General features: G+C 67.5%; 93 protein-coding genes, 1 tRNA gene and 2 pseudogenes (2 of these 96 running past the window's edge). 66 read left to right on the top strand and 30 right to left on the bottom strand.

Annotation, left to right across the window (positions count from 1 at the left end; translation table 11 throughout):
* Window positions 1-928, top strand: the 3' portion of a protein-coding gene (locus DFR24_RS22385; RefSeq protein ID WP_133883690.1) for a serine hydrolase domain-containing protein. It extends 359 nt beyond the left edge of the window; only the last 928 of its 1,287 coding nucleotides appear in the window; its start codon lies off the left edge, out of view; its stop codon occupies window positions 926-928.
* A gap of 90 nt (window positions 929-1,018) precedes the next feature.
* Here the strand turns inward: DFR24_RS22385 and DFR24_RS22390 are convergent, their stop codons facing one another.
* Both DFR24_RS22390 and DFR24_RS22395 read right to left on the bottom strand, forming a co-directional pair.
* A complete protein-coding gene (locus DFR24_RS22390; protein WP_133883691.1) occupies window positions 1,019-1,912 on the bottom strand; it encodes a hypothetical protein in 894 nt (297 codons plus the stop codon).
* Between the two features lie 7 nt (window positions 1,913-1,919).
* Complete coding sequence (locus DFR24_RS22395) at window positions 1,920-2,528, bottom strand: DUF2845 domain-containing protein (RefSeq protein WP_133883692.1); 609 nt, start codon at window positions 2,526-2,528, stop codon at window positions 1,920-1,922.
* Between the two features lie 62 nt (window positions 2,529-2,590).
* On the opposite strand from DFR24_RS22395, the gene DFR24_RS22400 reads away from it, so the two are divergent.
* From DFR24_RS22400 to DFR24_RS22420, 5 genes are all read left to right on the top strand, one after another.
* Window positions 2,591-4,687, top strand: a complete 2,097-nt coding sequence (locus tag DFR24_RS22400) for a protein-disulfide reductase DsbD family protein (protein ID WP_133883693.1) — start codon at window positions 2,591-2,593, stop codon at window positions 4,685-4,687.
* 35 nt (window positions 4,688-4,722) lie between these two features.
* A complete protein-coding gene (locus DFR24_RS22405) occupies window positions 4,723-5,340 on the top strand; it encodes a thioredoxin family protein (RefSeq protein ID WP_133883694.1) in 618 nt (205 codons plus the stop codon).
* Between the two features lie 75 nt (window positions 5,341-5,415).
* Window positions 5,416-6,285 carry a crotonase/enoyl-CoA hydratase family protein gene (locus DFR24_RS22410; RefSeq protein ID WP_133883695.1) on the top strand — a complete coding sequence of 290 codons (870 nt, stop codon included), beginning with the start codon at window positions 5,416-5,418 and terminating at the stop codon, window positions 6,283-6,285.
* Between the two features lie 38 nt (window positions 6,286-6,323).
* On the top strand, window positions 6,324-7,298 hold the full coding sequence (locus DFR24_RS22415) for an NADPH:quinone oxidoreductase family protein (protein WP_133883696.1): 975 nt from the start codon (window positions 6,324-6,326) through the stop codon (window positions 7,296-7,298).
* A 47-nt stretch (window positions 7,299-7,345) separates the two neighbouring features.
* Window positions 7,346-7,651, top strand: coding sequence for a hypothetical protein (locus tag DFR24_RS22420; protein ID WP_133883697.1), 306 nt, complete (start codon window positions 7,346-7,348; stop codon window positions 7,649-7,651).
* Between the two features lie 81 nt (window positions 7,652-7,732).
* On the opposite strand, the gene DFR24_RS22425 is transcribed toward DFR24_RS22420, so the two are convergent.
* Entirely contained in the window at window positions 7,733-8,323 is a 591-nt protein-coding gene (locus DFR24_RS22425; RefSeq protein WP_133883698.1) for a lysophospholipid acyltransferase family protein, read from the bottom strand.
* Window positions 8,324-8,595: 272 nt separating this feature from the next.
* Between DFR24_RS22425 and miaB the strand changes: the two genes are divergently transcribed.
* The 6 genes from miaB to DFR24_RS22455 all read left to right on the top strand — a co-directional run bounded on the left by miaB (window position 8,596) and on the right by DFR24_RS22455 (window position 14,593).
* Window positions 8,596-9,930 carry a tRNA (N6-isopentenyl adenosine(37)-C2)-methylthiotransferase MiaB gene (miaB, locus tag DFR24_RS22430; RefSeq protein ID WP_133883699.1) on the top strand — a complete coding sequence of 445 codons (1,335 nt, stop codon included), beginning with the start codon at window positions 8,596-8,598 and terminating at the stop codon, window positions 9,928-9,930.
* A 19-nt stretch (window positions 9,931-9,949) separates the two neighbouring features.
* A complete protein-coding gene (locus tag DFR24_RS22435; protein WP_133883700.1) occupies window positions 9,950-10,945 on the top strand; it encodes a PhoH family protein in 996 nt (331 codons plus the stop codon).
* Window positions 10,942-11,421, top strand: a complete 480-nt coding sequence (gene ybeY, locus DFR24_RS22440) for an rRNA maturation RNase YbeY (RefSeq protein WP_133883701.1) — start codon at window positions 10,942-10,944, stop codon at window positions 11,419-11,421. The genes DFR24_RS22435 and ybeY overlap by 4 nt, the downstream gene beginning before the upstream one ends.
* A complete protein-coding gene (locus tag DFR24_RS22445) occupies window positions 11,418-12,269 on the top strand; it encodes an HlyC/CorC family transporter (RefSeq protein ID WP_133883702.1) in 852 nt (283 codons plus the stop codon). Before ybeY ends, DFR24_RS22445 begins: the two co-directional genes overlap by 4 nt.
* A gap of 128 nt (window positions 12,270-12,397) precedes the next feature.
* A complete protein-coding gene (gene lnt / locus DFR24_RS22450) occupies window positions 12,398-13,906 on the top strand; it encodes an apolipoprotein N-acyltransferase (protein WP_133883703.1) in 1,509 nt (502 codons plus the stop codon).
* Between the two features lie 102 nt (window positions 13,907-14,008).
* On the top strand, window positions 14,009-14,593 hold the full coding sequence (locus DFR24_RS22455; RefSeq protein WP_133883704.1) for an outer membrane beta-barrel protein: 585 nt from the start codon (window positions 14,009-14,011) through the stop codon (window positions 14,591-14,593).
* 155 nt (window positions 14,594-14,748) lie between these two features.
* On the opposite strand, the pseudogene DFR24_RS25445 reads toward DFR24_RS22455, so the two are convergent.
* Window positions 14,749-14,913: pseudogene (locus tag DFR24_RS25445) on the bottom strand (glutathione S-transferase family protein); the annotation flags it as partial.
* Between the two features lie 292 nt (window positions 14,914-15,205).
* On the opposite strand from DFR24_RS25445, the gene DFR24_RS22465 reads away from it, so the two are divergent.
* Complete coding sequence (locus DFR24_RS22465) at window positions 15,206-15,856, top strand: hypothetical protein (protein ID WP_133883706.1); 651 nt, start codon at window positions 15,206-15,208, stop codon at window positions 15,854-15,856.
* A gap of 65 nt (window positions 15,857-15,921) precedes the next feature.
* On the opposite strand, the gene DFR24_RS22470 is transcribed toward DFR24_RS22465, so the two are convergent.
* The 4 genes from DFR24_RS22470 to rlmKL all read right to left on the bottom strand — a co-directional run bounded on the left by DFR24_RS22470 (window position 15,922) and on the right by rlmKL (window position 21,826).
* Window positions 15,922-16,398, bottom strand: a complete 477-nt coding sequence (locus DFR24_RS22470) for a glutathione peroxidase (RefSeq protein WP_133883707.1) — start codon at window positions 16,396-16,398, stop codon at window positions 15,922-15,924.
* 32 nt (window positions 16,399-16,430) lie between these two features.
* Window positions 16,431-17,411, bottom strand: a complete 981-nt coding sequence (locus tag DFR24_RS22475; protein WP_133883708.1) for a hypothetical protein — start codon at window positions 17,409-17,411, stop codon at window positions 16,431-16,433.
* Window positions 17,412-17,680: 269 nt separating this feature from the next.
* The gene (locus DFR24_RS22480) at window positions 17,681-19,429 is read right to left on the bottom strand and encodes an acyl-CoA dehydrogenase C-terminal domain-containing protein (RefSeq protein ID WP_133883709.1); all 1,749 of its coding nucleotides are present in this window, start codon (window positions 19,427-19,429) and stop codon (window positions 17,681-17,683) included.
* A gap of 177 nt (window positions 19,430-19,606) precedes the next feature.
* Window positions 19,607-21,826, bottom strand: a complete 2,220-nt coding sequence (gene rlmKL, locus DFR24_RS22485; protein WP_133883710.1) for a bifunctional 23S rRNA (guanine(2069)-N(7))-methyltransferase RlmK/23S rRNA (guanine(2445)-N(2))-methyltransferase RlmL — start codon at window positions 21,824-21,826, stop codon at window positions 19,607-19,609.
* Window positions 21,827-21,913: 87 nt separating this feature from the next.
* Between rlmKL and yajC the strand changes: the two genes are divergently transcribed.
* The 3 genes from yajC to secF all read left to right on the top strand — a co-directional run bounded on the left by yajC (window position 21,914) and on the right by secF (window position 25,154).
* Entirely contained in the window at window positions 21,914-22,249 is a 336-nt protein-coding gene (gene yajC / locus DFR24_RS22490) for a preprotein translocase subunit YajC (RefSeq protein ID WP_133883711.1), read from the top strand.
* 70 nt (window positions 22,250-22,319) lie between these two features.
* Window positions 22,320-24,176 (top strand): protein translocase subunit SecD, encoded by a 1,857-nt coding sequence (gene secD / locus DFR24_RS22495; RefSeq protein ID WP_133883712.1) that lies wholly within the window; start codon window positions 22,320-22,322, stop codon window positions 24,174-24,176.
* Window positions 24,177-24,224: 48 nt separating this feature from the next.
* A complete protein-coding gene (secF, locus tag DFR24_RS22500) occupies window positions 24,225-25,154 on the top strand; it encodes a protein translocase subunit SecF (RefSeq protein WP_133883713.1) in 930 nt (309 codons plus the stop codon).
* A gap of 110 nt (window positions 25,155-25,264) precedes the next feature.
* Here the strand turns inward: secF and DFR24_RS22505 are convergent, their stop codons facing one another.
* Together DFR24_RS22505 and DFR24_RS22510 are read right to left on the bottom strand one after the other, a co-directional pair.
* A complete protein-coding gene (locus DFR24_RS22505; RefSeq protein ID WP_133883714.1) occupies window positions 25,265-26,218 on the bottom strand; it encodes a phospholipase A in 954 nt (317 codons plus the stop codon).
* A gap of 3 nt (window positions 26,219-26,221) precedes the next feature.
* On the bottom strand, window positions 26,222-26,839 hold the full coding sequence (locus DFR24_RS22510) for a type IV toxin-antitoxin system AbiEi family antitoxin domain-containing protein (protein WP_133883715.1): 618 nt from the start codon (window positions 26,837-26,839) through the stop codon (window positions 26,222-26,224).
* 332 nt (window positions 26,840-27,171) lie between these two features.
* On the opposite strand from DFR24_RS22510, the gene DFR24_RS22515 reads away from it, so the two are divergent.
* The 15 genes from DFR24_RS22515 (at window position 27,172) to der (ending at window position 43,075) form a co-directional block, all read left to right on the top strand.
* Window positions 27,172-28,956: a monovalent cation:proton antiporter-2 (CPA2) family protein gene (locus tag DFR24_RS22515; RefSeq protein ID WP_133883716.1), complete on the top strand. Its 1,785-nt coding sequence runs from the start codon at window positions 27,172-27,174 to the stop codon at window positions 28,954-28,956.
* A 30-nt stretch (window positions 28,957-28,986) separates the two neighbouring features.
* Window positions 28,987-30,279 (top strand): adenylate/guanylate cyclase domain-containing protein, encoded by a 1,293-nt coding sequence (locus DFR24_RS22520; RefSeq protein WP_133883717.1) that lies wholly within the window; start codon window positions 28,987-28,989, stop codon window positions 30,277-30,279.
* Between the two features lie 43 nt (window positions 30,280-30,322).
* Entirely contained in the window at window positions 30,323-31,630 is a 1,308-nt protein-coding gene (locus tag DFR24_RS22525; RefSeq protein WP_246051762.1) for an adenylate/guanylate cyclase domain-containing protein, read from the top strand.
* 62 nt (window positions 31,631-31,692) lie between these two features.
* Entirely contained in the window at window positions 31,693-32,877 is a 1,185-nt protein-coding gene (locus DFR24_RS22530) for a class I SAM-dependent rRNA methyltransferase (RefSeq protein WP_133883718.1), read from the top strand.
* Between the two features lie 49 nt (window positions 32,878-32,926).
* A complete protein-coding gene (gene lgt, locus DFR24_RS22535) occupies window positions 32,927-33,718 on the top strand; it encodes a prolipoprotein diacylglyceryl transferase (RefSeq protein WP_133883719.1) in 792 nt (263 codons plus the stop codon).
* Window positions 33,719-33,821: 103 nt separating this feature from the next.
* Window positions 33,822-34,253 (top strand): nucleoside-diphosphate kinase, encoded by a 432-nt coding sequence (ndk, locus tag DFR24_RS22540; protein WP_133883720.1) that lies wholly within the window; start codon window positions 33,822-33,824, stop codon window positions 34,251-34,253.
* A 153-nt stretch (window positions 34,254-34,406) separates the two neighbouring features.
* Window positions 34,407-35,474 carry a 23S rRNA (adenine(2503)-C(2))-methyltransferase RlmN gene (rlmN, locus tag DFR24_RS22545; protein ID WP_133883861.1) on the top strand — a complete coding sequence of 356 codons (1,068 nt, stop codon included), beginning with the start codon at window positions 34,407-34,409 and terminating at the stop codon, window positions 35,472-35,474.
* Entirely contained in the window at window positions 35,474-35,632 is a 159-nt protein-coding gene (locus DFR24_RS24585) for a hypothetical protein (RefSeq protein WP_162851384.1), read from the top strand. Before rlmN ends, DFR24_RS24585 begins: the two co-directional genes overlap by 1 nt.
* Entirely contained in the window at window positions 35,632-36,414 is a 783-nt protein-coding gene (gene pilW / locus DFR24_RS22550; RefSeq protein ID WP_133883721.1) for a type IV pilus biogenesis/stability protein PilW, read from the top strand. Before DFR24_RS24585 ends, pilW begins: the two co-directional genes overlap by 1 nt.
* Window positions 36,411-37,346 carry a RodZ domain-containing protein gene (locus DFR24_RS22555; RefSeq protein ID WP_133883722.1) on the top strand — a complete coding sequence of 312 codons (936 nt, stop codon included), beginning with the start codon at window positions 36,411-36,413 and terminating at the stop codon, window positions 37,344-37,346. Before pilW ends, DFR24_RS22555 begins: the two co-directional genes overlap by 4 nt.
* A 20-nt stretch (window positions 37,347-37,366) precedes the next feature.
* Window positions 37,367-38,461 carry a flavodoxin-dependent (E)-4-hydroxy-3-methylbut-2-enyl-diphosphate synthase gene (ispG, locus tag DFR24_RS22560; protein ID WP_133883723.1) on the top strand — a complete coding sequence of 365 codons (1,095 nt, stop codon included), beginning with the start codon at window positions 37,367-37,369 and terminating at the stop codon, window positions 38,459-38,461.
* A complete protein-coding gene (gene hisS, locus DFR24_RS22565) occupies window positions 38,458-39,738 on the top strand; it encodes a histidine--tRNA ligase (RefSeq protein WP_133883724.1) in 1,281 nt (426 codons plus the stop codon). Before ispG ends, hisS begins: the two co-directional genes overlap by 4 nt.
* Window positions 39,739-39,757: 19 nt before the next feature.
* Window positions 39,758-40,396: a YfgM family protein gene (locus tag DFR24_RS22570; protein ID WP_133883725.1), complete on the top strand. Its 639-nt coding sequence runs from the start codon at window positions 39,758-39,760 to the stop codon at window positions 40,394-40,396.
* Window positions 40,393-41,556 (top strand): outer membrane protein assembly factor BamB, encoded by a 1,164-nt coding sequence (bamB, locus tag DFR24_RS22575; RefSeq protein WP_133883726.1) that lies wholly within the window; start codon window positions 40,393-40,395, stop codon window positions 41,554-41,556. Before DFR24_RS22570 ends, bamB begins: the two co-directional genes overlap by 4 nt.
* Before the next feature lie 127 nt (window positions 41,557-41,683).
* Window positions 41,684-43,075, top strand: coding sequence for a ribosome biogenesis GTPase Der (gene der / locus DFR24_RS22580; protein WP_133883727.1), 1,392 nt, complete (start codon window positions 41,684-41,686; stop codon window positions 43,073-43,075).
* Between the two features lie 86 nt (window positions 43,076-43,161).
* Here the strand turns inward: der and DFR24_RS22585 are convergent, their stop codons facing one another.
* The 5 genes from DFR24_RS22585 to DFR24_RS22605 all read right to left on the bottom strand — a co-directional run bounded on the left by DFR24_RS22585 (window position 43,162) and on the right by DFR24_RS22605 (window position 47,560).
* On the bottom strand, window positions 43,162-44,115 hold the full coding sequence (locus tag DFR24_RS22585; RefSeq protein WP_133883728.1) for a ribose-phosphate diphosphokinase: 954 nt from the start codon (window positions 44,113-44,115) through the stop codon (window positions 43,162-43,164).
* Between the two features lie 52 nt (window positions 44,116-44,167).
* Window positions 44,168-44,242: transfer RNA gene (locus DFR24_RS22590), tRNA-Gln, on the bottom strand.
* Between the two features lie 41 nt (window positions 44,243-44,283).
* Window positions 44,284-45,156 (bottom strand): 4-(cytidine 5'-diphospho)-2-C-methyl-D-erythritol kinase, encoded by an 873-nt coding sequence (gene ispE, locus DFR24_RS22595; RefSeq protein WP_133883729.1) that lies wholly within the window; start codon window positions 45,154-45,156, stop codon window positions 44,284-44,286.
* A gap of 45 nt (window positions 45,157-45,201) precedes the next feature.
* Window positions 45,202-45,831: a lipoprotein insertase outer membrane protein LolB gene (lolB, locus tag DFR24_RS22600; RefSeq protein ID WP_133883730.1), complete on the bottom strand. Its 630-nt coding sequence runs from the start codon at window positions 45,829-45,831 to the stop codon at window positions 45,202-45,204.
* A 1-nt stretch (window position 45,832) separates the two neighbouring features.
* Complete coding sequence (locus DFR24_RS22605; protein ID WP_133883731.1) at window positions 45,833-47,560, bottom strand: tetratricopeptide repeat protein; 1,728 nt, start codon at window positions 47,558-47,560, stop codon at window positions 45,833-45,835.
* A 169-nt stretch (window positions 47,561-47,729) separates the two neighbouring features.
* On the opposite strand from DFR24_RS22605, the gene hemA reads away from it, so the two are divergent.
* The 5 genes from hemA (at window position 47,730) to DFR24_RS22630 (ending at window position 52,206) form a co-directional block, all read left to right on the top strand.
* The gene (gene hemA, locus DFR24_RS22610; protein WP_133883732.1) at window positions 47,730-48,992 is read left to right on the top strand and encodes a glutamyl-tRNA reductase; all 1,263 of its coding nucleotides are present in this window, start codon (window positions 47,730-47,732) and stop codon (window positions 48,990-48,992) included.
* Between the two features lie 106 nt (window positions 48,993-49,098).
* Entirely contained in the window at window positions 49,099-50,187 is a 1,089-nt protein-coding gene (gene prfA, locus DFR24_RS22615) for a peptide chain release factor 1 (protein WP_133883733.1), read from the top strand.
* A 6-nt stretch (window positions 50,188-50,193) separates the two neighbouring features.
* Complete coding sequence (gene prmC, locus DFR24_RS22620) at window positions 50,194-51,129, top strand: peptide chain release factor N(5)-glutamine methyltransferase (protein WP_133883734.1); 936 nt, start codon at window positions 50,194-50,196, stop codon at window positions 51,127-51,129.
* Window positions 51,126-51,869, top strand: coding sequence for a HesA/MoeB/ThiF family protein (locus DFR24_RS22625; RefSeq protein WP_133883735.1), 744 nt, complete (start codon window positions 51,126-51,128; stop codon window positions 51,867-51,869). Before prmC ends, DFR24_RS22625 begins: the two co-directional genes overlap by 4 nt.
* Window positions 51,859-52,206 carry a hypothetical protein gene (locus tag DFR24_RS22630; RefSeq protein WP_133883736.1) on the top strand — a complete coding sequence of 116 codons (348 nt, stop codon included), beginning with the start codon at window positions 51,859-51,861 and terminating at the stop codon, window positions 52,204-52,206. The genes DFR24_RS22625 and DFR24_RS22630 overlap by 11 nt, the downstream gene beginning before the upstream one ends.
* Before the next feature lie 129 nt (window positions 52,207-52,335).
* Here the strand turns inward: DFR24_RS22630 and purH are convergent, their stop codons facing one another.
* The 3 genes from purH to prmA all read right to left on the bottom strand — a co-directional run bounded on the left by purH (window position 52,336) and on the right by prmA (window position 55,159).
* Window positions 52,336-53,886 carry a bifunctional phosphoribosylaminoimidazolecarboxamide formyltransferase/IMP cyclohydrolase gene (gene purH / locus DFR24_RS22635; RefSeq protein WP_133883737.1) on the bottom strand — a complete coding sequence of 517 codons (1,551 nt, stop codon included), beginning with the start codon at window positions 53,884-53,886 and terminating at the stop codon, window positions 52,336-52,338.
* On the bottom strand, window positions 53,883-54,158 hold the full coding sequence (locus DFR24_RS22640) for a helix-turn-helix domain-containing protein (RefSeq protein WP_133883738.1): 276 nt from the start codon (window positions 54,156-54,158) through the stop codon (window positions 53,883-53,885). The genes purH and DFR24_RS22640 overlap by 4 nt, the downstream gene beginning before the upstream one ends.
* Before the next feature lie 125 nt (window positions 54,159-54,283).
* Complete coding sequence (prmA, locus tag DFR24_RS22645) at window positions 54,284-55,159, bottom strand: 50S ribosomal protein L11 methyltransferase (RefSeq protein WP_133883739.1); 876 nt, start codon at window positions 55,157-55,159, stop codon at window positions 54,284-54,286.
* Window positions 55,160-55,279: 120 nt separating this feature from the next.
* On the opposite strand from prmA, the gene DFR24_RS22650 reads away from it, so the two are divergent.
* The 4 genes from DFR24_RS22650 to DFR24_RS22665 all read left to right on the top strand — a co-directional run bounded on the left by DFR24_RS22650 (window position 55,280) and on the right by DFR24_RS22665 (window position 60,377).
* Window positions 55,280-56,635 (top strand): MATE family efflux transporter, encoded by a 1,356-nt coding sequence (locus DFR24_RS22650; protein ID WP_246051764.1) that lies wholly within the window; start codon window positions 55,280-55,282, stop codon window positions 56,633-56,635.
* Window positions 56,636-56,667: 32 nt separating this feature from the next.
* Window positions 56,668-57,936 (top strand): EAL domain-containing response regulator, encoded by a 1,269-nt coding sequence (locus DFR24_RS22655; protein ID WP_162851385.1) that lies wholly within the window; start codon window positions 56,668-56,670, stop codon window positions 57,934-57,936.
* A gap of 89 nt (window positions 57,937-58,025) precedes the next feature.
* Complete coding sequence (locus tag DFR24_RS22660) at window positions 58,026-58,658, top strand: peroxiredoxin (RefSeq protein ID WP_133883742.1); 633 nt, start codon at window positions 58,026-58,028, stop codon at window positions 58,656-58,658.
* An 81-nt stretch (window positions 58,659-58,739) separates the two neighbouring features.
* Window positions 58,740-60,377 carry a hypothetical protein gene (locus DFR24_RS22665; RefSeq protein WP_133883743.1) on the top strand — a complete coding sequence of 546 codons (1,638 nt, stop codon included), beginning with the start codon at window positions 58,740-58,742 and terminating at the stop codon, window positions 60,375-60,377.
* Between the two features lie 67 nt (window positions 60,378-60,444).
* Here the strand turns inward: DFR24_RS22665 and DFR24_RS22670 are convergent, their stop codons facing one another.
* A complete protein-coding gene (locus tag DFR24_RS22670; protein WP_133883744.1) occupies window positions 60,445-61,815 on the bottom strand; it encodes an adenylate/guanylate cyclase domain-containing protein in 1,371 nt (456 codons plus the stop codon).
* 78 nt (window positions 61,816-61,893) lie between these two features.
* Between DFR24_RS22670 and ilvD the strand changes: the two genes are divergently transcribed.
* From ilvD to DFR24_RS22685, 3 genes are all read left to right on the top strand, one after another.
* Entirely contained in the window at window positions 61,894-63,573 is a 1,680-nt protein-coding gene (gene ilvD / locus DFR24_RS22675; RefSeq protein WP_133883745.1) for a dihydroxy-acid dehydratase, read from the top strand.
* 23 nt (window positions 63,574-63,596) lie between these two features.
* Window positions 63,597-64,238, top strand: a complete 642-nt coding sequence (locus DFR24_RS22680; RefSeq protein ID WP_133883746.1) for a 4'-phosphopantetheinyl transferase family protein — start codon at window positions 63,597-63,599, stop codon at window positions 64,236-64,238.
* A gap of 138 nt (window positions 64,239-64,376) precedes the next feature.
* A complete protein-coding gene (locus DFR24_RS22685; protein ID WP_133883747.1) occupies window positions 64,377-65,489 on the top strand; it encodes a glycosyltransferase in 1,113 nt (370 codons plus the stop codon).
* Window positions 65,490-65,559: 70 nt separating this feature from the next.
* Here DFR24_RS22685 and DFR24_RS22690 read toward each other — a convergent pair whose 3' ends face one another.
* A complete protein-coding gene (locus DFR24_RS22690; RefSeq protein WP_133883748.1) occupies window positions 65,560-66,228 on the bottom strand; it encodes a class I SAM-dependent methyltransferase in 669 nt (222 codons plus the stop codon).
* A gap of 125 nt (window positions 66,229-66,353) precedes the next feature.
* Here DFR24_RS22690 and DFR24_RS22695 point away from each other — a divergent pair, with 125 nt between their 5' ends.
* Genes DFR24_RS22695 through DFR24_RS22720 form a run of 6 tightly spaced genes read left to right on the top strand, consistent with a single transcriptional unit; the run spans window position 66,354 to window position 73,147 of the window.
* On the top strand, window positions 66,354-67,313 hold the full coding sequence (locus DFR24_RS22695) for a glycosyltransferase family 2 protein (RefSeq protein WP_133883749.1): 960 nt from the start codon (window positions 66,354-66,356) through the stop codon (window positions 67,311-67,313).
* Window positions 67,310-67,972 carry a sulfotransferase family 2 domain-containing protein gene (locus DFR24_RS22700; protein WP_133883750.1) on the top strand — a complete coding sequence of 221 codons (663 nt, stop codon included), beginning with the start codon at window positions 67,310-67,312 and terminating at the stop codon, window positions 67,970-67,972. The genes DFR24_RS22695 and DFR24_RS22700 overlap by 4 nt, the downstream gene beginning before the upstream one ends.
* A gap of 6 nt (window positions 67,973-67,978) precedes the next feature.
* Window positions 67,979-69,799, top strand: coding sequence for an asparagine synthase (glutamine-hydrolyzing) (gene asnB / locus DFR24_RS22705; protein ID WP_133883751.1), 1,821 nt, complete (start codon window positions 67,979-67,981; stop codon window positions 69,797-69,799).
* Window positions 69,790-70,932 (top strand): glycosyltransferase, encoded by a 1,143-nt coding sequence (locus DFR24_RS22710; RefSeq protein ID WP_246051765.1) that lies wholly within the window; start codon window positions 69,790-69,792, stop codon window positions 70,930-70,932. Before asnB ends, DFR24_RS22710 begins: the two co-directional genes overlap by 10 nt.
* A complete protein-coding gene (locus DFR24_RS22715) occupies window positions 70,929-72,059 on the top strand; it encodes a glycosyltransferase (protein WP_133883752.1) in 1,131 nt (376 codons plus the stop codon). The genes DFR24_RS22710 and DFR24_RS22715 overlap by 4 nt, the downstream gene beginning before the upstream one ends.
* Before the next feature lie 8 nt (window positions 72,060-72,067).
* The gene (locus tag DFR24_RS22720; RefSeq protein WP_133883753.1) at window positions 72,068-73,147 is read left to right on the top strand and encodes a glycosyltransferase family 4 protein; all 1,080 of its coding nucleotides are present in this window, start codon (window positions 72,068-72,070) and stop codon (window positions 73,145-73,147) included.
* A gap of 59 nt (window positions 73,148-73,206) precedes the next feature.
* On the opposite strand, the gene DFR24_RS22725 is transcribed toward DFR24_RS22720, so the two are convergent.
* Complete coding sequence (locus tag DFR24_RS22725) at window positions 73,207-74,286, bottom strand: glycosyltransferase (protein ID WP_133883754.1); 1,080 nt, start codon at window positions 74,284-74,286, stop codon at window positions 73,207-73,209.
* Window positions 74,283-75,317: a glycosyltransferase family 9 protein gene (locus DFR24_RS22730; protein ID WP_133883755.1), complete on the bottom strand. Its 1,035-nt coding sequence runs from the start codon at window positions 75,315-75,317 to the stop codon at window positions 74,283-74,285. Before DFR24_RS22730 ends, DFR24_RS22725 begins: the two co-directional genes overlap by 4 nt.
* A gap of 74 nt (window positions 75,318-75,391) precedes the next feature.
* Between DFR24_RS22730 and DFR24_RS22735 the strand changes: the two genes are divergently transcribed.
* The 4 genes from DFR24_RS22735 to DFR24_RS22750 all read left to right on the top strand — a co-directional run bounded on the left by DFR24_RS22735 (window position 75,392) and on the right by DFR24_RS22750 (window position 80,962).
* Window positions 75,392-76,315, top strand: coding sequence for a branched-chain amino acid transaminase (locus DFR24_RS22735; RefSeq protein ID WP_133883756.1), 924 nt, complete (start codon window positions 75,392-75,394; stop codon window positions 76,313-76,315).
* Window positions 76,316-76,418: 103 nt separating this feature from the next.
* A complete protein-coding gene (gene hldE, locus DFR24_RS22740; protein ID WP_133883757.1) occupies window positions 76,419-77,852 on the top strand; it encodes a bifunctional D-glycero-beta-D-manno-heptose-7-phosphate kinase/D-glycero-beta-D-manno-heptose 1-phosphate adenylyltransferase HldE in 1,434 nt (477 codons plus the stop codon).
* Between the two features lie 262 nt (window positions 77,853-78,114).
* Window positions 78,115-80,022 carry an N-acyl-D-amino-acid deacylase family protein gene (locus DFR24_RS22745; protein ID WP_133883863.1) on the top strand — a complete coding sequence of 636 codons (1,908 nt, stop codon included), beginning with the start codon at window positions 78,115-78,117 and terminating at the stop codon, window positions 80,020-80,022.
* A gap of 100 nt (window positions 80,023-80,122) precedes the next feature.
* Window positions 80,123-80,962 (top strand): HDOD domain-containing protein, encoded by an 840-nt coding sequence (locus DFR24_RS22750; protein ID WP_133883758.1) that lies wholly within the window; start codon window positions 80,123-80,125, stop codon window positions 80,960-80,962.
* 67 nt (window positions 80,963-81,029) lie between these two features.
* On the opposite strand, the gene DFR24_RS22755 is transcribed toward DFR24_RS22750, so the two are convergent.
* Window positions 81,030-83,078: an alpha/beta hydrolase family protein gene (locus DFR24_RS22755; protein WP_210772342.1), complete on the bottom strand. Its 2,049-nt coding sequence runs from the start codon at window positions 83,076-83,078 to the stop codon at window positions 81,030-81,032.
* Between the two features lie 456 nt (window positions 83,079-83,534).
* Between DFR24_RS22755 and DFR24_RS22760 the strand changes: the two genes are divergently transcribed.
* The 3 genes from DFR24_RS22760 (at window position 83,535) to DFR24_RS22770 (ending at window position 87,100) form a co-directional block, all read left to right on the top strand.
* On the top strand, window positions 83,535-84,908 hold the full coding sequence (locus tag DFR24_RS22760; protein WP_133883759.1) for a DEAD/DEAH box helicase: 1,374 nt from the start codon (window positions 83,535-83,537) through the stop codon (window positions 84,906-84,908).
* Window positions 84,909-84,997: 89 nt separating this feature from the next.
* Window positions 84,998-85,282 carry an RNA recognition motif domain-containing protein gene (locus tag DFR24_RS22765; RefSeq protein WP_133883760.1) on the top strand — a complete coding sequence of 95 codons (285 nt, stop codon included), beginning with the start codon at window positions 84,998-85,000 and terminating at the stop codon, window positions 85,280-85,282.
* Between the two features lie 267 nt (window positions 85,283-85,549).
* Window positions 85,550-87,100, top strand: coding sequence for a peptide MFS transporter (locus DFR24_RS22770; protein WP_133883761.1), 1,551 nt, complete (start codon window positions 85,550-85,552; stop codon window positions 87,098-87,100).
* On the opposite strand, the gene DFR24_RS22775 is transcribed toward DFR24_RS22770, so the two are convergent.
* Together DFR24_RS22775 and DFR24_RS22780 are read right to left on the bottom strand one after the other, a co-directional pair.
* Window positions 87,093-89,087, bottom strand: a complete 1,995-nt coding sequence (locus DFR24_RS22775; RefSeq protein WP_133883762.1) for a cadherin-like domain-containing protein — start codon at window positions 89,085-89,087, stop codon at window positions 87,093-87,095. The two genes, DFR24_RS22770 and DFR24_RS22775, sit on opposite strands and share 8 nt — an antisense overlap.
* Window positions 89,088-89,309: 222 nt before the next feature.
* Window positions 89,310-90,797 (bottom strand): TolC family outer membrane protein, encoded by a 1,488-nt coding sequence (locus tag DFR24_RS22780; protein WP_133883763.1) that lies wholly within the window; start codon window positions 90,795-90,797, stop codon window positions 89,310-89,312.
* A 144-nt stretch (window positions 90,798-90,941) separates the two neighbouring features.
* On the opposite strand from DFR24_RS22780, the gene DFR24_RS22785 reads away from it, so the two are divergent.
* From DFR24_RS22785 to DFR24_RS22800, 4 genes are all read left to right on the top strand, one after another.
* Window positions 90,942-91,532: a Maf family protein gene (locus DFR24_RS22785; RefSeq protein WP_133883764.1), complete on the top strand. Its 591-nt coding sequence runs from the start codon at window positions 90,942-90,944 to the stop codon at window positions 91,530-91,532.
* Window positions 91,529-93,019, top strand: coding sequence for a ribonuclease G (rng, locus tag DFR24_RS22790; protein ID WP_133883765.1), 1,491 nt, complete (start codon window positions 91,529-91,531; stop codon window positions 93,017-93,019). The genes DFR24_RS22785 and rng overlap by 4 nt, the downstream gene beginning before the upstream one ends.
* A 174-nt stretch (window positions 93,020-93,193) precedes the next feature.
* Window positions 93,194-97,138 carry a YhdP family protein gene (locus DFR24_RS22795; protein ID WP_133883766.1) on the top strand — a complete coding sequence of 1,315 codons (3,945 nt, stop codon included), beginning with the start codon at window positions 93,194-93,196 and terminating at the stop codon, window positions 97,136-97,138.
* Window positions 97,135-97,956, top strand: a complete 822-nt coding sequence (locus tag DFR24_RS22800) for a carbon-nitrogen hydrolase family protein (RefSeq protein WP_133883767.1) — start codon at window positions 97,135-97,137, stop codon at window positions 97,954-97,956. The genes DFR24_RS22795 and DFR24_RS22800 overlap by 4 nt, the downstream gene beginning before the upstream one ends.
* A gap of 66 nt (window positions 97,957-98,022) precedes the next feature.
* Here DFR24_RS22800 and oxdA read toward each other — a convergent pair whose 3' ends face one another.
* Window positions 98,023-99,072 carry an aliphatic aldoxime dehydratase gene (gene oxdA / locus DFR24_RS22805; RefSeq protein WP_133883768.1) on the bottom strand — a complete coding sequence of 350 codons (1,050 nt, stop codon included), beginning with the start codon at window positions 99,070-99,072 and terminating at the stop codon, window positions 98,023-98,025.
* Between the two features lie 98 nt (window positions 99,073-99,170).
* Window positions 99,171-99,788: a pyridoxamine 5'-phosphate oxidase gene (gene pdxH, locus DFR24_RS22810; RefSeq protein ID WP_133883769.1), complete on the bottom strand. Its 618-nt coding sequence runs from the start codon at window positions 99,786-99,788 to the stop codon at window positions 99,171-99,173.
* A gap of 76 nt (window positions 99,789-99,864) precedes the next feature.
* Here pdxH and DFR24_RS22815 point away from each other — a divergent pair, with 76 nt between their 5' ends.
* From DFR24_RS22815 to DFR24_RS22825, 3 genes are all read left to right on the top strand, one after another.
* On the top strand, window positions 99,865-103,977 hold the full coding sequence (locus DFR24_RS22815; protein ID WP_162851386.1) for a response regulator: 4,113 nt from the start codon (window positions 99,865-99,867) through the stop codon (window positions 103,975-103,977).
* Between the two features lie 229 nt (window positions 103,978-104,206).
* A complete protein-coding gene (locus tag DFR24_RS22820; RefSeq protein WP_133883771.1) occupies window positions 104,207-105,259 on the top strand; it encodes a response regulator in 1,053 nt (350 codons plus the stop codon).
* 114 nt (window positions 105,260-105,373) lie between these two features.
* Window positions 105,374-106,366 (top strand): YhdH/YhfP family quinone oxidoreductase, encoded by a 993-nt coding sequence (locus tag DFR24_RS22825; RefSeq protein WP_133883772.1) that lies wholly within the window; start codon window positions 105,374-105,376, stop codon window positions 106,364-106,366.
* Window positions 106,367-106,522: 156 nt separating this feature from the next.
* On the opposite strand, the gene DFR24_RS22830 is transcribed toward DFR24_RS22825, so the two are convergent.
* A complete protein-coding gene (locus tag DFR24_RS22830) occupies window positions 106,523-108,589 on the bottom strand; it encodes a PAS domain-containing sensor histidine kinase (protein ID WP_133883773.1) in 2,067 nt (688 codons plus the stop codon).
* Window positions 108,590-108,762: 173 nt separating this feature from the next.
* On the opposite strand from DFR24_RS22830, the gene DFR24_RS22835 reads away from it, so the two are divergent.
* From DFR24_RS22835 to DFR24_RS22845, 3 genes and pseudogenes are all read left to right on the top strand, one after another.
* Window positions 108,763-111,681 carry a parallel beta-helix domain-containing protein gene (locus DFR24_RS22835; RefSeq protein ID WP_162851387.1) on the top strand — a complete coding sequence of 973 codons (2,919 nt, stop codon included), beginning with the start codon at window positions 108,763-108,765 and terminating at the stop codon, window positions 111,679-111,681.
* 147 nt (window positions 111,682-111,828) lie between these two features.
* Window positions 111,829-113,397 carry a helicase HerA-like domain-containing protein gene (locus DFR24_RS22840; protein ID WP_133883775.1) on the top strand — a complete coding sequence of 523 codons (1,569 nt, stop codon included), beginning with the start codon at window positions 111,829-111,831 and terminating at the stop codon, window positions 113,395-113,397.
* Window positions 113,398-113,407: 10 nt separating this feature from the next.
* A pseudogene (locus DFR24_RS22845) lies at window positions 113,408-113,797 on the top strand (DUF805 domain-containing protein); the annotation flags it as partial.
* Between the two features lie 176 nt (window positions 113,798-113,973).
* On the opposite strand, the gene DFR24_RS22850 reads toward DFR24_RS22845, so the two are convergent.
* The gene (locus DFR24_RS22850) at window positions 113,974-114,456 is read right to left on the bottom strand and encodes a GNAT family N-acetyltransferase (RefSeq protein WP_133883777.1); all 483 of its coding nucleotides are present in this window, start codon (window positions 114,454-114,456) and stop codon (window positions 113,974-113,976) included.
* A 2-nt stretch (window positions 114,457-114,458) separates the two neighbouring features.
* On the bottom strand, window positions 114,459-114,938 hold the 3' portion of the coding sequence (locus tag DFR24_RS22855) for a RimK family protein (RefSeq protein ID WP_133883778.1). The gene runs 984 nt beyond the window's last position; only the last 480 of its 1,464 coding nucleotides appear in the window; its start codon lies off the right edge, out of view — the gene reads right to left on this strand; it ends in the stop codon at window positions 114,459-114,461.

Genomic DNA, 114,938 nt, shown 5'->3' on the forward strand with positions numbered 1-114,938 from the left:
CCTGCTGGTGCACAAGCTGGTGGAGATGGGGCGGCTGTCGCTGGACGATCGGGTCGCGCAGCACATCCCCGAATACGCGCAGCGTGGCAAGGACCGCACGACGGTGCGCCAGCTTCTGTCGCATCGCGCCGGCATCCCGACGGTGCCGATCAAGGATCTCGACTACCGCGTCATCTACGACTGGGATGCCGTGATCGCGATGCTCTGCGCCGCCAAGCCGTTCGAGGCCACCGGCGAGAAGCAGGCCTACCACGCGATCACCGGCGGCTTCATCCTCGGCGAGCTGGTGCGACGGGTCGGCCGGATCGGGCTGCAGGATGCATTGCGGCAGTGGATCGCCGAGCCGCTCGGCTGCCGTTACATGACCTATGGCCTTGCGCCCCAGCATCGCGCCGTCGCGGCGCCGAACGTCTTCACCGGTCCGCGTCCGCCGTGGATGATCGATCTCGTCGCCCGACGCGTGCTCGGTGCCGGTTTTCGCGACGTCGTGCGCATCTCCAACGAAGAGGCCTTCCTGACGCAGCCGGTCCCGGCGGGCAACATCTTCGCGACCGCCGACGAGGCAGGGCGCGTGTTCCAGATGCTGCTCGACGGCGGTGTGTTTCGAGGCAACCGCATCTTCCAGCTGGATACCGTCGAAGAGATCGTGCGGCCGGTCGGCAAGCGCCAGTTCGACGGCATGCTGGTGATCCCCGTGCGCTTCTCTGCCGGCATGATGCTCGGCGACAGCCCGGTGGGCCTGTTCGGCCCGCGCAGCCGCGAGTCCTACGGGCACATCGGCTTCCTCAACGTCGTGTGCTGGGCGGACCCGGCGCGCGAGCTGTCGGTGGCGATCCTCAACAATGGCAAGTCGCTGGCGCCGTCGAGCCTGACGCGGCTGGCGCGCGTCATCAATACGATCTGCAAGGTATGTCCGCCGACGCGCTGATGGCGCCCGGATGTTCGCGGGTTCCCGTAGCCCGGACGAAGTCCGGGATCGCCGCCCGTTTTGCGAGGAAAGCCCCGGACTTCGTCCGGGCTACGGGGCGGGCCTGCCCGCGGCTTCGATCAGCGCCGGCGGATTGCGCAGCAGCCACCGCAGCCCTTCGTCCGTGTCCGGAAAGCCCGGTGCGGCCACCGTCGCGGCGACGCTCTCGGAGAACACGCGGCTGCCACTCAGGCGATCGAACTCGCGGATCAGGCCGGCGGCATCGATTCCCCACGGCTGGTAGCAGCAGTCCGAGTAGCGGCGGATCACGTCGGCCAGCCGGATGCCGCGCTGCTGCTGCAACTGCTGATCGACATGCAGGAAGTACGCGGCTCCGCCCCAGTAGATCGGGATATAGCCGCCAGCGGCGCCCTCACGACTGCGCTCGACCACGCTCGCCGTGCCCCTGGCCGCCGCCCGCGCTGCGCGGAATCGCTCCTCGTAGCGCGAAACCACCTGCGGCCAGGTGAGCACGCCGTCCGCGTACAGGATCGGGTACTGCAGGTAGCTCGCGATGCCCTCGGCGAACCAGCGGCTGTCCTCGCCCAGGTACGGGAAGAGCAGGTGCGAGAGTTCGTGCGGCGCCGTCCAGTCGCGGCGGAAGTCCGACCAGGGATAGTCGGTGTCCACATAGAAGTGGGCATGGCGGCCGCCGCCCTTGCGGGTTTCGCCCCAGGGCACGGCCTCGCTGCGATCCTCGCTGCGGTGGAAGTGAACGTCGAAGGTGCCGGGCGTTTGGCCGAACAGGGCGGCCATGCCATCCATGCTGTGCCGGATCCAGTCCGCGAGCCCGCTCTTCTCGGCCTCCGAGAACTCCGCGTCCCAGTGCCAGCGTGCGCCGGCCTGCGACGCGGTCGTGAAAAGGATCAGGCTGCTCAGCAGCAGGATGCGCAGGAGGCACTGACCGGCCGGCGCGCCGGACGTTCCGGCGCAAGCAGGGGCCATCGGGGGACTAGCGCGGATTGAACCCGCGCTCGCCGTTCTCGACGCTGGAGACCACGCCATCCTCGATTGTCACGACGCGCAGGAAGCGGTTGCTGCCGAAGTTGTAGACCCATTCCTCGCGGAACACTTCCACCGGGTAGTGCCCGCGCGACGTCGTGAAGCCGCCGTGGCGGCGCTGGTAGCGCGGTTTCAGGGCGTTGACGTAGCCGATGGTGCGACGCGTCAGCGGCTCGCCGCAGCTTGCGATCAGGCGGTACTTCGACAGGCCGTCGACGATGTCGTTGGAGGCGCAGCTGCGCGAACTGTCCGGTGGAAAGCCGTAGCCATCGGTCTGGATGTCGACGAGGCGTCCGTTGCGCAGCTTGAGCACCTGCAACAGCTGGTTGCGACCGAAGTTGTAGGTCCACTGCTCGGAGTCCGCGATCTCGCTCGCCGATGCGGGGCCGGGGTAGGAGTAGACGTCGCGGAAGTCCGGCGCGCCGCAGGCGGCGAGGATGTCCGCCGCGCGCGCCTCGACCGAAACGATGCGCGAGCCGCAGCGGATCGAGTCGCCCGCTTGGGCCACGGATCCCACGGCGAGCATCGCAATGGCGGCAAGCAGCGGACGCGCGAACATGGACGGCTTGGAACCGGAAGGACGAAACTGGGTCACATTGCGGCTCCCATCCTGAATCCTTCATGAGCTTTCGGCATCTCTGCATCCTGTTCCTGCTGCTGGTGCCGGCATCGGGCGCGTTCGCGCTTCCGGTGCAGGCCGACAACGTCGAGGCGGAGCTGATCGCCGAGAACCAGAGCTTCAAGGCCGGCGGCTACGACAACTGGGTGGCGCTGCGCCTGCGGCCCGATCCGGGCTGGCACGTGTACTGGCAGAACCCGGGCGATTCGGGAATCCCGACCTCGCTGAAATGGACGCTGCCGCCCGAGATTACGGCCGGCCCGATCGACTGGCCGTATCCGCATCGCGAGTCCCTGGGCGAGCTGACCAACTACGGCTACTCGGAAGAGACGCTGCACCTGGTGCCGATCCGCGTGAAGCGCGGTGATCGTGCCGAGCTCGCGGTCAAGGCGACGTGGCTGGTGTGCAAGGACATCTGCATCCCGGGTGAAGCCGAACTCAAGCTGTCGATGCCGGTGTCCGCGGCGCAGCCGCAGCCCGATGCGGCCTGGGCGAGCGCCTTCGCAAAGGCGCGCGCGCTGGTCCCGCGCGCGGCGCCGGACTGGGACGTGCGCTACTCGATCGTGCAGGGCGACTTCTCGATCTCGATCGAGGGCGCACAGTTCCCGCAGCGTGCGGAGGTTGAGTTCTTCCCGATTCCGAACGACCTGGTCGCGCACGCCGCCGAGCAGCGCGTGATCATCGATCCGAACAACGGCCTGCGGCTGAGCCAGCGGCTGTCCACCTACTTCGTCGAGGCGCCGGCCGATCTGCGGGGCGTGCTGGTGATCCACGAGGGGGATACGGCCAAGGCCTTCCAGGTGGATGCCAAACCCGGAGACGTGGCGATCGTGCCCGCGTCGATGCACGCCGAACTGCATGCGACGCCGGGCAAGGCGCGTGCGGCGGCGGCCGGCGCCGTCGCGGCCTCGATTCCGCTGATGCTGCTGTTCGCGCTGCTGGGCGGGCTGATCCTGAACCTGATGCCCTGCGTCTTCCCGGTGCTCGCGATGAAGGCGCTGTCGGTGCTCAAGACGCGCGACGCCACGGCGCAGGCCAATCGTGCGCATTCGCTGGCGTACACGGCCGGCGTGATCGCAAGCTTCGTCGCGCTCGCGGCGCTGCTGATGTCCCTGCGCGCCGGCGGGGCGGCCCTGGGCTGGGGTTTCCAGCTCCAGTCCCCGGGCTTCGTGTTCGCGCTGGCGGGCCTGATCTTCGCGATGGGCCTGTCGCTGTCGGGCGTCGCGCACTTCGGCGCGTCGTGGATGGGTGCGGGGCAGAACCTCGCCGCCAAGCCGGGGCTTGCGGGTTCGTTCTTCACTGGCGTGCTCGCGGTCGTCGTCGCCAGCCCCTGCACGGCGCCGTTCATGGCGCCGGCACTCGGCTTTGCGCTCGCACAACCCGCGTACGTGTCGCTGCTCGTGTTCGCCGTGCTGGGCCTGGGCCTGGCGCTGCCGTTCCTGCTGATCGGGTTCGCGCCGCGCCTGGCGACGCTGTTGCCGCGACCGGGCGCCTGGATGGAGACGTTCAAGCAGCTCATGGCTTTCCCGATGTACCTGACGGCGGTGTGGCTGCTGTGGGTGCTCGGCGGGCTGACGGATCGCGACGGCATGGCCGTGGCGCTGCTCGGGCTGGTGCTGGTGGCGCTCGCGCTGTGGGTTTGGGGGCGTTCGCGCAGCGGCGTCGGCCAGAGTGTCGCGCTGCTGTTGCTGTTCTGCGCCGGCCTGCTCGTGCTGCACCCGGCGTTGAAGGTTCCGACTCGGAACACCGACGTCTCCGAGGCGCGTGACGGCTGGGAGTCCTACAGCGACGCGCGCTTCGATGCGCTGCGCGCGGCCGGCCGCTCGGTGTTCGTCGATTTCACCGCGGACTGGTGCCTGACCTGCAAGGTCAACGAGCGCGGCGCGCTGCGCTCCGAGCGCGTGCGCGAGACCTTCCGCAAGCACGACGTGGCGCTGCTGGTGGGCGACTGGACGCGCGCCGATCCGGCAATCACGGCGGTGCTCGATCGCTATGGCCGCAGCGGCGTGCCGTTGTACCTGGCCTCGCAGGACGGCGCGGAACCGCAGGTTCTGCCGCAGGTCCTTACCCCCGACATCATCGCGACTGCGTTCGAGTAGGCGCAGCCGTCCTTATCCACTTCGAGGATCGATCCATGAGTCTTCTGCACAGCTTCAAGAGCGCCGGCCTCGCCGGCGTGGTGGCCCTGGCGATGAGCGGCGCGGCGCACGCCGTGCCCAAGGTCGGCGAGCCGGCGCCCGATTTCACGGCGCCCGGCGCCAATGGCAAGCCGGTGAAGCTGTCCGACCTGAAGGGCAAGTACGTGGTGCTGGAATGGACCAACGAGGGTTGCCCGTTCGTGCAGAAGCACTACAAGAGCGGAAACATGCAGGGGCTGCAGAAGGAATTCACCGGCAAGGACGTGGCCTGGATCACGGTGTTCTCATCCAGGGTCGGCGCGCAGGGTCACGTCGATGCCGAGGGCGCCAAGAAATTCCAGGCCGACTTCAAGACCGCGTCCACCGCGATGGTGCTGGATGACGCGGGCACGATCGGCAAGCTCTACGACGCCAAGACCACGCCGAACATGTTCGTCGTCGACCCGGCCGGCAAGCTGATCTACTCGGGCGCCATCGACGATACGCCCAGCGCCGATGCCGCCGACATCCCGAAGTCGAAGAACCTCGTGCAGCTCGCGCTCAACGAGTCGATGGCGGGCAAGCCGGTGACCACGCCGGTCACCAAGCCCTACGGCTGCAGCGTCAAGTACTGAGCCTTACCGGGACGGCGCGTCGCGACGGCGCGCCGCTTCCCGCAAAATGAGGGTCCTCGCCTTCGGGAACCTTCGATGACCTACAACACCCTGCTGTGGCAGGTGGAGCAGGGCGTGCTGACGCTCACGCTCAACCGCCCGGCCAACATGAACGCGTTCACCGTCGAGATGGCCGACGAGCTGGTCGACGCGTTCCAGCGCGCCAGCCGCGACGACGCGGTGCGCTGCATCGTGGTCACCGGTTCGGGCAAGGCCTTCTGCGCCGGCATGGACCTGTCGATTCCCGGCAACGTGTTCGGGCTCGACGAGTCGCTGCAGCCGACGATGGACGACATGCAGCGCCGGCTCGAAGATCCGGACATCCACCGTGGCGTTCGCGACACCGGCGGGCGCGTGACGCTCGCCATCTTCGCCTGCACCAAGCCGGTGATCGGCGCGATCAACGGCGCGGCGGTGGGCATCGGCGCCACGATGACCTTGGCGATGGACTTCCGGCTCGCGTCCGAGAAGGCGCGCATCGGTTTCGTGTTCGGCAAGCTCGGCATCGTGCCGGAGGCCTGTTCGAGCTGGTTCCTGCCGCGCATCGTCGGCATCCAGACGGCGCTGGAGTGGACGTACAGCGCCGACATCCTCGACGCGCAGACCGCCAAGGACGGCGGGCTGGTGAAGGCGGTCTACGCGCCGGACCAGCTCTTGCCCGAGGCCTACAAGCTCGCGCATCGCTTCGTCGACGGAAAATCGCCGGTGGCGATCGCGCTGACGCGCCAGATGATGTATCGCAATTCGGCGCAGCCGCACCCGCTGGAGGCGCATCGCGTGGACTCGCTGGCGATGTTCTACACCAGCATCCAGGATGGGAAGGAAGGCGTGAAATCCTTCCTCGAGAAGCGTCCGGCCGAGTTCAAGGGTTCGACCAACTCGATGCCGCCGTTCTTCCCCTGGTAAGCGGTTCGCCCACCTTTTTCATTCGCTACGGAGTCGACGTGAAAGCCATCGTCTGCAAGGAATTCGGTCCGCCCGAAAAGCTGGTCTACGAAGACCTGCCGCTGCGTGCGCCAGGTGCCACCGAGGTGCGCATCAAGGTACAGGCCGCCGGCGTGAATTTTCCCGACGTGCTGATCATCCAGAACAAGTACCAGTTCAAGGGCACGCCGCCGTTCGCGCCGGGTGGTGAAGTCTGCGGGACGATCGCGGAAGTCGGCGCCAAGGTGACGAAGTGGAAGGTGGGCGACCGCGTGGCCGCGATGACCTTGCAGGGCGGGTTCGCCGAGGAATGCATCGCGCCGGCCGCCGTGTGCGAGTCTGTGCCCGACAGCATGAGTTCGTCGATCGCAGCGGCGTTCCATCTGGTTTACGGCACCGTCATCCACGCGCTGAAGGATCGCGGCCAGCTGCAGCCCGGCGAGACGCTGCTGGTCCTGGGCGCGTCCGGTGGCGTGGGCATGGGCGCGATCCAGCTCGGCAAGATCATGGGCGCGCGCGTGATCGCCGCGGCCAGCTCGCCGGAGAAGCTCGCGTTCTGCAAGCAGCTCGGCGCCGACGAGGTCATCGACTATTCGAAGGAGTCGCTGAAGGACGCGGTGAAGAAGCTCACCGGTGGCAACGGCGCCGACGTCATCTTCGATCCGGTCGGTGGCCAGTACGCGCAGGACTCCTTTTCGTGCATCAACTGGAAAGGCCGTCATCTGGTGATCGGCTTCGCTTCTGGTCCGATCCCCGAGATCGCGCTCAATCGCCTGCTGCTGAAGGGTTGCGCCTCGCTCGGCGTGTTCTGGGGTTCATTCATCCAGCGCGAGCCGGAAGCGCAGGCCGCCAACGTGCGCCAGCTCTACGACTGGTTCGAGCAAGGCAAGCTCAAGCCGCTGGTGTCGCGCGAATACCCGTTGTCGCAGGGCGCGCAGGCGCTGCGCGACATGGCGGACCGCAAGGTGGCGGGCAAGGTCGTGCTCGTCGTCTGACGACGCGCGACCGTGCCGCTGGAATCGATACGATCGAGGAGCAAGCCGTGCAAGTAACGCGTCTGAGCGTGGTCGGTGGTCTGGTGGTGCTGCTCGCGGCATGCGCGGCGCGAGGTCCGCGCATGCAGGAGGTCGGCGAGAACTCCTACATGGTGACGATCGACGCCGCGGAGGTCCCCGACGGCAAGAAGGTCGCGCGCCGCGAGGCGATGCAGGTGGCCGAGGCGCATTGCGTGGCGCTGGGCCAGCACGCGCTGCCGACCCATCTCACCAGCGGGATCTCGGACTTCATGCAGGGCGGCGAGGTGGAGCTCAACTTCCGCTGCCAGAAAGAGGAATACACCGGGCCCTGAAGCCGGTTCGCGAAGGCCGGGCGAAGTCGAGGATTGCGCTGTCCGGCGGAGGGGCTTCCCCGGACTTCGTCCGGGCTACGGTTAGGCTTCGGCGGCGAAATCCTGAGGATGCCGGGGCTTGATGGTCCGGTAGAACGCCTGGATCTGCGCGAGATCCGCTTCGTAGTTTCCGCTCGGGCGAATCAGCGGGCCGGTGCCGACCCGCCTGCGCTCGTAGTCGATGTAGGCCAGCAGGATCGGCGCGCCCGACGCCATTGCGATCCGGTAGAACCCGCTCTTCCAGATCGGCGCGCGCGAGCGCGTGCCCTCCGGCGCCACGCCGACGAACAGGCGCGGCTTGGACGCAAAGAGGTCGGCGGTCTGCTCGACGATGCCGCGCGCGGCGTCGCGACGGATCGGCACGCCGCCCAGCGCCGTCAGCAAACCGCGGAAAGGCCAGCGGAACAGGCTGTCCTTGGCAAAGAAATTGACGCGGATGCCGAGCGCCAGGATCGCGGCCACGGCGAGGATGCCATCCCAGTTCGAGGTATGCGGCGCGGCGGTGATGACCAGGTGAGGCTCGTCGTGCGGCAGTTGCACGTCCATCTTCCAGCCCAGAAGCCTCAGCACGCCGGCGCCGAGGACCCGCGTGAACGCCGAGCCCCAGCGCGGCGCCATGCCCAGATCGTTCATGCGCGATTCCCTGTGTCGTTGTTGTTCTGTCTCGCCCCGCGGCGATTCTAGGGAAGGCCGCAGGGGCCGTGACGTTGGGCAGACGCCCATCGGGCTTCGCTGCGGCCGGGTTGGCCGCCGCCCCGGTGCCTGTCCGGACCGCTGCCGGCAGGTGTGACAAAGGGTCGTACATGAGGGCGACGACGGCTGCCCTCGCACATCGAGGCGGCTGCGGTCGCGACCCAGTCCGTATAATCCCGGCCCGCTCGTGAAGGCCCCGCAGTCGATCCCGGATGTCGTCCCCCCCGAAGCTCTACGTGCTCACGCACGGTTGCCAGATGAACGAGTACGACTCGGTCAAGATGGCCGACGTGCTCGCCAAGTCGCACGGCTACGAGCGCACTCAGAACGCGGACGAGGCGGACCTGCTGCTGCTCAACACCTGCTCGGTGCGTGAAAAAGCGCAGGAGAAAGTCTTCTCCGAGCTGGGGCGCTGGAAGCAGTGGAAGGACGCCGATCCCCGGCGCCTGATCGGCGTCGGCGGCTGCGTCGCCAGCCAGGAAGGCGAGGCCATCGCGCGCCGTGCGCCGATCGTCGACCTCGTGTTCGGTCCGCAGACGCTGCACCGGCTCCCGGCGTTGCTCGAGACACGGCGCGAGACATCGCGCCCGAGCATCGACGTCAGCTTTCCGGAGATCGAGAAGTTCGACGCCTTGCCGGCGCCGCGTGCCGAAGGTCCGACCGCCTTCGTGTCGATCATGGAAGGCTGCTCCAAGTACTGCTCGTTCTGCGTGGTGCCGTACACGCGCGGCACCGAGATCAGCCGGCCGCTGGATTCGGTGCTGGTCGAGATCGCACAGCTTGCCGAGCAGGGCGTGCGTGAAGTGACCTTGCTGGGCCAGAACGTGAACGCCTACCGCGGCACGATGGGCGACTCGGCCGAGACCTGCGATCTGGCGCTGCTGATCCATTACGTCGCGCGCATCCCGGGCATCGAGCGCATCCGTTTCACGACTTCGCATCCGGCGGAATTCACCGATGCGCTGGCCGACGCGTTCATCGAAGAGCCGAAGCTTGCGTCCTACCTGCACCTGCCGGTGCAGTCGGGCAGCGATCGCATCCTGGGCATGATGAAGCGCGGCTACACGCGCGCCGCCTACCTGCAGAAGATCGCCCGCGTGCGCGCCGCGCGCCCGGGACTGTCGCTGTCCTCGGATTTCATCGTGGGTTTCCCGGGCGAAACCGACGACGATTTCGCGCAGACCATCGCGCTGATCGACGAGATCGGCTTTGATTGCGCGTTCTCGTTCGTGTACTCGCCGCGTCCCGGAACACCCGCCGCCAACCTGCGTGACGGGGTGCCGGCCGAGATCAAGCAGGCGCGCCTGCACCGGCTGCAGGAACGTATCCGCCACTTCGATGATCGCTTCCGCGAAAGCTTCGTCGGCACCACGCAGTCTGTGCTGGTCGAGCGGCCTTCGCGGCGCGGCGGCGGCCAGATGGCGGGCCGCGTGTCGGCCAACCGGGTCGTCAATTTCGACGGCCCCGATTCTCTCGTCGGCCACTTCGCCGACGTCCTCATCACGGAGTCCGCGGCCAACTCGCTGCGCGGCCGCCTGCTCGCTTGAGCCCTGTCCGGACTCCGCCATGAAAGACCGCGCCGAAATCACCGACCTTGCACTGGAGCCCGACGATCACGCGCGCATCGCGAACGTGGCCGGTGCGTTCGACGAGCACCTGCGACAGATCGAGCTGCGCCTGGGCATCGAGGTGCGCAATCGCGGCAACCGTTTCCGCCTCGTGGGCAATGCGGTGGATCGTGCGCGCGGAGAAGCGGTGCTGCGCGGCCTGTTCGATCAGAGCGCGAACGCGGTGATCACGTCGGAAGATGTGCACCTGGCGCTGCTCGAGCACACCGGCGAGCGCCGACGTCCGGACGACGACGCGCAGCCGGCCGAGCACGGTGAGATCGTCGTTCGCACCAAGCGCGGCGTCGTGCGCGGACGTGGCGTGCTGCAGAAGCAGTACCTGAAGAACATCGCGTCGCACGATCTTTCCTTCGGCATCGGTCCGGCCGGTACTGGCAAGACCTATCTGGCCGTCGCCAGCGCCGTGCAGGCGCTCGAAAAGGACCGCGTGCGCCGCATCGTGCTGACGCGCCCGGCGGTCGAGGCGGGCGAGAAGCTGGGTTTCCTGCCGGGTGACATGACGCAGAAGGTCGATCCTTACCTGCGCCCGCTGTACGACGCGCTGTACGAGATGCTCGGCTTCGAACGCGTGGCGCGGCTGATCGAGCGCGCGGTCATCGAAGTGGCGCCGCTGGCTTTCATGCGCGGCCGCACCCTTAACGAGTCCTTCATCATCCTCGACGAAGCTCAGAACACCACGCAGGAACAGATGAAGATGTTTCTGACCCGTATCGGTTTCGGCAGCGTCGCGGTGGTGACCGGCGACGTCACCCAGATCGACCTTCCGCGGCACGAGATGAGCGGCCTCAAGCACGCGATGAAGGTGCTCGACGGCGTCAAGGCCATCAGCTTCGCGCACTTCCGCAAGGAAGACGTGGTGCGCCACCCGCTGGTGCAGGCGATCGTCCACGCCTACGAGCTGCACGAAGCGCAGCAGCCGGCCCGTCCCGCTTGAGCGAGATCCTGATCCAGCGCCGGATCGATCCGACGGGCGTGCCGGCTGCCTCGAGCCTGCGGCTATGGGCCAATACGGCCCTCGGGCGCATCGCCGGGGACATCACGATCCGCATCGTCGACGAGGCGGAGAGCCAGGAACTCAACCGGCGCTACCGCGGCAAGGACAAGTCGACCAACGTCCTGTCCTTTCCCTACGACGGCGACATGCTCGACGTGCCGATCCTGGGGGATATCGTCATCTGTGGGCCGGTGGTGGCGCTGGAAGCCGAACAGCAGGGCAAGGAGCCCCGCGCCCACTGGGCGCACCTGGTGGTGCATGGTTGCCTGCATCTTCTGGGTTACGATCATGTCCAGGAGAGCGAGGCCGAGGTCATGGAGGCCTGCGAACGGAAGATACTGGCGGGGATGGGATTCGCGGATCCCTACGCCATCACCGCGAGTACCAGGGCGCGCAAGCGCAAACGGCCGGCATGAGCGAAGACGCGACAGCGGAAGGCAGAAGTGGTCCCAACGTGAATCGCTGGGTCCAGCGCATGGTGCGCAGGTTCGGGGGTGGTCCGCGCACGCGCGAAGACCTGCTGTCGCTGCTGCGCGAGGCGCGCAACCTCCAGCTGATGGATGCCGACGCCCTGACGATGTTCCAGGGAATTCTGGGGACCTCCGAAACCCAGGTGCGCGACATCATGGTGCCGCGTGCACAGATCAGTTTCGTCGAGCGCGCCTGGCCACTGAACAAGCTGATCGAGACCGTGGTGGAGTCCGGCCACTCGCGCTTCCCGGTGACCGGCGACACGCGTGACGAGATCGTCGGCATCCTGCTCGCCAAGGACCTGCTTCGCTTCACGTCGACGTCCACGGAGACGTTCGACCTCGCGCGCTGGCTGCGGCCGGTGCAGTTCGTGCCGGAATCCAAGCGCGTCAACGTGCTGCTCAAGGACTTCAAGCGCGGCCGCAACCACATGGCGATCGTCGTCGACGAATACGGCGGCGTCGCCGGGCTGGTCACCATCGAGGACGTGCTCGAGCAGATCGTCGGCGACATCGACGACGAGCATGACGAGGCCGAAGGCGCGCACATCCTCAAGCAGGACGAGCGCCGCTTCCTGGTCGCGGCGCTGACGCCGCTCGAGGAATTCAATGAATACTTCGGCGCGGAGTTTCCGACCAGCGAGTTCGACACCATCGGTGGATTCGTCACGCAGCGTTTCGGCCACATGCCCAAGCGCGGCGAGAGCCTGCGCGTGGAGAAATTCAACTTCAACGTGCAGCGCGCCGACAGCCGCCGCGTGCAGATGCTGCAGGTGACGCTGGCACCGGGCTGAAGCCCGGCGCGGTACGTCGTTTCCGTCGCGATGACGAGGCGGCCCGCCACAGCCATGCAACCGCCCGTCCTGTTTCCATCCGAAGCCCGCCCGTGCTCTCCAGGAAGCGCTCATCCGCAGCGCCCCGCATGAAGACCCTCTCCTCCACGTTGCTCCGTTTCGATCGCCTGCTCGCACCGCTGCTCGGAGCGATGGCGACGCTGGGTTTCGCGCCGATCTCGTTCTGGCCGGCCCCGGTCGTCGCGCTGGCGGCGCTGTTCGCGCTGTGTTCGCAGCGGAGCTGGAAGCGCACGGCGCTGCTGGGCTGGCTCTTCGGCGTGGCCCACTTCGCGACCGGCGTGTACTGGGTGTTCATCAGCACGCACGTCTACGGCGGGGCTCCGCTGTGGCTGGGCCTGGCGCTCGCCACGGTGCTGTTCTCATTTCTCGCGCTGTATCCGGCGTTGGTGTGCGGATGCGCCACCGTCCTGCAGAGCTGGCGCCGCGCATCGGGATGGATCGTCGTCCCCGCGCTGTGGATGCTGTCCGAACTGTTGCGCGGCTGGGTCTACAGCGGCTTTCCGTGGCTTTCGCTCGGTTACGTTGCGCTGGACATGCCCGCGCAGCGCTTCGCGCCGGTGATCGGCGTCCATGGCCTGTCGTTCCTGTTCGCGCTGAGTGCGTATGCGCTGTACCGCAGCCTGGGAGCGCAAGGCGCGATGCGGCCGCTGGCGCTGGGTGCGGCGCTGCTTCCGCTGACCGGCACCCTGATGCCGTCGCCACTGACGTGGACCGCGGACGCCGCTGCGCCGCTGCGCGTGGCGATCGTGCAGGGCAACGTGCCGCAGGATCAGAAATGGGATCAGGGCCGCGGCAAGGAGATCCTCGAGCGCTATCGGGCGATGACGCTGGCCGCGGATGCGGATCTGGTCGCCTGGCCGGAAGTCGTGCCCAACCGGCCGCTGGATCTGCTCGGCGATTACTTCGACAAGCTCGACGAGGAAACGCGGGCGCAGGGCGCCGCGCTGCTGGCGGGTGTCCTGATCCGCGGCGAGGACGACGACACCATCTTCAACAGCATCCTGGCGCTGGGTGCCGCACAGGGACGCTACGACAAGCGCCATCTCGTGCCGTTCGGCGAATACTTTCCGATCCCGGCGTGGCTGCGGCCGATCATGGATGTGCTGGGCACGCCGTATTCGGACTTCAGTGCCGATGGACCACGACGCGAACCCGTCGTCGTTCACGGTCAGCGTCTGGGCATCTCGATCTGTTTCGAGGACGTCTTCGGTGCCGAGTTCGCGCGCGAGTCGCGCGATGCCCGCGTGCTGGTCAACGCCACCAACGACGCCTGGTTCGCGCATTCGTCGGCACCGCACCAGCACCTCGACATCGCGCGTTTTCGCGCACTCGAAAACGGACGCTGGCTCGTGCGTGCAACCAACACCGGCATCTCCGCGCTGATCGGTCCGGATGGACACGTCTTCGCGCGCTCGCGCCAATACCAGACCGAGCTCATGCGCGGCGAAGTCGTGCCGCGCTCGGGCCTGACGCCGTACGCGCGCTGGCGCGACACGCCGCTGTGGTTCCTCGGCGTGGCGGTCGTGCTCGCGGGTCTCGTCCTTCGCGTGAGAAAGCGCGCGAACAAAACCGCGTAAGCACGACGTAAGAAAGAAAGTCTTCAGCCCGCAGTCAGATTGCAAACGAATACTCCTGCTCGCCGACGCAAGTTCGGTCACACCTCAACGGAGAGCAAGAACATGAAGCGCGAGTTGATCGCGGCCATCGCCGCATGCGGTTTCGCGGCGCCTGCCCTGGCAGCAACCGGCAACAATTACGTCGACGGCTATTTCTATCTGTCTGACATCGATGTCGGGCCGGCGGATGACGATGGTGTCGGCGTCGGCGTGAAGGGCGGATTCCAGGTTGCCGATCAGGTCTATCTGACCGGCGAGTACCAGACCGTCGAATACGACGATTTCAACGTCGACCTCGATCAGCTGCGTCTGGGTGCGGGCTTCGGTCCCGGCATGGGCACCAAGGGCCAGGGCCTCTACGGCCGCGCCGAGTACGTGAAGTTCGACATCGACAGCGAAGACGACAGCGGCATCGGTGGCCACGTCGGCTACGCGCTGCCGTTGTCGGACCAGTTCCGTCTGCACGGTGAAGTCGGCTACCTGCTGCTCGACGACAGCGATGGCCCCGAACTGGCGATCGGCGGTACGTATCGCGTGGCGCAGAACTTCGGCATCTTCGCGGACTACCGTGCGAGCTTCCTCGACGGCGACCACGGCGGTGATCTCGACATCAGCGATCTGCGCATCGGTGCGCGGTTCTACTTCTGATGCATCGGTCGTAACGCTTCAAGAAAAAGGCCCCGCTCGCGGGGCCTTTTTTTCGCGCGACATTGCGTGCGCCCGATGACGGCTCTCCCGCTCGGGGCGCGCTCACCCGATCCAACCACGCGGCGAGCCGCGATCTTCACGCCAGCTCCGGGCGCATGCGCGCGCTGCTGCGGATCGACCGGGTAGAGCGGCAGTGCAGGATGGCGCTCGTCGAGATAGCGCGCGATGCGCGTGCTGTCCTGGATATGGCGGCCATCGATATCCAGCACCGGCACCGTGCCGACGTTGCTCAGGCGTCCGACCCTGGCAGCGAGCAAACCGTGGCCGGGACGCGTGTGCGCCGGTCGAGTTCCTGCACCCCAAATGCGGCCACAAGCTCCGCCCGCTGACGGTGTGCTCCGATTGCCGTGAGCCCATGGAAGCACGAGCGATCACGCCGAGCGTGGGGCCGGGCCTGCGAGCACGACAAGCGCCATCTGCCGAGGCGGCCCGCCATTCGGAACAGGGCGCGGAGCGCATCGGCACGCCGCGGAAAATTCAGTCTTAATTCAGAGCGCGGGCATAGACTTCGGCAGGTCGGGAACATCCCGACCACACTCTGGGGTAACACACATGAACAAGTTCTCACTGCCGGCTGCGGCGCTGCTGGCGCTCGCAACTTCCTCGACGTTCGCGGCGAGCCTGAACACCGGACTGGGCGTTGACGCCGCTGTCAATGTCAACGCGCCGACCAAGACGCAGGTCGAAGCGGATGCGAAGGCCAAGGCCAAGGCAGAAGGCGATGCGCAGGCTCAGCAGGCCAAGGATGCTGCTGCTTCAAAGGCGGGCGTCGACGCCAGCGTCGGTGCGGGCGCCAACGCGGAAGCGGGTTCGGCGATGGAGCACGGTGCGGCGAAGGCCGGTGAAGCCAAGGCTGCCGTCGGCGCCGGACTGGGTGCCGGTGCGGCTGCGGGTTCGAGCGCGGTTTCGGGCGGCAAGGCTGCCGTCGGCGCGGGCGTGGATGCCGGCGTCGAGGTCGGCAACAAGACCGGCGCCGCCGTGAAGGACGGCGCGCATGCGGCCGGCGACGCCGGCAAGAAGGCGGCGAAGAAGACGAAGAAGGCCGTCGGCGGCGTGACCGATGGCGTGAAGAGCGGCGTCGGTGGCGTGCTCGGTGCGGGCGCCAGCGTCGGTGCGGGCGTCAACGCCGGTGGTTCGGCGAACGGCGGCTCCGCAGGGGCCTCGGCCAACGTCGGTGTCGACGCGGGCGCCAAGAAGGAATAAGCAGCGCGACGTGCAAACAAAAGGCCGGGCAATCGCCCGGCCTTTTTTGTTGCGTGCTTCGAGACTCAGATCATCGCGGCAATGTCCTTGCCGATCGACGCCGGGGTATCGGTGGGCGCGTAACGCTTCACGACCTTGCCGGACTTGTCCACGAGGAACTTGGTGAAGTTCCATTTGATGAAGTCCATGCCGAGCAGGCCGCCCTGCTCGTTCTTCAGATACTTGTACAGCGGATGCGCGTCGTCGCCATTGACCTTGATCTTCGCGAACATCGGGAAGCTGACGTCGTAGTTGAGCGAGCAGAAGTTCTTGATCTCGTCCTCGTCGCCCGGCTCCTGGTGACCGAACTGGTCGCAGGGGAAACCGAGAATCACCAGGCCCTTGTCCTTGTATTCGCGGTACAGCGCTTCGAGGCCCTTGTACTGCGGCGTGAAGCCGCATTTGCTGGCCACGTTCACCACCAGCAGCATCTTGCCCTTGTAACTGGCAAGGCTCTGCTCGCTGCCGTCGATGCCGGTTGCCGCGAAGTCATAGACGCCCATGGCCCGCTCCTGATGAGACTGATCGGTGAAAATCAGTATCCCAGCTTTCGCGGCAGGGAAACCAGCCCGAAGACCTTGTTCTGCACCAGCGTGCGCAACGGCTCGTAGATCGGGACGAGATAACGCGGCGGCATGTCGTCGAGATCCTTCGGCAATTGCGCGTTTGGCACGTCGCCGATGCTGCGTTCGCCTTCCGGGGCAATCGGGAGAACGAGCTGGGCCGGTGAGCCGACGAGGCGGTAGAACTGCAGGGTAGAGAACACAGCCGCCTTGCGACCGCGCGTGTACAGACCCGAACCGCTGAGCTTGGCGCCGCCGACGAACGATCCGTCGCCGGTCTTGGCGTAAGCCACGATGATCAGCATCGACAGGCGGTTCTGGCTGATGATGCCGTCGAACTCGCGCTGGAACGTCGGCGCGAAGGACTGGCCATTCCAGCTGTCCTGCCAGGTGTTGGACGCTTGGCGCAGGGCGCCGGTCGAGGCGACGGTCACCGGCTGGTATGGCGTCTTGGCGAGCAGCGCCTTGCGCAGTTCTTCGGTCACATAGCCGTTGAGGTCGAACTGCGTGGTGTAGCTCTGCTGCTTGCTGCCGAAGGTGCCCGAGTTGACGTGCTGCAGCTCGTTGCCGAGCAGGCTCATGATGCCGACGCGACCTGCCATCGGCGCCATCGGCGCATTCGGATTGGCGGTGCCCTTTGCGCGCGACGCGGCAGACGAAGACGGGCCTCCGGCGTTGGCGCGGGCCTCGGCCGCAGCGCGGCGCGGATCGTTGCCCAGGATGCGATTTTCTTCCTCGAAGCCACGTCGCTTTTCGGGCGTCTCGGCGGGGCGGGGCAGCTCGTCGCGAAGGGGCTCCGAAGAGATCTCGAACGGCGGCGGTGCATCGCCGGACGTGCTGACCGCGTTCTCCGGCATGGGGAGACGGTCCGGCTCTTCGGACGACTTCTTGTCGAACGTGGAACAGCTAGCCAGCAGCACGACCAGGGCAACCCAGATCCCACGAAAACTCATCGCAATTCTCCTCCGAGGTACGGTATTCGGACCTTCAGGTCCTTATGTTCACATTCTGATGCAAACCCATCGGAGACCATACGCTGGCGGCCGGGCGGCGCGACTTTCCCGACGAGGAGATTCTGGTGTCAGGTTGGGGGCCGACCGATCGTTCCGGACGTCCAGCCGGTCGGCGCCGGCCGTAGCCCGGGATGGCGGTCGCGGCCTGAGCGCCCCGGACTTCGTCCGGGCTACGGGGCAGAGGCGCCGGCGTGCGGCGCCTCCCGCGATCAGAAGTTCGCAGCCTCGAGCGCCATCAGGCTTTCGGTCGGCGCGCGCACCGTGCCGAGCAGCGAGTGGACCTGCGGCAGCATGCGCGTGATGAAGAACTCGGCGGTGGCCTTCTTCGAGGCGCGGAAGCCCTCGTCCGGGTGCTGGGCAGCGGCCTTGATCATGCGCAGCCAGTTCCAGCCCAGGTAGGTCAGCGCGAACGCCCGCTGGAAGTCCACCGCGCCGAAGCCGGCCGCATCCGGCGCCGTCTTGAACGATTCGATCAGGAACTTGGTGGTCGATTCCAGCTCGTCCACCGCGCGTCCCAGCGGACGCGTGATCCAGCCCAGCGGCGCGTCGGCATTGAGTTCATTGCGCACCGCCTGGAAGAAGCGCTGCGCGAGGCGGCCGTTGTGCATCATCAGCTTGCGGCGCACCAGGTCCATCGCCTGGATGCCGTTGGTGCCTTCGTAGAGGCACAGGATCTTGGCGTCGCGCGCGATCTGCTCGACGCCGTGCTCCTTGATGAAGCCGTGGCCGCCGTAGACCTGGATCGCGAGGCTGCCCAGTTCGACGGCGCCGTCGGTGCAGAAGGCCTTGACCAGCGGCGTGTTCAGATCGACCCAGTCTTGCGCTTCCTCGCGGACCTTCTCGTCCGGGTGGTGATGCGTGACGTCGACCCAGAACGCGGTCTCGTAGGCCAGCACGCGGGCGCCTTCGGTGGTCGCCTTCATCGTCAGCAGCATGCGGCGCACGTCGGCGTGCTCGATGATCTCGGGCTTGCCGTTGAAGGCCTTTCCCTGCTTGCGATCGATCGCATAGCGGATGGCGTTCTGCGTGGCCAGCTCGCACTGGCCCAGGCCCTGGAAGCCCACCATGATGCGGGCCAGGTTCATCATCACGAACATGTTCTGGATGCCCGTGTTGGGCGCCCCCACCATCCAGCCCTGCGCGCCGTCGAACTGCATGACGCAGGTGCAGGAACCGTTGATGCCCATCTTGTGTTCGATGGTGGCGGCGACCAGCTTGTTGCGTGCGCCGAGCGAGCCGTCCTTGTTCACCAGGTACTTCGGCACGACGAACGTCGACAGGCCCTTCACGCCCGGAGGCGAATCCGGCAGACGGGCCAGAACGAAGTGGATGATGTTGTCCACCATCTCGTGCTCGCCGGACGTGATGAAGATCTTCTGTCCTTCGATGCTGTAGCTGCCGTCGCCGTTGGGCGTGGCCTTGGTCTTGGCGGCGCCCACGTCGGAGCCGGCGTGCGCCTCGGTGATGCACATCGTGCCGCTCCACTCGCCGGTGGAGAGCTTGGGCAGGTAGGTGTTCTTGATCTCCTCGGAGCCGTTGGCGTAGATCGCCTCGAAGCAGCCGGTGGTCAGGCCCGGATACAGCGCGAACGCGACGTTCGCGGAGCACAGCATTTCCTCGACGACCTTGGAGAGCGTGTACGGCAGGCCCTGGCCGTCGTACTGGGTCGTGTTGCACAGGCTCATCCAGCCGGCCTGCGAATACAGCTTGTAGGCCTCGGCAAAGCCGGGCGGCACGGTGACGACGCCATCCTTGACCTTGCAGCCGACCTGATCGCCGGTGTGGTTCAGCGGCGCGATCTGGCCCTCGATCAGCTTGGCGGCCTCCTCGGCCAGGCCCAGGATCACGTCCGGCGTGGCATCGGCGAAGGCCGGGATTTCCTTGGCGAGGCGGCCCACGTCGAGCACATCGTTGAGGACGAAATTGATCTCGCGGATCGGTGCGTTGTAGGTGGCCACGGAGTGCTCCTCGTTGGAATTCGAATGCGGTGCGAAAGGCTAGTTACGAGGCAGGCCTGGCGCAATGCCCCTACCCGCGAGAGTAGCGGAGAGATTCGGGCATTGCGGGTGGCGTAGCCCGGGTGCAACCCGGGGCTTTTCCTCGAGTAACGAGCGGAATCCCGGGTCTCACCCGGGCTACCTGGTGATGCGCCAGGCCCGGTGCGCGGGCGGCGGACGTTTGAAATCCTCGTCCAGCGTCTGCGGCGTGATGTCCTCGCACCGCAGTCCTTCGATCGCAGCGGGGTCGAGCTTGAACTTGCGCCTGTTGGTCGAGAAGTACAGCACGCCGCCCGGCGCGAGCAGGCTGGCGCAGCTCCGGATCAGTTCCGGATGGTCGCGCTCGACGTCGAACACGTCGTCGAGCTTCTTCGAATTCGAGAACGTCGGCGGGTCGCAGAAGATCAGGTCGTAGCGATCCGAGGCATCGCCGGCCGCATCACGCAGCCAGGCCATGCAGTCGGCGCGCACGAGCAGGTGTACGTCCTGTTGCGCCGACGCCGACCGGGCCTTCCCGCGCCAGGGTCCGCTCGCGGGCCGCGGATCGCGATCGCGCTGATCGGACTCAAAGCCGTTGAGGCTGAGATTCCGCCCGGCCCAATGCAGGTAGGTGTTCGATAGATCCACCGAGACCGTCTGACGCGCCCCGCCCAGCGCGGCCTGCACGCTGGCTGCGCCGGTGTAGCAGAACAGGTTGAGCACCCGCTTGCCCTGCGCTTCCTTGCGCAGCCGCAGACGCATCAGGCGATGGTCGAGAAACAGCCCCGTGTCCATGTAGTCGTCGAGGTTCACCAGCAGCTTGCAGCCTTGCTCGTCGACTTCGAACACGCGCAGCTGGTCGCCCTGCTTTTCGTACTGCGAGGCGCCGCGCTGGATGGCGCGCTGCTTGAAGTGCAGCCGCGAGGCCGGCACCTCGTACGAAGCCTGCAGATGGGCCAGCGCCTCGCGCAGCCGCTTCTCGGCCTTCACCGGGTCCACGCTCTTGGGCGCGGCGTATTCCTGGACGTGCAGGTGCGTCTCGGCGGCTTCGTAGACGTCGACTGCGAGCGCGTAGTCCGGCAGGTCGGCGTCGTAGACGCGATAGCAGCTCACGCCGGTGCGGCGCGCCCACTTGCCCAGGTGCTTTCGGTTCTTGGCGAGCCGGTTCGCGAATTCGCCGCCGCCGGCAGGCGCTGCCGGCACGCCGATCTCGGGAACGGGCGCCTCGGCGATGCCGAACTGCAGCAGCTTGACCGGCAGATCACCGTTGAAGAAGGAGTGGATGGCGTCGGCGCGCAGGCCGATGCGCGGCCCAAGGTCGGGCCGCGACGTCAGCACCGCGGCGCGCCAGCCTGGAAAATGGCTCTTGAGCGTGGCGCCCATCAGCGAGTACAGCTTGATCACCTCGCCCTCGGCGGCCATGCGCTCGCCATAGGGCGGGTTGGTGACCACCAGGCCGGGGACGTCGCCGACCGGTCGCGTTTCGAGCAGGTCGCCGGCCTGCCATTCGATCGAATGGCCCAGGCCAGCATTCAGCGCGTTCTTGCGCGCGAAGTTGAGCACGCGAGCATCGAGGTCGCGGCCGATCAGCGGCGGCAGCTTTTTCAGGCCCAGGTCGCGCCGCGACTGCGCATCGCGCTTGAGTTCCTGCCATAGGGCTGGCACGTGATCGAGCCAGGCTTCGAAGCCGAAGCGGTGCCGCATCAGGCTCGGCGCGATATCCGCCGCCATCCACGCGCCCTCGATCAGGAAGGTGCCGGAACCGCACATCGGGTCGATCAGTGCGCCGCCGCGGGCCGCGATTTCGGGCCAGCCGGCGCGCAGCAGGATCGCGCACGCGAGATTTTCCTTGAGCGGCGCCTCGCCGGTGGCGCCGCGATATCCGCGCCGATGCAGGCTTTCGCCGGACAGATCCAGGCTCAGATTGGCTTCGGCGCGGTCCAGATGCACATGGATGCGAATGTCCGGCTCGTCCGTATTGACGTCCGGCCGGCGCCCGAACTTGTCGCGGAACACGTCCGCGATCGCATCCTTGACCTTCAGTCCTGCGAAATGGGTGTGCGTGACGGCGGGCGAATGGCCGGCGACCGCGATCGAGAACGTCGAGTCCGGAGAGAACAGATCGGTCCAGTCGACACCCCGCGCTCCGGCGTAAAGACCGTCGGCGTCCTCCAGCGGGAAATTGGCCAGCGGCAGCAGGACGCGGCTGGCCAGACGCGACCACAGGCAGGCGCGGTAAGCCAGTTCGCGCGGGCCGACGGCGGCCACGCCGCCGCTGCGTTCCTTGGATTCGGTGGCGCCCAGGGCCAGCAACTCGGCGGCCAATAGCGGTTCCAGGCCGCGCGGACAGGTGACGAATAGACGGAAGGCATCGCTCATCCGCGCAATGATCGCAGGTTCCCGGAGGCCCAAAACCCCTATGGCATAATCCGCGGCCAATTTTTCACCGACCCGCGCGTAGAGCTCATGAGCCTTCTCGATCTCGTTATCAGCCCCGCTTTCGCCCAGGCCGCGCCGGCCGCACCGAATCCCATCTTTCAGTTCGCGCCCCTCGTCGTCCTGGGCGTGATCTTCTATTTCATGCTGATCCGGCCGCAGATGAAGCGCACCAAGGAGCACCGCCAGATGCTCGGCGCGCTGGCCAAGGGCGACGAAGCGGTCACCAGCGGCGGCATCGCCGGCAAGGTGACCAATATCGGCGAGAACTATGTGTCCCTTGAGGTTGCCGAGGGCGTCTCCATCAAGATCCAGAAGGCCGCCGTGACGCAGGTGCTGCCGAAGGGAACTCTGAAAGCGCTGTAAGCCATAACGACGCCCCGGGCGAACCGCCCGGGGCATGCACGCTGTTTCAAGCCGGCTCGATACGACCTACATGCGTCCTTACGCCACCTGGAAGTACGTCACCCTGTTGCTGGTCTTGCTGCTGAGCGGCTTGTACGCGGCGCCCAACCTGTTCGGCGAACAGCCCGCGGTGCAGATCTCGCGCGATTCGGGCGATCCGCTGCCGTCGGACTTCGGTCCCGAGGTCGTGGCGGCGCTCAAGGAAGCCAGCATTCCGATGGAGTCGGCGGCCATGGAGAACGGACAGTGGGTCGTCCGCTTCAAGGCCGAAGAAGACCAGCTTCAGGCCAACGATGCGCTGAAGAAGGCGCTGGGCAATTCCTATGTCGTGGCACTCAACCTTGCGCCGCGTACGCCGGGCTGGCTGCGCCAGATCGGCGCCAAGCCGATGGCGCTGGGTCTGGATCTGCGCGGCGGCGTGCACTTCCTGCTCGAAGTGGATGTCGACGAAGTGCGCAAGAAGGCCATCGAGAACTACGTGACGGAAATTCCGGCGCAGTTGCGCAAGGAGAACATCCGTTACTCGGGCCGTCGTCAGGACGGTGGCGACGTGGTGCTCGATTTCCCCGATCAGGAGAAGTTCGACGCGGCTCGCAAGTTCATCGCGGGTGAGTACCGCGAACTGCAGCTCGCCAACTCTCCCAACAACGCGCTGTCGCTGCGCGTGCGGATCACCGACGCCGAAGCCAAGCGCATCCAGGACTTCGCGGTCCAGCAGAACCTCATCACGCTGCGCAATCGCGTCAACCAGCTCGGCGTGGCCGAACCGGTGGTGCAGCGTCAGGGCGTCAACCGCATCGTCGTGCAGCTTCCGGGTGTGCAGGACACGACGCGCGTGAAGGATCTGCTCGGCGCCACCGCGACGCTCGAATACCGCGCGGTCGCCGAGGACGATGCATCCCTGGCGGCGTCCAGTGGCGTGGCTCCGGTCGGGACCGAGCTCTACTTCACACGTGAAGGCCGCCGGCCGGTGCTGCTGAAGAAAGAGATCATCGTCACCGGTTCGCAGATCGTCGATGCGCAGCCCACGGTCGATGAGAATCACCAGCCTGCCGTGTCGGTGACGCTGGACGGCCAGGGCGCCAAGAAGATGTTCGAGTTCACCACCAACAGCGTCGGCAAGCCGATGGCGGTGCTGTTCCGCGAACGCCAGGTGACGACCACGTACAACGCCAAGGGCGAGCCGGTGCGCGAGCATCGCGACGTGCAGGAGATCATCTCGGTCGCCAGCATCCGCGGTGTGTTCGGCAAGCGCTTCCAAACCACGGGTCTGGAAAGCAAGGAAGCCCACGATCTGGCGCTGCTGATCAAGGCTGGTGCGCTCGCCGCCCCGGTGGACATCGTCGAAGAGCGCACCGTCGGCCCGAGCCTGGGTGCCGACAACATCCGTCGCGGCTTCCAGGCGGCGATGCTCGGCCTAGCGATGGTCGCGGCCTTCATGGTCTTCTACTACCGCGTGTTCGGCGTGTTCGCCATCATGGCGCTGACGCTCAACCTGCTGATCCTGGTCGCCGGTCTTTCGATCATGCAGGCGACGTTGTCGATGCCGGGTATCGCGGGCATCGTGCTGACGATGGGTATCGCAGTGGATGCCAACGTGCTGATCTACGAGCGCATCCGTGAAGAGTTGCGCAACGGAATGAAACCGCATGCCGCGATCGAAGCCGGATACGACCGCGCGTTCCTGACCATCGCCGACGCCAACGTGACCACGCTGGTGGCCACGGTCGTGCTGTTCGTGTTCGGCAGCGGCCCGGTGAAGGGATTCGCGGTCACCTTGACGCTCGGCATCCTGGCTTCGCAGTTCACCGCGATCGTCGGTTCGCGCGCCCTGTCTCACCTGGTCTTCGCGCGCCGTTCGCGGATGACCGATCTGCCGATCTGGTAACCCGGTTTTCTCCGCGCTCCGGATCGCAAGGCTCGAAAAGAAAAGACGATGAGATTCTTCGCCCAAGTCCCCAACATCAACTTCATGGCCCAGCGCAAGACGGGCCTGTGGGTCTCGTCGCTGCTGACGGTCGCCGTCGTCCTGCTGCTTGCGTTTCGCGGCCTGAACTTCGGCATCGATTTCACCGGCGGCGTGCTGGTGGAAGTCCACTATCAGCAGACGGTGGAACTCGACAACGTGCGTGAAGCGCTCGGCAAGGGCGGCTACGAACGTGCGGTCGTGCAGTACTTCGGCACCAGTCAGGACGTCTTGATCCGCCTGCCCCCCGCGCACGATACCGACCAGTCCAAGGTCAGTACCGCGATTCTCGACGCGCTCGGCAGTGAAGCCGAGGGCATCGATCTGCGTCGCGTGGAGTTCGTCGGTCCCCAGGTGGGCCAGGAACTCACCGAGAAGGGCGGAATGGCGATGCTGTTCGCATTCCTCGGAATCATGGCGTACATCGCCTTCCGGTTCGAATGGAAGTTCTCGGTGGGCTGCGTCGCGGCGCTCGTGCACGACGTGCTGATGACGCTCGGGTTCCTGTCGCTGTTCCAGGTCGAGTTCGACCTGACCACGCTCGGTGGCATCCTGGCGCTGATCGGTTATTCCAACAACGAAACGGTCGTCATCTACGACCGTGTGCGTGAAAACCTGATCAGCCTGCGCCGCGCCTCCATCTACGAGGTGGTGAATCTTTCGATCAACCAGACGCTGCTGCGTTCGATCATCACCCACTTGACCACGCTGCTGGTGCTGACGGCGCTGTTCATGCTGGGCGGCGCGAGCGTGCACAGCTTCTCGGTGGCGCTGATCTGCGGCGTGATCGTGGCGACCTACTCGTCGATCTACATCTCGACGGGCCTCGCGATCCTGCTGGGCATCCAGCGCGAAGACCTGCTGCCGCCCAAGGAAGAAACCGAGAAGGAAGTGGTCTGAGACCACGGGTTTCCAAACCCGGTAGGCCCGTAGCCCGGACGAAGTCCGGGGCGGTTCCTTCCGAGCGGGCAGGATTCCCGGACTGCGTCCGGGCTACGCGTTGATTCTGTTCAGCGCGCCAGCGAAAAGCCGATGCCGACGCGCGTGACCGAGTCGTCGTAGTCCGTCAGGCTCTCGCCGTAGCCGTGGAATGCGTAGGCGTTCCAGAACAGGTCGCCGTCTCCGATCCGCCAGCTGTATTCGATCTGCACGGCGCCGTGGCCGGTGCCGGCATTCAATCGCGTCATCATGTGCAGGCGCGCGTCCTGATTGAAGCGCCGGTAGAAGTTCAGCTCCCCGTACCCCATGTAGTCCTCGATGTCAGGGTTGTCGTCGCCCTTGGCATCCTCGTCGTCCTTCTTCTTGTCCTCGGGCAGGCGATACCAGAGCTTGAGCTGCACGGCGGTGCCGCCTTTTTCGAAGAACGGCGCAGCGTAGAGCCGATCCCATGAGCGCGACTCGGGGATGTCCTGGCCGTTGGATTCATGCTCGTATCCGCCGTCCAGACCCCAGGTGAAGGCGGCGTTTTTGGGTGGTGGCGCGGCCCAGCGATAGAAGATTTCGGGGTTGTAGACGGTCTCGCGAAACGGACGCGAACGCTTGGAGTCGTAGAGCTGCCAGTAGCTGCGTTGCGAATACGAGAAGTACAACGGAAGGCCCATCGGCCGAAGCTTCGCGCTGACGCTGAACAACACTTCGGTCTGCCTGCCGTCGTAATCCGGGGAGTAGGTGTACGGCAGGATGAAGATCGGCTTGTGCCAGTCGACATCACAGGGCGTCCCGAACATCGGCGAGACCGGGTGGTCGCCTGAAGCGAAGTGACGCAGCCAGCCGCGGGAGCGATCGGTGCCGTCCTCGCAGCGCGTGACCTTCCTCCACCAGCTCGCGGGCTCCTTGTCCTCGGGCTTCTGAGAGAGTTCGGTGGCCGGCGTCAGTTGCAGCGGCGGCAGCGGTTCCGGGACCGTGTCTACCGCCAGGGCAGCGGCGCTGGACGAAAGGCCGATCGCGGCGAAGATGAAGCGCATGAGTCAGGCGAGAGCGTCGAAGTACGGTTTGATCACGCGCTCCACGCGGCACAGTCGCGCGAAATGCCAGAGTTTTTCCTTGCGGACGCGACGTGCACTCAGCGCCGCGCGCAGCGCATCGACCGCCAGGTGAGGTCCGATCTTGTTGCGGAACTTGAACAGGTCGGCAAGCGTCTTCTCGAGCGAGTAGACGCGCACTTTCACGCCCGCGATGACGTGCTTCTCGACGCCCTCGGTGAACGCCAGGCCGCCGAGCCGGGCGACACGCAGCCGCGGATAGTCCAGCCGGGGTCGCGCCGCGCGGCGCTCGATCGCCACGTCCACCGTGTTGCGTGGAATCTCGCCGAGGCCGTGATAGGCCAGTGCGGACCGCAGGCAGATCACGCCATTGGGCACGGCGCGCGCGACCAGCGCGAAATCCAGATCGGGATTCATTTCCTTGGCGGACAGAACGTAGCTGCCGCGTCCCACCTTCTTGATCACGCCCTTGTCGCAGGCCCGTCTCAGGTACTCGGCCTGGATCCCTTCACCCGCGAGATCCTTCGGACGCAGCACGCCGAGCTGCCCCGCGAGCTGGAGGATGCGTTCGGACTTGCTCGGCTCGTTGGCGCGGGTGTGCAAGAGAGTGAATCTAAAAACAGAAGTGCAAAGAGTTCAGCACAAGTTAGAAAGTGTTGCAAGAAATTATCTCAAGCTAATAAAGATAAAGATAAAACTTTGATTAAAATGGATAGCGGCACGGACAATTCCGCGGCTTTGGATCAGCGCCACGTCGGTGGCTTGATCATGCGGGAGTCGTGCCGATTGCGGGTCGCGCCCGGCGGCGCTGGCTGCGCGCTCGAGGGTCGAAGGCCACCGGCGGTGCTTCGGGATCGGTATCCAGGACCCCTCTCCAGGGCGACCGTCGCGGCGTTTCCATGGCCTAATCGCGTCACCCCACGGCAGCCCTCCTCATGCTGGCAACCACGACCCTGTTTCTCGCTGCCGCCGTGTTGTTCGTGCCGCTGTTCAAGCGGCTCGGATTGGGGGCGGTGCTCGGGTATCTGGCGGCGGGGCTGGTCATCGGGCCCGGCGGTTTGGGCCTGATCGGCGACGTCGAATCGATCCTGCATATCTCCGAGTTCGGCGTCGTACTGCTGCTGTTCGTGATCGGGCTCGAACTGCAGCCTTCCCGCCTGTGGCTTCTGCGCAGTCCCGTGTTCGGGACGGGCGGGCTGCAGGTGCTGCTCAGCGCGCTGGCGCTCGGCGGCGTGGCGTTGGCGCTCGATCAGACGCCCGTGGTGGCGTTGGTGATCGGATTCGGTCTGGCGATGTCGTCCACCGCGCTGGTGCTGCAGATGCTGGGCGAGCGCAAGGAGCTCACCGACAAGCACGGCCGTGCGGCGTTCGCGGTGCTGTTGTTTCAGGATCTGAGCGTGATCCCGTTCCTGGCGCTGGTGCCGTTGATGGCGGCGCAGCCGGGACGCGAAGGCGGCGGCGACTGGATGCCGGCGTTGTTCGCCATCGGCGCGATTGTCGGCGTCATCGCGCTGGGTCGCTACGCGTTGCGCCCGGTGCTGCGCGCGATCGCGGCGGTCGAGATGCCGGAGGTGTTCACGGCGGCGGCGTTGTTGCTGGTCGCGGGCACGGCACTGCTGATGGAAGGCGTGGGCCTGTCGCTGTCGCTCGGCGCTTTTCTTGCCGGCGTACTGCTGGCGGACTCCGAATACCGGCACGAGCTGCAGGCGGACATCGAACCGTTCAAGGGTCTCCTGCTCGGCCTGTTCTTCATGGCGGTCGGCATGGGAGCCAATGTCCACATGGTGCTCAGCCAGCCGCTGCTCGTGCTCGGCCTCGTCGTCATCCTGCTGACGATCAAGGGTGGCGTCCTGTTCGGTGTCGGCCGCTTCACGGGTCTTAACAACGCCGCCGCGCGACGCCTGGCCTTCGCGGCCTCACAGGGCGGCGAGTTCGCCTTCGTGCTGTTCGGAGTCGCAGCCACGGCGGGGATCCTGGCGTCCGATCTACAGGGCCTTCTGGTCGTCACGGTGACGCTGTCGATGATCCTCACGCCGCCGCTCTACGCACTGCAGTCGCGCTGGGGACAGGAGAGCGAGGCGCGCCCGTTCGACGAGATCGTGGTGCCGGAGACGCCCGTGGTCATCGCCGGCTTCGGTCCGTTCGGCCAGATCATCGGCCGCGTGCTGCGCCTGCGCGGCGTGCCGTACACGGTGCTCGAGCGCGACTGGCAGCAGGTGGACTTCCTGCGCCAGTTGGGCAGTCCGGTGTTCTACAGCGACGCCACGCGGCTGGAGGTGCTGCGTGCAGCGCACGTGGGCAAGGCGCAGCTCTTTGTCATCAGCGTGGCCGAACCGGAGGACGTGAGTCTTCGCATCGCCGAGACGGTGCGCAAGCACTTTCCGAACGTGCGCGTGTTCGCCGTGGCCCGCACGCGCCAGCACGCCATGCATTTGATGGATCTGGGCGTGCACAAGATCGTGCGTCGCGCGTACTTCTCGAGCCTGCACATGACGCGCGATGTTCTGATCGAACTCGGTGACGCCCCCGAGAAGGTCGACGACATCCTGGTGCGCTTCCAGCGCTTCGATCAGGACACGCTGCTGCGCCAGCAAGCCATTCACCGCGATCCCGAGCGCATGCGGCAGTCGGCAAAGGAGGCATCGAAGGAACTGGAGCAACTGTTCGAGGACGATCGCCGGTCCGAGCCGGCCGCCGTGCGGCCGGCCGACTCCGCCTAGTCCCGCCCGGATCGCTCTGCGCGCCGCCGCATGTTCGCCATCTCGCTCCACACGCTGGTTTCGCTGATCGCGCTGGGCATGGCGTTCGCGTTCATCACGGCCGACGCCCACTCGCGCACGTCGCAGGCGCTGGCGGTTTCGCTGGGCGCCACCGGCGTGGCGATTTTCCTCAACGTCTCGTTGATCGACATGGCGGAGCAGGTGCCGTCGTGGTCGGGATGGCTCGCGATTCCGGAATCCATCGGCCTGATCGCGATGCTCGAATGGCTGCTGCGCGTACGCCGGACCTTGCCGGCGGCGCCGGGGATGAACACCAGCACCGGTGATCGCATCCTGCGGGTCGGGCAGGTGTCGGCGGCGCTGTACAGCGTGATGTCGATCGCTGCGCCCGACCTGCGCGTCGAGCACTTCATTCGCGCTGCGGCGCGTCCGGACTCGATGCAAGACTGGCAGTTCTGGATGTTCGCGGCGCCGATCGAATTCGCGGCCCTCTGCGGCTTCGCCGGCATCTTCCTGCTGCTCAATCGCCGGCCGGATCGCAACGAACGCATTCGCCTGATCGCGATGGCCCTCGCCGTGCCGTTCTTCCTGGCCGGTTTCATCCTGCCGCGCGACCTCGCGGCGGTGAGCTGCGTGATCGGCGAGATCTTCCTGCTCGTCGGATCGGTTCGCTATTACGTGGAACAGGGCCAGCGCGGGCAGTTCATGGCGCGCTTCCTGTCGCCCGATGTCGCCAAGCTGGTCGGCGAGCGCGGCCTGAAGACGGCGATGCAGGAGAACCAGCTCGAGATCACCGTCGTCAGTTGCGACCTGCGCGGCTTCACGCCGTACGCCGCGGCCGCGCCGTCGGGCGAGGTGCTGCGCGTGCTGCGCGACTACTACGACGCCGTGGGCGAAGTCGTGGGCGCCTATGGCGCGACGATCAAGGACTACGCCGGCGACGGCATCCTGATTCTGGTCGGAGCGCCGATCGCGATGACCGACCACGCGATGCGCGGCATCGAGATGGCGCGCCGCATCCGCGCCGCCTGCATCGAGCGCTCGCGCGGTTGGGGCCCGGAAGGATCGCGGCTCGGCATCGGGATCGGTGTGGCCAGCGGCACGGTGACGGTGGGCGTCATCGGCACGGCGGCGCTCGAATACACGGCGGTCGGCTCGGCCGTGAACCTCGCCTCGCGACTCTGCGAGCAGGCGGCGCACGCCGAGATCCTCGTCGACGGCCGCACCTGCGAGCTGGTGCCTTCGCATGTCCTGGAATGTCGCGAGCCTTTGCGCGTGAAGGGCTTCCCGGAACCGATCGCCCTGTTCGCGGCGCCGGCATGACGATCCCACGAGACCCCCGCGACCGCATCCGGAAGGCTCGCGCTTGAGTCTGGATTTCCCGGCTGCCTGGTTGCCCAGCCTGCTGGTCGCGCTGGTGGGCCTGGGTATCGGACTGGCGTTCCTGAGCGCGGACTTTCGCGCGCCGACCAGCCGTGCGCTGGGCATCGCGTTCGTTGCGTTCGCCTGCTCGGTGGGCCTGAGCCTCCCGCTCGGCGCCGCCGCCGGACCGGTGCCGCTGGCCGGTCGCTGGCTGGCCGTGGCGGATGCCCTCGCGCTGATCGCGTCGCTGGAATGGGTGCGTCGCGTGCGCAAGACGATCGACGCCGAACATCTGCATGTGCGCTTCAGCAACGTGTTGCTGAGGGTCGGCCAGGTGGCCGGCATCGCGATGGGCGTGGCCGGCGTCTATGCCCCCGAGATGCGGCGTGACGAGTTCCTCGGCGCGGTCCACGGCCTCGAATCGCTGGTGCAGCCCGGGTTCTGGCTGTTCGCCGGACCCTTGCTCATCGCCCTGTTCACGGGTGCCGCGGCCACCGTGCTGCTGCTGATGGCCCAGCCGGATCGGACCGAGCGCATCCGCATCGTGGCGGCGGTGATCGGGTTCCCGCTGATCGTCGCGGGGCTGATCCTGCCGGTGAAGGTCGGCTCGATCCTGATGGTCAGCGGCGAGATGATCTATCTCGTCGGTGCCATGCAGTACTTGGTGCTGCAGGGTCAACGCGGCCAGTTCCTCGCGCGTTTCCTGTCGCCCCAGGTCGAAAAGCTGGTGCGTGAACGCGGACTGCGCCACGCGGTGCAGCACCGTTCGCTCGAGATCACCGTCGTCTGCTCGGACCTGCGCGGCTTCACGGCCTTCGCGCAGGCGCATCCCTCTTCCAGCGTCATCAAGACGCTGCGCGAGTACTACAACGCCGTCGGCAAGGTCGTCGCGGAGTACGGTGGCACGGTGAAGGACTATGCCGGCGACGGGATCCTGATCCTGGTCGGCGCGCCGCTGCCGGTCCCCAGCCATTCGCGCTCGGGCCTGGAGATGGCGCAGCGGATCCGCGAAGCCGCCAGCGAGGTCACGCGGCGCTGGAGCACGCAGGCGCACCCGCTGGGGGTCGGCATGGGCGTGGCCAGCGGCGTCGTGACGGTGGGCATCATCGGTTCGGCCTCGCGATGGGAATACACGGCGGTCGGACCGGCCGTGAACCTGGCGTCGCGCCTGTGCGAGCAGGCCGCCGACCGCGAGGTGCTGATCGACGGCCGCACCGTCGAACTGTCGGGCATGGGCCAGCTCGAGCGACGCGAACCGCTGCGTGTGAAGGGTTTCGCGGAGGCCGTGCCGATCTGGGCGATGCCGCCCTGAACGGGTATACCGGCGGGATACGGCACAATGCGCGCCCTCCGACGTCGTGCCCCTTCTTCCAGATGAGCGAGTCCCTGCCGACGCTGCGCCTGAATCCCAATGCCGAACGCCGTCTGCGCGTGGGCCATTCCTGGGTGTTCAGCAATGAGGTCGATACGGCCAAGACCCCGCTCAAGGCTTTGAAAGCGGGAGACTTGGTCAACATCGTGGACTCGCGCGGCAAGGCGGTGGGCACGGCCTACGCGAACCCGAATTCGCTGATCGCGGCGCGCCTGCTGAGCAGCCGCGCCGACGCCGTGATCGACCTGGCCTGGCTGACGCGGCGCCTGGCCGCCGCGCGGGCGATGCGCGATTCGATCTATCCGACGCCGCATTACCGCCTGGTCTACGGCGAGGCGGACGGCCTTCCGGGCCTGGTCGTCGACCGTTTCGGCGACATCTGCGTCGTGCAGACCAACACGGCCGGCATGGATCGGCTGCAGCCGCTGGTGATCCAGGCCCTGCAGGCCGAGCTCCAGCCGCGCGGCATCCTGCTGCGCAACGACGGTTCGTCGCGAACGGTCGAAGGGCTGCCCGAGGCGGTCGAAGCCATCGGCGAAGTACCCGACTCGGTCGAACTCGTCGAATCCGGCGTGCGCTTCAAGGCGCCGGTCCGGCACGGCCAGAAGACCGGCTGGTTCTTCGACCAGCACGACAACCGCGACCGCTTCACGCGCTACGTGCGCGAAAAGCGGGTTCTGGACGTCTTCAGCTACGTCGGAGCCTGGGGCATCCGTGCGATGGTCGCGGGCGCGACGAGCGCGACGTGCGTGGACAGTTCGCAGCCGGCGCTGGACGCGGTGGTCGAGAACGCGGCGCTCAATGGCGTCGAGGTCGAGGCGCTCAAGGGAGATGCGCTGGACCGTCTCAAGAGTCTGCGTGCCGATGGCCGCACCTTCGATGTCGTTGTCGTCGATCCGCCGGCGCTGATCAAGCGGCGCAAGGATCACGATGCCGGCCTGGAGCACTACGCCGCGCTCAACCGCGCCGCGATGCAGCTGCTGGTGCCCGGGGGCGTGCTGGTGGCCTGTTCCTGCTCGTTCCACCTCGAGGAAAGCGAACTGCAGCGCATCCTGCTGCGCGAGGCGCGCGCCCAGAACCGCCAGTTGCAGATCCTGGAGCAGGGCGGGCAGGGGCCGGACCACCCGGTGCATCCCGCCATCGTCGAGACCCGCTATCTCAAGGCGTTCTACTGCCGCGTGAACTAAGCGGTCCCTCCCCGAGTCCCTTTCCCGCCTCCGTTCCACCTCGCGCTTCATGCTCGTCCATCCGAACTTCGATCCCGTCGCGTTGAGCCTAGGGCCGGTCCATATCCACTGGTACGGCCTGATGTACCTGATCGGGTTCTACGGCTGCTGGTTCCTGGCGATTCGGCGCGGCAAGTCGGCGCACATGCCGTTCTCGGCCCCGGCCGTGTCGGACCTGCTGTTCTTCACGGCGCTGGGGGTGATCCTGGGTGGGCGCATCGGCTACACGCTGTTCTACAACCTGCCGACGTTCCTGAAGGACCCCGTCGAGATCTTCCGGATCTGGAAGGGCGGAATGTCCTTCCACGGCGGCCTGCTGGGCGTCATCGCGGCGGTCTGGCTGTTTGCCCGCACGCGCAAGCTGACCTTCTTCTACGTGATGGATTTCGTGGCTCTGGTCGTGCCCTTCGGCCTGCTGACCGGCCGCATCGGCAACTTCATCAACGCCGAACTCTGGGGCAAGGCCAGCAGCCTGCCCTGGGCGATGGTCTTCCCGACCGACCCGGACCGCCTGCCGCGCCATCCCAGCATGCTCTACGAGGCCTTCCTCGAAGGCTTCGTGATGCTGGTGATCCTGTGGTGGTTCTCGTCCAGGCCGCGCCCGCCCGCCTCGGTCTGCGGCCTGTTCCTGATCCTGTACGGCACGTTCCGCTCGCTCATCGAATTCGTGCGGGTGCCGGATGCCCAGATCGGATACCTGGCCGGTGGATGGCTGACGATGGGGCAGGTCCTGTGCCTCCCGATGCTGCTCACCGGCACGTTCCTCATGGTCTGGGCCTACCGCAGACCGGCCCGCGCGTGATTGCCGCACTGCGGCATAGACCGCTAAACTCGCGTGCTTTTCAGGGGCTTGCCCAGCTTGGCGGGCCTATCATTTACTCAGAAAAATCAGCAGGAAAACCGTCATGGCCGTAGAACGCACGCTTTCCATCATCAAGCCCGACGCCGTCGGCAACAATGTCATCGGGCAGATCTACACGCGCTTCGAAGCCGCCGGCTTGAAGGTCGTCGCCGCGCGCATGGCGCATCTGACCGAGAAGGAAGCCGGTGGCTTCTACGAGGTGCACCGCGCCCGTCCGTTCTTCAAGGACCTCGTCGGCTTCATGATCAGCGGTCCGGTCATGATCCAGGTGCTCGAAGGCGAGAACGCCGTCGCCAAGCACCGCGACATCATGGGTGCCACCGATCCGAAGAAGGCCGCGCCGGGCACGATCCGCGCCGACTTCGCCGCGTCGATCGACGAGAACGCGGTGCATGGTTCCGACAGCGCCGAGAACGCCGCCGTCGAGATCAGCTACTTCTTCCGCGCCACGGAGCTGTGCCCTCGCACGCGCTGAGGCGCGCTCGAGGAATCATCGGGAATCGATAAGGACGTGGATCCGAAAGGGCCGACCGAAACGCCGAGCGACGTCCCCGAGGGGGCGAACGCCGTCGCGAGCGAAGCCCGGCCGGCAGCGGCAACCGCCGGCCGTTTCAGGAACCTGTTCGGCATGGATCGCGAGCGCCTGCGGGCGGAGTTCGCGTCGATCGGCGAGAAGCCGTTCCGCGCCGATCAGATCATGCAGTGGATCTACCGCCGCGGAGTCGACGACTTCGGTGGCATGACCAACATCTCCAAGGACCTGCGTGCGCGGCTCGAATCGAGCTTCGTCGTGCGTCCGCCGGAGCTGCTCACCGAGCAGAAGTCGATCGACGGCACCCGCAAGTGGGTGCTCAAGGTCGGCGGGGGTCAGGCGATCGAGACCGTGTTCATTCCTGAAAAGGACCGCGGGACGCTGTGCATCTCGTCCCAGGTCGGCTGCGCGATGGATTGCGCCTTCTGCTCCACCGCGCAGCAGGGCCTGAATCGCAACCTGGATACCGCGGAGATCGTGGCGCAGGTGTGGTTCGCGGCCAAGGCGCTCGGCGGCGATTTCCAGAACGAGCGTGTCATCTCGAACGTCGTCTTCATGGGCATGGGCGAGCCGCTGGCCAACTACAACGCGGTGCTGCCCGCGGTGAAGATCCTGCAGGACGACTTCGGCTTCGGACTCTCCAAGCGCCGCGTCACGGTTTCGACGTCGGGCCTCGTGCCTTTCATCGATCGCCTGCGCGAGGACGTCGATACGGCGCTGGCGGTATCGCTGCACGCGCCGAACGACGATCTGCGCAACGTGCTGGTGCCGATCAACAAGAAGTATCCCGTTGCCGAACTGATGGACGCCTGCCGACGCTACACCGCGCAGCGCGACCACAAGATGCACATCGTCTACGAGTACGTGATGCTCGATGGCGTCAACGACTCGCCGGCGCTGGCGCGTGACCTCGCCAAGCTGCTCAACGGCATGCCGGCCAAGGTCAACCTGATTCCGTTCAATCCGTTTCCGGAGACGCGCTTCAAGCGCAGCCGTCCGGAGGCGATCGAGGCCTTCGCCAACATCCTGCGCGCCAAGAACATCATCGCCACGACGCGCAAGACGCGTGGCGACGACATCGACGCCGCATGCGGCCAGCTTGTGGGCAAGGTGCTGAACAAGCAGAAACGCCGCCTGGGCGACATTCCGGTGAGGGCAGGCTGATGGCCGCACGCGTCGCTCGCCTTGCTCCGATCCCCACGCATGAAGCCGCGTGGGGCCCCTCGTCGGAAGCTCGCGCCGGGTCCTGCGGCCAGCTCGTGGGCAAGGTGCTCAACAAGCAGAAGCGCCGCCTCGGCGACATCCCGGTGAGGGCAGCGTGATGCGCAACACGCTGGTCGCGCTCGCGCTCGTGATGTCGGCGGGTTGCGTTACGGTGAATTCGACCGGCGGGACGATCAAGAAGGAAGCGCCTGCGCCACGTGCCGCACCGGACATGCGCGAGGCCGCCCGTGTGAACACGGATCTGGGCGTGACCTACGCCCGCGACGGCAACTATGACGTGGCGCTCGACAAGTTCTCGCGTGCCATCGGACAGGACGCCAACTACGCTCCGGCGCATTCCGGCATCGCGTTCGTCTACGCGCAGCGCCACGACAACGAGAAAGCCCAGGTGCATTACGAGCGCGCGTTGCAGCTTCAGTCGGACGATCCGATGACGCGCAACAACTACGGCGCCTTCCTGTGCTCGATCAAGCGCTACAAGGAAGCCGAGAAGCAGATGCTGCAGGCGGCGAAGTCGATCACGTATCGCGAGCCCGAGCGGGCCTACGCGAATCTCGGCGCCTGTGCGCAGCGCATTCCCGATCTGAACAAGGCGGAAGGGTATTACCGCGAGGCACTCGCGCGCCGTCCGGACCTTCCCGATGCGCTGCAGCAGATGGCCTCGATCCTGCTTGAGAAGAGGGACTACGCGCGTGCGCGCGTATTCCTGCAACGCTACGAGAAAGTCGGCGAAGCCACGGCCGCGACGCTGTGGATGGGCGCCAGAATCGAATACGCGCTGGGAGACAAGGGTGCGGCGGCGGCTTACCAGCGCCGGCTGCGCATCGAATTTCCCGATTCCGAAGAAAGTCTGAGCACGTTGAGTCCGTCCGCCTCATGAATGCCGAACACGTCACTCCAGATCCCGCCGTTCACGGCAGCCCGGGCGCGACGATCCGCGCCGCCCGCATCCGCGCAGGCCTGTCGATCGAGGAGCTGGCTTCGGGCACGCGCCTGACCAAACAGACGCTCGAGTCGATGGAGAGCGATGCGTTCGACCAGTTGCTCGAACCGGTCTACGTGCGCGGCTATTTCCGCAAGTGCGCGCGCATCCTCGAGATCCCGGAGCAGCCGCTGATCGACGCTTACGATCGGCTGTACACACCGCCCCCGAAGGTCCCGCCGCAGCGTCTGCGCCTGGCCTCGGGTGGCGACCTGGGTTCCTCGCCGCGCGTATCGTCGCGCCTGCCGATCTTCGCGCCGCTCGCCGCGATCGTGATCATCTCGGTGCTCTGGATGGTGCGTCAGGCCTCGACGCCCACGACGGCCCCGGCGACGGTTCAGATGATCGAACCCGGCACCGATGCAGAGACCGGCGCGATCAGCGATCCGACGATTCTCGATCCGCCGCTGCCGCCCGATACGGCCGTGCCGAGCATGTCGACGAATGCCGCTGCGCCGCCGTCGGATCCCGCGGCTACTGCGGCTCCCGCCGATCCGGCCGCCGCCGGCACTGCTCCGGCCGTCGCCACGATTGAGCCGGTCGCACCCGCGCCTGCGGCGGCACCCACCCCGGTGGGCACGCAGCTGGTGCTCGAGTTCGACGCGATTTCCTGGGCCAGGGTCGAGGACGCGAGCGGCAAATCGCTGCTGTCGGGCGTGATCTCCGCGGGCGAAAAGCAGACGCTCGACGGCAAGCCGCCGTACTCGCTGTTCCTGGGCAACGCGCCCGGCGTGAGAGTCACGTTCGGCGGCCAGCCGATCGATCTCAAGGCCTACGTGAAGAGCAATTCCACGGCGCGATTCTCGATTCCCGCCGCTGGCGCGAACTGAAGCAGACCGACGCGATGGCGATGAAAGCCCACCATGTGATCGAGCGGCGCAAGTCGCGCCAGATCAAGGTCGGGCGCGTGCTGGTGGGTGGCGATGCGCCGATCTCGGTGCAGACGATGACCAACACCGACACCGAGAACGTCGAGGCGACCGTCGCGCAGATCCGCGCGGCGATGAAGGCCGGCGCCGACATGGTGCGTGTCTCGGTGCCGACGATCGCGGCGGCCGAAGCCTTCGGCAAGATCAAGAAGGAAGTCGGCTACGTGCCGCTGATCGCGGACATCCACTTCAACTACAAGTGCGCCCTCAAGGCCGCCGAGATGGGCGCGGACTGTCTGCGCATCAACCCGGGCAACATCGGCAGCGATCGCAAGATCGCGGAAGTCATCGCCTGCGCGCGCCATCACGGCGTGCCGATCCGGATCGGCGTCAACGCCGGTTCGCTGGAAGGCGACCTGCAGGAAAAGTACGGCGAGCCCACGCCGGACGCGCTCGTCGAGTCCGCGCTGCGGCATGTCGAGATCCTGAAGCGCCACAACTTCGAGGACTTCAAGGTATCGCTGAAGGCCAGCGAGGTCTTCATGACCGTCCACGCCTATCGCAAGCTGGCCAAGCTCATCGACCAGCCGCTGCATCTGGGTATCACCGAGGCGGGCGGCCTGCGCGCCGGCGCCGTGAAGTCGTCGATCGGTCTCGGGATGATCCTGGCCGATGGCATCGGCGACACCATCCGCGTCTCGCTCGCCGCCGATCCGGTCGAGGAAGTGAAGGTCGGCTGGGACATCCTCAAGTCGCTGCACCTGCGCTCGCGCGGCATCAACCTCGTGGCCTGCCCGAGCTGCTCGCGGCAGAACTTCGACGTGATCAAGGTCGTCAACGAACTCGAATCGCGCTTCGAAGGCATCGAGGAGCCGATCAACCTCGCGGTCATCGGCTGCGTCGTCAACGGTCCCGGCGAATCGCGCGAAGCTGCCATCGGCGTGGCCGGCGGTTATCCGAATTCGATCTACGTGGACGGCCAGATCGCGCACAAGGCACACAACGACCAGCTGGTCGACGTGCTCGAGAAACTCGTGCGCGAACGACTCGCGAAAACAGCGGAAGCCAAGGCGTGAAGATCCAGAGCATCCGCGGTTTCAACGATGTGCTGCCCGCCGACTCGGCGCTTTGGCAGTACCTGTTCGACACGGCGCGCAGCCTGTTCGAGGCCTACGCCTATCGCGAAGTACGCATCCCGGTGGTCGAGTCCACTGCGCTGTTCAAGCGCGCGGTCGGCGAAGTCACCGACGTCGTCGAAAAGGAGATGTACGCGTTCGAGGACCGCGGCGGCGAGCACGTCGCGCTGCGTCCGGAGTTCACGGCGGGCCTGGTGCGCGCTGGCATCGAGCACGGGCTGTTCCACAATCAGCAGCAGCGCCTGTGGTGCGCCGGCCCGGTGTTCCGCTACGAGCGGCCGCAGGCCGGACGCTATCGGCAGTTCCACCAGCTCGACGTCGAGGCCTACGGCATTCCGGGCCCGGACGTCGACGTCGAAATGATCGCGATGACCGCGCGGCTGTGGAAAGCGCTCGGCTTCCAGAACCTGCGGCTGGAACTCAATTCGCTCGGCGGACCGGATACACGCAGCCGCTATCGCGCGGCGCTGATCGAATTCCTGCAGCAGCACGAGTCCAGCCTGGACGAGGACTCGAAGAAGCGCCTGCTGACCAATCCGCTGCGCGTGCTCGACTCCAAGGTGCCGACCACGCAGGCCATCGTCAAAGATGCGCCAAGCATCCTGGATTTCCTCGATCCGGAATCGGCCGCCCACCTCGACGGGCTGCGCCAGGGCCTGACGGACCTGGGCATCGAGCACCACGTGAACCCGCGGCTGGTTCGTGGTCTCGATTACTACACCAAGGGCGTGTTCGAGTGGATCACCACCGAACTGGGCGCGCAGGGCACGATCTGCGCGGGCGGCCGTTATGACGGCCTCGTCGAGCAGCTCGGCGGCTCGCCGACGCCGGCGGTGGGTTGGGCGGCTGGTGTCGAGCGGCTGATCCTGCTGCTGCAGAAGGCCCAGACCGCCGCATTGCCCGCCGAGGCTGATGTCTACATCTGCCGTTTCGGCGCCCAGGGCGAGCGTCTGGGGCTGGCCGTGGCCGAACAGGTGCGCGATCTTCTGGGCCCCAAGGCCCGGGTCGCGCTCAACGCCGGCGGCGGAAAACCGGCTGCCCAGTTCAAGCGCGCAGACAAGTCCGGGGCCCGTGTGGCGCTGGTCATCGGCGATGACGAAGCGGCGGCAGGCGTCGTTCAAGTAAAATTCCTCAGAGAAGATCGCCCGCAGGCGACCGTGACCCGTTCGGAGCTGGCTTCAGCGCTGTCGGGTCTTTTCCCCTCCAAACACGCATAGAGAACGACAAGGCCTGATCGTGGCAACTCATCTGGATGACGAGGAAGACCTCGAAAAGCTCAAGACGTGGTGGAAGGACAACTGGGTCGGCCTGGTTGCCGGACTGGTGATCGGCTTCGGTGCGATCGGCGGCTGGGAGGGCTACAAGCACTGGCGCGACGGCCGTGCCGAAGCGGCCTCGCAGATGTTCGAGGAGCTCAAGAAGAACCTCGAGGCTTCCAAGACCGAGGACGCCGACAAGATCGTCGCCACGCTCAAGGCCGACTTCTCGCACACGCCGTATGCGGCCGCAGCGGCACTGACCGCGGCGCAGCGCGAAGTCCAGGCGGCGAAATACGACGAAGCCTCGGCGAATCTGGCCTGGGTGGTCGAGCATTCTTCCGACGATGGCCTGGTGCAGGTCGCGCGCCTGCGGCATGCGCGCGTACTGCTCGCCCAGGGCAAGCCGGACGATGCGATGAAGGCGCTCGGCGACGAGGCCGGCAGCTTCTCCAGCCTGGCCGAGGAACTGCGCGGCGACATCCAGCTCGCCAAGGGCGATCGCAAGGCGGCCCGCAGCGCGTACGAGAAGGCGCTGGCGGCGGCCGAGAGCGGTGCCACGAACAAAACTTTGCTGCAGCAGAAACTGGATGACCTCGCCGAGGTCAACCCCTCATGAAGACCTCCCCGATGACCCGAAACCTGGCCTTGGCGGCAATTGCCCTGCTGCTTGCGGCCTGCGGCGGCAAGAGCACGGTGCGCGAGCCGACCCCGCTGACGGAGATCAAGAATCCCCAGATCAAGCCGGTCTCGGTCTGGAGCGCTCATGCCGGAGACGGCAGCGGCGGCCGCGTTTCGGGCCTGCGCCTGAACCTGCAGCCGGACGCGCTCTACACCGCGGACGTCAGCGGCGGCGTGTACGCCTACTCGCGCGACAAGGGCAAGCTGCTGTGGAAGACGCAGACGGGTGCGCGCGTGATCTCCGGCCCCAGCGTCTCGGGTGACCAGATCACCGTCGGCACGCTGGACGCCGAAGTCATCGCGCTCAAGCGCGCGGACGGCACCGAGATGTGGCGCAGCAAGACGTCGAGCGAAGTGATCGGTTCGCCGGCGGGTGAGGGTGACCTGGTCATTGCGCGCAGCGTGGACGGACGCGTGCACGGGCTGAGCGCCGCTGCGGGCGAGCGCCTGTGGACGTTCGATCGCGACGTACCCAACCTCGTGCTGCGCGGCAGCTCGGCGCCGCTGCTGATCGGCGATCGCGCCTACATCGGCATGGACAACGGCCGCGTGGCCAGCCTGCGGATGAACGACGGGCAGCCGGTCTGGGAGCAGGCCGTCAGCGTGCCCAGCGGCCGTACCGAACTCGAACGCCTCACGGACGTCGACGCCGATCTGCTCGACGGCCCCGATTGCATCATCGCGGCCAGCTTCGGCGGTGAAATCGCCTGCCTGGAAGCCGAGTCCGGCGAGGCGCTGTGGCGCCGTTCCATCCGCAGCTATACCGGCATGGCCGCGTCCGAGGACCGCCTGTTCGTCACCGACGACGTCGGCACGGTCTGGGGCCTGGACCTGCGCACCGGCGCTGCCGCGTGGAAGCAGGAAGGCCTGGCCTATCGGCGTCTGTCGGCACCGGCCTACTTCGGCGGCTACGTGGTGGTGGGTGATCTCGAGGGTTACCTGCACTGGCTGGATCCGTCGACCGGTGCGTTCGTTGCGCGCGTGAAGGTCGGTTCCGATCCGATCGTCCAGGCCCCGGTCTCCGGCGACGACAAGCTCTACGTGATGAACACGATGGGTCGAATCGCGGCCATCGAGTCGCGCAAGCCCAAGCACTAGCGAAACATGCCCATCCCGAGCGAGCCACCCGTCATCGCGGTGCCGCTTCGGGATGCGGCAATGAACCCCGGTCGCGCATGCGTACGCATCGCGCGACTCTTCCGTTGCACCCAGTAGGCATCGAATCATGCAAGGCGGCCTCCCAGTCTTCGTCCTCGTGGGGCGGCCCAACGTCGGCAAATCCACGCTGTTCAACCGCCTCACCGGGACGCGCGATGCGCTGGTGGCGGACTTCCCCGGCCTGACCCGTGACCGGCAGTACGGTTTCGGCATCTTCGCGGACCGTCGCTTCGTGGTCGTCGACACCGGCGGGCTGATGCCCGAGTCGGCCGACCCGCTGGCCGCGCTCGCCGAGGACCAGGCGCAGGTCGCGCTGGAAGATGCCGACCAGATCTTCTTCCTGACCGATGTGCATTCGGGCCGGCACGGCTCCGATGCCGAGATCGCCAAGCTGCTGCGCAAGACCGGCAAGCCGATCCACCTGCTGGTGAACAAGGCCGAGGGACTCAACAAGTCCGAGGCAGCCGGTGATTTCTACGCGCTCGGACTCGGCGAGCCGCGCGCGATCTCCGCGCAGCACGGCGACGGCGTCGCCGCGCTGATGAACAGCCTGCTCGAGCACCTGCCGCCCAACCTCGAGCCCTCGCTGGACGACAACGAGGTCCGGGTGTGCGTGGTCGGCCGACCCAACGTCGGCAAGTCCACCTTGGTCAATCGCCTGATCGGCGAAGAGCGCGTCGTGGCGGCCGACCAGCCGGGCACCACGCGCGACGCCATCCGCGTGCCGTTCGAATACGAGGGCCGTCCGTTCGTGCTGATCGACACCGCCGGCGTACGCCGTCGCGGCAAGATCGAAGAGGCCATCGAGAAGTTTTCCGTCATCAAGACGCTGCAGGCCGTCGAACAGGCGCACGTCGTGATCGTCGTCGTCGATGCGCAGCACGACATCGGCGAGCAGGACGCGCGACTGATGGGCCTGGTCGCCGAACGCGGCCGCGCGATGGTGCTGGCGGTGAACAAGTGGGATCACCTGAAGGGAGACCAGCGCGAGCAGGTGCGCTACCAGGTGACGTTGAAGATGCCGTACCTGGATTACGTGCCGACGCATTACATCGCGGCCAAGCACGGTTCGGGTCTGGGCGAACTGATGATCGACGTGCAGCGCGCCTTCGAGGGTGCGGTCATTGAGATGCCGACGCCGGAACTCACGCGCATCCTCGAGCGTTCGGTGGAGGCGCATAGCCCGCCCGCCGTGCTCGGACGGCGCATCAAGCTGCGCTATGCGCACCAGGCGGGCCGCAATCCGCCGAAGATCCTGATCCACGGCAACCAGACCGAGAAGCTGCCGGTCGCGTACCGCCGCTACCTGATCAACGAATTCCGCGCGGCGTTCAAGCTGAAAGGCGTGCCGTTGCAGGTGTCGTTCAAGACCGGCGACAACCCGTTCAAGGACAAGAAGAACCAGCTCACGCCGCGGCAGATCAAGAAGAAGCAGCGCACGGTGGATCGCTGGCGCTGAGCGGCGTAGCCCGGGTGAAACCCGGGGGTTTTCTTCGAATACTGAGCGCAACCCCGGGTTTTACCCGGGCTACGAATCAATCGATATCAATCGATGTACAGCGAGCTCACCGACTCTTCGGCGCTGACACGGCGGATCGTCTCGGCCAGCAGTCCGCCGATCGAGAGCTGACGGATCTTCGGGCAGGCGGCGGCGGCCGGCGACAGCGGAATCGTGTCGGTGACCACGAGTTGGTCGAGGCGCGAATTCATGATGTTGCTCACCGCAGGGCCCGAGAGCACCGGGTGCGTGACATAGGCGACGACCTTGATCGCGCCTGCGTCTTTCAACGCGCCGGCTGCCTGGCCGAGCGTGCCCGCCGTGTCGACGAGGTCGTCCACCAGCACGCAGGTCTTGCCGCGCACGTCGCCGATGATATTCATCACCTTGGCTTCATTGGGACGCGGACGGCGCTTGTCGATGATGGCGAGATCGGCATCGTCGAGGCGCTTGGCCACCGCGCGCGCGCGCACCACGCCACCGACGTCGGGGCTGACGACGATCAGGTTCTCGTACGTCTGGCGCCAGATGTCGCCGAGCAGCACGGGGCTGGCGTAGACGTTGTCCACGGGGATATCGAAGAAGCCCTGGATCTGATCGGCGTGCAGGTCGACCGTGAGCACACGATCGGCGCCGCACTCGCCGATCATGTCGGCGCAGACCTTCGCGCTGATCGGCACGCGCGCGCTGCGCGGGCGGCGATCCTGGCGCGCATAGCCGAAGTAGGGCACGACCGCCGTGATGCGCTGAGCGCTCGCGCGCTTGAGCGCGTCGAGCATCATGATCAGCTCCATGAAGTTGTCGTTGGTCGGCGCGCAGGTCGGCTGGATCACGAACACGTCCTTGCCGCGGACGTTCTCGAGGATCTCGATCTGCACCTCGCCGTCGGAGAACCGGCCGAGCATGGCCTTGCCCAGCGAGACCTTCATGTAGTTGGCGATTTCCTGCGCCAGCTGGGGATTGGCGTTGCCTGTGAACAGCATCAGGGAAGATTCAGCCATGGCGAGTTCTTTTACGGGGCCGACAGGCCACGGTTGAAAGTGATGATGGGGGTGGCTGGGGAGCCAGGATTCGAACCTGGGAATGACGGGATCAAAACCCGCTGCCTTACCACTTGGCTACTCCCCACCAGGAAAGCACGCAAATTATAGCGGTCGCGATCGCATTCTTTAGCCGGCACGCAGTCGCGCGAGCGGCGATTCGTTCAATCCACGCGCGATGAAGCTGCTCCAGCCCTTCGGCATCGCCGAACGCGCCATCAGCGCCTCCGGGCGCGATGCGAACGCCGCGAACACCGAACTGCCGGTACCCGACATGCGCGGCGGCGCAAAGCGGCCCAGTGCCCGCAGCGCCTCGTCGACCAGCGGATAGCGCTGACGCGTCACCGGCTCGCAATCGTTGCGCGTCACCGAACCTGCGCGGAACTGGCGCGAGGTGATGCGCGGCGTGTCGCGCCGCAGTTCGGGCGCCTCGAAGATCTCGCGGGTGCTGATCGCCAGCGGCGGCGTCACGACCAGGTACCAGGGCTCGGGCAATTCCAGCGAGCTCAGGCGCTCGCCGACACCTTCCGCGAAGCTGGCCTGGCCGTGGATGAAGACTGGCACGTCGGCGCCGAGCTTCAGGCCCAGCGCTGCCAGTTCGTCGCGCGTGAAGCCCAGATTCCACAACCTGTTGAGCGCGACCAGCGTCGTCGCCGCATTGCTCGAACCGCCGCCCAGGCCGCCGCCGATCGGCAAGCGCTTGCCGACGCGGATGTCGGCGCCCAGGCCGCAGCCGCTGGCCTGGCTCAGCAGGCGCGCCGCGCGAACGGCGAGGTCCTGATCCGGCTCGACGCCTTCGATCGCGTTCTCGCGCTGGCACACGCCATCGCCGCGCGGGCGGAAGAACAGCGTGTCGCCGTGGTCCAGAAACTGGAACACCGTCTGCAGCTCGTGCATCCCATCGGCGCGACGGCCGATGACGTGCAGGAACAGGTTGATCTTGGCCGGTGCGGGCCAGGGAAATTCTGCGGTCAACGGAACGTCGGAAATGAGGCGGGGCATCTGCGAAATGCGAAGAAAGGATCGGGTGTCGAAGGACGAAGCAGATCAGGGTGCAGGGTTCATCAACGGCGGCAACTGGCTCCACTGGTCGGCCAGCACCAGCACGCGCGTATCGCCGTTGCGCGCCTCGATGCGGCGCGGCAGGTCAAGCGAATCGGCCACACGATACTCGACGTAGTCCAGCTCCCATCCGTTCTGGACGATCCGCAGCGCGCGGCCGCTGGCGGGGTCGATCAGCACGTCGCTGTGCGATTCCGGCGCCGGCAGGCCCAGCGCCCACCAGCGTAGCCCACTGACGGGCAGGCGCACGCCGAGCGCTTTCTCGAGCCAGGCTTCCGGGTCGGTCGTGACCGTCGTCGCATCGTCGCCGGTGCGCACGCGCACCTCCTGCGTGTCGCCTGCGAGTTCCGCTGCGCGCGCACCGAAAGGTCCGGCCACGCGCATCTCGAAACGCCCGGCCGGATGCTGTTTCCAGCGCAGGTCGGCCTTGAAGCCGAGCGCGCCGCTGGCGACGCGGCCCTGCAGCACGAAACGATCGATTGGCGAGAGCAGCGCGATGCGCTGCTGCCAGGCGGCCGACTGCGCGACATCGGCCGGCGTGCCTTCGGTCTTGGGCCGCAGCAGGGCGCAGCCGGACAAGGCCGCGATCAGCGCGGCGATCAGGATCAGCCGCATCTCAGCGCGTCAGCCGCTCGACGGTGTCGAGCAGCACACGATGTCCTGGATCGCGCGTCAGCGCCTTGTCCCAGACGGCGTGCGCCTGTTCGCGCTGGCCAAGGGCCCACAGCACTTCGCCCAGGTGCGCGGAGATCTCGGGATCCGCAGCCTTGGCCAGCGCCTTCTCCAGGTATCCGCGCGACTCCTCGAGCTGGCCCAGCTTGTAGAGGACCCAGCCCATGCTGTCGATGACGGCCGGATCATCAGGCGAGCGCTGCAGCGCGGCCGCGATCAGCTTTCGTGCTTCCTCGAAGCGATCGGTGTTGACGGCGAGCATGTAGCCGAGCGCATTCATCGCGCGCGCGTCCTCCTGGTTGGTCGCCAGGATGCTGCGAAGGTCGGCTTCGGCCTGCGGGAACTTGCCCATCTTCTCGTGCACCAGCGAGCGGCCGTAGAGCAGCCCGGTGTCGTTCGGATTGGACTTGAGCGCCTCGTCGTAGACCGCCAGCGCGTCGGCGTTGAGGCCGGCATCCATCAGCATCTCCGCCTCGGCCAAGGTCAGGCGCGGACCCAGGGGCGGGAACTGGCGGCGCAACTGGTCGAGCAGCTCGCGCCCTTCGGCGACCTTGCCCATGTGCGTCATGACGGCCGCCTGCCGCACCGCGGCCTCGATGGCCTGACCGCCCGAGTTCACGCGGCGGTAGAGTTCCAGCGCCTTCTCGTACTGCTTGCGCGATTCGGCGACCCGGCCCAGCTGGTAGGCGGCGTCGCCACCGCGCTCGGCGTCGGCCAGCAGCGGGGTGAACATGCTTTCGGCCTGCTCCAGATCGCCGTCGGTGAACGCCATTACACCGAGCGCGTAGCGGGCGTCCTGGTTCTTGGGATCCTGCTTGAGCGTCTCGCGAAGCTGGCCGCGTGCCGCTTCGCGGTGCGAGGAATCGAGCAGCAGGCGCGCATACGTCATGCGCACCTCGGACTTCTCCTCGCCCTTGGCCTGCTTGACCAGCTTGGCGACCAGGGTGTCGGCTTCCTTCAGCTCGTCCTTGCGGACCAGCACGCCGATCAGCAGCAAGGTGTCGTCGCGCGATTCCGGATCCAGACGCAGGGCTTCGCGAGCCGACTTCTCGGCGAGTTCGAACTGCTCGAAGCGCAACGCCACCAGCGAGCGGGCGTAGTGGGCGCCGGCGAGCTTCGGATACTCGCCGACCAGGCGGTCGAGGACGCCCAGCGCCCGCGGCCCGGCTTCCGGCTCCATCGACAGCAGCAGGGCGACGTGGCGGAAGCCCTCCGCTGGTCCGCCGGCGTGCCCGCGAATCATCTCCAGGCTCTGCGCGTAGACCTCGTCGAGATCGTCGTCGCGCAAGGCCAGGCGCGACAGCACCTCGCGCGCATCCATGCTGTTGGGTTCGAGTTCCAGCCAGCGCCGCGCGGCGGCGCGTGCGGTCTCGGCGTCGCCGGCGCTGAGTGCCAGCTGCGTCGCCCGACCGGCCAGCGCCGCGTCGGGGGCCAGTTCCAGCGCCTTGAGGAAGGCCTGCGCCGCGATGCCAGGCTGTCCGCGGCCGGCCGCCAGTTCGCCGGCCATGATGTTGAACTGCACCTGTGTTTCCTGCTCCCGCGTCAGCTTGGGCGCGTCCGCTTCCTCGGCAGCGCCGGCAGCCGGTGCAGCGACCGGCGATGCCGCGAACGAAGCCGGGGACAGCACCAGGCACAGGGCCAGCGGCAGGGAAATTGCAAAGCGAAAGGGCACGGGGAGAGCCTGTACGGGGACTGGCTAGTGACCGACGTATGGTAACGCGGTTCCATCGGGCGACCCGCGAATCGAGCGCATTTCGGCGCGTTGCGGTTGAGGCAAGGCGGCTGGATCGCCGAAGATACCGATGTGCGGCGACCGCTCCGGGCGCCGCGTCAGGATAGCGATGGCCTTCATCACCTTGGGTCTCAGCCATCACAGCGCGCCTGTCGAGGCGCGTGAGCGACTGGCTTTCACGGATGCCGAACTGCCGGCCGCACTGTCGCGCCTGCGCGCGATGACCGGTGTCGACGAAGCCGCGATCCTGTCCACCTGCAACCGCACCGAGATTCTCGTGGTGTCGGAGCCCGAACTGGCGCCCGTCCTGATCGAATGGTGGCGGCGCGAGCTGAACGCCCCGGCCGGGCTGATCGAGCAGTTCGTCTACACCCACCGCGACCAGGGCGCCGTGCTGCACAGCCTGCGCGTGGCCTCGGGCCTCGATTCGATGGTCGTCGGCGAGCCGCAGATCCTGGGCCAGATGAAGGGCAGCTTCGCGCTGGCCACCGAGTCCCGCGCGCTGGGCCCGGTGCTGTCGCGCCTGTTCCAGCATGCGTTCGCGGTGGCCAAGGTCGTGCGCAGCCAGACCCAGGTCGGCGCGCATCCGGTGTCGGTGGCCTACGCCGCAGTGCAGATGGCGCGGCAGATCTTTTCGGACCTCGAGCAGCAGACGGCGCTGCTGGTCGGCGCCGGCGACACCATCCAGCTCATCGCGCGCCATCTGCGCGGGCAGGGCATCGGCCGCATCGTCGTGGCCAATCGCAGCCTCGAGCGGGCCGAGCGGCTCGCCCGCGAGGTGCAGGGTTACGCCATCGCGCTGTCCGACCTGAACGCCTACCTGGGCGACGCCGACCTCGTGATTTCCTCGACCGCGGCCCGCGAGCATGTGATCGGGCAGGCGGCGATGAAGCTGGCGCTGAAGAAGCGCCGCCGCAAGCCGGTCTTCATGATCGATCTCGCGGTGCCGCGCGACCTCGACCCGAAGATCGCCGATCTCGAGGACGTCTATCTCTACACGCTCGACGACCTGCGCAACGTCATCGCCGGCAACCTGCAGGCGCGCGCGGAAGCAGCCAAGCAGGCCGAAGTGCTGGTCGAGACCTACTCGCAGGATTTCACGCGCTGGCTCGAAAGCCGCGACGCCGGTCACGTGATCCGCCGCCTGCGCGAGCAGGCGCGAGCGCATCGCGACGACGTGATGGCCAAGGCGCGGCGCAAGCTGGCCTCCGGCGCCTCGGCGGAGGAAGTGCTCGGCTTCGTCGCCGACACGCTGAGCAACAAGCTGCTGCACGCACCCAGCCACCGGCTGCGCAGTGCGGACAGCGTCGAGCAGTCGATGCTCGTCAATGCGGCGCGCAAGCTGTTCGACCTGCCGGACGACGAGGCGTGAGCGGGCGCGGATTCCGAAGGCATTAGCTTTCGCGTAGCGTGCGCACCGCGCACGTTTTTCCCGGCCGTGCGTCCGCGCGCGCCACGTTCCTCCTTCGGCTTTGCCCATGCTTCCCTCCCTGATCCAGAAACTCGAACAGATGGTCGATCGTCGTCAGGAGATCGAGGGCGAGCTCGCCACGCCGCAGGTGTCGTCCAACGCCGACCTGTTCCGGCGGCTGTCGCAGGAATACGCGCAGCTCGGTCCGCTGTCCGAAGGCTTCCAGGCCTGGCGTGCGGCGCAGATCGAGATCAGCGATCTCGAGCCGATGCTCGGCGATGCGGACGCCGAAGTGCGCGAGATCGCGCAGAGCGAGATCGAGCAGGCCGAAGCGCGCAAACAGAAGCTGGAGAAAGACCTCCAGGGATTCCTGGTTCCGCGCGACCCGCTCGACGGCAACAACGTCTTCCTCGAAATCCGCGCCGGCACCGGCGGCGACGAGGCCGCGATCTTCGCCGGCGACCTGTTCCGCATGTACGGCAAATACGCCGAGGCGCGCGGTTGGCAGCTCGAGAAGCTCAGCGAGAGCGAGGGCGAGCACGGCGGCTTCAAGGAAGTGATCGCGCGCATCGTCGGCTTCGGCGTCTATTCGCAGCTCAAGTTCGAATCGGGCGCGCACCGCGTGCAGCGCGTGCCCGAGACCGAGGCGCAGGGACGCATCCACACCAGCGCCGCGACGGTCGCGATCCTGGCGGAGATCGCCGAGACCGAGGCCATCGACATCAACCCGGCCGATCTGAAGATCGACACCTACCGTTCTTCGGGCGCCGGCGGCCAGCACGTCAACAAGACCGAGTCGGCGATCCGCATCACGCACTTGCCGAGCGGCGTCGTCGTCGAATGCCAGGAAGAGCGCAGCCAGCACAAGAACCGCGCGAAGGCGATGGCGCTGCTGGCCTCGCGCCTGCTCGACGCCGAGCGCAGCAAGCAGCAGGGCGACATGGCGGCGACGCGCAAGAAGCTGGTCGGCAGCGGCGATCGTTCCGAGCGCATCCGCACCTACAACTTCCCGCAGGGCCGCGTCACCGACCATCGCATCAACCTGACGCTCTACCAGCTCGAGCGCGTGATCCAGGGCGACCTCGATCCGGTGATCCAGCCCTTGCTGGCCGAGTACCAGGCCGACCTGCTCGCGAGCCTCGCGGACGCGAACTAGAAACCCATGACGCCCGCCGAAGGATCCGCGCCGATTCCCGATTCGCAGCCGCGACCAGTGCCGCCGGTCGAGGGTCTCGCGCCGGGGAATATCGGGGCCTGGGTGCAGTGGGCCGTGCGCGCGCTCGAGACGGCGTCTTCCGATGCGCGCATCGATGCCGAAGAACTGATGGCGGCGCAGCTGGGCTTGCCGCGATCACGGTTGTCGATGCGATTCGAGGATTCGATATTGGCGGCCGATGCGCTGCGTTACGCGGGCTCGGTCGAGCGGCGTCGCGTCGGCGAGCCGGTGGCCTACATCACCGGACGACAGGGCTTCTGGAGCCTGGACCTCGCGGTGAATCCGGCGGTGCTGATTCCGCGCGCCGATACCGAGACGCTGGTCGAGTGGGCCTTGCAGCTCATGCGTGCGCGCGCGGGCGGAATCGCGGCAGGCGCGCTGCGGATCGCCGATCTCGGGACCGGCAGCGGCGCCATCGCGCTGGCGCTCGCGCAGGAGTTGCGCGCGAACGCGGCGATCGTCGCGACCGATCAATCGGAGGCGGCGCTGGCGGTGGCGCGGCAGAACGCGCAGGCCGCGGGCATCGAGCGCGTCGATTTCCGTTGCGGCAACTGGTTTTCGGCGTTTCGCGACGGCGAGCGCTTCGACCTGATCGTCTCCAACCCGCCCTACATCGCCGAGCGGGATGCTCATCTCGAAGCGCTGCGCTACGAGCCCCGAGTGGCGCTGACGTCGGGCGTCGACGGTCTCGACGCGATCCGGCATCTCGCCGGTGGCGCGTTCGCATATCTCGCGCCGCAGGCCTGGTTGCTGCTGGAGCACGGACACGATCAGGGCGCCGCGGTTCGCGGCCTGCTGGACGAGGCAGGCTTCGTCGACGTGTCGACGCGGCGCGACTTCGGCGGCAACGAGCGCATCAGCGCAGGACGCCTCGGATCATGAGCAGCCTTGCGCGCTACTCCCGGCAAGTCGTGCTGCGCGAGATCGGTGTCAACGGTCAGCAGGTGCTGCGCGACTCGTCGGCACTGATCATCGGACTCGGTGGCCTCGGAACGCCGGCGGCGCTGTATCTGGCGGGCGCCGGACTCGGACGCCTCGTGCTCAGCGACTTCGATCGCGTCGCCGCGTCCAACCTGCATCGCCAGATCCTGTACCGGCAGGCGCAGGTCGGCGAGTCCAAGCTCGATGCTGCTCGCGAGCAGCTCGAGGCGCTGAATACCGACTGCAGGATCGAGTGTCGCAAAGGGCCGCTCGACGATGCCGCGCTGGTGGCCGCGGCGCGCGACGTCGATGTCGTGCTCGACTGCACCGACAACTTCGCCACGCGCTTCGCCATCAACCGCGCCTGCGTCACGGCGCGCAAACCGCTGGTCTCGGGCGCCGCGATCCGCTTCGACGGGCAGCTCGCGGTCTTCGACACCGCGCGCGCCACCGCCTGCTACGCCTGTCTGTATCCGGTGGCCGGTGAATCGCAGGAAACCTGCGAGGAAGCCGGCATTCTTGGCCCGGTGGTCGGCACCGTCGGCACGCGGCAGGCGCTGGCCGTCCTCAAGCTGCTGCTGGGCCTGGGCGACGATCGTGGCGTGCTGTGGATCTGGGATGCATTGACCGATACCTCGCGCCGCCTGAGCATCCCGCGCGATCCTTCCTGTCCTGTCTGCGGAACCCTCCATGCACGCTGATACCGACCTCGTCATGCCGCGCCGGCTCGCGATCCAGATCCTTCACGAGGCGCAGATCGCGCAGCCGGAGTCGATCGCCGGCGTCGTCGGCGCACGCGACGCGGAGCCCTCGAGTTTTTCGCAGGCCCAGGGCGTGGACTTCGCCGCGCGTGGGGAGACTTTATGGGCGCGGCTGTGGTCGAACCCCGCCGCGCCGGCCGTTCCGACGGCCGATCAGCTGTCCGGCGGCGGGCTGTACCTCGTCGTGTCGCTCAACATCAAGGGCGTGCTGGAAATGCGCGCCTGGGAGTTGAGAGGCGGTGCGCCGTTCGAGCGCGTGATCAAGGTTCAGGACTGAAGCTGTGCTCCCCTCTCCCGCAGGGAGAGCGGCCGGGGGTGAGGGAGTGTCTGCCCGACGTTTCGAGACGCTCCCTCATCCGCCCCTTCGGGGCACCTTCTCCCCGTGGGAGAAGGAAACGGCAACGTCTTAGTGCCGGAAGTGGCGCACGCCGGTGAACACCATCGCCATGCCGGCCTCATCGGCCGCAGCGATCACTTCGCCGTCGCGCATCGAGCCACCAGGCTGGATCACCGCGGCGATGCCCGCCGCAGCGGCGGCGTCGATGCCGTCGCGGAACGGGAAGAAGGCGTCGGACGCCATCACCGAGCCGCGCACGACCAGCTTCTCGTCGGCCGCCTTGATGCCGGCGATCTTCGCCGAGTAGACGCGGCTCATCTGGCCGGCGCCGATACCGATGGTCTGGCGATTCTTCGCGTAGACGATGGCGTTGGACTTCACGAACTTCGCCACGCGCCAGCAGAACAGCAGATCCTGGATCTCGGCGGCGGTCGGCGCGCGCTTGGTGACCACCTTCAGATCATCCGCCGTCACCACGCGGTGATCGCCGGTCTGGATCAGCAGGCCCGAGCCGATGCGCTTGACGTCGTGGCGATTGCGGCCGTCGCCGGCCGGAATCGCGAGCACGCGCACATTGGTCTTGGTCGCGGTGATCTCCAATGCAGCCGGATCGATGCTCGGCGCCATGATCACTTCGACGAACTGCCGGCTGACGATGGCCTGCGCCGTGGCGGCGTCGAGCGGGCGATTGAACGCGATGATGCCGCCGAAGGCCGAGGTCGGGTCGGTGGCGTAGGCCAGCTCGTACGCAGCCAGCGCGCTGTCAGCCACGGCCACGCCGCAAGGGTTGGCGTGCTTCACGATCACGCAGGCCGGCTCGGAGAATTCACGCACGCATTCGAGCGCGGTGTCCGCATCGGCGAGGTTGTTGTAGCTCAGCTCCTTGCCCTGCAACTGCCGGAACGTGGCCAGCGTGCCGGGCACCGGATACAGGTCGCGATAGAACGCGGCCTGCTGGTGCGGGTTCTCGCCGTAGCGCAGGTCCTGCACCTTGATGAAGTTGCTGTTGGCCTGCGTCGGGAACTCCATACGCGCGCCGTCTTCCTGCAGCGCCGAGAGGTAGTCGCTGATCGCCGCGTCGTACTGCGCGATGCGATTGAACGCGGCCACCGACAGCTTGAAGCGCGTGTCGCGGCCGAGTTCGCCGTGGCGGCTGAGTTCGTCCATTGCGCCGGCGTACTGCGCCGGATCGGTGAGCACGGCCACATGCAGCCAGTTCTTGGCCGCGGAACGCACCATCGCCGGACCGCCGATGTCGATGTTCTCGATGGCCTGTTCCAGCGTGCAGCCCGGCTTGGCGACGGTCTGCTCGAACGGGTAGAGGTTCACCACCAGCAGATCGATCGGTGCGATGCCGTGTTCCTGCATCAGGCCGTCGTCGGTGCCGCGACGTCCCAGCAGCCCGCCGTGGATCTTCGGATGCAGCGTCTTGACGCGGCCATCCATCATCTCGGGAAAGCCGGTGTGCTCCGACACTTCGCGGACCGGCAACCCTGCTTCGCGCAGAGCGCGGAAGGTGCCACCGGTGGAGAGCAGTTCGACGCCGAGCTGAACCAGGGCGCGAGCGAGTTCGACGAGACCGGTCTTGTCAGAGACCGACAGCAGGGCGCGCTGGATCATCGTGACGAGGAGGTCGGCCGTGCGCCGATCTTGTGCTGTCGCAGCTTCTTGCGCAGCGTGGCGCGGTTGAGTCCCAGCACTTCGGCGGCCTTCGATTGGTTGTTGTCGCAATAGCGCAGCGTCGCCTTGAGCAGCGGCGGTTCCACCTGGTCGAGCACGGTCGTATACAGGTCGACCGGGCGATGACCGTTGAGGCTGCGGAAATAGTCGTCGATGCACTCGGCGACGGAATGGCTCAGGGGCTTGGTCTCGACGTTCTTGTGAGCGGACATTCTCGGGTCGCCCTGTGAGCCCGGAGGAACACCATCCGGACGGTCTTGCGAAAAAGGGGCGCAATCATAGCGCCAGAAACGTGGACAGAAAATGCCCTGATCGGACGAAGGGCGAATCGTCCCGCTCAGCGCTTCCGGGCCGCGATCCGCGTCCAGCCTTCGCGCGACACGTCGGCTTCGAAATCGAATGCGGCAGCGTAGGCGGCGCGCACCTCGTCGGCTTGGCGGTCGAGCAGACCGGCGAGCACGATGCGGCCGCCCGGCTTGAGACTCGACGTCAGCAACGGAGCGAGCTCGATCAAGGGGCGCGCGAGGATATTGGCGAGCACGACGTCCGCCGGAAACGGTGTGAACACCGCGTCGTGTTCGAGTGCGTTGATGCCGGCCTGCACGCCGTTCTGCCGGGCGTTGTCGCGCGTGGCCAGGATCGCCTGCGGATCGATGTCCACCGAGGTGCAGCGGACCGCGCCGAGCTTCAGCGCAGCGATGCCCAGAATCCCGCTGCCGCAGCCGAAGTCGAGCACCTCGAGTCCGTCCACGTCGTTGCGCGCGATCCAGTCCAGGCACAGCGCCGTGCTCGGATGCGTGCCGGTGCCGAACGCCAGGCCCGGATCGAGCAGCAAGGTGGCGCAGCCGGGTTCGTCCACGCGCTTCTCGTGCGGGCACACCCACAGCCGTTCGCCGAACTTCATCGGCGGGCAGTCCTTCAGCCATACGCGCACCCAGTCCTGGTCCTCGACCAGCTCGGTCGACAGCTCGACGGTCGGGCCGTCCGGCAGGTACTCGCGCAGGTTGTCGCTGATGCGGGCGGCGTCTGCCTGCGCATCGAACAGCCCGATCGCGACGGTGCGCGACCACAGCGGCGTCGCACCCGGGGCGGGCTCCAGCACCGGATCGTCGCCGGCGTCGACCAGGCTCACGCTGCTGGCACCGCTGGCGAGCAGCAGCTCTTCAGCGAACTCGGGGTGGTCGGACAGCACGCGGATCTGCAGGAAGGCCATGGCGAAAGCCGGGGGAGGAGCGGGAACGCGCGCATGGTAGTGGCGAGCGTCACGGCGCGCTCGCAAACAGCGGCCTAGAATCCGCGCCCCCACCGTCCGCACAACGAAGTCCGGATACCGATGTTCCTCGCCAGCCTGCGCACCGAAGTCCGCGCCAACCTGCGCCTTGCGCTGCCGCTGATCGCCGCGCAGCTCACGTTCGTGAGCATGGGAACCGTGGACGCCATCTTCGCGGGGCAGCTGGGCGTATCGGAGCTCGCCGCGGTGGCGGTGGGCAGCAACATCTGGTTCCTGACCTGCGTGATGTTCATGGGCGTGGGCATGGCGGTCTCGCCGATCGTGTCGCAGCGCCTTGGCGCCGGGCAGTCGCCGGCGCTGATCGGACGCTTCCTGCGCAGCGCGATGGTGCTGTCCGCGCTGCTCGGCCTGGTCTGGCTGGCCTTGATGCTGTTCGCGGCCGGACCGGTGCTGACCTTGCTCGACCTCGACGCACGCACTGCGGGCTTCGCGCGCGAGTACGTGTTCGCGATGGCGTGGTCGGCGCCGCCGCTGAGCCTGTGCTTCTTCCTGCGCAACGGCGCCGAGGCGCACGGCATGACGCGCGTGCCGCTGGCCGCGGGCCTGGTCGGCCTGTGCGCCAACGCCTTGTTCGCGTGGCTGCTGATGTATGGGCACTGGATCTTCCCGCCGATGGGTCCCGAAGGCTGCGGCTGGGCGACGGTGATCGGTTCGTGGGCGATGCTCGCGGTCTACGTGGGCTTCTACCTGCGCTCGCGGATGCTGCGTGCCTTGCAGCTCTTCCGGCCCGGATGGCCGCGGATCGACCGCGAGACGCTGGAAGTGCTCAAGGTCGGTGTGCCGGTCGCCGCGATCATGGCGGCCGAGGCCTGGCTGTTCTGTATCGGGGCCTTGCTGATGGCGCGCTTTGGTGCCGACGCCGTCGCCGCGCACCAGATCGCGATCAACTTCGCCTCGCTGTGCTTCATGGTGCCGACGGCCATCGGCATGGCCACGGCCGTGCGCGTCGGCCACGCCGCCGGTGCCGGCGATCGTGCCAGCGTGGCGCTGCGGGGCCGCGCCGGCATCCTGCTGGGGATCGTGTTCGCCGGGATGTCGGCCTCGCTGATGGCGCTAGCGCCCGGCGTGATCGTGCACGTCTACACCGATGCGGAACATCTGGCCGGACCGGCCGCGCGCTTCCTTGCGTTCGCCGCCGTCTTCCAGATCTTCGACTGCGTCCAGGCCACCAGCAATGGCGCGCTGCGCGGGCTCAAGGACACGCGCATTCCGATGACGCTGACCTTGTTCGCGTACTGGGTGATCGGCATGCCGCTTGCAGCAGGACTGGCGTTCTGGACCGACGTCGGGCCGGCCGGAATCTGGTGGGGCTTCATCGCCAGCCTCGCCATCGCCGCGATCGGGTTGGCCGCGCGCTTCCATGCACGCACTACTTTCCCGTCACGAAGCGCCCGGTAGACTTTCCGAAGACCCCCATGCCGGACCCCAGCGTGTCCTCCTCCAAGCCGATCCGCTTGCTGTTGGTCGAGGACTCCTTCGCCGTCGCGCGCGAATTGCAGACGCTGCTGCGCGGCGTCGAAGGCGACGCGCTGGTGTTCGAGCATGTCGAGACGCTGGGCCAGGCGCTCAAGCTGCTGGGTCGCGGTCGCGCCCGCGCCCGTTTCGATTGCCTGCTGGTGAGCCTGCGCCTGTCGGATGCCGAGGGCCTGGTGGCGGTGCGGCGTCTGCGCACCAGCGAGCCGGACGCGGCGATCGTGGTGCTCGCCGCACCCGACGATCGCGCGCTGGCCCTCGAATCGTTGCGCCTGGGCGCGCAGGACGTGCTGGTGAATCCGTGGCTGCGTACCGCGGACGTCGCGCAGGATCTGCAGCGGCTGATTCGCGGCGCGATGGACAGCCGAAGGTCCAACGCTTCGCGTCCGGCGGAGGCGTCCACGCAGGGCGCCACCGCAGACGCATCGGTCGCGTCCTCGGTGTTCACGCGTGACGAGGAATCGGCGTTCGATCTTCGCTTCCAGCCCTGGGCACGGACGGTGGACGGCAGCATCCACGGCATCGAGGTCACGCTCGGATCACGTGCCGCGCAAGTCTCGCCGCGTGAATTGCTGAGCGCTGCGGAAAGTCGCGGCGAGCTGGATGCCTTGAGTCGCTGGTTGCTGCGTCGCGTGGCGCCGTTGTGGATCGAATGGCGCCGGCTGGGGATCGCACCGCCGCGCCTGGCGCTGAACGTGGCGCCCAGCGAACTGCATGCACGGAATTTCGCGGCCTCCCGCCTGGCGCTGATCGACGAACTCGGGCTGCGGCCGCGTGACCTGCAGATCGAACTGGCCGAGGACGCCCTGATCGGCGCAGCGGTGAAGGCGCATGGAGAACTGCAGGCGCTGCGTGACGCCGGCGTGCGCGTGATCGCGGACAACGTCGGGCGATCGCAAGTGGCCCTGCTCGCGCTCGGACGCCTGCCGCTGGATGGCGTGAAACTGGACATCGCATTGATCCAGTCGATCCGCCTGCAGGAACGCGCGTCGCGTGCGGCGGTACGCGGCATCGTGGGTTTCTGCGAGGAACTGGGCATCCAGTGCTGCGCCGTCGGCGTCGAGGTGGAGCCCGATGCGACGGTGTGCCGTGAACTGGGCGTGCCCTACATCCAGGGCTATTGGCTGGCGCGGCCGCAGACCTCGAAGGCGATGGGCGAATGGCTGATGCGCTGGCTGCCACCGGCGCCGCGCGCCACTCCCGAGGCGCCGTTGGCCTCCGTCTGAATTCAGAACGAATCGTTCTGGCGGCCAGGCCGCTCGCGGCGCAAGATGGCCCCTTCACTTCACCGCTCACGCAACAGGAGGAGCCCGCCATGACGCTCAGACTCGGCGACATCGCCCCCGACTTCGAAGCCGACACCACCGAAGGCCGCATCCGCTTCCACGACTGGCTCGGCACGAGCTGGGGCGTGCTGTTCAGCCATCCGAAGAACTACACGCCGGTGTGCACCACCGAGCTCGGCTACACGGCCAGGCTCAAGGGCGAGTTCGACAAGCGCAACGTCAAGGCCATTGGCCTGTCGGTCGACAAGCTCGAGGACCATCACGGCTGGAGCAAGGACATCGAGCAGACGCAGGGCGTGGCGCTGAACTTTCCGCTGATCGCCGACGCGGACAAGAAAGTCGCCAACCTCTACGACATGATCCACCCGAACGCGAGCGATACGTTCACGGTGCGCAGCGTGTTCGTCATCGATCACAACAAGAAGATCCGCCTGCAGCTCACCTACCCGGCCAGCACCGGCCGCAACTTCGACGAGATCCTGCGTGTCATCGACTCGCTGCAGCTCACCGACAAGTACAAGGTCGCCACGCCGGTGAACTGGAAGCAGGGCGAGGACGTGATCATCGTCCCGGCGGTGAACAACGAGGACGCGAAGAAGCTGTTCCCCGCGGGCTGGAAGGAACTCAAGCCCTACCTGCGGATCGTGCCCCAGCCCAAGTAGAGGTCTTCGCTCCCGAGCCGCGGCCCGCCTGGGCACGCGGTTTGCGAAATCGCGCGCTCGCGGATTTCGGGGAGTTCGAGCATGCCCTTGCTGCGTCGTTGTGGCGTTTTCGCCCGCTGCGCCTTCGTGTCGGGATCGTTCTGGATCGTGGCGCCGGTCGCTGCCGCCGACGTGGCGCAATACGGCGGAAGTTTTCGTCTGAACGCGACGCTGCCGGGTGACCAGCGCGATGTCGCGATCGCCGTGGCGCCCGATGGCCAGTTCGCTGCAGCGTGGACCGGTCCCGATGGCGGCGGCCTGTCCACGTTCGTGCGCTTCTACGATTCGGTGGGCAAACCCAGGACGCGCGAGATCCGCGTCAGCGATGCCGCCGTGGCGGAACAGACGCGCCCATCGCTGGCGACGACGGGCAACACCTACATCGTGGCCTGGACCACCGGCGAGGGCACGAGCACCGGCGTGCAGGCGCGCAGGCTCACGTTCGGCGGACGGTTGATCGACGACGCGCCTTTCGACGTGGATGCGCGCGGACCGGAATTCTCGGTCGCGCACCCGAGCGTCGCCTGCTCGATCGGCGGCCTTTGCGCCATCGCCTACACCTTGTCGAGCGAGGAGCCGGATTTCGTCGACGCCCTGGTGCGACGCATCGATCCTTCGACCGGAACGCTGGATCCCGAGATTCGGGTGTCGCCGCAGAGCGCGCGCAATCGCATGGCGATGCTGGTCCAGCCCGACGGCGCGTTGCGGCTCGCGTGGCAGCAGCCGGGTGGTGAATTCAACGATCGCGTGATGACGGCGAACCTCGCATCCGGCGCCTCGGTACCCAACGCCGCGGTGCTGGTCGGCCGTGGCTCGTCACCACGCATCGGCGGTGACCAGGACGGCAATTTCACGCTGGTGTTCGACCTGATGACCGACGAGGACGAAACCGATCGTCCGATCCGCGCGCGCCGGTATCTGGCGAACGGCACCGCGCTGGGCGAAAGCTTCGTCGTCACCACCGACAGCGCCAATCGATCGCCCGACGTGGCGGTCGCCGCGGACGGCGACTTCCTCGTCGTGTGGCAGGGCGTCGATCGTCCCGAGGACGAGCCGGGTGTGTTCGCGCGACGCTATCGCGCCGATGGCTCGCCCGTCGCCGCACCCTTCGTTGTTCGTTCGCCGACCACCGGATCGCAGCTTCTGCCCGCGGTGGCGATGGATCCGGATGGCGATGCGATCGTGGCGTGGGCCGACGATGCGCGCGACGGCGCGGGCCGAGAAAGTGGCGTGTACGCACGACGCTATCGTTCGATGACGCCGATCGATCTGAGCCTGATCCAGATGGACGCGACCGATCCGGTGGTGAGCGGGCAGATCTGGTCCAAGCAGCTGTTCCTGAGCAATCTCACGCCGACGATCGACACGCCGCAGACCCACGCCTACGACCGCGCGCTCGGCAGCGGCGACGCGCTGACGATCGACATCGAAGCCGATGCCGAATACGTGGGCACCGGACTGCAGACCAGCGACTTTTCGTGCGAGCCGGTCGATGCGGCGCTCGTGCGCTGCCATCGCGCGCGCGGGCTCGAGGCCGGCGCGAACGACTACATCGAACTGCGCTTCCGCGCCGGCAGTCCGGGCATCGTGCGCAGCCGCGTCACGTTGACGGCTGCGCAGACCGAGGGACGACGATCCAACAACACGGATCCCGACAGCACGCGGATCGTGGCGCCCTGACCGCGCATTTTTCAGCGGACCGTGCGGCCGGCCGTGCAGTTCGCGAGCGGCGCGCCAGCAGCGGTTTTCAGGGCGCGACGCCCTGGCGGCTGCCCAGCGGCTCGTTGGCGGCGCGTGCGTAATGCAGGACGTCGCCCAGGCCCTTGACGTGCACCGGCCCGCGCGCGACCAGTCCGCGCGATCCGGCCAGCTCCACGGTGCGGGCGTCGATCAGGATCTCGCCGCCGCGCGCCAGATCGCATAGCCGCGACGCGAGGTTCGCGGCGTTGCCGATCGCCGTGTATTCGAGCATCGACGACGAGCCGATGGCGCCCACCGTGACGATGCCGCTGGACACGCCGACGCCGGCCGAGAGCGGCGTCTCGGGGCGGTGCCAGCGCTGGGTGATCGTCTGCGCGGCCGTCATGACCCGTTGGGACAGCGCGAGCCCGCGCGTGGCGTGATCCGCGGCCGGAATCGGCGCGCCCACCAGGATCATGATGCCGTCGCCAGCGTAGTCCTGGATCGTGGCCTGGTACTCGGCGACGACGACGCCCACCGCCTCGTAATACTCGCCGAGCAGCTGGGTGACGACCGTCGAATCGTGCGCGTTGGAAAAGTGCGTGAAGCCGCGCAGGTCGCAGCAGACCACGGTCAGCTCCAGCTTCTGCGACTGCATCGTGTAGGCAAGGCCGCGGCTGGCGACCTGCTTGACGACCTCGTGCGACAGGAAACGGCTTAGGAACTGCCCGCGCTCGCCCTGGATCGTGTGGTAGCGCAGCCCGCCGATCAGGAAGATGAAGAGTCCCGGCAGGCTGGTCAGCACGTTGTAGCCGGCCGGCAGCACGTAGTTGGCGAAGAAGAACGGCGCCGCCAGGGCCACGCAGACCACGCGCTGGCGTTCGGCCTCGTCGATGCGCTGGCTGAAGACGATCAGGCCCACCGCGACCATCAGCGAGCCCATGACGACCACCGGCAGCGCGAACATCCAGAAGAAGTCGCCGCTGCAGCCGCCCTCGCGGCCCACGCAGAACAGGAACAGCGTCATGCGCTCGACCGGGTAGATCGCGCCCAGGACCAGGTACAGCAGGGTCACGCCGGCAAACATCCAGGTGCAGCGGCGGATCCAGCTCAGCGCGCGGGCGGACGGTTGTGCGGCCCGGACTACCCGGATCATCCACAGCAGCAGCCCGCTCATGACCAGCGCATCGAAGATCGGGAGCTGCACCAGCCACCAGGTGCCGTCGCCGTCGGGGTGGAGGACGTTCTGCGCGGGATACGACATGTTTGCAAGTCCGACCATGGCCACGGCGAAGGCCAGGGCGCGGGTCGAAGGCGAGCGGGGATCGCCGAAGAAATACGTGATGGCCACGCCCAATCCCGAGACACCGACGACGGCCGCGACGACGACGACGGCGCTGTCGTCCATCGGCAGGGTGAAGAAATCGGCGTATTGCATGCCCGATTCTAGTTCGCGGCTGCCAGTGCAATTAGAATTCACGCCCCCCGCCGGCCGGCGGACCCCCAGGTGTCTTCCATGACCAGCCCGCTGAATCGCAAGTCCAAGACCATCACCGGCGGCGTCGCCCGCAGCCCCAACCGCGCGATGCTGCGTGCCGTCGGCTTCGGCGACAACGACTTCGAGAAACCCATCGTCGGCGTCGCCAGCGGCCACTCCACGATGAACCCGTGCAACGCCGGCATCGCGCCGCTGGTGGTGCGCGCGGAGGAAGCGCTGCGCAAGGCCGGCGCCATGCCGCAGACCTTCGGCTTCCCGACCGTCACCGACGGCATCTCGATGGGCACCGAGGGCATGAAGTTCTCGCTGGTGTCGCGCGAGGTCATCGCCGACTCCATCGAGACCGCGGCATCGAGCCAGTGCATGGACGGCGTGCTCGCCGTCGGCGGCTGCGACAAGAACATGCCGGGCGCGATGATCGGCATGCTGCGCATCAACGTGCCCGCGGTGTTCTGCTACGCCGGCACCATCAAGCCCGGCTACTGGAAGGGCGTGCCGCTGACCATCGTGTCGCCGTTCGAGGCGGTCGGTGCGTTCAACGCCGGCACCATGAACAAGGAAGATCTCGACGGCATCGAGAAGAACGCCTGCCCGACCACCGGCGCCTGCGGCGGCATGTACACCGCCAACACCATGTCGAGCGCCTTCGAGGCGCTGGGCATGAGCCTGCTGGGTTCCTCGCAGATGTCCTGCCCGGATCCGGAGAAAGCCGATTCCGTGGCCGACTCGGCGCGCGTGCTCTACAACGCCATCGTCAACGACATCAAGCCGCGCGACATCGTCACGCGCAAGAGCATCGAGAACGCGATCAGCCTGGTGATGGCCACCGGCGGTTCGACCAACGCCGTGCTGCACTTCCTGGCCATCGCGCACGCCGCGGGCGTGGAATTCTCGATCGACGACATCGAGACGATCCGCCTCAAGACCCCGGTGCTGTGTGATCTGAAGCCCTCGGGCAAGTACGTGGCGGTGGACCTGCACAAGGCCGGCGGCGTGCCGCAGGTGCTGAAGATGCTGCTCGCGCATGGCCTGCTGCACGGCGATGCGCTGACCATCACCGGCGAGACCATGGCGCAGGCGCTGGAGCGCGTGCCCAGCGAACCGCGCAAGGACCAGGACGTCATCCGGCCCTGGGACAGGCCGATGTACGCGCAGGGTCACCTCGCGATTCTCAAGGGCAACCTGTCGCCCGAGGGCGCGGTGGCCAAGATCACCGGCCTGAAGAACCCGGTCATCACCGGCCCGGCGCGCGTCTTCAACTCCGAGGAGGAGTGCATGGACGCGATCCTCGGCGACAAGATCAAGGCCGGCGACGTGCTGATCATCCGCTACGAAGGGCCCAAGGGCGGCCCCGGCATGCGCGAGATGCTGGCGCCGACCAGCGCGATCATCGGCAAGGGCCTGGGCGAGAGCGTGGGCTTCATCACCGACGGCCGCTTCTCCGGCGGCACCTGGGGCATGGTCGTGGGCCATGTCTCGCCCGAGGCCTACGAAGGCGGCGTCATCGCGCTGGTGGAGGAGGGTGACTCCATCACCATCGACGCCAGGAAGCTGCTGATCCAGCTCAACGTGGACGACGCCGTGCTCGCCGATCGCCGCACGCGCTGGAAGCAGCCGACGCCGCGCTATACCCGCGGCGTGTTGGCGAAGTTCGCGCGCGTGGTGTCGAGCGCCTCCAAGGGCGCGGTCACCGACTAGTCCTGATCGTTGCGGCCGCGACGATGCGCCGCATCGAACTGTCGTTACCCTGGCCCGGCGTGGCGGCGCGCCTCGGCGTCTTCGGCATTCCGGGCGCCGAGTCGCGGCTGACGCCGGCGATGCGGCGCGTGCACCAGTCGCGCAGCGCGCGAGCGCTGGCCATCGATCTGCTGGCCGAGCAGGGCCACGAGGCGGTCGAGGTCCGGAAGAACCCCGGCGGCGCGCCGGTCTGGCCCGAGGGTTTCGTCGGCAGCCTGGCGCACACCGAGTGCTACGCGGCGGCAGCCGTCGCGCGAACGGACGCGTGCACGGCGCTGGGCATCGACGTGGAGCCTGCCGAAGCGCTGCCCGCCGACGCTGGCGACATCGTGCTGACCGAGGACGAGCGCGCCTGGGTGACCACCGCCCAGACCACGCGCCCCGAGATCGCCCGCCTCGTGTTCTGCGCCAAGGAGTGCGTGCACAAGGCGGTCCATCCATTGCGCGGCGCCTGGCTGGAATTCTCCGACGTGCGCATCGTCTTCGATGCGCAGGCCGAAACCTTCGTGCCGCAGCCGCTGACGCCGGCGGCGCAGGCCGCGTTCGCCGGATTGCGTGCGGAAGGACGCGTGCTCGTGCGGGAAGGGCACCTGGTCACGGTGCTCGCCTTGTTTGCGTCGTCGTAGCCCGGACGAAGTCCGGGGCTTCTGCCGATCGACGGAGCGGGATCCCGGACTTCGTCCGGGCTACGGGCGCGGCTTGACGCGCGCGAGTCCACCGCTTGTACTTCCGCGCCTCACGCCCGTCGACACCGATCTGTCCGAATGAGTGCTGCACCCGACCTCACGTTCCTGATCGAGTCTTTGTACAACGACGGCGTCGGCAAGATGCGCGTGCATTTGATGAACGAGATCGCGCGGCGCGGCTATCGCGTCGAACTGCTGCTTGCCGAGATGGACAGCCCCTATCTGTCCAAGGTCGATGCGTCGATCCCGCGCCAGGGTCTTCGCAGCGTGCATGGCTTGAAGGGCTTGCCGGGCCTGGCGCTGTACCTGCGGCGCTCGCGTCCGCGCGTGCTGCTCACGCAGCGGGTGCGACTGAATCTGCTGGCGCTGCGTGCGCGCGCCCTGTCACGGACCGATACGCGGGTGTTCGTGACCGTGAACGTCAACATGTCGGCCAAGTTCGATCACCAGTCCGCCCGCAAGCGCGATCGCCAGATCGATCACATGCGCACGTATTACCCGCGCAACGACGGCATCATCGCGGTGTCACGCGGCGTGGCCGACGATGCCGCCGCGCTGATCGGCATCGCGTCCGATCGCGTCACGGTGATTCCCAATCCGACGGTGACGCCGGAACTCGCGACGCTTGCCGCGCAGCCGCTCGATCACCCGTGGTTCGCGCCCGATCAGGCGCCGGTGCTGCTCGGTGCCGGACGGCTGATGATCGAGAAGGGATTCGACACGCTGATCCGCGCATTCGCCCTCGTGCGGCGCGACGTGCCGACCTGCCGCCTGATGATTCTGGGCGAGGGACCCGATCGCAAGGCGCTGGAAACCCTGGCCGCGGAACTGGGGCTGGCCGAGAGCGTGGCGATGCCGGGTTTCGCGAACAACCCCTATGCCTACATGACGCGCGCCAGTGCCTTCGTGCTGTCGTCGACGCGCGAGGGCTCGCCCAATGCGCTGGTCGAGGCGCTGGCGGTCGGCGTCCCGCTGGTGTCGACCGACTGCCCGAACGGGCCGCAGGAAGTGCTCGAAGGCGGGAAGCACGGGCGCCTGGTGCCGGTGGGCGATGCCGCAGCGCTGGCCCGCGCGATCGTCGATACGTTGCGTGATCCGGTCGGCACGAAGGATTCCCGCATGGCCGCGGCGCAGCGCTATACGGTGGAGCGCAGCACGACGCTGTACCTGCAGGCGCTGGGGCTGGCTTAAGGACCATCTGCGCAGGTCCTGTCGGGGCTGACGCGCCTCCTGCCCACCTCTCGACCCTGCAGGAGGGGCGTCAGCCCGCAGCCTTCCGGGCGTGGAAGGCGACCACGCGCGCGAACTGGTCAGGCCAGCGTACGGCCTTCTTGCCACCCTTCAGCGGCACGATCTCGACGACCTCGAAGTACGTCGACAGCAGCTTGCGAAGGTCGGAGTAGCGCATGAACTGCAGGTGGGTCGGGTCGCGCGCCATCCACAGCTTCTTGCCGCGGAATACGTCCCAGCGATCCTTCCAGTGGTAGGCCAGCGGCAGACTGCCAAGGTACTGACCGCCGGGAGCGAGCACGCGCCGGACCTGTTCGAGCGTGAGATGCGGGTAGGGCAGGTGCTCCAGCACCTCGCCCATCACGATGACGTCGAAGCTCGCATCGGCGAAGGGCAGGGCCTCGTTGAGGTTGACCTCCACGGTGTCGACCCCCAAGGCCTCGCGCGCCAGGCGCATGGCCCCGGCATCGATGTCGCCGATCGTCACGTGGTTGCCGTCGACGAAGTGGCGGGTCAGTTGGCCGTCGCGGCCGCCCAGGTCCAGCACGCGCCTGCCGGTGCCGATCCACCGCTTGAGCAGGGGGCCGCGCTGTCCTTCCTCGAAGGACTGCCCGAGCCGCTTGCCGATGACGTGGTGCGATTCGTAATAAGCCCCCAGCGACGTCTTGCTGGTGAGCGAAAGCGGGTCGTCCGAATTCATGCGGAGCACCGGGGGTCGAAGGCCCGCCCATCTTGCTTGGCCCGCCACGAACCTTCCATGGCCCGACGTCATAATGGCGATATGCCGACGCAGAATCAGGCGGCCATGTGCCGCGGGTCCGACCGATGACGCCATCGCCACCGCGCATCACGGTCCTGATCCCGACCTACAACCGCGAGCGCCTGCTGCTGCGCGCGCTCGACAGCATCGCCGCCCAATCCTTTCGCGAATTCGAGATCGTCGTCGTCGACGATGGCTCCACCGATGCCACACCGTCCGCCGTCGCCGCGTGGTCGTCGGCCAACGGCATCCCGGTGAGCTACGCGCGTCAGGACAACGCCGGACAACACGCGGCGCACAACCGCGGCGTGCAGCTCGCCACCGGCGAGCTGGTCGTCATGCTCGATTCCGACGACCTGCTGGCGCCCGATGCGCTGCGCCATTACGTCGAGGCCTGGGACGCGATCCCCGCCCGCCAGCGCGACGGCTTCTGCGGCGTGCTCGGACACTGCGCGTGGTGGGCCACGCGGCAGAACACCGGCGACGCCTACCCGCAGCCGGTCTTCGACTCGACCTACCTGGAGGTCAAGCAGCGCCACCGGATCCACGGCGACAAGCCCGGTGCCTGGCGTCGCGACCTGCTGTTGCTGCATCCCTATCCGGTGTTCCCGGGCGAGCGGCGGTTCCGCATGTCCTGGGCCGCGCAGGTGATGGCGCTGACGCACCGCGTGCGCTGCATCGACGTGGTGCTGCACTACGTCGACCAGCAGGCCGACGGTCTTTCGTCCAACACGCTGCGCAAGCGGCTGATGGCGCCGCGCAGCCTGTGGTTCTGCTTTCGTGACGAAGCCAACCGCTTCACCCGCGGTTATTCGCGGCGGATACGGCTGCAGGCGCACGTGCGCTACGTGCGTTACGCGCTGCATGTCGGCAAGGGGCCGATCGCGCAGCAGCGCGAGATCGCCGATCGCGCGCTGCTGCTGCGCGCTTGGCCGGCGGGGTTCGTGAAATGGCTGCGCGATGTGGTCTATCGTCGCGCGGGATGGGTCAAAGTCCCGAACCGGTCCCTGACTTCCGCTCCATGATCCTGTCGAACCGTTACAACTTCCTGTACGTCCACATCGCCAAGACCGGTGGGACCAGCGTGCGTGCGGCCTTGAAGAGCCTGCAGTGGCGCGATCCGTATTACCTGGCGCAATGGATGTGCTCGCGCCTGTCGGGGCTGACCGGGCATCGCATCGCCTCCAAGCTGCCGCGGCACTCGAAGATCGTCTGCGCGCAGGAGATGCTGCCGCGCGAGTTCTTCCTGGGCCTCTACAAGTTCGCGTTCGTGCGCAATCCCTGGGACCTGCAGGTCTCGAGCTATCACCACCTGAAGCGCGAGCGGCCGTTCCTGCTCGAAGGGCGCGAATCCTTCGAGGCGTTCACGCGCTGGAAGCTCGACCCCGAGCGGCCCTACCAGTACCACCTCGACACCGCGATCACGCCGCTGACGGACTATCTGGTCGACCTGCACGGCCATCTGCTGACCGACTACATCGGCCGCTACGAGCGCCTGCAGGAAGACTGGGACCACATCTGCAAGCACCTGGGCATCGCCACGCCGCCGCTGCCGCACAAGCGCCAGGCCACCGACCGGCAGAAGGATTACCGCAGCTACTACAGCAGCGACCTGGCGGATCTCGTCGGCACGTACTTCAAGCGCGACGTCGATCTGCTCGGCTACCGCTTCGATCCGGAGTAGACCGCCGTGTGCGGCATCGCCGGCATGGTGCTGCGCCGCGGGCGCGTTGCTGAAGGCGATCTCGCGCGCATGGCCGCAACGCTCGCGCACCGCGGACCCGAGGACACCGGCCATTACGTGTCCGACAGCTTCGGCATCGCACACACGCGGCTGGCGATCATCGATCTGGCGGGCGGACACCAGCCGATCTTCGACGCCGGCAAGCGCTATGCGCTGGTCGCCAACGGCGAGATCTACAACTACGTCGAGCTGCGCGCCGAACTCGAAGCGCTCGGTGCGCGGCCGCAGAGCCATTCGGACAGCGAGGTCGCGCTGCATGGCTGGGCGCACTGGGGTCGCGATTCGCTGAAGCGCCTGCACGGCATGTACGCCTTCGCGCTGTTCGACCACGCGCAGCGCGAGCTGTGGCTGGTGCGCGATCGTCTGGGCATCAAGCCGCTGTACTACGCGCGGCTGCCGGATCGCCTGCTGTTCGCCTCAGAACTGAAGGCGTTGTTGCCGGCGCTGCCGTCGACGCCGGCGATCGATCCGGCCGCGCTCGCGCAGTTCCTGCAGAACCAGGCGTCGAGCGGACGCGAGACGATCTTCCGCGGCATCGAACGCGTGCTGCCGGGCGAGGCGCTGCGCATCGACGCGGAGCTGAACATCGAGCATGTGCAGTACTGGCGTGCAACGGACGTGAAGCCGCGGGAACTGACGCACGAGCAGGCGGTGGAGGAATGGGAGCCGCTGTTCGCACAGGTGATGCGCGAGCACATGCGCGCGGACGTGCCTTACGGCGTGTTCCTGTCCGGCGGCGTCGATTCGGCAGTGCTGCTCGCGCAGATCAAGCGCCTGCACTCGCAGCCGGTGCGCACGTATTCGATCGGCTGGTCGGACGCGCGGCAGACCGACGAACTCGACGGCGCGCAGCGCATCGCGCAATTGCTCGGCTCCGAACACCAGCCGATCCGGCTGTCCTCGCAGCAGGTGTTCCGCCGACTGCCGCGCTGCGTCTGGGCCGCCGACGACCTGATGCGCGACTACGCCTGCCTGCCGACGCTCGCGCTGGCCGAAGCCGCGGGACGTGACCTGAAAGTGGTCTTCAGCGGCGAGGGCGGCGACGAGGCCTTTGCCGGCTACGGGCGTTATCGGCCCGCGTGGATCGAGCGCCGGTTCAAGTCGATGCGCTATCCGGGCAGCGGCGGTTTTCGCGCGCGCGGCGAACTCGACAGCAGCTGGGCGCGCCGACTGTTCCAGCCGGTTCTGCGCGATGCATTGGAGCAGCATCGCGCGCCGTTCGTGCGCGCCTGGGCGCAGACGCCGGCCGAGTGGACCGACCTGCAACGCCGTCAGTACGTGGACCTGACGACGAACCTGCCGGACGACCTGCTGGTGAAGGCCGATCGCATGCTGATGGCCTTCAGCGTCGAGGGTCGCGTGCCGTTCCTGGACCATCGCGTGGTGGAGTTCGGCCTGTCGCTGCCGGACGCGCTGAAGGTGCGCAAGGACTCGGGCAAGGTTTTCCTGAAGCGCTGGGCGGAGAGCTTTCTTCCGGCCGATCACCTGTGGAAGCACAAGGCCGGATTCCACGTGCCGGTCGGCGAATGGCTGCGCGGGGATTTCCTCGCGGCGCTCGCGCAGAAGCTGCCGCGCAATGCCGCGATCCTCGAATGGTGCCGGCCCGAAGCGGTCACGGCGCTGCTGGCGCGCCAGGCCGCCAAGCACGATGCGACGCGCGAAGTCTGGAGCCTGATGCAGTTCGCGATCTGGCATCGCCTGTTCGTCGAAGGCGGCGGCAGCCGCGCGGTTCCCGGGGCCGAAGAGGATCCACTCGCGTGGCTGTGACGTCGGAGGGCACCGCGCCGCGCGTCGCTTTCTTTTTGGCGACTTCCGGACACAGCGGCGTCGACCGGCTGATGCGGAACCTGATTCCCGCCATCGCCCGTCGCGGCTACGCGGTGGATCAGCTCAAGGTGCGTCGTCACGGGCCGGACCTGGGCGACGCGCCGGGTGTGCGCGTGATCGACCTCGGAAGTTCGCACGTGTATTCGAGCCTGCCCGCCGTGATCGGATATCTGCGGCGTGAACGTCCGGTCGTGATGCTCTCGGACAAGGACAAGGTCAATCGCTGCAGCGTGATCGCGCGGGCGCTGTCCGGCGCCAGCACGCGACTGGTGCTGCGTTCGGGTACCACGATCTCGGTGGACCTGGCGCATCGCGGCGCGATGGATCGCTGGATGCAGCGCAACTCGATGCGCTGGCTGTATCGCAAGGCGCAGGCCGTCGTGGTGCCGAGTGTCGCGGCGGCGCAGGACCTCGTCGGCTATACCGGCCTGCCGGCGTCGCTGGTGCAGGCCTTGCCCAGTCCGGTGGTGCCTGCGCCGCTGTTCGAGCGCGAGGCGGCGCGTCCCGATCATCCGTGGCTGCAACCCGGCGAGCCGCCGGTGATCCTGGGGGTCGGCGAACTGTCACCGCGCAAGGATTTCGCGACGCTGCTGCGCGCCTTCGCGAAGCTGCGACATCACGGTCGCGCGTGCCGCCTGCTGATCCTGGGTCGTGGCGGGCAGCGCGACGCACTGCTGGCCGAGGCCGCCGCGCTGGGCGTGGCCGACGACGTCGCGCTGCCGGGCTTCAGCACCGAGGTGTTCGCGTACATGACGCACGCCGCGGTGTTCGCGCTGTGCTCGCACTGGGAGGGCATGCCGGTGGTGCTGATCGAGGCGCTGGGCTGCGGCACGCCGGTGGTGGCCACCGACTGCCCCGGCGGTTCGCGCGAACTGCTGGAAGACGGTGCGCTCGGACCGCTGGTGCCGATCGGCGATGTCGATGGGCTCGCCGCCGCGCTCGAGTCGCTGCTGATGCAGCCCAAGCAGGCCGAGCGCAATCGCGCGGCCGCACGACGCTACGAGATCGAGGCCGCGACGACCGGCTACTTGCGTGCGATGGGCCTGCCGCCCACGCCGTCGGAGAGAGGATGAGTCCGCAACGCAAACGCCTCGGCGTACTGATCGCTTTTTCCGGCGACGGCGGCGTCGAGCGCATGGTCACCAACCTGTGCGCGGAGTTCGCGCAGCACGTGCAGGTGGACCTGCTCGCGCTCAAGCTCGATGGCGGCCACGCGGCGCGCATTCCGCCGAGCGTGAACCTGATGCGCCTCGAAGCGCGCCATGCCTGGACCAGCGTGCCCGAGGTTGCGCGCTACCTGCGGGAGCAGAAGCCCGACGCGCTGCTGGTGGCGAAGGACCGCGCGGGACGTGCGGCCTTGTCGGCGCGGCGCAAGGCCGGCACCACCACGCCGATCTTCATTCGCCTGGGCACCAACCTGTCGGCCGCGCTGGAGCGCAAGGATCCCTTCAGCCGCTGGCTGCGCACCGCGCCGATGCGCCGCCGCTATCCCGAGGTCGACGGCGTGATCGCGGTCTCGGAAGGCGTGCGCGAGGACACGCTGCGCGTCACCGGCATCCCGGCGCAGCGCGTGCACGTGATCCGCAATCCGGTGATCACGCCGCGGCTCGCCGACCAGGCGGCGGAAGCCGCGCCGCACGACTGGCTGGTCGACAAGTCGCTGCCGGTCGTCATCGGCATGGGACGGCTGACGCGGCAGAAGGATTTCGACACGTTGCTGCGCGCGTTCGCGGCGATGCAGGCCGAATTGCCGTCGCGTCTGATCATTCTTGGCGAGGCGCCGCAGCCTGGCGATCGCCAGCGACTGGAGCAGCTCGCGCGGTCGCTGGGGGTCGAGGGCCGTCTGCTGTTGCCGGGCTTCCAGAAGAACCCGTACGCCTGGCTCGCGCATGCTGACCTGTTCGTGCTGTCCTCGGCCTGGGAAGGTTCGCCGAACGCGCTGACGGAGGCCCTCGCGCTGGGCATTCCGAGCGTGTCCACCGATTGCCCGAGCGGACCGATGGAAATCCTGGCCGGCGGGGCGTTCGGACCGCTGGTGCCGGTAGGCGACCCCGCGGCGATGTCGGGCGCGATGCTTGCGACTTTGCGCTCGCCGCTGCCGGCGGATCGTCTGCGCGCCGCGGTAGCGGAGTATCGTTCCGACCTGAGTGCGCAGCGATATCTGCAATTGATGAACCTGCTTCCCCGAACGAACGACTGATCCCTTCGATGCCCTCCAGCATCCGCAGCCTGCAAGTCATCGCCAGCCCGCGCATGGGCGGGGCGGAGAGCACGTACCTGCGGCTCGCAGGCGCACTGGAAGCGGCCGGCCACCCGGTGCTGGCTGGCGTGCGCCGCGGCGCGGAAATCCAGCGGCACCTCGTCGATCGCGTCGCTGCGGAAGTCTTTCCGATGCGCAACTATGTGGACCTGGGGTCGATCGTGCAGATCCGCCAGGCGGCGGAGCGTCACGGCGCGGACATCGTCCAGTCCTGGGCTTCGCGCGCGAGCTGGCTGACGCGTGCGCCCGAAGGCGCGGTCCACATCGCCCGACTCGGCGGCTACTACAAGCTGCGCTACTTCCGGCATGCCGATGCCTGGATCGTGAACACGCGGCGCATGCGCGAATGGATGGTGGCCAAGGGGTTTCCGCCGGACCGCGTCGAATGGGTGCCCAACTTCGTGCCGCCGCTGCCGCCGGGCGCCGTGCCGGCCGTGACGCGCGAACAGCTCGGTGTGCCGCCCGAGGCGCTGATCATCGTGGGCCTGGGCCGCTTCATCGAAAAGAAGGGATTCAAGGACCTGATCGACGCCGTCGCGTCGCTGCCTTCGCACATCGGCGATCGTCCGCTGCACCTGATCCTGATCGGCGACGGTGTGCTGCTCGAGGCGCTGCGCTCGGCCGCAGTGCCGCTGGGATCGCGCGTGCATTTCACCGGCTGGCTGGACCACCCGCTGCCGCTGCTGGCGATGGCCGACGTGTTCGTCTGCCCGTCGCGGATCGAGCCGCTGGGCAATGTCGTGCTCGAGGCCTGGAGCCTGGGGGTGCCGGTGGTGTGCACCGAGACCGATGGCGGCACCGAACTGATCCAGAGCGGCGACACCGGGCTGTTGACGCCGGCGCAGGACGTGCCACGCCTGGCGCATTCGATCGAGCGCGTGCTGCGTGAACCGGCCTTGCGCGCCGAACTCGCGGGACACGGGCTGAATCATTTCCGGCATCGCTACAGCGAGCAGAAGACGCTCGACGCGACGCTGGATTTCTATCGGCGGATGATTCGCAGGCTCGGCAAAAAAACATCGTCGTAGCCCGGACGAAGTCCGGATTCCCCTCGCAAATCGAAACGCGATCCCGGACTTCGTCCGGGCTACGGGGACGGAACGAGTTCCCGGTACACCGCGAGATTGCCGTCGACCATGTTCTCCACCGAGAACTCGCGCTCGATGCGCGCGCGTCCCTGCGTTCCGAGACGGGTGCGCAAGGCCGGATCACCGATCAGCGCGCGCAGCGCCGACGCCAATCCGGCCACGTCGCCGGGCTCGACCAGCAGGCCGCTGACGCCGTCCGCGACCGCTTCGGGCATGCCGCCCGCGCGGCACGCGATGATCGGGACACCCGCGGCCGAAGCCTGCAGCAGCGAGATGCCGAGGCCTTCCATCAGCGCCGGATGGACCAGCAGATCCAGGGCGCCGACCCAGCGCGCGAGATCCTTGCGAAAGCCGGCGAAGCGCACGATGTCGCCCAGGTCCGTGGCCTCGCGCCTCAGCGTCTCGGCGAGGGGGCCCTGGCCGAAGCAGATCACGCGCAGCCCTGCGCGGTCGGGCAGGGCGCGCAGGGCGTCGAACAGGATGCGATGGCCCTTGCGTTCGATGAGCTGCGCCACGACGCCGATCGTGACGACGTCCGTGGGCAGTCCGAACTCGGCGAGGAACACCGCGCGCGGCTCGGGTTGCTGCCAGGGCTTCGGGTCCAGGCTCGATCGCACGACGCGCAGTTTCATGGCGGGCACGCCCTCGGCGGCGAGCACGTCGGCGATGCCCTGCGAGATCGCGATGACGCGGTCGTGCAGGCGGTACTTGAGGCCGACCCAGGCGCGCGATTCGGGGTTGTCCACGCGGCGCGACAGGACTACCGGCAGGCCGGCGAGCCGCGCGGCGAGGGCGCCCAGGACGTCGGCGCCGCGCCGCGAATGCAGGTGCACGACATCGGGCCGCTGTTCGTGCAGCACGCGCCGCAGCCGAAACAGGAAGCCCAGATCCGCGTCCCCGCTGCAGGGCACTTCCAGCACCTTCACCGCGGAGCCGGCGAAGTGCTGGCCGATGGCGGCGCCAGGCGGGCACACGAGCAGGTTCTGCACACCGCGATCGGCAAGTCCGCGGAGCAGGAAGGCGACCTGCTGCGCACCCCCGTAGAGGTGCAGCCCGGTTTCGACGTGCAGAACCTTCACGCCGTTTCCAGCAACAGCTTCTGCGCCTCGGCGGCGACCCTCTCGGGCTTGAGATCGCGCATGCACATGAACACGCCGCCGCAGGTGGGATGGCGCTTGCAGGGCGCGCAGGGCAGCGCCAGGTACATCACCTTGAGCGGAGAATCGGCGCCGCCGGTGTACGGACAGGTGGAGCCGAACAGCGCGAGCACGGGTTTGCGCACGGCACTGCCGATGTGGGTCAGGCCGGTGTCGACGCCGATCACCAGACTCGCGCGATCCAGCATCGCCGACAGATCGGAGATGCGCGTGGCGCCGACGAGATCGACGGTGTTCTCGGGCATGCCCGCCATGATGCGCCGGGCGGCATCGCGGTCGGCCGGGCTGCCGAACACGGCGAACGGGCCCAGGCCGAGATCGCGCAGGCGGCGCGCCAGCTCTCCCCAGTACGGCTCCATCCAGTGCTTCTGCGGCCGCGTCGTGAACGGACACAGCGCGATGAAACCGGGCGGCAGATGCGTGCTTCGCATGATGTCGGCGGCCCGCTCGCTCGCGAGCAGTGACGGCACCAGGCGCGGCGCACCCGGATCGGGGCCACCGGTGAGGTAACGGGCGAGATGCCGGTATTCGCGGCCGATGGTCCGTGGCTCGCCGTCCTTGGGCACCAGCTCATGCATCAGGAAGCCGCCGGGTTCCTTGGACCCGAACCCGTACCGGCGGCGCGCCCGCACCATGCGGGCCAGCAGGCGCGTCTTGAACAGGCCCTGCGCGTCGATGACCCAATCGAATTTCGGTTCCTTGGCCAGCAGCCGACGCGTTTCCAGCAGGCCCGACAGGCTGTCGAGCGCACCGGCCGGAAGGCGGATCAGTTCGCTGAGCCGCGCGTCGCCCTCGAGCAGCCCGGCGAGGGTCGGTTGTGCCAGCCAGGCGATGTAGGCGCCCGGATAGGCGCGCCGCAGGCCCTCGAGCAGGGACGTGCAGAACACCATGTCCCCCAGCGCCGAGATCCGCACGATCAGAATGCGGCGCGGTGGCTGGGGGCGGTTGCTCATCGGCCTATAATAAAGTCCGCCCGCCGCACAGGCGGGTTTTGTATTCCCAACCCCGCGACGAAGGAATTCCTGCAATGACGACGATGGCCGACCGCGACGGCTGGATCTGGTACGACGGCGAGATGCGCCCCTGGCGCGACTGCACGACCCATGTCCTGACCTACACGCTCCACTACGGCGTCGGCTGCTTCGAGGGCGTGCGCGCGTACCAGACGCCGAAGGGCACGGCGATCTTCCGCCTCGACGAGCACACCAAGCGCCTGTTCAACTCCGCGAAGATCCTCGGCATGAAGATGCCGTTCTCGCCCGAGCAGGTCAGCGAGGCGCAGCTCGAAGTGCTTCGCCGCAACAATCTCAAGGAAGCCTATCTGCGCCCGATGGTGTTCTACGGCGCCGAGGGCATGGGCCTGCGCGCGGACAATCTCAAGACGCATGTGATCGTCGCCGCATGGACCTGGGGTTCGTACCTGGGCGCGGACAACATGGAACGCGGCATCCGCGTGAAGACCAGTTCGTTCACGCGCGGCCATCCGAATTCGAACATGCACCGGGCCAAGGCCAACGGCCAGTACATCAACTCGATGCTGGCGCTCAACGAAGTGCTGCGCGAGGGCTACGACGAGGCGATCACGCTCGACACCAACGGCTTCGTCGCCGAGGGCAGCGCCGAGAACATCTTCATCGTCAGTCGCGGCGAGCTGCACACGCCGGACCTCAGCGCCTGCCTCGACGGCATCACGCGCCGTACGGTGATCCAGCTCGCGCAGGACATGGGCCTGAAGGTCAACGAGCGCCGCATCTCGCGTGACGAGATGTACTGCTGCGACGAGGCCTTCTTCACCGGCACGGCGGCGGAAGTCACGCCGATTCGCGAGATGGACAACCGCGTCATCGGCATCGGCTCGCGCGGCCCGATCACCACGCAGCTGCAGGCGAACTACCTGGCGCTGGTCAAGGGTCAGAGCGAGAAGTATCCGGAGTGGCTCAGCCACACCTGATCGACGCATAGCCCGGGTGAAACCCGGGTTTTTGCGGCTCGATCAGCGGGAACCCCGGGCTGCTTCCGGGCTACGGGGTTACGGGGGCGGTAAGCTTTCGCCCATGTACGGAATCCCTGATTTCTCGAAGACCCGCCTGCTGGTGGCGGGCGACGTGATGCTCGATCGCTACTGGTCGGGTCCGACCCAGCGCATCTCGCCCGAAGCACCGGTGCCGGTGGTGCGCGTCGGTCGCGACGAGTCGCGACCCGGTGGCGCGGCCAACGTGGCCTTGAACCTCGCGGCGCTCGGCGCGCGTGCCTCGCTGCTCGGCGTCGTCGGACGCGATTCGCCCGCCGCCTCGCTCGCTGCGCTGCTTCGCCTTCACGCGATCGAGCCGGACTGGGTCGAGTCGCCCCGCCTGCCGACGATCACCAAGCTGCGCGTGCTGTCGCGCAACCAGCAGGTGATCCGGCTCGACTTCGAGGAGTCGTATGCGAGCCAGGGTGCGTTCGATCGCGCGAAGCTGATCGAGCGTTTCACGATCGGCATGGCCGACGCGCAGGTCGCGGTGCTGTCGGATTACGCGAAGGGCACGCTGATCGACGTGGCCGCGCTGATCGCGCAGTGTCAGGCCCTGAAGAAGCCGGTCGTCATCGATCCCAAAGGCAACGACTTCACGCGCTATCGCGGCGCCACCGTGCTGACGCCCAACCTGGGCGAACTCGAGGCCATCGTCGGTGCCTGTCCCGACGACGCCACGCTGATCGGCAAGGGCGCGCGCCTGATCAACGATCTGCATCTCGAGGCGCTGCTGGTCACGCGCAGCGAGAAGGGCATGACCTTGCTGCGCCCGGGAAAGCCGCCGCTGCATCTGCCCACCGAAGCACGCGAAGTATTCGACGTCACCGGTGCGGGCGACACCGTGGTGGCCGCGCTCGCTGCCGGCCTCGCTGCCGGCCAGGATCTGGGCGACGCCGTGCGGCTCGCGAATGTCGCGGCCGGCATCGTCGTCGCCAAGCTGGGCACGGCCACCGCGAGCCGCGCGGAACTGGAACTCGCATTGCATCGACCGGCGGCGGGCGAGGAGAGCCTGCTCACCGAGGAGCAGTTGCTGGCCAAGCTCGCCACTGCACGCTCGCGCGGCAACACGATCGTCATGACCAACGGCGTGTTCGATCTGCTGCACGTGGGCCACGTCCGCTATCTCGAGGCCGCGCGCCAGCGCGGCGATCTGCTGATCGTGGCCGTCAACGAGGACGACTCGGTGCGCCGTCTGAAGGGCCCGACGCGGCCGGTGAACAGCTGCGCGGATCGGATGCGCGTCCTGGGCGCGCTCAAGTGTGTCGACTACGTCGTGCCGTTCGCCGAAGACACGCCGGAGCGCCTGATCGGCCGCGTGCTGCCGGACCTGCTGGTCAAGGGCGGCGACTACAAGCCCGAACAGATCGCCGGCTACGCCGCGGTCAAGGCCAACGGCGGCGACGTCGTGGTGCTCGATTTCCACGAAGGCTATTCGACGACGTCGATGCTGGGGCGCGGGGCGGCGAATCCGTAGGTCGCGGACGCGGCAACGGCAACGGCTAACGCAGAGGACGCAAAGGAAAAAGAATGGCGCAAAGGATCTTCCAAATAATCCTTTGCGCCTTTCTTTGCTTTTCTCTGCGTTCTTTGCGTTAGCCGTTCTTGCTTCCCGCCTAAGGGGCCACCAGCGCAACCCCGGACTTCGTCCGGGCTTCCGAGCGACTGGGCCGTTCTTGCTACCTGACGAACCGGGTGCCCCGGAATACTCTGGTCCGATCGAGCGGCAGGAGATGGCGATGGACGGTGGCGGCAGCACGACGCGCTGGGATGCGCTGATTCGCGATGCACTGGTTTTCGACGGCAACGGCGGCGCTCCGCAGCGGGCCGACGTCGCGGTTGCCGGCGGGCGCGTGGTGTCGATCGCGCCGGGTCTGTCGGGCGCCAATGCGGACACCGTGATCGAGGCCAACGGCCGCTGGCTCACGCCCGGGCTGCTCGACATCCACACGCATTTCGATCTCGAAGTGGAGATCGAGCCGCAGCTGCCGGAGGCGGTACGCCACGGCACCACGACGGTGCTGGTGGCGAACTGCTCGCTGGGCCTGGCCTTCGGCAATCAGCGCCGCGACGGCGCCGATCCGATCGTCGACTGCTTCGCGCGCGTGGAGAATGTGCCCAAGCACGTGCTCTCGAAAGTCGCCGACCAGGCGACGTGGAACGATTCCAGGGCCTATCTCGATCACTTCGACGCCAAGGCGCTGGGTCCCAACATCGTGCCGATGATTCCGCACTCGATGCTGCGCATCGAGGTGATGGGTTTGCAGGATTCGGTAACGCGCGAACCCACGAAGGCCGAACTGGAGACGATGGGCGGCCTGCTCGACAAAGGCATGCAGGAGGGCTACGTCGGCTTCTCCACCGATGCGTTGCCGTTCCACTACCTCGCCAACCAGCCGAACACGCACAAGCAGATCCCCACGCAGTTCGCGCCGTTCTCGGAGCTCAAGTTCCTGACGAACATCGTGCGGCGCTGGGAGCGCGTCTGGCAGGCCACCCCGCCCAAGGACAGTCCGGCCGCGGTGTTCAAGACCTTCTCGCTGACGTCGGGTCGCCTGCACGGAAAGCCGCTGAAGCTCGCGGCCGTGGCGGCGCTGGACCTGCACATGAATCGTCTGCTGCTCAAGGCGGCGCTGGTCATGACGCGGCTGCTCAATTCGAAGCTCTACGACGGCCGGTTCCGCCTGCAGGCGCTCGGCGCGTCGTTCCGTACCTGGGCCGACGGCGCGATCACGCCGCTGGCCGAGGAAGTCCCGGTGCTGCGCCAGTTGAACGAGCTCGATCTCGAGGACCGCGCAGGCCGCGAGAAACTGATGAGCGATCCGGCGTGGCAGGCCGACTTCCGTCGCATGTGGTGGCATGGCAAGCGCGGCTTCAACCTCGCGCGCCTGAAGCGCTGGCTGCGCGTCGATGACAACGTGCTCTCGCGCGATCTGCGCGACATGACGCTCGACGATTGCGCGGTGGCGGAATGGAACGGCCAGTCGCTACAGGGGGTCTACGAGCGGCTGCTCGCGTGGCAGGCGTCGGGTGCCGGTGCGTCACCTGGGCTGGAGGCTGAAGCTTTCGCCGCGATGCCGAAGGGCTGCGACGAGGCCGACTTCATGCTCGAGCTGCTGCGCCGCTTCGACACGCAGCTGCGCTGGTCCACGGTCACCGCGAATCGCGATCCGCGCGTGGTCAAGCGCCTGCTGTTCCATCCGCTGCTGCTGCCCGGCTTCAACGACAGCGGTGCGCATCTGACGAACATGGCGTTCTTCGACGGCAATCTGCGCACGTTGAAGATCGCGCAGGAAGATGGCGTCGAGCGTGTGGCGCAGGCGGTGCGTCGTCTCACGCGCGAGCCGGCGGAATTTCTCGGCATCGATGCGGGCCGCCTCGAGCCGGGCGCGCCGGCGGATCTGGTGCTGATCGATCCGGAGCGCTTGCAGGCCTGGAATCCCGAGAAGAGTTATCAGTTCATCTGGCGCGATTGCTTCGAGGCGCGACAGTTGGTGAATCGCCCCGACGGCGTCGTCAGCGGCGTGATGATCGGCGGGCGCATGGCCTGGCAGGACGGCGCGTACACGCCCGAGTTTGGGCACAAGCGCTTCGGCCGGCTGATGCTCAATCGGTCGCACGAATCGGGCGTCGCCATCGCGGCCTGACACCGTTCGAGGGCTGCCGCCGACCGGCTGTCCGCGATCCCTCAAGTTTTGGGGGGCAGCGATCGATGGGTCATTACGACCTCTCGCTCGCAGGCCCCAGATGATTCAGGAAGATCGCTTGTTCCGCGCGGTGGTCGACGCGCTCACGCAGGATCGCCTCACGCTGCCGACATTGCCCGAGGTCGCGATGCGGATCGGCCAGGCCACGCAGGACGAGCGCGCCACCGCGTCGCGACTCGCCGCCGAGATCGGACGCGATCCGGCCATCGCGGTGCGCCTGCTGCGTGTGGCCAACAGCAGCGCGCTGAGCGCCGGGCGCAAGGTCGACAATATCCAGCAGGCGGTGACGCGTCTGGGCATGGGTCTGGTGCGCAGCCTGGTCACGGGCCTGGCGCTCGAACAGCTCTTCTTCTCGCGGGCGCCGGCGCTCAAGGAACGTCTGCGCAAGACCTGGGCGAACAGCCTGGAAGTGGCCGCGCTGGCGCAGGTGCTGGCCGCGCACTGCACGGTGCTGCGACCGGAGCTGGCGATGCTCGCGGGCCTGTCGCACGAGATCGGCGCGCTGCCGGTGATCCGCATGGCGGAGTCCTTCGGCGAGGAAGTCACGGACATGGCGGCGCTGGATCGCGTGATCCGCAACCTGCAGCCGCGCGTGGGCCGCATGGTGCTGCAGGCCTGGGATTTTCCGGAGGAACTGGTCGAGGTGCCGAGCCGCTGGATGGATTTCAGCCGCACGCACGAAGGGCCGGCGGACTACGTGGACGTGGTCACGGTCGCGGCCCTGCAGAGTCATCAGAACCGCGAGGGCCGGCTCGCCGGCATCGATCGCCTGCGCGTGCCGGCGTTCCTGAAGCTCGACATCAGTCCCGAGGTGGACGTCTTCGAGCTCGACGGCGTGCAGGAGCGGTTCGAGGAGAGTCGGGCGGCGATGAGTGCGTGAGACAGTAGCCCGGACGAAGTCCGGGGTTTCCCTCGAATCCTGAGCGCAATCCCGGACTTCGTCCGGGCTACTTACTGTCCTTCAGGTGCTTGTCGAGCCAGCCGAGCACGGTGTCGTGCCACTGCAGGCTGTTCTTCGGCGCAAGGACCCAGTGGTTCTCGTCGGGGAAATGCAGGAATTGCGACTCGATGCCGCGTCGCTGCAGCGCCGTGAACGCACCCAGCCCCTGCTCGAGCGGCACGCGGAAGTCGCGTCCGCCATGGATCACCAGCATCGGCGTGGTCCACTTGGCGACGTGGTTCAGCGGGTTGTGCTTCTCGAAATTCTCGGGCTTGTCGTAGGGCGTGCCGCCCAGTTCCCATTCGTCGAACCACAGCTCCTCGGTCGTGTAGGCCATCGAGCGGTTGTCGAACACGCCGTCGTGGTTGACCAGGCACTTGAAAGCGCCGGGCCAGTTCCCTTCGATCCAGTTGACCATGTAACCGCCGTAGCTCGCGCCCAGCGCGCAGGCCCGCGAGCCGTCGAGCCAGGTGTATTGGGACAGGGCGTACGCCAGGCCTTTCTGCAGATCGACCAGCGGCTTACCGCCCCAGTCGCCGGAGATGGAATCGGTGAACGCCTGTCCGTAACCGGTCGATCCGTGGAAATCGATCGCGACCACCGCATAACCGCGGCCTGCGTAGACCTGCGGATTCCAGCGATAGTGGAAATCGTTGCCCATCGAGGTCTGCGGGCCACCGTGGATCAGGAACGCGATCGGATAGCGTCCGTTCGGCGAAAAGCCCGCGGGCTTCATCACGTAGCCCTGCACCGGCTCGTCGTTCCAGCCGCGGAACGTGAAGGTCTCGTAGGCGCTCAGCGCAACGCCATTGAGCTTGTCGGCGTTGTGCTGCGTCAGGCGTTTCTGGCTTCCGTTCCAGCCCAGCAGATACAGATCGTCCGGCGCATCGAGCCGGTTGTGCGCGTAGACCACGCCCGCCTCGGCGACGCTGAAACTGCTGACGCTGCCGGGGCCGGTGAGCTTGCGCACGATGCCGCTCGAGAGCTGGATCGCGAACAGCGGCGTCTGGCCCAGGTCGTCCGCCACTGCGTAGAGCGTGCGCCCGTCGCTGGACAGCGCGATCGACGTCGGCGAACGGTCCCACTTGGGCGCGACGTCGCGCGTGACGCCGGTCTTCAGATCGCGCACGCGAATCCACGCGCGGTCGGACTCGAACCCAGGGCGCTTCTGCGCGAGCCACACGAGTTGCCGGCCGTCGGGCGTGAGCAGAGGCCGGAAGTCGGCGGCGAGGTTGTCGGGCGTCAGGTTCTCGGGCGCCGCGGAGCCGTCCACCGGCGCGCGCCACAGGTCGAGATTCGTGTTCCACGCCTCGGTGCGGCCGGCGACGCGCAGCACGAAGACCAGGCTGCGGCCGTCCGGCGCGAACGCGAAATCGGTGTCGTCGCCAAAGGGCTTGGTCGGGACGTCGCCATCCAGACCGCGGCTGACCCAGGACGGCAGGCTGGCCTTGCCGTCCTTGAGCGTGGCCGCGAAAAGCTGCGAGCGGGTTCCGTTCTGCCAGGTGTCCCAGTGGCGGACGAACAGGCGATCGTACCGATGCCCCGTCTCTTTGCTGGCCGCCAGCTCCTTGAGCTTGCGGGCGCTGCAGTCGAGATCGGCGGCGCAATCGGAGAAGGTCTCGAGCGCCAGGGCAATGCGATCGCCGCTGGGCGCCAGGCCAAAGGCGCCGACGTCGAGCGGCAGGCTGGTCACCGCCTGGGCCTCGCCGCCCGACGGATCCAGCCGCCACACCTGCGAACTGCCGGAGCGGGTCGACAGGAAGTAGAGCTGCCCGTCGGCGTTCCAGCGGGGCGTGTCGGAGTTGGCGGTGCCGCTGGTGACCTGGCGTGTCTTGCCGGTCTTGCGGTCGAGCAGCCAGATCTGGCGGACGCCCTTGTTGCCGTCGAGGTCGGTCGTGCGGAGCGTGTAGGCGATCTGTTCGCCATTCGGCGCGATCCGGGGGTCCGAGACCCGCTTCATCGTCACCAGGTCCATCGGCGTGAAGCTTGTGGCCTGCGCGATGCCGGCGGCGGCGAGCAGGGCGGCCGCGAGCGGCAGGCGGAATCGAATCGTCATGAAAGTTCGGTTGCGTTCAGCTCGAACGGGCATCGTATCGCGGGTGCATCGGACGGCAACCGCGTCTTGCTCGCCGATTCCGGCGGCAACCCCCGAGAGGGTTGCCAGGGTCCCGCCGGATACGCGATGGGAGGGTGGTTCGACGCATCGACAGAGGCCAGTGGCCGGACGAGCGGCCACATGGGAGGGCGTCGATCGCGCTCTTCGAGGCCGATCGCATCGCAGCAAGGCCGGACCTTCCGCTATACTACGGGCCGTTTGAAGCGGCGCTCCGGTTGCGCCCCTGCCGTAAATCATCATTGACCCGACCCGGATCGACATCGCGTCGTTCCTCGCATGGGCCTGTGATCTTCCGCAGAACAAACCCGTTGGCGCCATCCGGCGTCTGCCAATTTTCATTCGCCTGAACCGGGCCCGCGCAATGTCGCGGCGTGGCGGTTGCAGGAGTTGTTTTTCATGAGTTTTTCCGAGCTGGGCCTTGTGCCCGAGCTGTTGCGCGCCCTCGAAGCCGAGGGTTACACGCAGCCCACCCCCATCCAGGGCAAGTCCATCCCGCTGGTCCTCGCCGGGCACGATCTGCTGGCTGCCGCCCAGACCGGCACCGGCAAGACGGCCGCATTCACGTTGCCGATCCTGCAGAAGCTGGCCGGTACCGCGCCTCGTCCGCTGCCGCGCGTGCTGGTGCTGGTGCCGACGCGTGAACTGGCCGCCCAGGTCTGCGAATCGATCCGCACCTACGGACGTCACCTGCCGGGCTTCAAGACCGCCGTGATCTTCGGCGGCGTGGGCATGAACCCGCAGATCGACCAGTTCCGCCGCGGCCTCGACATCGTCGTGGCCACGCCGGGCCGCCTGCTGGACCTGATGAACCAGCGCGTCGCCAACCTGTCGGGCATCGAGACGCTGGTGCTGGACGAAGCCGACCGCATGCTCGACATGGGCTTCATCCACGACATTCGCCGTGTCGTCGCCGCGCTGCCCAAGAAGCGCCAGAACCTGATGTTCTCGGCCACGTTCAACCCCGAGATCCGCGGCCTCGCGCAGACCTTCCTGAAGGATCCGGTCAGCGTCGATGTCGCCCCGCGCAACACGCCGACCGAACTGGTCGCGCAGCGGGTGCACCCGGTGGACAAGGCGCGCAAGACGGCGCTGATCGCGCATCTGGTCAAGGAAGGCGACTGGAAGCAGGTGCTGGTGTTCACGCGCACCAAGCACGGCGCCAACCGCCTGTCCGACCAGCTCGCGCGCGAAGGCATCACCACCGCGGCGATCCACGGCAACAAGTCGCAGAACGCGCGCACCAAGGCGCTGGCCGAGTTCAAGGCCGGCGACATCCGCGTGCTGGTGGCCACCGACATCGCGGCCCGCGGCATCGATATCGACCAGCTGCCGCACGTGATCAACCACGAGCTGCCCAACGTGCCGGAGGACTACGTGCACCGCATCGGCCGCACCGGTCGCGCCGGCTGCGAGGGCGAGGCGGTGTCGCTGGTCAGCGGTGACGAGCGCGAGTACCTGCGCGACATCCAGAAGCTGCTCAAGCGCGAGATCCCGTCGTCGGTCGTTCCGGGCTTCGAGCCGGGTTCGCAGCCCAGCGCCGCCGAGATGGCGGCGCGAGCCAGCCAGCCGGCCGACCGGCCGCCCCCGCAGCGCCAGCACCAGGGTCGTCGTCCGGGCGGCAACAGTGCCGGCAACGGCGGCGGACGCAACCATTCGGCTCCGCGCGGCGCCAAGCCGGGCGGTGGTGGAGGGGGTCAGCGGCACGCGCAGGGCGCGCGCAAGCCGCAGAACCGCAACCCGCAACAGGGCGCTTCCAACCGGCCGCGCTGAACTTTTAACCCTTTTCGGGGTTTACCGCGTGACCGCTTGCGGAACGTCGGACCGACCCCAGTTTCGAGCAACCCAGTAAGGAGATCCCCATGCTTCGCATCTATGCCGGCAATTTGCCGCCCGACACCACCGAGAAAGAACTGACCGAGCTGTTCTCCACGCACGGCAAGGTTCGTTCGATCAAGCTCATGCAGGACGTGTTCTCCGGCAAGTGCAAGGGCTTCGGCTTCCTCGAGATGGAAGGCCACGAAGCGCGTGCCGCCATCGCCGGTCTGAACGGCAAGGAAATCCGCGGCAACCTGATCCGCGTGAACGAAGAGCGCAAGGACGAGAAGAACGGCAAGGGCGGTCGCTACGCCGGCGGTCGCCGCTAGGCTTTTCGGACTCACCCGCTGTCAACGCTCCCCCCGCTCCGGCGGGGGGAGTCGTTTGGGGAGGCCGGTATTTCGGGCTTGTCATTGGAAAAGCGCCAACGCAAAGGCGCAAAGACCGCAACGTTCAAGAAAGCGGGCTTCACTGTTCTTTGCGCCTTTGCGTTGAGTGCTTTGGGGGGCGCTGGTCGAACTGAAGCTTGATCGGATTTGCGCGGCGTCTCGCCGCGCCGGATGCTCGGCTCGTCGCCCGCTCCGTAACGCTCCCAAGTGACGTCCGATTCCTCCGTCGCCGATTGCCCCGCCGCCGAAGAATTCCTCGGCCACCCGAAGGGGCTCTACGTATGCTTCTTCACCGAGATGTGGGAGCGCTTCTCCTACTACGGAATGAAGGCGCTGCTGTTCCTCTACATCACCAAGTACCACCTGTTCAGCGACGACGCGGGCTACGACCTGCTGGGTGCCTACGGCGGCCTGGCCTACGCGATCCCCGTGCTCGGCGGCCTGCTCGCCGACCGCTATCTGGGGATGCGCAAGTCGGTGGTCTTCGGCGCCGTGCTGCTGGTGCTGGGCCACTTCGGCATGGCCTACGAGGGCGTGCAGGCGAGCCGCGTCGACGGCGCCGTGGTGCAGGACACGGTGGCCTTGCAGGTGTTCTATCTGTCGCTCGCGCTGATCGTGGTCGGCGTCGGATTCCTGAAACCGAACATCTCGACCATCGTGGGCAAGCTGTACGGCGCGAACGATCCGCGCCGGGATTCCGGGTTCACCCTGTTCTATGCCGGCATCAACCTGGGCGCCTTGTTCTCCGCCCTGATCTGCGCGTGGCTGGGCGAGACCTACGGCTGGCGCTACGGGTTCGGCTCGGCGGGACTCGGGATGGTGATCGGCCTGGTGGTGTTCCTGCGCGGGCAGAAGCACCTGCACGGGTACGCCGAACCGCATGATCCGACGCTGCTGGAGCAACGCAAGGCGGGCTTGAGCCTCGAGCGGCGCATCTACCTGGGTAGCCTGCTCGGCGTGCTGCTGATCTGGCAGCTCATCCAGCGGACCTGGACGGTCCACGGCGCGATGCACCTGGTCTTCGCCGGATTCGTCGCGTGGTTCGTCTGGTTTCTGGTGACGCAGTGCAGCGCGCGCGAGCGCGGGCAGATGCTCTCGCTGATCGGCCTGATCCTGTGTTGCCTCGTGTTCTTCACGATGTACGAGCAGACCTATGGCTCGTGGGTGGCCTTCAGCGATCGCCTGATGACCCATGAACTGCTCGGCTTCCAGATGACGGCCGGTTCGCTGACGTTCCTCGGCGCGTTCTTCATCGTCGTGCTGGCGCCGATCTTCGCGTGGCTGTGGCCGTTCCTGGAGCGGCGCGGACTCAATCCGTCCAAGCCGATCAAGAGCGCGATGGGACTGGCCGTGGGAGGCCTGGCGTTCCTGCCGATGGTGGCCGCCGCGCAATCCGTCGGCGATGCTGGCCTTGCGAGCGTCTGGTGGCTGGTGCTGGCCTATCTGGTGCTGGAAGTGGGCGAGGTGATGCTGTCGCCGATCGGACTTTCCGCGGTGACCGAACTGTCGGTGGCGCGGGTCGTCAGCCTGATGATGGGCGCGTGGTTCCTGGCCACCGCGTATTCGGAAGTGCTCGCCGCCGGCTTCGGCAAGCTCGCGTCGATCGAGATTCCGCAGGACGGCGCGCTCGACACGATCGGAGCGGCGGCGAAGTACGCCGAACTGTTCCAGCTGATGGCCTGGATCGGCCTGGGCTTCGGTGCGCTGGTGCTGCTGCTATCGCCGTTGATGCGGCGCGGGATGCACGGCGTCAAATAGGGCGCGCCCGCAACGCGCGCCGCGCCCAACCCAAGGCGAGCAGCACGAGGCCGGCGCCGAATGAACCGCCGCCACCACCGCCTCCTCCTCCACCACCACCGCCGGAACTGGTCACGCTGATGTTGACGCGGCCCGTATCCGTTCCGCCGTTACCGTCGCTGACGGTGTAGTCGAAGCTGGCGGAACCGGTGTAGTTCGCGGTCGGCGTGAAGGTGATGGTGCCCGACACCAGCGTTACCGCTCCGTTGACGGCGTTGCTCACCGCCGTGACCGTCAGCGGGTTGTTGTCGACGTCCGTGTCGTTGCTCACGAGCGAGGCCGAAGTCACGGTCAGAGCCGTGTTCTGCGCCGTCGAGCGCGTGTCGTCCACCGCGACCGGCGCGTCGTTGACGCTCGTCACCGTGACATTGACCCGGCCCGTGTCCGTTCCGCCGGCACCGTCGCTGACGGTGTAGTCGAAGCGCGCGGCGCCGAAGAAATTCGCCTTCGGCGTGAAGGTGATGGTGCCCGACGCAAGACTCACTGTTCCGTTGACGGCGTTGCTCACCGCCGTGACCGTCAGCGTGTTGTTGTCCGCGTCGGTGTCGTTGTTCACCAGCGTGGTGGATGCCAGCACTAGCGGCGTGTCCTCCGCCGTCGTGGCGGCATCGTCCACGGCCACTGGGGCGCGGTTGCCGACAGTGTTGCCCTCCCGGCCGGCCACGGTTCGCGTTCCCGAGCCCGCGGTATCGAGGATCGATCCGAGGTTGTCCCAGGCCAGATCCAGACGGCCGTAGTAATCGGGGTCGTTCTGCGCGGCGCACGAAGAGGCGCCACCGGACAACACGCCGACGAGCAGACCATTCTGGTTCCACAGTCCGCTGCCGGAGGATCCGCCTTCGGTCACGCCGCTGTCCCAGTAGATCTCGAACGCGTCGACCGTGAACAGGCCGACCTGCTGGTTGGCGACGCGGCGCGCCTCGCTGTACAAGCTGATGCGCTTTTCGTGGCCGGAGGGATGGTGGATCGAGGCGCCACTGTCGGGCGTCGCGGTCGTGCTGGCGTTGAAGCCGGTATAGAACACGTTCAGCGAGGAGGCCGGGATGGCATTGAACTCGAGCAGCGTGTGGTCGGCGCGCAGGTGGTTGGCGCGATACGTCATGCCGGTCTGGCTCGGAAAGCCGACCGGGCTCTCGTTCCGGCTGCCGTTGCAGGTCGCCGTCTGGTAATTGAAATACGCCGTGATGTTGCCCGCGTTGGATGCGTTCGCACCGCAGTGATTCGCCGTCAGCAGGAACGGCCGGTTGATGTTGCCCGCCGTGTTGTTGATCAGCTGCCCGGTGCACTTCAGCGTCCCACCTGTACTTCCCGTGGGGACCTGCAGGTAGACCACCGAACGGATCTGGCTGCGCCAGGCGTTTCCTGCGGGGCAGGCGACGTCGACGTTGCAGCTCCCCGATTTGGCGACGACACCGCCGTTGGCGGAATCGTCGATGCCGTAGCCCAGCCCGCCCAGGTGCAGCTTCACCGCATCCCTTTGCTCGGACGGCAGGCGCAGTTCGATCAGGCCCTGTTCGCCCGGCACCATGGCGGTCACCAGCGTGCCGTTGTCGGCGCGATGCGCACGCGTGTAAGGGCCCAGCACGACGCTGCCAGCCACATCCGAGAACCGAAGTTGCGCTCCCTCGGGCAGTTCGAAGCGGTCGAAGGCCGCGATCAGCTGCGGCGCGCCCGCGGCGTACACGCGAGCCCGCCATACGGCCTGTCCACCCTCCACCGCCCACAGGCCGTCGGCCAGCGACAGTGAAACCGGCAATCCGATCGTCAGGCGGACCGGATCTTTTTCATTGCGCGGAGGAAGCGTCGCGCGAGCGCGTTCGATATCGGCAGCCGGCACCGTCAGTCGCGGGATCGCCTCGAGCTGGGCCGGCGCCAGCGTGGCGGCCGAAGAAAGGGTGGCGTGGGATGCGGCCAGCAGAAACAACATCGGAACGACGATTCGCAACATGACCTGACTCGTGGCTTGCGGCGAAGCGACTATAGACGAGCGGTTCAAGCGTCGGAGGCCGGCAATCGGCACCTCCACGCCGTTCAGAAACCGCACGGAGCCGGCGGACGATCGGGAGTGTCGCGGGCGACCGGATGCAACGGCGCAACGACGCGGCGGCGCCACCGGAATATGCGCTGCCGCGGTCGACCAACGCGCGCCGAACGTCGCCGAATCGCGCGACTAATTCGGACGCAGCGAGGAACTCAGCCGCAGCCCGGACAGCGGCGCCGTCGACGTCGCAGGCGCAGCGGCCGGCGGCGTGGAGACCGGCGCGGCAGCGGGAGACCCGGACGACGACACCAGCAGCGCGTCGATCTCCGCGAGATCGTCGCCGCCCAGCGTTCCGGCAGCGGCCTTCAGGCGCAGAATAGCCAGCAGATAGTCGTAGCGCGCACGGGCGTGATCGCGCTGGGCGCTGTACAGGGCGCTCTGCGCGTTGAGCACGTCGACCGACGTGCGGGTGCCCACTTCCAGCCCGGTCTGGCTCGCCTCGAGCGCGGTGGTGCTCGACACGACGGCCTGCTTGAGCGCCTTGACGCGCGCGGCGCCGGACTGCACGCCGAGCCAGGTGTCGCGCACGTTGCGCTCGACGGCGCGCAACGTGCCTTCCTGCTGCGCCTGCACCTGCTCGCGTGTGGCCCGCGCCTCGTTGACGCGCGAACGCGTTGCCAGACCCGCGAAGATCGGCAGCTTCACCTGCACACCGAGCGTCTCGGTATCCAGGTCGCCGCTGAAGCGTGCGCCCTGCGCATCGGTGTTCTGGTACTGCGCTTGCGCACCGACGGTGGGCAGGTGCCCGGCGCGGGCCACGTCCACGCCCTTGGCCGCGATGTCGGCCTGAAGGCGCGCGGCCACCAGGTCCAGATTGCTGTTGCGCGCGGTGGCGAGCCAGGGATCGACCGACGCCGGATTGGGCAGCCGCAGCGGAATCTCGTCCTGCAGCGTGGCGGTGCCGAACTCGCCGGGGCCGGTGATCTCGCGCAGCGCCTCGCGTGCCGACGAGAGCTGCTGCTCGAATGCGATCTCCTGCGCCACCGTCAGGTCGTAGCGCGCCTGCGCCTCCTGCACGTCGGTGATTGCCGACAGGCCGACATCGAAGCGGCGCTGGGCCTGGTCGAGCTGGCGTTCGAGCGCGGATTTCTCGGTGCGCGCAAAACGCAGATTGTCGTCGGCGGACAGCACACCGAAGTAGATCTCGGTCGTGCGCAGGATCAGTCCCTGCGCCGCCGCTTGATAGCGCGCCTGCGCCAGCGCGACCTGATCGCCGGCCTGGTCGTAGCGCTTGAAGGCGGACCAGTCGAACAGCGTCTGGTCGAGGGTCACCGTCAGCGCCTTGAGCGTGCTGTCGCGATCGACGTCGGCCTCGGGGCCGCCGCCGAATCCCTCGGTACCCTCTTCGTGCTGGTCCTGGTAGCCGTAGGTGCCGTTGAGCTGGGGCAGCAGCGCCGCGCGCGCCTGGGGACGCGCCTCGATGGCCGCGTCGCGGCCGTGGCGCGCCGCCTGGAACTGCATGTCCTGGTCGAGCGCCCGCTCGTACACGCGGCCCAGGTCGTTGGCGTGGGCGAGTGCGCTGACGGCGGCCAGCGTGCCCGCGAACAGCAGCCGCTGGATGACGATGATCGAGGCCCTTCTCGGTCGCGAAAACGCGGGGTTGGGGTGCGTGCTCATGGGCTCTGTCGAGGCGCGGGGAAATTAGTGTACCGAGTAGTTCTGTAAATGCGATAGGCAAGACCGGCTGCCCGCGTACCATAGTCCTCGAAGGCCCGGGGCGAGCAATCCGAACAAGACCGCGCGGCCATTCGACTTGCCCCCATGGACTACGACTTCTACCTGGCTTCGCGCTCCCCGCGCCGCGTGCAGCTCCTGCGCGAGGCGGGCTACCGCTTCCATTGCCTGCCGGCCGATGTGCCCGAGGTCGTCCGCGCCGGCGAATCGCCCGAGGATTTTGCGCGCCGGCTGGCGACTGACAAGGCCGGGGCTGTCAGCCAACGGCTCGATGCCGCTGCCGTGCTGCCGGTGGTCGGGGCCGACACGGACGTGTCCATCGACGGGCAGATCCTGGGCAAGCCGCGGGATCGCGCCGATGCCGTGGACATGCTGCTGCGCCTGTCCGGCCGGGCCCACCAGGTGCACACCGCCGTCGTCGTGCGGCGCGGCGACGAGCAGGCCATCGCCGGGACCCGCACGGACGTCTTCTTCGGCCGCGTCACGCGCGCGGAAGCCGAGGCCTACTGGGACAGCGGCGAGCCTGCCGACAAGGCCGGCGCCTACGCGATCCAGGGACTGGCCGGCCGCTGGGTGAAGGAGATCCGCGGCAGCTACAGCGGCGTCGTCGGGCTGCCGGTGTTCGAGACGATGGAATTGCTGCGACGTTTCGGCGTCGAGCCGGGAATGCCCCGATGAGCACCGAAATCCTGGTGAACATCGGCCAGCAGGAGACCCGTGTGGCGCTGGTCGAGGGCGGCGCGGCGCAGGAGATCTATCTGCAGCGCGCTTCGCGCCACGGCCTGGTCGGCAACATCTACAAGGGCACCGTGCAGCGCGTGCTGCCGGGCATGCAGGCGGCCTTCATCGAGATCGGGCTGGAGCGCACGGCCTTCCTGCACGTGGCGGACATGCTCGCGTTGCCCACCGGACAGGGCGACGGCGAGACCACGCGGGTGGACACGCCGCGCCAGTTGCCGCCGATCCAGACACTGCTGCACGAAGGCCAGGACGTGCTCGTGCAGGTGCTCAAGGACCCGCTCGGCAGCAAGGGCGCGCGGCTGACGACCTTGCTGTCGGTGCCGTCGCGCTATCTCGTGCTGCTTCCCTACGAGCCGCACTGCGGCGCCTCGGCGCGCATCGAGGACGAAGCCGAGCGCGCGCGCCTCAAGCAGGTGGTGGCCAAGATCTCGGGCGAGCTGGCGCCGAAGTTCGGCGTCATCGCGCGCACCGCCGCCGAGGGCGTCGAAGAGGGCCCGCTGGCCGCCGATCTGCGCTTCCTGCTGCGGCTGTGGACCGGCATCAGCGAGCAGGCCCGTCGCGCCGGGCCGCGCAGCATGGTGCACGGCGACCTGCCGCTGTCGATGCGCATCCTGCGCGACCTGCTGGGCACCGACGTCGAGCGCGTGCGCATCGACAACCTCGACGAGTTCAAGCGCGTGCAGCAGTTCGCGCGCGTGTTCGTGCCGGAGGCCGCTGCGCGCATCGACCATTACGAGGGCGCCGCGCCGATCTTCGATCTGTACGGCGTCGAGGACGACATCGACCGCGCGCTGGGCCGCAAGGTGGACCTGAAGTCCGGCGGACACCTGGTCATCGACCAGACCGAGGCGATGACCACGGTGGACGTCAACACCGGTGCGTTCACCGGTCACCGCAACCTCGAGGAAACCATCCTCAAGACCAACCTGGAAGCGGCGCAGTCGATCGCGCGCCAGCTGCGGCTGCGCAACCTGGGCGGCATCATCGTGCTGGACTTCATCGACATGCGGAATCCCGACCATCGCGTGCAGGTCATGCGCGCGCTGGAGAAGGAGCTCAAGCGAGACCCGGCGCGCACGCACGTCTACGACTTCTCGCCGCTGGGCCTGGTCGAGATGACGCGCAAGCGCTCGCGCGAGTCGCTCGGCCACATCCTGTGCATGCCCTGTCCCACCTGCGAGGGCCGCGGCAGCATCAAGACCGTCGAGACGCTGTGCCACGACATCGTGCGCGAGGTCAGCCGCGCGTCGCGCCAGTTCGAGGCCCGGCATTTCCTGGTGCTGGCGGCGCCCGCGGTGGTCCAGCGCCTGACCGAGGACGCCGCGATGGGCCTCGCCGAGCTCGAAGCCACGCTCAACCGGCCGATCCGCCTGCAGGCCGAGGGCTCGTACCACCCCGAGAGCTTCGACGTCGTGCCGCTCTGAACGCCGGAGCGGGCACGAGCCCGCCGCGGGACGCCGCGCGTCGGATGCCGTCGCCTGTTCGGGTTCATCCGATGCCGCTTTGCTGATAGCGCCGACTCGCGCCCTTAAACTTGCCTTGCCCATGACTTCCCCTTCCACCTCTTCCGCGCCGAAACCGGTCCGCGCTCCGTTCGCATGGAGCGCGTAAGGCGTCGTTGGTGGACCGCGGCCGTCACGCTGGTGGCGCTCGTGCTGGTGCTCGGCGCACTGATCACGGCGATCTTCCAGCTCGTGATGCTGGTGGCGCCCGGATATCGCGAGGACCTCGCCGACTACGTGTCCCACGTCGCGGGTCAGCCGGTCGAGATCGGCGGCGTGAGCCTGGGCTGGCGCGGCCTCGCCCCGAGGCTGGACCTGACCGACATCACGCTCTACGGCGACGACGAGGAATCCCCGGCGCTGTCGGCCGAACGCCTGCGCATCGGCTTCGGCCTGTCGCGTCTGCTGCACGGCGACACCACGCCCAACCGCGTCGAGCTGTCGGGCGTGGAGCTGTTCGCGCAGATCGACGAGCACGGCAAGTTCAGCCTGCGCGGACTCGACACCACCGGCATGCCGGCGCGCGGAACGCAGGCCTGGCTGCGTCAGCTCGGCCGCTTCCAGAGCGTGCGGCTCAGCCGCTGCGAACTGCTGCTCGACGATGCGCGCCTGCGCGGTCCCAACCCGCGCTTCCGGCTGGTGGACGCCGAGATCCGCTTCATGGACGGGCGCGGCGAAGCCTCGGCGGAACTGTCACTGCCGCCGACCATGGGATCGAGCGTGGTCTTCGAAGCGGACATGGAAGGCGACCTGGAAAAGCCGGAGACCTGGTTCGGTCGCTGGACCGCCAAGCTCGAGGGCCTGACCGCGCTGCCCTGGCTGGATTCGGTCCTGGCCGAAGACGCGTCGGTGCATTTCCGCGACACCGAGATGGTCGTCGACGGCGTGCTCGAACGCGGACAGGTCGGCGCGATCAACGTGCGCCTGGATGCGGACGCGGTGAACGGCCGGCGCGGTACGCGCGAAGCGAATCTCGAAGACATCAGCCTGGCGGCGCGGCTCGCGCCGCAGGCGCAGGGCTGGATGCTCGACATCGGACGGCTCGAGGTTTCGGGCGCGCAGGGCGCCTGGCCGACGACGCAGGCGCGCGTGCGCTACAGCCGCGAGGTCGCGCCTGCAGGTAGCGAGGCGACCGCCACGCTCCCGCACGTCGAAGCCGAAGCTTCCTATCTCAATCTCGCCGACCTCGCGCCGTGGATGAGTCTGCTGCCGAGCGACGGCATCGGCGCCGAGTCCGGTCGTCTGAGCGGTCTGTCCGGCGCGGTGCGAAGGCTGGTGCTGCGCTGGGACGGCGCGACGGACGCTTCGATGCCGCGCTTCAACCTGCGGGCGGATCTGGACGAACTCGCGCTGGCGGCCGGCCCGCAGACGCCGGGTTTCGAGGGTCTGTCGGGCGAGTTCTCCGCCTCCGAGAACAATGGGCGCCTGCGCCTGCGCGACATGCCGTTCGGGCTGCACTTCTCGAAGGTGTTCAGCCGCACGGTCGCGTTCGAAAGCGTGTCGGGCGAGTTGGCGTGGACGCGCACCGGCGAGGGCTGGGACATCCAGTTGCCCAAGTTCGGCTGGCAGCTCGACGGGAGTCGCGGCGAAGGCGCGATGCAGTTGTTCGTGCCGCGCGGCAGCGAAGGGTCGCCGCGCATCAAGCTCGACGCGCGTTTCTCGGCGATCGACGTGACGCGCATGAAGGCGTACATCCCGGCGTTCTGGCCCGACAGCCTGCGTGAATGGTTGCAGCGTGCCATCGTGGCCGGTCGCGCGCCGGCCGCACGATTGCGCATCGAGGGCGCGCTGTCGGACTTTCCGTTCGTCGACAAAAGCGGCCTGTTCGCGCTCGACATCGACGCGGCCGACGCCACGCTCGCATTCGCTCCGGAGTGGCCGGCGATCGAGAAGCTGTCCGCGCACCTGGAGTTCCGCGGCAACAGCCTGGCGATCCGCGGCGACTCGGGCACCGTCACCGGCAATCGTGTCGAGCATGTCGAAGCGTTGATCCCGGATCTGCACGAGCCGCAACTGAGCATCAGCGGCGAGGTGCAGGGCGACGCCACGCGCTTCTACGACTTCCTGCGCGCCTCGCCGCTCGCGCCCACGCTCGCCGGCCTGCTCACACGCACGACCGCCACCGGCGATACGGTCGTGCGGCTCGATCTGGACATTCCGCTCAAGCACGCGCACGACACCGCGGTCGCCGGCGAGATCCAGCTGCGTGGCGTGCGGCTCGACGTCAACGGACTGCCGGAGCCCGTGCTCGACGTGCGCGGCGAGATGCTGTTCGACAATCACTCGGTCAGCTCCGAGGCGCTGACCGGCCAGATGTTCGGCACCGCGGTGAGCGCCAGGCTGCACAAGGAAGAGGACGATGTGCTGCGCCTGCGCGGCGGCTTCGACTTCGTGGCCAGCGCGACCGGAGAAGGCGCCAGCCGCCTGCTGCCGGTGTTCCTGCGCAAGGGCCTGGAAGGCCACAGCCAGTGGCAGGCGGTCGTGCCGCTGACCGGCCAGAACGCTGGAAGCGTGCGACTGAGCTCGAACCTCCAGGGCATCGCGGTCAAGCTGCCGCAACCGATGCTGAAGCCCGCGGAAGCGTCGTGGCCGATCGTCGTCGACCTGGCATCGGAGCGCGTGTTCCCGTTGCGCGTGAGCGTCGAGGTGCAGGACCGGCTCGGCGCCGACCTCGCTTTCACGCGCGACGGCAACGGCGGGATGTACCTGCAACGCGGCCGGCTGCGTGTCGGCGGTGGCACGAGTCCGCATGCGGGCGAAGACGGGCTGTTCATCACCGGCACCACGACCGACCTCGAGCCGATCGCCTGGGTTGCCGCGCTCAACGACGGCGCGCGTACCGACCCGCGGGATGCGGTGACGCAGCCGCCGCCGGTGCCCGCGCTGAGCGCCGAGCTCAACGTCGGAACCCTGTGGCTCGGCGCGCAGCGCATCGAAGGCGTGCGCCTGGCGCACCAGCCGGCACCGGGTGGCTGGTCGACGCGCGTGACCGGCAACGGCGCGCAGGGCGAACTCGGATTTCGCAACAGCGCGGACGGCGGCACGATCAGTGGCCGCTTCCAGCGCGCGCAGTTCGCGGCACGCCGCGTCAGCGAAGGCACGGCCAAACGCGAAGAGGAAGAGCAGGACAAACGCGAGCCGGCCGACCCCAGCCACCTGCCGCGCATGGACCTCGAGATCGAAGACCTGCGCGTCGGCGCCGCGGAACTGGGACGGCTGGAATTCCGCACGCAACGCATCGTCGACGGCCAGCGCATCGACACCTTGCGCACCAGCGGACGCGGCGGGCAGATCGATCTGCGCGGCGAGTGGCGCCGGGTCGCCGAGCGCTCCTCGGCGGATCTGCAGTTCTCGGTCGAGAGCGACTCGGTGGACGAACTGCTCAAGGGACTCGGGTATGCACCGAGCCTGAGCGCGAAGAAGAGCCGCTTCCGCGGCACCTTGAACTGGCCCGCCACGCTGGCGGGCGCGCCGCGCGGCATCCGGCCTTCGGCCGGCGAGGGCTATCTGGAAATCGACGTTTCGAAGGGAGCGCTGCGCCAGGTGGATCCCGGCGCCGGACGCGTGCTCGGCCTGATCAACTTCTGGGCATTGCCGCGCCGGCTGACCCTGGATTTCCGCGATATCGTCTCGGACGGACTGGGCTTCGACGAGATCAAGGGCCGTTTCAACGTCGGGCAGGGCAATGCCGTAACCGACAACCTCGACATCGATGCGACGTCGCTGAAGATGGAAGTTCGCGGACGCGTGGGTCTGATGGCGCGCGACTACGACCAGCGCGTCAGCGTGTACCCGGACGTGTCGGCCGGCGTGACCCTGGGTGCGCTGCTGCTCGGCGGGCCGGCGGCCGGCGTGCTCGCACTGATCGCGCAGCAGGTGCTCGACGGGCCGCTCGACCAGGTCGGACAGCTGAGCTATCGACTCACCGGCAGCTGGGAAGATCCTCAGGTCATCCGCGAGGAACACGGCCTGATTCCGGGCGGTTCACCCGCGCTGCCCTTGCCCAGCACCGCCTTGCCGTCTGCAGGAGCCACGCCATGAGTGCAGTCGCCGCATTGCAGATGAATTCGGGCGACGACGTCGCTGCCAATCTCGCCGCTGCGGAGCGCCTCGTCGAGTCGGCCGCCGCCAGCGGCGCGCTGCTGGCCGCATTGCCCGAGAACTTCGCGTTCATGGGCGCGTACGAGACCGCCAAGCTCGCGCACGCCGAAGCGGACGGCAACGGACCGATCCAGGATTTCCTCGCGGACTGTGCGCAGAAGCACAAGATCTGGGTCGTCGCCGGCACGGTGCCGGTCGCGGTGCCCGGCGATCCGCAGCGCGTGTATGCGGCGAGCCTGGTGTACGACGCGCAGGGCCGTCGCGCGGCGCGCTACGACAAGATCCATCTGTTCGATGTGGATGTGCAGCGTGAAGGTCGCAGCGAGCGGTATCACGAGTCCAAGCACATCGCCGCCGGCGACTGGAAACCGGTGACGGTGGATACGCCGGTCGGGCGCCTCGGACTGTCGGTCTGCTACGACGTGCGTTTCCCCGAGCTGTATCGCGCGCTCGTCGACGACGGCGCCCAGTTGCTGTGCACGCCGGCGGCCTTCACGGCGCGCACCGGCGAGGTTCACTGGGAAATGCTGCAGCGCGCGCGCGCGGTGGAGAACCTCTGCTACGTCATCGCGCCCGCGCAGCACGGCACGCATCCCGGTGGACGCAGCACCTGGGGACACGCGATGGTGGTCGATCCCTGGGGCGAGGTGCTCGCGTGCGAGCCGTCAGGCGACGCCGCGGTAGTAGGCCGCGTGGATCTCGAAAAGCAAAAGGCGCTACGCGCGAGCTTCCCGGCGCTGAATCATCGCCGCGCGTAGCCCGGACGAAGTCCGGGGTTGCACTCCGTATGCGAGGGGAACCCCGGACTTCGTCCGGGCTACGGGTTATGCGGCGTCGCGCATCAGGCCCGTGCCCGGATGGCAGTTGATGTACTCGTAGCGCTGCGCGGCGCCGTCGAACACCGACACCTCGTGGTACAGGCGCAACTTCTGCAGCTTCGCCGCCACGCCCATGAACGTAACGAAGATGCGCAGGTGCGTGGGATGCGCTTCGGCCCAGCGCTCGAGCTGGTCGAGCGAGCGCCAGTGTCCGAGCCCGAAACTCTTCTCGACGGGCTTGCCGTCGAGGTCGATGAACTGCACGTAGCGATTGCTGTAGCAGCCGACCTCGCGCCCGTTGTCGCGCAGGAAATCCATGCCTGCACGCAGCGTGGGTTCGATCTGTTCGAGATAGAGCGTGCGCTCTTCGCCGTCGGTGTCTTCCCAGTCCTGGCCGGAGCGGATCAGGCAGACGTTGTCGTGGCCGGTGATGACGACGCGGCCGCCGAGCGCCGGCTGGCCCTGGCCCACGGCGAGCGCGCCCTTGGCGCTCATCCAGTCGGTCTGCGATGCCGGAAAGCGGTCGCGCATCGAACCCCAGTAGCCGTGCTCCTCGATCTCGCCGCTGAGACGGCTGGCGATCGCGCCGACACCGGGGAAGCGTTCCTTGAAGGCGTAGAGCGTTTCGAACTGCTCGACGCGCGGCATCATGATTTCGCGGAAGTAGCCGATGCCGTCGCGAAGCCGGTCGTCACTGTTCCACCAGCCGGCGAGGCCGGGCTGATTCACCCAGCGTTCGTACTTCTCCGGAGCATCCCAGTACGCGACCGCGATGAGATTGTCGTAGCCGCTCGCATCCTGGTACTCGACCAGGTCGTGGTGAACCGGATCGTCGGCGGCGGACCCGAACGCGCGCACCAGTCCGCGCAACGCGTTCAGTGCGCGCTCGCGCAGCTCCGGTCCTTTCGACTGCACGCCGAAGTAACCCATGACGACCTGCTTGACCGAGGGCGACGCGCGACCGACGAAGGCCGCATAGGGCGGCTGGTAGTCGTCGGCGACGCGGCGCGACAGGCTGCGCGGGCACTTCAGGTGCTGATCGATCGCGGATTCCATCTGCCCTCTCCTCGATGTGGTTCTGCGTTCCGGTGCATTGCCGGAGGATATTCGCGCAGGCTTGCGGTCCGATCGGACCAGCCTGCTGTGTCTCTTGCTCAGGGTTCCAGCCGTTCCACCGTCCAGCCATCGCCTTCGCGACGATAGCGCAGGCGGTCGTGCAGGCGATTGCGGCGGCCCTGCCAGAATTCCACCGACTGCGGACGGATCAGATAGCCGCCCCAGTTGTCCGGCAACGGCACCGGCTGGCCTTCGAGACGCTGCACGTTCGCGGCCAGGCGCTCGTCGAGTTCGTCGCGGGTGGCCACCACGCGCGACTGCAGCGACGTCGCGGCGCCGATCTGGGAACCGCGCGGACGCGATTCGAAATAATCGCGGCTGAGGTCGCGCGACACCTTCTCGACGCTGCCCTCGAAGCGGACCTGCCGCTCCAGGCGATCCCACCAGAACGTGGCCGCCGCGAACGGATGTACGGCCAGTTCCTGGCCCTTGCGCCCTTCGTAGCAGGTGTAGAACGTGAGCCCCGCGTCATGGAAGCCCTTGAACAGGACCACGCGCGCCGACGGCCGGCCATCGGCACCGACCGTGGCCAGCGTGAACGCCGTGGGTTCGATCATGCCGGCGGCGCGCGCATCGCCCAGCCAGGCGTCGAACTGGGCGAGGGGATCGGCGTTCAGCGACGTCTCGATCAGCGGAGGATTGAGGGTGTATTGCATGCGCCACAGTGTGCATCAGCCGGCGCCGCCGGAGCATCCGCTGGCCCGCGACCGTAGCGGTCGGCACAATCGGCGCGTGCCCCACGCCCGAGTCCCCGCGCTCACCCTGACTCCGGAATCCGTCGTTCGATTCCTCGTGGCGATGCTGTTGTGCGCCTGCGCGGGCGTCGCCTCTGCAGTGGCGGCGCCGTCCTTCAGCCTGAGCGACGAGGAGAAGGCCTGGCTGGCGGAGCATCCGGTGCTGCGCATGGGCGTCGACCCGGATTACGCGCCGATCGAGTTCGTCAACGAGCAGGGCCAGTACCAGGGTCTGGTGGCCGACTACACGGTGGCGATCGCGCAGCGTCTGGGCGTGAAGATCGAGCCGCAGCTCGGACTGAACTGGCGCGAAGCCTACGCGCACGGACTGCGCGGCGAGATCGATCTGTTCGGATCCGCGGGGCGCACCGAAGAGCGCGAGCAGGAGTTCCTGTTCACCGAGCCGTATGCCGAGATTTCGTCGGTGATCGTGGTGCGAACCAGCCAGCTCGGCGTCGTGGAGCCCGCGGATCTCGCGAGCCTGAAGGTGGCGCTGGTCGAGGGTTACGCCAACAGCCAGCTTCTGCTCGACCTGTATCCGCAGCTTCGGGTCGAGTTCGATCCCACGATTCTGGTCGCGCTGGAGAGCGTGGCCAGCGGCAGGGCCGACGCGGCCATCGCGCCGCTTCCGATCGCGGCCTACCTGATCCAGAAGCACGGGCTGGCCAACCTGAAGATCGCGGGCTCCAACCCGGTGCGCTCCGCCAAGCTGCACTTCATGGTGCCCAAGGAACTGCCGATCCTCCGCACGCTGGTGTCGCGGGCGCTGCTGTCGATGACGCCAGAAGAGCACCGCGAGATCCAGACGCGCTGGTTCAACGTCAAGTACGAAACCGGACTGGACCCGCGCAAGGTCGGCCAGCAGGTCATTGCAGGCTCGCTCGTCGCGCTGCTGATCATCGCGGCGGTCGCGTGGTGGGGTCTGCTGATGTGGCGCGAGGTGCAGCGCCGGCGCTCGGCCGAATCCGACGCGCACAGCACTGCGCAGCGACTGGCCGAAAGCCGCCTGCAGCTCGAGGAATCGGCGCATCGGCAGCGCGAGATCACCGACTCCATCGTGGGGGCCGTGTTCCAGTTCCGGCTGGATGGCGAAGGCAAGCTGCGCCTCGAGTTCATCAGCGGCCGCCTGCTGCAGGAGCTGGGATTCCACCCGGACGAGCTGGTCGGCTCGGCCCATGAAGGCGGCCTGCATCCGGTCGACGACGACGATCGGGACGCGGTGCGCGCGTCGCTGATCGGCGCGTTGCGCACGCAGGATCGCTGGGAGCACGAATTCCGCGTCAAGCTGCGGGACGGACGCAAGGTGTGGCTGCGCGCCGAGTCGGTGCCGCGGCGGGAAGCCGATGGCCACGTGGTGGCGAGTGGTTACCTGTCCGATATCACCGAGCGCAAGGGAATGGAAACCTCGCTCGAACAGGTTCGCGCCGATCTGACGCGGGCGCTGTCCACGGCCGCGTTGCAGTTGCGCGCGGTACTGGACAACTCGCCGGCAGCGATCTGGGCGCGCGAGCTCAACGGCGCCTATCAGTTCGCCAACGAATCGTTCCGGCGCCTGTTCGATCTTCCTCCGGGTGATCTCGCCAGCCGGCCGGTCGGCGAGCTGATGCAACCCTCATTGGCGGCCACGTTCGATGCCAACGATCGCAAGGTGCTGGAGACGCGGCGCAACGCGAGCTTCGTCGAAGTGATGCAGCGGCCCGGCGGCGCGCGCCACCTGCTGATGGTGAAATTTCCGCTGATCGACGAGGGCAAGGTCATCGCCATCGGCGGCACCGGCATCGACATCACCGAGCAGATCCGCCTGCAGGAAGAACTGCGACGGCTCAACGCCACGCTCGAGCAGCGTGTCGAGAATCGCACACGCGAACTGCGCGAGACGCTCGACGAACTGGCGCGCGCGCGCGAGGCGGCCGAGACGGCATCGCGCGCCAAGGGCGAATTCCTGGCCAACATGAGCCACGAGATCCGCACCCCGATGAACGCGATCCTCGGCCTGTCGCACCTGGCGCTGAAGACCGACCTGAGTTCGCGCCAGCGCGACTATCTCGGAAAGATCAGCAGCGCCGGCCAGTCGCTGCTCGGCCTGATCAACGACATCCTGGATTTCTCCAAGATCGAGGCGGGCAAGCTGGTCGTGGAGCACATCGAGTTCGATCTCGATGTCGTGCTCGACAATCTGTCGACGGTGGTCGGGGCCAAGGCGTCCGAAAAGGGGCTCGAGTTCTCCATCGACCGGCCTGCCGATTCACCGCAACTGTTCGGCGATCCGCTGCGTCTGGGACAGGTGCTGGTCAATCTCACGAACAACGCCGTCAAGTTCACCGAGCGCGGCGAAGTCGCGGTGCACGTCGAAGTCGAGGCGCAGAGCGAGTCGAACTGCCGGCTGCGCGTGCGCGTGCGCGACACCGGCATCGGACTGTCCGAGGAGCAGCAGGTCCGCCTGTTTCGCTCGTTCGAGCAGGCCGACGCCTCGATCACGCGCAAGCACGGCGGTACCGGCCTGGGCCTGGCCATCAGCAAGCAGTTGGTGAGCCTGATGGGCGGCGAGATCGGTGTCACCAGCGAGCCGGGAAATGGCAGCGTGTTCTGGTTCAACATCGGACTCGGGCGCTCGAATGCGCGGCGCACGCGCACGCCATCGACGACCGTGCGCGGCCTGCATGCGCTGGTCGTCGACGACAACCGGACGGCGCGCGAGATCGTCGGGCGTTACCTGGGCTCGTTCGGGATCGCGCACGAGCAGGCAGCGGACGGCGCGACCGCGCTCGACCTGATCGAGCACGCCGATCCCCCGTTCGACCTGGTGCTGATGGACTGGAAGATGCCCGGTACGGATGGTCTTGCCTGTGCGCGCGAGATCCGCCGCCGTGCAGCGCCGCAACGCGGGCCGCGGATCATCCTGTCGTCCGCGTTCGCGCGCGAAGAACAGTTCGGCGAATCGGACGGCAAGCCTTTCGACGGCTTCGTGCTCAAGCCGGTCAACCCGGCGGTGCTGTACGAAAAGATCCGCGCCGCCTTCGGCGAGTCGGCGGCGGTGCCACAGAGCGGACCGGCGCGCGAGGAGACGCTGGCCGCACGCGGGCTGCGCGGACTGTCGGTGCTGCTGGTCGAGGATCACCCGGTCAACCAGCAGATCGCTCGCGAGTTGCTCGAAGGTGCGGGCATTCGCGTCGCCATTGCCGGCGACGGTGCGCAGGCGCTCGCGCGCATCGACCAGGAGCGCTTCGACGTCGTGCTGATGGACATGCAGATGCCGGTGATGGACGGGCTCGAAGCCACGCGCCGCCTGCGTGCCGATCCGCGGTTCAAGCTGCTGCCGATCGTGGCGATGACCGCCAACGCCATGCAGCAGGATCGCGATGCCTGCCTTGCGGCCGGCATGAACGAGCACATGGCCAAGCCCATCAACGTGGTCGAGATGTTCGGCGCGATCCGGCGCTGGAGCGGTCGCGAGCAGTTTCCGGTGGAGGACGAAGAGCCCGCGCAGATCATGCTCCAGCGTCCGATCGATCCGGCCAGCCTGCCGGGCGCGGACGTGCTGGACGCCATCTCGGGGCTGCGCCGCACGCAGGGCGACCTGGCGCGTTACCGGCGCCTGCTGGAAATGTTCGTGCACACCGAGGCCGACGTGGTGACACGCATCGAAGCCGCCGTGCAGCGCGACGACCGGCCGACGGCCTGCCGTCACGCGCATTCGCTGAAAGGCGTCGCCGCAACGGTGGGCGCGCAGGAACTGGCGGCCGTGGCCGCGACGGTGGAGGAATACCTGCGCCATGGCGGAGATCCCGATCCGGCACTCGAGCAGCTCGAGGCAGCCGTCTGTGCCGTGATCGTGCCGCTGCGCGAGTGGCTGGAAGTCCATCCCCGTGAAGAGGCGCCGATTCCCGACGCCACGACGTTGCCGCTCAGAAAGCTGCTCGACACCTTGCGCGATCAGCTCGACCAGGACGACACCGCGGCGCGCGACACGCTCGAGAATCTCGACACCACGCTGGGGGCGCACCCGGCCAGGCTCTATCTGAAGGGCCTGCGGCACGCCGTGGCGGAGTACGACTTCCCGTCGGCCAAGGCCGCGCTGTCGTCGCTGCGGGACGCCCTGACCCGGAATTGACCGGCGCCGCGCGCAGCCAGGCTCCGTGACGCACCCGTCGGGCGCACCCCCGAAGCACGGCGCCGACGTCGTCCACGGAGGCGGTGATGCCCTTCACCGGAAGCGGGCGGCACGCGCGCTCGTCTTGGTGTAAGAAGAGTGAGGAGAATTTTGTGGAGTCGGACGTCGTGCGCTGCCAAAAGGCGGCGCCGCGACATTCTCGGTTTCGTCTGGAGTGCGGGGGGAGGACGTGGACGACGACAGCGGAAGCGACCGGGACTCGATCCTCGTGGTGGACGATATTCCCGCGAATATCGAAGTCCTGTCCGGGATCCTGCGTGGCGAGTACCGGGTGCGGGCAGCCACCAACGGTGTTCGCGCGCTCGAGATCGCGGCGGGTGATTCCGCGCCGGACCTGATCCTGCTCGACGTGATGATGCCGGACATGGACGGCCTGACGGTGTGCCGTCGATTGAAGGCCGATCTGCGCACGCGCCACATCCCGGTGATCTTCGTCACCGCCATGAGCGAGATCGACGACGAGGCCCAGGGTTTCGAAGCGGGCTGCGTGGACTACGTGACCAAGCCAGTCAGCCCCTCGATCGTGCTGGCCCGCGTGCGCACGCAGCTCTCGCTGGCCAACCAGAACCGCGCGCTCGAACGCCAGGTGCGCATCCGCACCAGCGAGCTCGAGCGCACGCGCCGCGCCGTCATCCGCTGCCTGGGCAAGGCCTCGGAGTTCAAGGACGACAACACCGGACTGCACGTCGTGCGGATGAGCCAGTACTCGCGCGCACTGGGTCTTGCGGTGGGCATGAGCGAGGTCGACGCCGACCTGCTGATGCTGGCGTCGCCGATGCACGATGTCGGCAAGATCGGCGTGCCGGACAGCATCCTCAAGAAGCCGGGAAAGCTGACGCCCGAGGAATGGGCGCTGATGCAGCAGCACGTGCACTTCGGCGCGCTGATCCTCGGCGACCAGGATTCCGAGCTGCTGCAGATGGCCAAGACCATCGCGCTGACGCACCACGAGAAATGGGACGGCTCCGGTTACCCGGCGGGATTGGCGGGAGAGGACATCCCGCTGGTGGGACGCATCACCGCGCTGGCCGACGTGTTCGACGCCCTGACCAGCGTGCGGCCGTACAAGCGCGCCTGGAGCCTGGACGAGACGGTCGACTACATCCGCAAGGAGCGCGGCCGGCACTTCGATCCGCTGCTGGTCGACAAGCTCGCGCAGGTGCTTCCGGAGTTCGACCGCATCAAGACCTATTACGCGGACCAGGCGGAAGGGCATTCGTAGCCCGGGAGCGTCGCCCGAATCCAGAGCAGGAGCCCCGGACTTCGTCCGGGCTACGGGTGCTGGCGATGCCTCAGTAGAATGCCGCTCTCATCACCTCACCGGAATTCATCAGCCATGACCCGCTTCCGTGCCCTGCGCGTCCACCAGGTGGAAAAAACCCTGCTGTCGAAGTTCGAAGACCTTTCGATCGACGACCTGACGCCCGGCGAAGTCGTCGTCCGCGTCGCGTATTCCTGCCTGAATTTCAAGGACGCCCTGGCCGTCACCGGCAAGAGCCGCATCATGCGCGCGATGCCGCGCGTGGCCGGCATCGACCTGTCGGGCACCGTGGAGTCCAGCAGCGACCCGGCCTACAAGAAGGGCGACGAGGTGCTGGTCACCGGCTGCAACCTCGGCGAACTGCTGGACGGCGGCCTGGCGGAAATGGCGCGCGTGCCGGCCTCGGCGGTCGTGCCGCTGCCCAAGGGCCTGAGCCTGCACGACGCGATGGCGCTGGGCACCGCGGGCTTCACGGCGGGCCTGGGCGTCAAGCGCATGCTCGAGAATCATCAGGCGCCCGAACTGGGCCCGATCGTCGTCACCGGTCCGACCGGCGGCGTCGGTTCCATCGCCATCCAGATCTTCAAGCGCTGCGGTTTCGAAGTGATCGCACTCACCGGCAAGAAGGCCGCGGCGGAGGATTACCTGCGCAAGCTCGGCGCCGACCAGATCGAGGATCGCACCACGCTCGACCTCGGCAAGAAGCCACTGGAAGCCGCCCGCTTCGGCGGTGCGCTCGACAACCTCGGTGGCGAGACGCTGGCGGGCCTGACCCGCAACATCCGGCAGTGGGGCACCATTGCCAGCATTGGTCTGGCGCAGAGCCACGAGCTGACGACCACGGTGATGCCCTTCATCCTGCGCGGCGTGTCGCTGCTGGGCATCAACTCGGTGGAAGTGCCGCGCGAGTGGCGCCTCGACGTCTGGAACAAGCTCGCCGGCGACTGGAAGCCGAAGAACCTGTCCGACATCGTGCGTCGCACGATCACGCTCGACGAAGTGCCGGCCGCCTGCGCCGAACTGATGGCGAGCAGCGTGCAGGGTCGCTACGTGGTGAAGATCGGCTGAGGAGCTGATGTAGCCCGGACGGAGTCCGGGGTTGCGCTCCGTATGCGAGCGAACCCCGGACTTCGTCCGGGCTACGACGCCGGTCTGCCTCTCCCCCTGCATTTTTCACCGGGACAGGGAGCCGGAATTCAGGGATCACGCCGCGAGGCGCCGCCCTCAGCTTCGCGTATCGAACTCCGCCAGCAGCCGCGGAACGCTGTCCTCGGTGGTCTCAGCGGCGGGCTCTTCCGGCCAGCGCGGCGCCTCGCCGGCGTCGATCGACTCGCCGATGACGGGGAACGCAAAACAGAACGAGGTGCCGCGGCCGTCGTCGTTGGGCTTGGCCCAGATGCGCCCGCGGTGGCGCTCCACGATGCGCTTGCAGACGGCCAGGCCGATGCCGGTGCCCGGGTACTGCTCCTGGGAATGGAGCCGGCGGAAGATCTGGAACACGTCGGCGGCTTTTTCCGGATCGATGCCGATGCCGTTGTCGCGCACCGTGATCAGCCACTCGTTTCCGGAGCGCCGCCCCGAGATCATGATGTTCGGCGGCGCCTCGCCGTGGAACTTGAGCGCGTTGCCGACCAGGTTCTGGAACAGCTGGGTGAGCTGCTGGCTGTCGCCCTGGATCGTCGGCAGGTCGCCGATCAGGAATTCGGCGCCCAGCTCCTGCACGGCGGTCTGCAGCAGCGACAGCGAGGCTTCCAGCGCGTCGCGCAGGTTCACCGGCTGGAACGGCTTGGGTTCGTGGCCCAGGCGCGAATAGTCGAGCAGGTCCACGATCATGCGCTGCATGCGCGTGGCCGCGGCGGTCAGGAAGTCGAGATATTCCTGCGCCTCGGCGTCGAGCTTGTCGCGGTAGCGTCGCGCGAGCAGCCCGGAGAATCCGCCGATGGCGCGTAGCGGCTCCTGCAGATCGTGCGAGGCGATGTACGCGAACTGCTGGAGTTCCTGGTTGCTGCGCGCGAGTTCGGCGTTGGCGCGGCCCAGGTGCTCGTTGTTCTCCTGCACGCTGAGCTGCGAGCGCTTGCGTTCGAGCAGGTTGCTGACCATTTCGCCGAACAGCTTGAGCAGCGTCGTGAGCTGAGTCGGCCACGCCGTCTCGTGCTCGACCGCGTCGAAGCCGACGTAGCCGCGCACCTCCGAGCCGCTGTGCATCGGCACCAGCAGGATCGACTTGATCGACTCGGACTCCCACTCGACCTGCTCGGCCGCGGCGTCCGCCGGCAGCGCCGAGACGCGATCGATCGACACCACTTCACCGCGCTGGATGCGCGACAGGCACCACGCGTAGGTGCTGGAAGACAGGTCCTGCAGGCGATCGCGCTGTTCGGCGATGCCGCGGCCGCACCATTCGTGCGTGCAGCTCACCTTCTCGCGCGACGGCGAGAATTCGAAGATGTAGGCGCGATCCACCTCGGCGAAGCGGCCGACTTCGCCCAGCGCGTCGGTGATCGACTCGTCGGCCTCTTCCACCGGCACGCTGATGAAGCCGGTCGACAGGCGCGTCACCAGCGACTCGAAGCGCATCCGCCGGTCCAGTTCGGACAGCGTGCGATGGCGTTCCGAGATGTCCAGCAGCAGGCCGCAGATCAGCGTGCGTCCGGGCGCCGGCAGGTGGATGGCGCGCAGTTCGCAGGGCACATCGGTGCCATCGGTGCGGCGCACCATGAACGGTACTTCCAGCTTCTCGCCGCCGACGGCGCGCTGGATCAGGCTGCGGCAGTAGGCCTCGGTGCTCATGCCCTGCTGCTCGGGAGGCGCGATATCCATCGGGCTCATGCCGATCAGCCGGGTCCGGGGATGGCCGGTGAGCTTCGAGAAGTTCTCGTTGGCATCGGTGATCTGGAACGCCTCGACGTGGAACACCCACATCGCGTCGGGTCCGTGCTCGGCGATGGCACGCTGCTGGGCAATGACGTTCTGCAGCTCGGACAGGCGCTGGTTGACGGCCGAGGCCATCTCCGTGAACGGACGGGAGATCCCTTCGGGCGCGCCGCGCGTGGCGTGGCCGATGCGCAGGGAGTCTTCGCCGCCCGCCAGTTTCTGCACGGCTTCCTGCATCGCGTTCAGGCGGCGGTCGAGCAGGTCCACGAACCAGGCCCCCGCCGAGGCCACCAGCACCAGCGCGGCCAGCACGTAGGGCAGCGCGCTGGGCATGTCCGAGAGCAGGCCGAGCTGACCCAGGCCGAACACGGCGGTGGCCATCAGCACGGCGAACGCGAAGCTGTATTTGAGTGACACCGGTCCTGCCTTTTCCTGTTGCCCTTGCGGGCGCACCCGGATTGTCCTGCGCGCGCCGATGAAATGCGATGCATCACCCGATCGGCGCGGGCCATTCTTACTACTTACGGTCGGCACGCGCGATTCGTACGGTGCGGACGGCCGCGCGGACGATGGCTACCTCAGGATTTGTCATGACCCTCAATCGCACCCCGACCTGGCTTGCCTCGATGCTGATCCCGCTGGCGCTGCTGCTGCCGGGCTGCGACTCCAGGATCTCCTCGGGGCTCGGGGACGCCGTCGGCGGCCCGGACGGCGGGACCGCCGAGCCGCGGACCTACAGCGTATGCGCGGCCGGCACGATTTCGCGCGATGCGCTGATCGCGTTCTTCGACGCCCGCGAAGGCGACACCATCGAGTTCTGCGCCGGCCGGTTCGACCTGCCCACCGGCCTGATCCTCAACGGCAAGCGCGGCATCACGATCAAGGGCGCGGGCATGGACCGCACCTTCCTGTCGTTCAAGAACAGTGATAGCGCCGAGGGAATCAACGCGACGCACGCGGACGGGCTGATCGTCGACGGCCTGACCATCGAGGACACCCCGGGCAACGGCATCCGCGTGTTCCGCTCGGAGCAGGTGGTGCTGCGCAACGTGCGCACGCGCTGGCGCGATGCCGCCGGCCGCGACGAGACCCAGGCCGGGTATACGCCGCGCTTCCAGGCCGGTGCCTACGGTCTGTACCCGGTGGAATCGCGGCACGTGCTGATCGAGGGCTGCGAGGCGCACGGCGCGAGCGATGCCGGCATCTACGTCGGCCAGACCTCGGACGTGGTCGTGCGCAACTGCCTGGCGACCTACAACGTCGCCGGCTACGAGTTCGAAAACACCTTTCGCGCCGTGTTCGAGGACAACGTCGCGACCAGGAACGTCGGCGGCTTCCTGGTGTTCGACCTGCCCGACCTGCGCCAGTACGGCGAGAAGAACGTGGTCCGGCGCAACAAGAGCTATGCCAACAACACCGACAACTTCGCGCCGGTAGGCAACATCGTGGGCCTGGTGCCACGCGGCACCGGCATGCTGATCCTGGCGTCCGATCAGCTCGAGATCTACGACAACGAGATCTACGACAACGACACGCTCGGCATCGCGATCATCAATTACGGGCTGGCCGATCCGAATCAGCCGGACCCGCGCTACGACTTCTATCCCGAAGGCATCGAGATCCGGCACAACCAGTTCCGCGACAACGGCGGCAACGTGCAGCTGCCGAGTGCGGATCGCGGCGAAGCCTCGGTCCTGCCGCTGCTGCTCAAGCTCAAGAATCTGGGCCGTTCCGCGCATATCGTCTGGGACGGCGCGGTCGACGCACCCAACGGCTGCACGTCGATTCCCAAGGATGCGGACGGCGTTGCGCTGACGCAGCCCAACGCCGCACGTCCGCACGAGGAACAGGGCGGGCGCACCGACGAGCGCGGCCGACCGAACGTGCTGCGCGAGGACGCGACGCCCACCTGCAAGTGGAACGCCTGGAAGTTCGGCACCGACGGCGCGCTCAAGCTGCCGGAGAACGGGGTGTGCATCGCGGCCGACAACACCTACTCCAACACCCAGCCCGGGACCTTGCTGAACACCGAGTTCCTGCGCGCCAACATCACGTCGAGCGACCCGGTACAGCTCGTCCTCGACCTGCTCAAGCCGGCATCGACGGACCTGACGCCGCATCGCTGCGATCTGCCGACCCGACCCGACCCGGTGCTCGACCTGCCGTACGTGCCGGATCCGGACAGCGAGGACGCGCGGCCCGATCCTGCGGTCGTGACGGCGGCCTGCACCGGCGGCACTGCAGGGCAGGTCAATCGCGCGGCGCTGGCGTACGACTGCCCGCGGCTCGAGCAGTACGGGCTGTTCGCCGAGGCGCAGGACCCGACGAAGAACGCCAGCGGCGGTGGCGTTCCCTACGAGCTCAACACCGCACTGTTCAGCGACTACTCGACGAAGTACCGCTTCCTGTTCATCCCGCCGGGCCAGACCGCGGTCTACCGTGATCACACGAACGGCGTGACCGCCACGCTCGACTTCCCGGTGGGAACGGTGATTGCCAAGACGTTCGCGTTCCGCAAGGAGGACGGGACGGGCACGCTGGTGTCGGAGAACGTCGTCGAGACGCGCCTGCTGATCAAGCGGCAGAAGGCGGATGGCAGCGTGCAGTGGGTGGGCTTGCCTTACGTCTGGAGTGGCAGCGGCACGACGCGCGTCGCCGAACTCAAGCTGGAAGGCAGCACCGCGTCGGTCGAATACGACTATCTCGATCCGGATCCCGGCGTGAAGAACGCCGACGGCAGCCGCAAGCGCTACACCGGCGCCACCGCGAGCTATCGCGTTCCGGCAGCGCTGAACTGCCTGACCTGCCACGCGGGCGACGATCGCGAACCCGGCAGCGCACCGATCGGGCCCAAGGCGCGCAACCTCAATCGCGACCATGACTACGCGGGCGTGGGCAGCATCAACCAGCTCCAGCACCTGAAGAATCTCGGACTGCTGACCGGGCTGCCGGCAGACACGTCGACCGTCGAGCGCCTGCCTCGGTGGAACGTCCCCGGCTCCACCGGTCAGTTGCCGGCCTCGCCCCAGGACGTGCACCTGCGTGTGCGCGCGTACCTCGAGACCAACTGCATGCACTGCCACAACCCGCGCGGCGCGGCGTCGAACAGTGGCCTGTCGCTGGACTACTACCGCACGGTCAACGTGCAGTACGGCATCTGCAAGAAGCCCGTCGCGGCAGGTCGTGGGTCTGGCGGCAAGCGTTTCGACCTGATCCCGCGTGACGCGGACGGATCGATCCTGCCGTTCCGCCTTGCATCGGCGGAGGCCGGCGTGAAAATGCCGCCGATTGCACGCAGCCTTGCGCATGGCGAGGCCGTGAACCTGGTGACGGAATGGACGGACTCGGTGTTGCCGACGGCGGATACCGAAGACGAGGAGGTTTGCGCCGGCGGAGGGCTGGGCGGCCTGCCGCTGAGCGTTCCGGCGATCGCGCGGGCTTATGCGGAAACGGCGAAGGCGCTGACGTCGGCGGATCAGCGACGCGCCAGGGAAGCGCCGCGTCCCTGAAGGGCGCGGTGCCGATCAGCGCGGACGAAGGCGCGGGTTTCACAAACAACCCCGGACTTCGTCCGGGCTACGGGGTCTTCGTCCTTGCGAATTGCCACCCGCGCCGTCAACCGCTAGAACAGCGTCATTCCACTACCCGGTAATTCCATGGAACCGCTGCTGATCGGCAAGGGCGAAACGCCCCAGGTCATTCTTCCGAAGTACGCCAACCGGCACGGTCTGATCGCCGGTGCGACGGGAACCGGCAAGACGATCACGCTGCAAGTCCTGGCCGAGGGATTTTCCGAACTGGGCGTGCCGGTGTTCGCAGCCGACATCAAGGGCGATCTGTCCGGCGTGGCGATGGCGGGCGAGGCCAAGCCCAAGCTGGCCGAGCGCGCCGCGCAGATCGGGGTCGCCGGCTACGCACCGCAAGCCTGTCCGACGGTGTTCTGGGACGTCTTCGGCGAACAGGGTCACCCGGTGCGCGGCACCGTCTCCGACATGGGTCCGGATCTGCTGGCGCGGCTGCTCGATCTTTCGGACGTGCAGCAAGCGGTGCTGATGCTGGTCTTCAAGTACTGCGACGACCAGGGTCTGGCGCTGCTCGATCTCAAGGATCTGAGAGCGGCCTTGTCGCACGTGGCCGAGAACGCCAAGGCGCTGGGGCCGGACTACGGCCTGATCAGCACCTCGTCGGTCGGCGCGATCCAGCGCGGCCTGATCGGGCTCGAGCAGGACAGTGGCAATGCGTTCTTCGGCGAACCGGCGCTGGAGCTGGCGGACCTGATGCGCGTCGACCTGTCCGGTCGCGGCATCGTCAACGTGCTCGCTGCGGACAAGCTCTACCAGAAGCCGCGCCTGTACTCGACGTTCCTGCTGTGGCTGCTGGCCGAACTGTTTGAGGAACTGCCCGAGGCGGGTGATCTGGAAAAGCCCAAGCTCGTGTTCTTCTTCGACGAGGCGCACCTGCTGTTCAATGACGCGCCGAAGGCGCTGCTCGAGAAGATCGAGCAGGTCGTGCGCCTGATCCGCTCCAAGGGCGTGGGCATCTACTTCGTCACGCAGAATCCGCTGGACCTGCCGGACACGGTGCTGGGTCAGCTCGGCAATCGCGTGCAGCACGCGCTGCGCGCGTTCACGCCGCGCGACCAGAAAGCGGTCAAGGCGGCGGCCGAGACGTTACGCGTGAATCCGAAGCTCGACGTCGAAGCGGTGATCACGACCTTGGGCGTCGGCGAGGCGCTGGTGTCGACGCTGCAGGAAGGCGGCATCCCGGGCATCGTCGAGAAGACGATGATCCGTCCACCGAAGTCGCGCATGGGGTCCATCACGCCGGCGGAGCGTCAGCTCATCATCGGCCGCAGTCCGGTGTCGGGTCGTTACGAGAAGGCCGTGGATCGCGAGTCCGCGTACGAATTGCTGACGCAGCGCGCGAACCGCGCCGCGGAAGATGCCAGCGCCGCCAAGGCGCAGGCCGATCAGGTGAAAGCGGATGCCGCCGCGGCGAAGGCGGCAGCCAGGGCCGACGCCGACTGGAAGAAGGACGTTCGTGATGCCTACGGGCCGGCCTCTCGTGGCCGGGCGCCCGCCGCACCGCGCGCGCCATCACGACGCAGCGATACCGTCGTCGAGACGGCGGTGAAGAGCGCCACGCGCAGCCTGGCGACGAGCATCGGAAGCCAAGTGGGACGCAGCTTGCTGCGCGGCATCCTCGGCTCGCTGACGAAGCGCTGATCCGGCCCGGCGCGTGAACCGCTCGCGCTACTGGGTTCACATCGCGTTCTGGCTGCCGGCGTTGGTGACACTGGCGCTGATCGTGCTTGGCGCCCAGACCCGCGGCGGCGTGATGGACAGCGAAGGCGACGTGCGCCACTTCGTCGTCATGGCGGTCTGCCTGCTCGCGTTGTCGTGGATCGTCGCGGCGCGCGCCTACGACGCCGGCATGCCGGGATGGATGTCGGTGCTCGCCGTGCCGGCGGCCATCGCGTTCCTGCCGTTCTCGGCGCTGGGACTGGGATTGCTGCTGACGTCCGACCGGCGCCGCGCGAGCGAACCGGTGAAGCTGTGGTGGATGATTCCGTCCGCTGCCGCGGGAATCGGGCTGGCTTATGGCGTGTCGCTGATGCTGCGTTAGCGGCGCGGATCACGTCGCTCGCGTAGCCCGGACGAAGTCCGGGATTTCGCCTCGTCGACGAGGGCATCCCGGGATTGGTCCGGGCTACGGTCGGGCCGGCTCGAAGACCCGGATCAGCGGGCGTAGGGTGCGCTCCGCGCACGCGGTGAGCGCCATTCGCGTGCGCACGGCGCACCCTACGGATTTCGCCCCTTGAAATTTCGGATGAGCTTCAATCCGTCCGCCCCGTCGTTGTAGAACCTGGGCAGGCGCTGCTCCTCGATATATCCGCGCTTTGCGTACAACGCGCGTGCGACCGCGTTGTCGGCTCGAACCTCCAGCGTCACCGCGCTGCGCCGTTCACATTTTGCGGCTCGTTCCGCGGCCTCGACGAGCCGGTTGCCGATTCCCAGACCCCGCGCCTGCGGGTCGACCACGACGGAGTAGATGCGCGCCTTCGTGCTGCGGGCGCGAAGCAGCAGCACCAGATTGCCGAGCAGGGCCTCGTCACCGGTTGCGACGAATACGCGTGCGCTCGCGGCGGTGACGAAGCGGCGGATGCTGCGCACCGACATCCGGTCCGAAGGAAACAGCGCTTCGAGCGCGAGCATCGCGGGAACATCGGCCAGCTTCGCGGCGCGCACCCGGATCCGGCTCACGCTGGGCTGCCGGCCGCGCATGGTTAGCGCGTGTCCTTGGTTCGCGCCTCCAGGCGCCGCACGAAGAACTCCATGACCTTGCGATACAGCGCTTCCTTGAGGAACAGGTCCTCGACGCCGTAGTCGATGTTCGGGTTGTCGTTGACCTCGACCACCTTCACGACGGTGCCGAACTGCTTGAGGTCCACGCCGTAGAGCCCGCGGCCGACGGCGCGGGCTGCCTGCACCGCGATGCTCAGCACGTTCTTCGGAACGTCCTTGACGTCGATCGTCTCGTGGTTGCCCTCGTGCTTCTTGGCGCCCTCGCGCTTCACCACCTGCCAGTGGCCTTCAGCCATGTAGTAGCGGCAGGCATACAGCGGTTCGCCATCGAGCACGCCGACACGCCAGTCGTACTCGGTGGGCTCGAAGGACTGGCCGATGATGATGTCGCTGCGCTCGAGCAGCTCGCGTGTCTCGCGCTTGAGCTCGGCCTCGTTGTCGACCTTGATGACGCCCTTCGA

It is taken from the genome of Panacagrimonas perspica, assembly GCF_004364935.1.
GTDB classification, from domain to species: Bacteria; Pseudomonadota; Gammaproteobacteria; order Nevskiales; family Nevskiaceae; genus Panacagrimonas; species Panacagrimonas perspica.

What these genes read in the sequence shown, in the direction of transcription:
- DFR24_RS22695 (WP_133883749.1), top strand. Translation starts at nt 66,354, where the DNA reads ATGACGCCATCGCCACCGCGCATCACGGTCCTGATCCCGACCTACAAC.
- DFR24_RS22395 (WP_133883692.1), bottom strand. Translation starts at nt 2,528, where the DNA reads ATGTTCGCGCGTCCGCTGCTTGCCGCCATTGCGATGCTCGCCGTGGGA.
- DFR24_RS22530 (WP_133883718.1), top strand. Translation starts at nt 31,693, where the DNA reads ATGAGCGAGTCCCTGCCGACGCTGCGCCTGAATCCCAATGCCGAACGC.
- lgt (WP_133883719.1), top strand. Translation starts at nt 32,927, where the DNA reads ATGCTCGTCCATCCGAACTTCGATCCCGTCGCGTTGAGCCTAGGGCCG.
- pdxH (WP_133883769.1), bottom strand. Translation starts at nt 99,788, where the DNA reads ATGCAATACACCCTCAATCCTCCGCTGATCGAGACGTCGCTGAACGCC.
- DFR24_RS22785 (WP_133883764.1), top strand. Translation starts at nt 90,942, where the DNA reads ATGGACTACGACTTCTACCTGGCTTCGCGCTCCCCGCGCCGCGTGCAG.
- DFR24_RS22425 (WP_133883698.1), bottom strand. Translation starts at nt 8,323, where the DNA reads ATGAACGATCTGGGCATGGCGCCGCGCTGGGGCTCGGCGTTCACGCGG.
- DFR24_RS22555 (WP_133883722.1), top strand. Translation starts at nt 36,411, where the DNA reads ATGAATGCCGAACACGTCACTCCAGATCCCGCCGTTCACGGCAGCCCG.
- DFR24_RS22400 (WP_133883693.1), top strand. Translation starts at nt 2,591, where the DNA reads ATGAGCTTTCGGCATCTCTGCATCCTGTTCCTGCTGCTGGTGCCGGCA.
- secF (WP_133883713.1), top strand. Translation starts at nt 24,225, where the DNA reads ATGAGATTCTTCGCCCAAGTCCCCAACATCAACTTCATGGCCCAGCGC.
- DFR24_RS22715 (WP_133883752.1), top strand. Translation starts at nt 70,929, where the DNA reads ATGAGTCCGCAACGCAAACGCCTCGGCGTACTGATCGCTTTTTCCGGC.
- DFR24_RS22825 (WP_133883772.1), top strand. Translation starts at nt 105,374, where the DNA reads ATGACCCGCTTCCGTGCCCTGCGCGTCCACCAGGTGGAAAAAACCCTG.
- DFR24_RS22835 (WP_162851387.1), top strand. Translation starts at nt 108,763, where the DNA reads ATGACCCTCAATCGCACCCCGACCTGGCTTGCCTCGATGCTGATCCCG.
- DFR24_RS22650 (WP_246051764.1), top strand. Translation starts at nt 55,280, where the DNA reads ATGTTCCTCGCCAGCCTGCGCACCGAAGTCCGCGCCAACCTGCGCCTT.
- DFR24_RS24585 (WP_162851384.1), top strand. Translation starts at nt 35,474, where the DNA reads ATGGCCGCACGCGTCGCTCGCCTTGCTCCGATCCCCACGCATGAAGCC.
- DFR24_RS22390 (WP_133883691.1), bottom strand. Translation starts at nt 1,912, where the DNA reads ATGGCCCCTGCTTGCGCCGGAACGTCCGGCGCGCCGGCCGGTCAGTGC.
- DFR24_RS22455 (WP_133883704.1), top strand. Translation starts at nt 14,009, where the DNA reads ATGAAGCGCGAGTTGATCGCGGCCATCGCCGCATGCGGTTTCGCGGCG.
- DFR24_RS22760 (WP_133883759.1), top strand. Translation starts at nt 83,535, where the DNA reads ATGAGTTTTTCCGAGCTGGGCCTTGTGCCCGAGCTGTTGCGCGCCCTC.
- rlmN (WP_133883861.1), top strand. Translation starts at nt 34,407, where the DNA reads ATGGATCGCGAGCGCCTGCGGGCGGAGTTCGCGTCGATCGGCGAGAAG.
- DFR24_RS22755 (WP_210772342.1), bottom strand. Translation starts at nt 83,078, where the DNA reads ATGACGATTCGATTCCGCCTGCCGCTCGCGGCCGCCCTGCTCGCCGCC.
- DFR24_RS22795 (WP_133883766.1), top strand. Translation starts at nt 93,194, where the DNA reads ATGGAGCGCGTAAGGCGTCGTTGGTGGACCGCGGCCGTCACGCTGGTG.
- DFR24_RS22475 (WP_133883708.1), bottom strand. Translation starts at nt 17,411, where the DNA reads ATGAGTTTTCGTGGGATCTGGGTTGCCCTGGTCGTGCTGCTGGCTAGC.
- rng (WP_133883765.1), top strand. Translation starts at nt 91,529, where the DNA reads ATGAGCACCGAAATCCTGGTGAACATCGGCCAGCAGGAGACCCGTGTG.
- DFR24_RS22720 (WP_133883753.1), top strand. Translation starts at nt 72,068, where the DNA reads ATGCCCTCCAGCATCCGCAGCCTGCAAGTCATCGCCAGCCCGCGCATG.
- prmA (WP_133883739.1), bottom strand. Translation starts at nt 55,159, where the DNA reads ATGGCCTTCCTGCAGATCCGCGTGCTGTCCGACCACCCCGAGTTCGCT.
- bamB (WP_133883726.1), top strand. Translation starts at nt 40,393, where the DNA reads ATGAAGACCTCCCCGATGACCCGAAACCTGGCCTTGGCGGCAATTGCC.
- DFR24_RS22745 (WP_133883863.1), top strand. Translation starts at nt 78,115, where the DNA reads ATGGACGGTGGCGGCAGCACGACGCGCTGGGATGCGCTGATTCGCGAT.
- ndk (WP_133883720.1), top strand. Translation starts at nt 33,822, where the DNA reads ATGGCCGTAGAACGCACGCTTTCCATCATCAAGCCCGACGCCGTCGGC.
- DFR24_RS22520 (WP_133883717.1), top strand. Translation starts at nt 28,987, where the DNA reads ATGTTCGCCATCTCGCTCCACACGCTGGTTTCGCTGATCGCGCTGGGC.
- DFR24_RS22465 (WP_133883706.1), top strand. Translation starts at nt 15,206, where the DNA reads ATGAACAAGTTCTCACTGCCGGCTGCGGCGCTGCTGGCGCTCGCAACT.
- DFR24_RS22470 (WP_133883707.1), bottom strand. Translation starts at nt 16,398, where the DNA reads ATGGGCGTCTATGACTTCGCGGCAACCGGCATCGACGGCAGCGAGCAG.
- DFR24_RS22515 (WP_133883716.1), top strand. Translation starts at nt 27,172, where the DNA reads ATGCTGGCAACCACGACCCTGTTTCTCGCTGCCGCCGTGTTGTTCGTG.
- purH (WP_133883737.1), bottom strand. Translation starts at nt 53,886, where the DNA reads ATGATCCAGCGCGCCCTGCTGTCGGTCTCTGACAAGACCGGTCTCGTC.
- oxdA (WP_133883768.1), bottom strand. Translation starts at nt 99,072, where the DNA reads ATGGAATCCGCGATCGATCAGCACCTGAAGTGCCCGCGCAGCCTGTCG.
- DFR24_RS22750 (WP_133883758.1), top strand. Translation starts at nt 80,123, where the DNA reads ATGATTCAGGAAGATCGCTTGTTCCGCGCGGTGGTCGACGCGCTCACG.
- prmC (WP_133883734.1), top strand. Translation starts at nt 50,194, where the DNA reads ATGACGCCCGCCGAAGGATCCGCGCCGATTCCCGATTCGCAGCCGCGA.
- DFR24_RS22850 (WP_133883777.1), bottom strand. Translation starts at nt 114,456, where the DNA reads ATGCGCGGCCGGCAGCCCAGCGTGAGCCGGATCCGGGTGCGCGCCGCG.
- ispG (WP_133883723.1), top strand. Translation starts at nt 37,367, where the DNA reads ATGAAAGCCCACCATGTGATCGAGCGGCGCAAGTCGCGCCAGATCAAG.
- DFR24_RS22585 (WP_133883728.1), bottom strand. Translation starts at nt 44,115, where the DNA reads ATGGCTGAATCTTCCCTGATGCTGTTCACAGGCAACGCCAATCCCCAG.
- lolB (WP_133883730.1), bottom strand. Translation starts at nt 45,831, where the DNA reads ATGCGGCTGATCCTGATCGCCGCGCTGATCGCGGCCTTGTCCGGCTGC.
- rlmKL (WP_133883710.1), bottom strand. Translation starts at nt 21,826, where the DNA reads ATGAGCGATGCCTTCCGTCTATTCGTCACCTGTCCGCGCGGCCTGGAA.
- DFR24_RS22680 (WP_133883746.1), top strand. Translation starts at nt 63,597, where the DNA reads ATGCGCCGCATCGAACTGTCGTTACCCTGGCCCGGCGTGGCGGCGCGC.
- der (WP_133883727.1), top strand. Translation starts at nt 41,684, where the DNA reads ATGCAAGGCGGCCTCCCAGTCTTCGTCCTCGTGGGGCGGCCCAACGTC.
- DFR24_RS22730 (WP_133883755.1), bottom strand. Translation starts at nt 75,317, where the DNA reads ATGAGCAACCGCCCCCAGCCACCGCGCCGCATTCTGATCGTGCGGATC.
- DFR24_RS22700 (WP_133883750.1), top strand. Translation starts at nt 67,310, where the DNA reads ATGATCCTGTCGAACCGTTACAACTTCCTGTACGTCCACATCGCCAAG.
- DFR24_RS22775 (WP_133883762.1), bottom strand. Translation starts at nt 89,087, where the DNA reads ATGTTGCGAATCGTCGTTCCGATGTTGTTTCTGCTGGCCGCATCCCAC.
- secD (WP_133883712.1), top strand. Translation starts at nt 22,320, where the DNA reads ATGCGTCCTTACGCCACCTGGAAGTACGTCACCCTGTTGCTGGTCTTG.
- DFR24_RS22765 (WP_133883760.1), top strand. Translation starts at nt 84,998, where the DNA reads ATGCTTCGCATCTATGCCGGCAATTTGCCGCCCGACACCACCGAGAAA.
- ispE (WP_133883729.1), bottom strand. Translation starts at nt 45,156, where the DNA reads ATGCCCCGCCTCATTTCCGACGTTCCGTTGACCGCAGAATTTCCCTGG.
- lnt (WP_133883703.1), top strand. Translation starts at nt 12,398, where the DNA reads ATGAAGACCCTCTCCTCCACGTTGCTCCGTTTCGATCGCCTGCTCGCA.
- DFR24_RS22840 (WP_133883775.1), top strand. Translation starts at nt 111,829, where the DNA reads ATGGAACCGCTGCTGATCGGCAAGGGCGAAACGCCCCAGGTCATTCTT.
- yajC (WP_133883711.1), top strand. Translation starts at nt 21,914, where the DNA reads ATGAGCCTTCTCGATCTCGTTATCAGCCCCGCTTTCGCCCAGGCCGCG.
- DFR24_RS22670 (WP_133883744.1), bottom strand. Translation starts at nt 61,815, where the DNA reads ATGCAATACGCCGATTTCTTCACCCTGCCGATGGACGACAGCGCCGTC.
- DFR24_RS22505 (WP_133883714.1), bottom strand. Translation starts at nt 26,218, where the DNA reads ATGCGCTTCATCTTCGCCGCGATCGGCCTTTCGTCCAGCGCCGCTGCC.
- DFR24_RS22685 (WP_133883747.1), top strand. Translation starts at nt 64,377, where the DNA reads ATGAGTGCTGCACCCGACCTCACGTTCCTGATCGAGTCTTTGTACAAC.
- DFR24_RS22665 (WP_133883743.1), top strand. Translation starts at nt 58,740, where the DNA reads ATGCCCTTGCTGCGTCGTTGTGGCGTTTTCGCCCGCTGCGCCTTCGTG.
- DFR24_RS22800 (WP_133883767.1), top strand. Translation starts at nt 97,135, where the DNA reads ATGAGTGCAGTCGCCGCATTGCAGATGAATTCGGGCGACGACGTCGCT.
- DFR24_RS22625 (WP_133883735.1), top strand. Translation starts at nt 51,126, where the DNA reads ATGAGCAGCCTTGCGCGCTACTCCCGGCAAGTCGTGCTGCGCGAGATC.
- DFR24_RS22690 (WP_133883748.1), bottom strand. Translation starts at nt 66,228, where the DNA reads ATGAATTCGGACGACCCGCTTTCGCTCACCAGCAAGACGTCGCTGGGG.
- DFR24_RS22660 (WP_133883742.1), top strand. Translation starts at nt 58,026, where the DNA reads ATGACGCTCAGACTCGGCGACATCGCCCCCGACTTCGAAGCCGACACC.
- DFR24_RS22445 (WP_133883702.1), top strand. Translation starts at nt 11,418, where the DNA reads ATGAGCGAAGACGCGACAGCGGAAGGCAGAAGTGGTCCCAACGTGAAT.
- DFR24_RS22410 (WP_133883695.1), top strand. Translation starts at nt 5,416, where the DNA reads ATGACCTACAACACCCTGCTGTGGCAGGTGGAGCAGGGCGTGCTGACG.
- miaB (WP_133883699.1), top strand. Translation starts at nt 8,596, where the DNA reads ATGTCGTCCCCCCCGAAGCTCTACGTGCTCACGCACGGTTGCCAGATG.
- DFR24_RS22405 (WP_133883694.1), top strand. Translation starts at nt 4,723, where the DNA reads ATGAGTCTTCTGCACAGCTTCAAGAGCGCCGGCCTCGCCGGCGTGGTG.
- DFR24_RS22735 (WP_133883756.1), top strand. Translation starts at nt 75,392, where the DNA reads ATGACGACGATGGCCGACCGCGACGGCTGGATCTGGTACGACGGCGAG.
- DFR24_RS22640 (WP_133883738.1), bottom strand. Translation starts at nt 54,158, where the DNA reads ATGTCCGCTCACAAGAACGTCGAGACCAAGCCCCTGAGCCATTCCGTC.
- DFR24_RS22630 (WP_133883736.1), top strand. Translation starts at nt 51,859, where the DNA reads ATGCACGCTGATACCGACCTCGTCATGCCGCGCCGGCTCGCGATCCAG.
- hemA (WP_133883732.1), top strand. Translation starts at nt 47,730, where the DNA reads ATGGCCTTCATCACCTTGGGTCTCAGCCATCACAGCGCGCCTGTCGAG.
- ilvD (WP_133883745.1), top strand. Translation starts at nt 61,894, where the DNA reads ATGACCAGCCCGCTGAATCGCAAGTCCAAGACCATCACCGGCGGCGTC.
- pilW (WP_133883721.1), top strand. Translation starts at nt 35,632, where the DNA reads ATGCGCAACACGCTGGTCGCGCTCGCGCTCGTGATGTCGGCGGGTTGC.
- prfA (WP_133883733.1), top strand. Translation starts at nt 49,099, where the DNA reads ATGCTTCCCTCCCTGATCCAGAAACTCGAACAGATGGTCGATCGTCGT.
- hldE (WP_133883757.1), top strand. Translation starts at nt 76,419, where the DNA reads ATGTACGGAATCCCTGATTTCTCGAAGACCCGCCTGCTGGTGGCGGGC.
- DFR24_RS22780 (WP_133883763.1), bottom strand. Translation starts at nt 90,797, where the DNA reads ATGAGCACGCACCCCAACCCCGCGTTTTCGCGACCGAGAAGGGCCTCG.
- DFR24_RS22435 (WP_133883700.1), top strand. Translation starts at nt 9,950, where the DNA reads ATGAAAGACCGCGCCGAAATCACCGACCTTGCACTGGAGCCCGACGAT.